Raw genomic sequence first — 113553 nt, forward strand, 5'->3', positions numbered from 1 at the left:
ACATCCCCGGTATCTGCGACCCGGGCTCCTGGTCGTTGATCGGCGGGAACCGGAGACCCGGGGAGTGCCTGGGCGTCACGGTCCGGCGGGAGCTGTGGGAGGAAGCGGAACTGGTGGTCCCGGCCCTGGAACGGTTCACCGTGGTGGAGAGCAGAGGGCCGGACGGGGTGGCGAAAGGGCTGGTGCAGGTGTTCCGGGGCCGGTGGGAGGGAGACGCCGTTGGGCTCCCGTTGTCGGAGGGCGTCATGCTGCACTGGTTCGACCCGGAGACGGTGCCGCGGTTGCGGATGAGCCCCTGGGCCCGTGAGGCTATCCGCCAGGACCAGGCCGAAGTCCTCGTCTGACCCCGGCTGCGTCCCGCGCGATCAGCGGGTGAACGCGAGGGTCAGATCGCGGACTCCGGGGGTGCGGGGGTGCCGGGAGGACAGGTCCCCGACGATGGTGCGGATGGGGGGACGGTCGCGGACCTCGGCCGGGCTGACCCGCAATGCGGCGAGGAGTTCCCGGGCGGTCTGCTCTGGTTTGCCGTACTGCCACCAGGCGCGGGCGAGATCGGTGTGCATCCGGCTGGTGCGTTCCGGGGTGGGGAACTGCGCTGGCCGCAGGTCGCGGCCGGCCTCCAGCGCCGCCCCGGCGTCGCCGAGGGCCCAATGGACCCCGACGGCATAGAGGTCGGCGGCGGCCGGGGAGATGCGGAAGGGGCGCCGGTTCGGTGGTGATGCCGCAGGCCGTCGCCAGAAGTGTGTGCGGTATGCCCACAGCGCTGGCGGCGGCCGACAGCAGGCGGATGTCCGCGGGATGCCGACAGGCTTCGAGGCGGGAGACAGTGGAGGCGGAACAGCCGATCTGCACGCCCAGGTCGGCCTGGCGCCAGCCCAGGTGCTGGCGGCCGAGACGGACGAGGCCGCCGGGGGCGCGGCGGCTGACCAGGTCACGCGCTGCGGGTGAGGCCCAGAGGGATAAATCAGTGAAGGCCATCGTCGGTCTCCCAGGTACCCGGAACCGGAGCGCCTCACCGTAGGACACGGGACGGAGCGCGTCGAGGGCGTTTGCAGGATCTGCAAACGGTGTGCAGGGCACGGCAATCGATCACTACCAAGGGCGTTCGGGTGGTGCTCTGAGGGTGCGCCGAGCCGTTCCTGGGCTTGCCGCGACACAGCCCAGCCGCGCGGCCGGCGCACCTGGGCGCTGACCCCGCCCCGTCCGTACCGATCTCCGTACCGCCCTTGCGAAGGAGAACCCTCGTGTACCTGCCCCACCCCGTCATCGACCAGCTCTCCGACGACCAGGTGAAGCTGTGGGAGACCCACTTCACCGGCGCCGGGCACGAGCGCCCCCGCAGCATCGAGGAGGGCATCTGGCGCCGCACCCAGAACCCCTCCAACGCCGAGCAGTCCGGCTGGCGCGAGGACGCCTCCGGGCGCCGCCGGATCGTCCACTACCGCTACACCTACGGGATCGACCACACCTTCCCCGTACCGCGCCTCGTCCTCTCCGACCTGTACCTGTACGTGTCGTTCACCGCCCCGGACGACGAGGTCCGCGCCTACGCCGAGGACCTCGACGGCTGGCTGCAACAGGGCCGTTGGCACCTGGACGGCGACCGCTGGCAGCACGGCGACCTCGTCACCACCGTCACCGAACACGCCGTCCACCCCCAGGACGAGCGCGCCGACCGGCCCACTCCGTCGGGCTTCCGCACCATGGACGTCCTCATCACCTCCGAGGACTACACGGTCCCCCGTTGCCTGCGAAACCTCCCCCGGGACGTCCTGGCCGGCGGCATCCGGATCAAGGAGCGGCGCGGAACCCCGACCATCGCCGACGACCTGTCCGGCCTGCTGGACCATCTCCCGTTCCAGGTCGAGGTCGGGTGCGGCACCTCGATCGAAGCGGACGTCCCGCCGCTGCACTACCTGCACGAGGTCTACCGGGTCACCACCCGCAACGACAACGCCCTCACCCAGTCCCACGGCTTCACCCTCACCCCGCAGGCCGACACCCTCGTACGGGAACTGCTGCTCGACGCCCCGGGCAAGGCAGAAGCCCTGACCCGGATGTTCGCGGCGTGCTTCACCGCCGAACCCACCGGTGCCCACCGGGCGCTCAAGGCCCTGCACACCGCCGGGCACATGACCGGCCCGGTCATCACCCACAACTTCGACCTGCTCGCCGCCCGCGCCGGACTGAAGGAAGTGTTCGTTCGGCGGTACGACCAGAAGATCCCACCGGTCCCGCTCCTGGACCAGGCCCGCGCCCTCCTCGTCGTCGGCCTCCACGCCGACCGGCGCTCCGTCCAGGCCCGCGCCCGCGCCAAGGGCATGAAGATCTTCTACGTCGACCCCGAGGGCCTGATGGAGAACGGCGTCTTCAAGGAGTACCCGATCGAGGGAGCCCGCGACGGCGACACCGTCGTCCGCTCAGAGGCGACGCCCGCGCTCCAGCGCCTGTGCAGGCTGCTCGACGTCGCCCTCTGAAACCCCGTCCGGCTCAAAGCCAACTCCCCTGACCGCGAACGGGGATAGCGTCGCGGAGGCGCCCGGCAGCACGGCGCGCCTCTGCGACAGCACCCCATCCCAAGGACGGCGTCATGCGTGTTTCGGTGATCGGCTGCGGGCACCTCGGAGCCCCGCACGCCGCAGCGATGGCAGAACTCGGCCACGAGGTCGTCGGCGTCGAACTCAACCCGGAGACCTGCGAGATCCTCCAGTCCGGCCGGGGCGCCTTCTACGAGAAGGACCTCGACGACCTCCTCGCCCAACACGTGGCGACCGGACGGCTCCGCTTCACCACCGACCTCTCCGAGGCCGCCGCCTTCGCCGACCTCCACTTCATCGCGGTCGGCACCCCGCTCCGCCCCGACGGCCACGGCTACGACACCAGCCAGGTCATCGATGCCGTACGCGATCTCGCGCCGCTGCTGACGCGCCCGGCGACCGTGGTCGGCAAGTCCACCGTCACCGTCGGCACCGTCGCCCGCCTCCAGGCCGTCCTCGCCGAGCACGTCGCCGCCGGGGCGGACCTCGTGTGGAACCCGGAGTTCCTGCGCGAGGGCCACGCCGTCGAGGACTCCCTGCGACCGGACCGGATCGTCGCCGGCCTCACCACCCCGGCCGCCGAGAAGGCCGTACGGGAGGTGTACGCCCCGATCCTCGAACGCGGCGACACCGAACTGATCGTCACCGACCCGGCCACCGCCGAGGTCCTCAAGAGCGCCGCGAACGCCTACCTCGCCACCAAGATCAGCTACATCAACGCCATGGCCGAGATCTGCGAGATCACCGGCGCCGACGTCACCACCGTCGCCCACGGCATCGGGATCGACCACCGCATCGGCCACGCCGGGATGCGGCCCGGCATCGGCTACGGCGGTGGCTGCCTCCCCAAGGACGTCGCCGCCTTCACCCACCGCGTCGGAGAACTCGGCGCCACCGGTGCCTCCGCGCTGCTGTCCGCGGTCGAGCAGATCAACCACGGCCGGGCGGGCGCCGCCCTCGCACTGGTCGAACGTGCTCACGGCGGCCCGCTCGACACCGCCACGGTCGCCGTCCTCGGGGCCAGCTTCAAGGCCGGCACCAGCGACGTCCGATCCTCCCCCGCACTCCGTCTCGCCGGGCTCATCCACGACGCCGCCGCCCGCACCGTCATCCACGACCCCGAAGCCGTCCCGGCGGCCCGCCGAGCCCACCCTGAATTCACCTACGCTGAAAGCCTCGTCGAAGCCCTGAGAGGCGCGGACCTCGTGGTCCTGGCGACCGAATGGCCCCACTACACGAAGGAGCCGTCCCTCCCCGCCACGGCCGCCGGCCTCGTACGCCGCCCCGTCCTCGTCGACATCCGCACCGCGGCCGACCCGACCGGCTGGACCCGCGCCGGATGGACCGTGCACCAACTAGGCCGGCCTGCCCACCATCCGATCGTCTGACCTCGCCACGGACTGGACACCCGCACAGCCAGGAGGCGCAGGGTTGCGCAGCCCGCCTCAACAGGACGGGCCCGTCCCGCACATGGCTGGGGTTGGGCCCGCTCCAGCAGGGCGCTCTCGGCGCTTCCGCGCGCCGGGTGTCGCTCGGTGCGTGGCCTGACCCTCGGGGGAAGACTGGTCGTGTTGCTGTCGTGGGTAGTGGCGAGCGAGAGGGGTGCACGGTGCACGACGGGCCTGTGCTGCGGACCAACATCGGTGATCGGGCGGTCGACCTGCCCGCCAGCCTGGACGGGATTCGGGCCTCTCTGCCCGAGGACCGGCGGGAGGCGTTCGACCGTGAGATCGGCTCGGCGCTGATCACTGACGTACCCCTCATCGCCGCGCAGTGGTCCCTGCCGCAGGAGGCCAGGGACGAGGACGAAGCCATGCTCCAGCAGTTGCGGAACGGCGACTTCAGCGGCTTCACCAGCCTGGACGGTCCCTCCCCGACCGGAGCCGACCGGTGAGCGGGCGCCCGTACCGGGTGCAGTTCTCCAACGTGGCACGTGCCACCGTGGCTGCGCTGCCCACGGACATCCGAAGGCGTTTCGACACGGACATCAAGAAGCTCGCGGCCGATCCGTACGGCGCGGGCTCAAAACCCATCAAGGAGCCGGACTACCGACAGGCCCTGGTGGGCGGCTGCGTCACCTCGTACTACGTCTCGACCACGGTGGAGATCGTCTCCGTGACCCGGGTCCAGGGACCGCCCTGACCGGTTCATGGTGTCGCGGGTGTGGTCGCGCAGCTCGGTCCCGTCGGTCGAGTGGCCGGTCGGCGGATGACGGTCGCGTACCCCCGCCTACCGCGACTTCCTGGACGTCGAACGGGTCACCGCCGGTCTCGCCCTGCGGGGGCCCGAACCCCGCGAGGGAGTCAGGGCCTTCCGCGAGGCCCGCAGGCCAGACTTCGGCGGCGCGTGACGCCGCCGAGCCGGGGCGAGGTGCTGGGCGGCGTCGTCGAAGTCCTGCTGGGACGTCGCGGGCCAGGCGGGGCTTTCTGGACACGGTCTAGGGGAGCACGATCGCGAAGTCGGCGCTGACCTCGTCGAACAGGTCGAGCAGCGTGCTCAGTGCGTCGGCGTCGCCCGCCACGGACACCTCTCCCGAGGCGATCGCGTCGGCCAGTCCGGTGACGCCGGCGACGGCGCGGTCCAGGGCGGTACGGGGCAGGCACACCGCCGCCTGCGGCGGTTCGTCGCCCGGGACGTCGTCCGGCAGGGGAGTGAGGACGCCGTTGCCCACCAGGGTGGTCCAGGTCTCGCTGCTGTCGGTGAACTCCCAGCGCAGCAGCAGCCGGTGGGCGACGGCGCGGGGGCCGTTCAGGCGGGTCGCCAGGGTCTGGAAGACCTGCTCGGTGTCGAGCGCGGCCAGCATGCCGAGGGTGGGCTTGCTGCGACCGGGGCCCGCGGGGGTGCCGTCGGGCCGGCGCAGTTCGAGGGCGCCGGTGAGGTAGATGTTGCGCCAGGTCCCGTTCTCCTGGGCGTGGCCGAGCCGGGTGAAGGTCCGCGCCTGGAGTTCCCGGGCCTCGGCGTGGTCCGGCCGGGCGAAGAGCACGTGGTTGAGGAGTTCCGCGGCCCAGCGCAGGTCGCCCTCGTCGTACGCCTCCCGGCAGCGGTCCATGGCTGCGTCGAGCCCGCCGAGCGCGGCTACGTACCGCTCGGCCTGCCCGGTCGGCGGGTGCTGCCACAGGTGGGCCGGGTTCGCGGCGCGACGCCCAGGAGGGGCCGAGGGAGAAGGAACTCCCCGCCCGGGGTGGCGAACCGTCGACCGTGGTGGAGGTCGGCACCGTCACCCGCGCCGTCCTCGGCACGAACAAGAAGGACGGCCGGGACGATCCCGGATGCTGCCTACCGTGCCGAGTGGTCGGCGCTGAGCAGGTCGTCAAGGGCCCGGAGGAACCAGCGGCGATCGGTGCGGGTGTCCGCGCTGGCCAGCAGCCGCCATGCCGGTCGGCCCTGCGCATCGTGGATCACCGCGTCGTACGGCCCGTGGGCGTCGTCGATGAGTGCCAAGCGGACGCGACGCCCGGCCACGGTGATGTCCTCGTGCTTGGCCGGATGGGTCTCGGGCGCGATGGCCGCCGGCAGGTGCTCGGCGTTCAGGGCGTAGAGGCGCAGTTCTCGCCCGCGTCCGGGGCCGCCGCTGTAGAGGTGCTCGGACGCCACCGGGCTCGGGCCGTGATGGGTCGCGATCGAGTCCAAGGCCAGGTCGCCCAGGCGGTGCGGGACCGCGGCGGCGCCGGACGGTGCGTCCGGGGCTCCTGCCGTGCGCCAGGTGATCGTGGCCGTGTCGACCTGGCGCAGGTCCCACAGCCCCAGGGGCACGGAGATCACGGAGGCCGTGGGCCTGCGGGCCCAGTAGCTCAAGGCCGCGAACGGGGTGGCGGCGAGCGCGGTGACCGCTTCGGGGGCGACCGGGCGCAGCGAGCGGTAGAGGTCGGTGATCTCCTCGCGGGTGAAAGTGCCGTCGAGGACCGACAGTTCGATCGTGGTCCGCGCGATCCTCGCCGAAGCGCCGGCGTGACCCATGTAGTCGGTGCCGTGCCAGACCACGTGGTGCTCGTCCAGTGGCTCGGCTTCGGTTCGGCTCTCCCACAGCGCCGGATGGTCCAGGGCGGGGAACGCCCAGTCGTAGAGGAACTGCTTGACCCGTAGCCGCCGGTCCTCGCCGTGGACCTCGAACCGGAACGCCGCCGGATTGTTCGCGCTCCACGGCGTCCTGCCGGCCGTCGAGTCACCGACGCGTCCAGGCGGCGCCTCCCGGCGCAGCGACTGCTCGCCGAGGCGGGTGTCCGCAGGGAGCCCGTCCGGGACGAAGACCACGAAGTTCGCCCACGGTTGGGCCTGGGCGGCGCTCAGAGCGGGCGGTGTGTCGTCCAGGTCCGCAGGGTCATCGAGCACCCTGTGCATCCACTGCTGATCCGTCATTGCTCGTCTCCTCTCGCTCTCGTTCTCGCGAGCCGCGTCCACCCGTCCGGACGCGGCCGCGCGCACCACGCTACCTCATTAGTACCCACTGGGTATTAATAGATGGGAGAGAATGGGGCCGTGACAGAAGAGCAACCCGCACGCGGCCCCGGGCGCCCGGCGCAGCTTTCGGTCGAAGCGATCGTCGGCGCCGCGCTGGAGTCGGGGGCGAACGAGCTGACCGTGCGGGGCTTGGCGCGACGCCTCGGCGTGACCCACAAGGCCCTGTACCGCTGGGTCGGCGACCGGGACGGCCTGCTCGACCTGATCAGCGACCACCTTCTGGGACGAGTGCTCGCCCGGACCGCCGGCGCCCCCGCCGACGACTGGCGCGCGTGGCTGACGGGCTTCGGGCGGCTGCTGCGGGCGGAGTTCCTCCCCGTCGCCGATGCCGAGGTGCTCGCCCAGTTCCCGCGCGAGACCAGCACCTACAAGGAGCTGCAACAGCAGGCCGAGGCCGTGATGGGTGGCCGCGGACTGACGCAGGAACAGGCGCGGGACTCCTTCGCGGTCTTCCTGTTCGCCGTGTGGGGCTGGATCGCCGCTGAAAAGCTCTGTGCCGAGCAGCCCGACCACGAGAGAACTTTCACCGCCATGCTCGACGCACTCGCCCGCGGTCTGCCCTCGCCGTCGAATCGCTGAAGATCCATGGGGCCGCTCCTTGTGCGTGCCGGGAGGGCTGCTGGTCGTCGGCGGGCTGACGCCGGACGTACGGGCGGGGCGTTCGCGCAGTCCCGCGGCGGCCCGGCCCTGCCGTTCTTGCCGGCGGCGGCGGGCAGGAGCACGCTGGAGTAGGCGGTGGTGTTTCCGCGGGATGCCGACGGGTTCCCCGCCGGACGCCTGCGGGACGGCCACGGGCTCCGCCGGATGCCGGTGGACGTCGGTGGATCCGACCGACCGCCTTGGAACCGACCGCCTTGGAACCGGCCGCCTTGGAGCCGGCCGCTTTCGAGCCGGCCGCCTTGGAGGTGAGGCGGATGATGTACTGGGACGGTGGCGGCGGCTGGGCCTGGATGGCCTTCATGCCGCTGCTGTGGATCGTTCTGATCGGTCTCGTCGTGTGGGCCGTGGTGCGGCTGGCGAACCGGCCTGACGGGGGTGCGCCCCAGCAGCCCCAGCAGCCGTCGCAGTGGGGCGGTGCGCGAGGTCCGTCGAGCGGGCCCCCGTCGCACGGGCCCCCCCAGCGGGACACCCCGGAGGAGATCTTGGACCGGCGGTTCGCCATGGGGGAGATGGACGCGGACGCGTACGCCGAGGCGCGACGGCGGCTCGCCGAGCACCGCGCGAGGCCGCCGGAGGGCTGATCCGGCAGCTCGGCCCCCTCAGCCCCGGTCGTCCTCCGTGCGTCTCACGCGCACCACGCCCGCGTCCAAGTCCACCCGCTGCGGCGGTTCTTCCGCGACCCGTACGTTCTTCAGCGAGCGCTCGTCCTGCATCGCCCGCTTGAGCGCCTGGGCCGCCGGCGAGGTGTCCTGGAGCAGGTTCGCGCCCATCGAGGACAGCCCTTTGCGGCGCCAGTAGATCCAGCCGCGCGCCTCCATCGACAGCAGCGCGCGGTCCGCGAGCCAGCCGAGCGCGCACAGTGTGACGAGTCCGGCCGCCACCCAACCCGGCGTCTGAGCCATGTCCGGTCAACTGCCGGGCGGCGCGAGGAGTTCCACCGCGCACGGCATCCCCAGTCCGCCGACAATTTTTTTTGTCTTGACAAAAAATATTGTCGGACTGATCCTTGAGGGGTGCTGGACGTCGCTGTGATCGAAGAACCCGCCGCGGCCGAGGCTTCGCTGGACCCCATGCGGTCCCGGATCCTCGCCGCCCTCGCCGAACCCGGGTCGGCCGCCGCGCTCGCGGGGCGGCTGGAGCTGCCCCGGCAGAAGGTCAACTACCACCTGAAGGCGCTCGAACGGCACGGGCTGGTCGAGCTCGCCGAAGAGCGGCGCAAGGGGAACGTCACCGAGCGGGTGTACCGCGCGACCGCCGCGTCGTACGTCATCTCGCCGAGCGCCCTCGCCGCGGTCAGCCCGGACCCGTCCCGGGCCCCCGACCAGCTCTCCGCGCGCTGGCTGCTGGCGCTGGGCGCCCGGCTGGTGCAGGAGGTCGGGGCGCTGGTGACCGGCGGGGCCCGGGCGCGGCGGCGGGTGGCCACCTTCGGGATCGACGCCGAGGTGCGGTTCGCCTCCGCTGCGGACCGGGCCGCCTTCGCCGACGACCTGACCCGGGCCGTGACGGCGCTGGTCAGCCGCTACCACGACGAGCACGCCGCGCAGGGCCGCAGCCATCGGGTCGTCGTCGGGCTGCACCAGATCCCCACCACGACCCACGAGACGGCCCGCGAGACGGCCAACGTGACGCCCCACGAGACCGCATCCGAAGCACGACGGGAAGACTGAGCGATGACGCATCCGTTCGAGATCGAGCTGGAGACCACCCTGCCGGCCACCCCGCAGGAGGTCTGGGACGCGATCGCCACCGGACCGGGCATCGACTCCTGGTTCATGGGGCGCAACGAGGTGGAGCCGCGGGAGGGCGGCGTCTCGGCGATGGAGACCGGCGGCCACCGCGAGGAGGCGGTGATCACGGCGTACGAACCGGGCAAGCGCTTCGCCACCCGCACGCCCACCGCCGACGACGGCCGGTTCATGGCCGTGGAGTACCTGATCGAGGGGCGGGAGGGCGGCAGCGCCGTGCTCCGGCTCGTCCACAGCGGGATGCTCGGGGACGACTGGCAGGACGAGTACGACGCGCTGCGCGCCGGCTGGCCCTTCCACCTGCACACCCTGTGGCAGTACTTGACGCACTTCGCCGGGCGCGCCGGCGTCCCCGTCTTCGCCGTGGCACCCCTGGGGGAGCGGCCGGTCCGGGAGGTGCGGGCGGCGCTCAACCGGGGGCTGTCACTGCCGGCGGCCGGGGGCGAGTCGGGCGCGCGGGTGCGCGTCGAGCCCGCCGGACTGCCGCTGCTGGACGGCGAAGTGGTCTGGGCGGAGGAGGGGCGCATCGAGGTGCGCACCGCCGACGGGCTCTACACCTTCCACGTCTTCCCGGGCGTGGCGCTGATGTTCCACCACCTCTTCGACGCGGACGCGGACGGGGCTGCGGCGGAAGCCGCCTGGCAGCGCTGGCTGGCCGAACTCGTCGGCTGACGACCGCACTTCCGCGCACGCCCGTACCCCCACGCCGGTACGCCCGTACGCACTTGCACGTACACGTGACAACCAAGACAGCGAGGAACACCCGATGCGCACTCTGATCAGCTCCGCCTTCATCTCGCTCGACGGCGTCGTGGAGGCCCCCGGCGGCGAGCCCGGCTACCGGAACGCCGGCTGGACCTTCAAGGACGTCGAGTTCGTCCCCGAGGCGTTCGACATCAAGGGCGCCGAGCAGGCGGAGGCCACCGCGGTGCTGCTGGGCCGGGTCAGCTACCAGGCGTTCAGCCCGGTGTGGCCGGACATGGCGGAGTTCGCGGGCTACAAGGACCTGCCGAAGTACGTCGTCTCCACCACCTTCACCGAGGACGACCTGGTCACGAACTGGGGCGAGACGACGATCCTGCGCTCGATCGAAGAGGTCGCGGCGCTGAAGGAGACCGAAGGCGGCCCGATCATCGTCCACGGGAGCGCGTCCCTGAACCGCGCCCTGTCCGACGCCGGCCTGGTCGACCGCTACCACCTGCTCGTCTTCCCGACCCTGCTCGGCGCCGGGAAGCGGCTGTTCAGCACCGCGGACAAGGACGCGCAGAAGCTGGAGCTGGTCGAGCACGAGGTGTACGCGAACGGGCTGCAGAAGCAGGTCCTCGACGTCGTCCGCTGAGGTCCTAGGGGGTGGGGTCGGGGTCGGGGTCGGGCGCGGGGATCGCCGTCGCCCACGCGGCCATCGCGTCGAGCACGGTCCGCAGCTCCCGCCCGAGGGGCGTCAGCTCGTACACCACGCGCGGCGGGATCTCGGCGTGCACGGTGCGGGTGACGATGCCGTGCGCTTCGAACCGGCGCAGCCTGCTGGTGAGGGTGTGCGGGCTGATGCCCGGCAGGGCGTCGCGCAGCTCGCTGAAGCGCTGCGGGCCGCGGAGCAGCTCCCGGACGATGAGCGTGGCCCAGGGGCCGTCGAGCAGGGTGAGGAAGCGGGCGACCCCGCACGTGGGCAGGGGGGTGGTCATGGTGCGATCGTACGCCATTAGTGCAGTTGATGTAACTGGTGCATCGTATGCACCATTGGCTGCATGAGCTTTGTGATCCACGGCGCCACGGGCGCCCAGGGAGCCCCCGTCCTCGCGGCACTCGCCGCCTCCGGAGCGTCGGTGACGGCGGTGTCGCGCGGTGCCGCGGCCGTCCCCGACGGCGTGCGCACCGTCGCCGCCGACTACGCGTCCGCCGACGCACTGGCCCGCGCCTACGAAGGGGCTGACGGCGTCTTCGTCCATCTGCCGCTGGGCGCGCCCGACGACCGGCTGGCCTTCGCCCGCAACGTCGTCGCCGCGGTCGAGCGGGCCCGCCCGGCCCGCGTCGTCGTCTCCACCAGCGGCGCGTTCACCGACGACGCGGCCGCGGCCGGGGGCGGGCCGGCGGACCCCGCCGTCGGGCACCTGATCGAGGGCGTGCGGCGGAGCGGAGTGTCGTACGCGGTGGTCGCGCCCCGGCTGTTCCTGGAGAACCTGCTCCTGCCGCCGGTCGTCGGCGGCGCCCGCGAGGAGGGCGTCCTGCGCTATCCGCTCGCGGCCGGCCTGCGCGTCTCCTGGTCCTCGCACCTGGACGTCGCCGACGTCGTCGCCGCGCTGCTGCGGCGTACGGACGTGGTCGGCACCGTCGCCGTCGGGCAGTACCCGGCCGTGACGGGGCCGCAGCTCGCCGCGGCGTTCGGGGACCGCTTCGGGCGGGAGGTGGCGTACGAGGGGATCACCCCCGACGCCTTCGCCGGGCTGATCGCGCCGCTCCTCGGTGAGGCCACCGCAGCGGGCGTCGCCGGCCTCTACCGAGCCATCGGCACGCTCCCGGACCACGCGATCGCCCCCGTGGACTCCGCCCAGGAGCTGCTGGGCCTCAGCCCGCGGACCACCGGCGAGTGGCTGGTCGACCTGGGCCTGTGACGCGTCGGGAACGGCGGTACGGGAGACCTGCGGGACGGGAGCCCAAGAGTCGGGAGCCCAAGAGTCGGGAGCCCGAGAGCCGTGGGCCCAAGAGCCGTGGGCCCAAAAGTAGAGGGCCTTACGTCGGCCGGGGCGTCGGCGGCGGAGCGGTGCGGGGAGTCTGTGCGGGCATCGCGGCGAGCCTCGCCCGCACCCACGCGTCGGCCGCCAGTTCCGTTGGCAGCCGGGTGGACTCGTCGATCAGCGCTCCCGACAACTGCTCCGGCGTCAGGCCCTCGCACTCGCGCAGATCCGCCCCCTCAAGGAACGCGCCGACCAGCGACGCACCGGCGAAGTTCGCTCCCCGCAGATCCACCCCCGAGAGGATCGAGCGGTCCAGCTTCGCCGACACGAGCTGACACTCCCTCATGTCCGCGTGCGTGAATATGGCGTTGGTCAGGTCCACCCCGCGGAATGCGGAACTGCGCAGGTCCGCCCAAGTGAAGAGCGCGCCCTTGAAGGAAGGCGCCCCGTCGAACTCGAAGTCCCGGACGTAGAAGCCCGGCAGCGTCACCTGCCGCAGGTCGAGCCGGAAGGGTTCGGGACGGTCGGGGCGTACGGCGAGCACGCGCAGCGCCGCCTCGACGTCCGCGGTGGGCTGGGTGCCGAAGGCGGGCATGGGTCGGCCGTTCGACCGCGGTAGCTCGTAGCCCGCGGGGAAGTCGGTCGGACGCGTGCGGTTCCGGACGGAGTGCGCCAGCAGGTTGACCACCGTGACGTGGTCCTGCGGCGACTCCGCCAGGACGTGCTCAAGGCTGTAGATCGCGCCCAGGCGTTCCTCCACGTGCTCCGACGCCAGGAGTTCGACGGCCCTGCTGAAGCGCTCCGTCACCTGCCCGCGCTTGGTCAGGTCGTAGGTGCGCGCGGTGAACACGAGGCCGCCGAGTACGGCCGCGCCGCCGAAGGCCGCCAGGACCGTCTGGCGGACGGCGTTGATGGCGTCCGCCCGCTCCTTGCCGGGCAGCGCGCTGACCGTCTCACCGGCGATCAGCCAGGAGAACGGGCCCAAGAGGACGAGCAGCGTTCCGAAGGCGAGCAGGACGAGGACGACCGGGCGCAGCGCTCTGCTCCGCCGACGCGTGGGGCGCTCCCGTGGCCAGATCCTCATGGCTCGATGGTAGGAGCGTCACGACATCGGGTTCACCGGGGTGGTGCCCACGACGGGACGCCGTGCACGCGGCAGTGAGCGGTCGTCAAGACTGCCTGGTCCAGGCAGTGATCAGCGGTGCTGCTCGGGGTGAACATGTCGGCACGGGTCGGCGGCGACGCGGGTTCCGGGTGGAGCGCCACCTGTCGACCGTCTGCCGTCGTTTGACGTCGTTCCCGTTCCTGACGCTCGTGAGAGAGGCCCACACATGAAGCTGACCCGTGCCGCCCTGACCGTCGCGGCCACCGCCCTGGCGCCGACGCCCCTGCTCGCCACGCCCGCGTTCGCCGGGGACTCCGCCGCCGCGACCATCGGCGTGGCGACGGCGTCGACGGCGACGGACGGAGCGGACCCTTCGGTCGGCGACATGACCGACCACGACGTTCGGGTCGCGATCCTGCGCATCATCGACGACCCCGAGACCGGCAAGGCCGTGCGCGCCGCCGCGCAGGCGGCCATGAACGGCACCATCGCCGACCAGCGGCACTTCCTGGAGACGGGGCGTGCTGCGGCTCAGTTCGAGGACGACAGGGTGGCGGTGTTCCGCATCCTCGCCGACCCGAACGTCAAGCCCGCGGTGAAGGCCGCGGCGGAGCGGGCCCTGGCCGCCGACACGCCTGAGGCGCTGCGGTACTTCCTGGAGCGCGGCCAGCACGAGGTGTAGGTCCAAAGGGTCGGCCAGGACGCGAGCTACCGGCCCGAGACTCGGTCTGCCAGGCGGGCCACGCGGTCCGTTTCCGTCGAGTGGGCCGTCGACTCGCGGCGGTCCGCGCCGCGGTACGCCGCGTACATCGCCTGCACGCCGAGCCAGCGCAGCGGCTCCGGCTCCCACTTGCGGACCCGGTGGCCCACCCACGGCAGCGAGGTCAGCTCCGTCGCCCCGCCCTGGCCGGAGTCCTGCTGGATCAGGTCGCGCAGGGTGCGGGCGGCGAGGTTGGCGGTGGTGACGCCGGAGCCGACGTAGCCGCCCGCCCAGCCCAGGCCCGTCGAGCGGTCGAGGGTGACCGTGGCGCACCAGTCGCGGGGCACCCCGAGCACGCCCGACCAGGCGTGTTCGATGCGGGTGCCGGCGAGCGTGGGGAAGAAGCGGACCAGGACGTCCCGCAGCGCGGCCACGGTCTCCGGCTGGGTGCGGCCGTCGTTGTCGGTGCGGGAGCCGTAGCGGTACGGGACGCCCCGGCCGCCGATGGCGATCCGGTCGTCCGCGGTGCGCTGCGCGTACACGTACGCGTGCGCCAGGTCGCCCAGCGTCTCCCGGCCGTCCCAGCCGATGGCCTCCCACACGGACGGCGGCAGCGGCTCGGTGACGATCATCGAGGAGTTCATCGGCAGCCAGGTGCGGCGCTGCCCCTTGATGCCGGCGGTGAAGCCCTCGGTGCAGCGCAGCACGTACGGGGCGCGGACCGTGCCGTACGGGGTGACGGCGTGCTTGGGGCGGATCTCGGTGACCGGCGTGGACTCGTGGATGGTGACGCCGAGCGCCTCGACGGCCGCCGCGAGCCCCTTCACCAGCTTCGCCGGGTCCAGCCGCGCGCCGTGCGGCGTCCAGGTGGCGGCGACGGCGCCGGCGACCCGGATGCGCTCCGCGGTCTCCCGGGCGCCCAGCAGCACCCGGTCGTGCTCGCCGAAGGCGACTTCGACGGAGTGGTACGCGGTGAGGCGGGCGCGCTGGGCGGGGGAGCGGGCGACTTCGAGGACGCCGCCCCGGTGGACGTCGGCTTCGATGCCCTCGTCCGCGGCGACCGCGATGACCTCGCCGACGGAGTCGTTCATCGCCTGCTGGAGGCGGACGGCGGCCTCGTGGCCGTGGAGCTTCGCGTAGCGGTCGCGGCCGGCGATGCCGTTGTAGAGCCAGCCGCCGTTGCGCCCGGAGGCGCCGTAGCCGCAGAAGGAGGCTTCGAGGACGGTGATGTTCAGGAAGGGGACGGCCTTCTTGAGGTAGTACGCCGTCCACAGGCCGGTGTAGCCGCCGCCGACGATGCAGACGTCCGCGGTGGCGTCGCCGGGCAGCGGCTCGCGGGGCGCGGGGAGCCCGCTGCGCGCGTACCAGAACGAAATGCCGCCGTTGACGGTGCTCGTGGTGGTGCTCATGTCGTTCCTGCTCACTGTCCGAAGGCCGAAGGCGATGAGGGTACGCACGAGACTATGCGGCCCGGGCGGGGCTGGAAATGCCGGAATTCGTTGTGTGGTCGCTGCCTAGGATCGGGGTGTGATCGAGGTTCCCCAAGCACTCGTGGACTCCCACGCCGCACACGGCGGAGCGGCCTCCCGGGCCTTCGTCGAGGCGCTTCCCGCCCGCGCCGCCGCACTCCTGGACCGGTGGGAGCTCCGGCGCTCGGGCGCGCCGATGCACGGCCTGGTCTCGCTCGCGCTGCCCGTCGAGCGCGCCGACGGCACGGAATCCGTACTGAAGATCGGGCCGGTGGACGAGGAGACCGAGGGCGAGCCGGCCGCCCTGCGGACCTGGGACGGCGCGGGCGCGGTGCGGCTGCTGGAGCACGACCCGGCGACGGGCGCGCTGCTGCTGGAGGGCCTGGACGCGGCCCGCCCCCTGTCCGCCGTCCCCGACGTGCGCCGGGCGGTGCAGGTCGTCGCGGAACTGCTGGCCCGGCTGTCGGCCGGCCCCGCGCCCGCGGGGATGCGCCGGCTCGGGGACGTCACGGCCGCGATGCTGGCGCAGGTGCCGGCCGCGGCGCGGCGCCTGGTCGACGCGGACGAGCGGCGGCTGCTGCTCGACTGCGCGGCGGCGGTGCGGGAGGTCGCGGACGAGCCCGGGGACCGGCTGCTCCACTGGGACCTGCACTACGACAACGTGCTGGCCGCCGAGCGCGAGCCGTGGCTCGCCATCGATCCGAAGCCGCTCGCCGGCGACCCCGGGTTCGAGCTGCTGCCGGCGCTGACGAACCGTTACGACCCCGACCCGGCGGCCACGGTGTGGCGGTTCGACCTGATGACGGAGGTGCTGGGGCTGGACCGGGAACGGGCCAGGGCGTGGACGCTCGCCCGGTCGCTCCAGTGGTCCCTGTGGGACGTCGCCGAGGACGGGAAGGCGGAACTGCCGCAGGTGCCGGCGGAGATCGCGCTCGCGCTGCTGGCGGCGCGCCCGTAGCCGAGGCGGATCCGGCGCACCGTCATTCGTTCCGTACGCGCAGACGGGGCAGACCGTCACTCATCTCGTACGCGTAGACGGGGCAGGGCGGTCAATCCCCCGTGGCCGACCGCCCCGCCCCCTTCCCTCTGCGCCACCGCATCCGTTTTTGTTTCCGACGTCCCCGCACCTCAGGGGATGAGCACCACTTTGCCCATGGTCCTCCGGGTTTCCAGTGCGCGGTGCGCCCGTGCCGCGTCCGCCAGCGGGAAGCGCTGCACACCGGGGCGCAGCCGCCCGGAGGTCAGTTCGGCCAGGGCGCGGTCCTCCAGGACGCGCACGTTCCCGTTCACCGGCGCGAGCAGCATCGAGCCCGCGAAGACGTTCGTCGACGTGATGCCGCGCGCGGCCAACTCCTCGTCGGGGAAGGTCAGCACCTCGCCGTCGTCCGAGCCGTTCCTGGCCCAGCCGTAGACGAGGTGGTGGCCGCCCTTGCCGAGGAGGTCGACGGCGGCGCGCGCGGTGTCGCCGCCGACCGCGTCGAAGACGATGGTGGCGCGGCGCTCGCCGAGGAAGTCGCGGACCTCATCGGGCCAGCCGTCGTTCAGGTAGTCCACCGCGAAGTCGGCGCCGCCCGCGAGGACGCGGGTCACCTTGTTCGGGCCGCCGGCCAGCCCGACGACGGTGGCGCCGGCGTTCTTCGCGTACTGCACCAGCAGGGTGCCGATGCCGCCCGCCGCCGCGGTGACCAGGGCGACGGAGTCCGGGCCGAGGTCCGCGTAGTGGAGGACGCCCATCGTGGTGCGGCCCGTGCCGATCATGGCGACGGCCTCGGCGGGGTCGACGCCGTCGGGCACCTCCTGGAGCCGTTCCGCCTCGGTGACGACGAGTTCGGCGTATCCGCCGGGCCCCAGCCCGATGTGGACGACGACCGTACGCCCGAGCCACCGCCGGTCGACGCCCTCGCCGAGCGCGTCGACGGTGCCGGCGACCTCGCGGCCGGGGACGGTGGGCAGCGGCACGGGCTCCGGGTAGGGGCCCGTGGCACCGGCGCGCAGCGCGGTGTCCAGCAGGTGCACCCCGGCCGCGGCGACGGCGATCCGCACCTGGCCGGGGCCGGGGACCGGGTCGTCGACGCGTTCGTACGTCAGGTTCTCGGCGGGACCGTAGGCGTGGAGGCGGACGGCGTACATGGATCCCCCTTGGGGCTCTTCTTGCGGCTGTTGTCGTACGGCCCCCACCCTTCAACCTCAAGTGACCTTGAGGTCAAGGGGTCCCGCGGGTTCCGTGGGTTCCGTGCCGGACGTTCCGCGCAGGGCCCGCAGCGCCAGTTCGGCCGCCCGCCGGCCGCTGTTGAACGCGACCTCGCCCAGCAGCCCGGGCGCCGCGACCTGGTCGCCGGCGAGGAAGACCCCGTCGCCCCGGTCGATCGCGGGCCGGTCCCGCCAGGTCGTGCCGGGCAGGTCCAACGCTCCCGTACGGCCCTGGGCGAGCGCGTCGCCGCGCCACTCCACCCGCTCCCGCCAGCCGGGGTACCCCAGGTCGAACAGCGCCTCGGCGCGGGCCGAGCCGTCCGCCTTGGACTCGCCGGGGGCGATCGGGACCTGCGCCTGGACGAGGGAGCGGCCGGCGGGCGCGAGCGCGGACGAGGTCGCCGAGAACCGCTCCACCCAGCCGGGCGCGTCCAGGTCGGAGACGATGAACGCGTCCCGGCGCCCGCGGCGGGGGTTCGCGAGCCCCAGGTCGACCAGGGCCGTACGGCCGCTGGTCCAGTGCAACGAGTCGTCGCCCAGGAGCGTGCGGGCCGCGGCGAGCGAGGTGGCGACGACCACCGGGCCGTGCGCCTCGGGCAGCGCGTCCACCCGGGCCGAGGTCTCGATGCGCACGCCCGCCTCCCGGGCCCGGCGCGCCATCCGCTCGATCGCCTGCCCCCAGCCGCCCCGCAGGTAGCGCGCGCCGGGCGGCACCGCGGCGACCCGCCGCAGCCGCTCCTGCACGAACGCGGCGGAGAGCGACCCGGGGTCGTGGTGGAAGGCGACGACCCCGGTGAAGTTCGCCGCGGCCCGCGCCGCCTCCGCCCCGGCGACCCCCGTCGCCCAGGTCAGGAAGTCCACGTCCACGGGCGCCTTGCGCAGGTCGGTACGGGCCAGTCGCACCAGCCCGCGCGGCGGCAGGGCGCGGGCCGCGCCGTGCTGACGGAACCGGAACGTGACGGCGTCCCGCAGCGGAATCCGCCCGACCGGCCCGACCAGGTCGCGCCGACGCAACCACGTCCACATCGGCCCGGTGTAGAAGACGTGCGGCCCCTCGTTGGCCCGGTACGGCCCCTCCGCGGTGCGGCCCCGGCCGCCCAGGGCGTGGTGGGCCTCGTAGAGGGTGACCTGTGCGCCGGCCTCGGCGGCGGTGAGTGCGGCGGTGAGTCCGGCGACTCCGCCGCCGATGACGGTGAGGTGCATGGCTGGTGGTCCTTCCCCTTGGCGCTTGCTGTCACCAGGGGGACGGACGGGGCACCGCGAAATGTGACACGCCGGCGGTGCGCCGGTCGGGTCAGACCCGGGGGAAGCGGGCCTGGAGGTCCCAGACCACCGGGTTGTCGGCGAGTCCTTCGTGCAGGTCGGTCAGGTCCGCGAGCACGTCGTGCAGGAAGTCGCGGGCTTCGCGCCGCAGCTCCGCGTGCGCGAAGGACAACGGCCGCTCCTCGCTCCCCACCCAGTCCGCGGACACCTCCACGAACCCGAACCGCCGCCGGAACAGCATCCGGTCCGCCGACTCCGTGAAGTCCAGCTCGGCGTACTGCGGCCGCGCCGCGCGGCTCCCGAGCGGATCCCGGTCCAGTTCCTCCACGACCGTGCACAGCGCCCAGGCGAAGTCCAGCACCGGCACCCATCCCCAGGCTGTGGACAACTCCCGGTCGATGTCCGCGTCGGCGTCCGCGTCGGCGAGGTACACGTCCCCGCAGAAGAGGTCGTGGCGGAGGGCGTGGGCGTCGGCGCGACGGTAGTCCGTCTGCGGAGGGTCCGGAAAGCGGTTCGATAGCGAATACCCGATGTCAAGCACCCTGGGATGGTGCCACGCCCTGCCGCGCGCCGCGCCCGCGGCCTGCGGTGCGCCCTGCGGCCTGGCGCGACGGGGACGGGTGCGCCGCTTTCCTGCGGGTCGCGTTCCGTGTGCGGCCCGGTCGTGGGCTTGTCGCGCAGCTCCGCCCCCTGTGCCCTGTGCCCTGTGGGCACGGGGGCCCCAGCGCCACCTGTTTCGCTTCCCTAGGTTCCTTACCTGCGGCCCGGTGGTCGGCTTGTCGCGCAGTTCCCCGCGCCCCTGTTTTGCTTCCCTGGCTCCTCGTCTGCGGCCCGGTGGTGGGTTGCTCGCGCAGTTCCTCTCCCCGTGCCCTGCGGGCACGGGGGACCCCCACCTACGCCCAGAGGGCGTGGTGGGGCCCCAGCGCCCCAACCCCCTGTCCCGCAGGTAACCGACAAGGTGAGCGAAACAGGGGCGCGGGGAACTGCGCGAGAACCACCCACCGGGCCGCTGAGGCCAAGGTTCCCGCAGGGATATGGCGGTCGTGTCAGGGGCGCGGGGAACTGCGCGAGCAACCCACCACCGGGCCGCAGACGGAAACGCAACCCGCAGGGAAACGGCGCCCCCCGCCCGCCTACGGCAACAAGCGGCGTTCGTTGGCGACCGCCACCGCCCCCGCCCGCGTGTCCACCCCCAACTTCCCGTAGATCCGACCCAGGTGCGTCTTCACCGTCGCCTCGCTGATGAACAGCGCCCGCGCGATCTCCCGGTTCCCCAGGCCCCGCGCCAACTGGCCCAGGATGTCCGTCTCGCGCTCCGTCAGCGAGGGACGGCCCGCCCCGCGCATGTGGTCCATCACCCGCGTCGCGACCGGCGCCGACAGCGCCGTACGCCCCTGCGCCGCCGAGTGGATCGCGGTGAACAGCTCCTCCGGCCGCTCCGCCTTCAGCAGGTAGCCCGTCGCCCCCGCCTCGATCGCGCGGGTGATGTCCGCGTCCGTGTCGTACGTCGTGAGCACCAGCACGTGCACGTCGGACGAGGCGATCCGGCGCGTCGCCTCGACCCCGTCGATGCCCGGGCCGAGCTGGAGGTCCATCAGCACCACGTCCGGCGCCAGCTTCGCCGCCATCGCGACGGCCTCCTCGCCGCTGCCGGCCTCGCCGACGACCTCGATGTCGGGCGCGCTGCCCAGCAGCGCGAGCAGCCCGGCGCGCACCACGGCGTGGTCGTCGCAGAGCAGGATGCGTACGGGTGCCGGGGACGGCGTACTCGGGCTCGGGCTCGGGCTCGTCATGGCTGCTCCAGGGGAATCGCGGCGGACACGACCGTACCTTCGCCGGCCGCGGACTCGATCGTGAGGGATCCGCCGAGCTGCCCCACCCGTGCCCGCATCGCCGCGATGCCGTGCCCGCGCACCCCGGCCGGCACGTCCAGCGGACCGGCGCCCGCGGCGAACCCGCGCCCGTCGTCCGCGATGTCCAGGACGACCTGGTCGTCCAGGTGGCTGAGGGTGAGCGTGGCGCGGGACGCGTCGGCGTGCTCCCGTACGTTCGCCAGCGCGCCCTGCGCGATCCGCAGCAGCGCCGACTGGACCCGTACGGGCAACGGCACCGGCATCCCGTCCACGTGGCAGCGCACCCGCAGAGCGTCCGACGACTCGCGCTCGGCCAGCGCGTGCAGCGCCTGCGCCAGCCCGCCGCCCGCCGCGAGGTCCGCCGGCGCCAGGTCGTGCACGAAGCGCCGGGCCTCGGCGAGGCTGCGCTCCGCGATGCCCTCGGCGGTACGGACGTGGCCGCGGGCGGTCGCCGCGTCGCTGTCCCAGGTGCGCTCCGCGGCCTGGAGCAGCATCTGCTGGCTGGACAGGCTCTGCGCGAGGGTGTCGTGGATCTCCATCGACAGCCGTTGCCGCTCCGCGAGCGTCCCCTCGCGGCGCTCGGTCGCGGCCAGCTCGCGCCGGGTCCGGATCAGGTCGTCCACCAGGGCCTGGAGGCGTTCGGCCTGTCGGCGCATGTGCAGGAAGACGCCGGTGGCGAGCGCGGCGACGGTGGGCGGCAGGAGGAAGAGGTTCGGGTCGAGGCCGTGCCGGAGCTGCCACTCCGCGTACACGACGAGCGCGCTGAGGACGGCGACGAGCGCGATCGCCGCGCCCGTCGGCAGCGTCCGCAGCGCGGTGTAGATCAGCGGTACGGCGCACCACGCGAAGCTCGGCGCCAGCAGCACGATGACCACCCAGCAGCCCACGACCAGCCCGAAGCGCACCAGCTCGGCGCGGTCGGTGCGGCTCCGTACGCGCGCGGTGAGCCAGGGCCCGGCGAGCTGGAGCAGCGCGAGCGCGGTGCTCAGCCCGATGACCCACGGCAGCCGCGGACTGCCCGGGTGGTTGAGCACGAACCGCAGCAGCGCGCCGGCGAGCAGCGTCAGGAACGTGACGTTCATCAGCACGTCGAGCCAGCGGTCGTCGCGCCGTGCGCCGCGGTCGGCGCCCAGGGGCGGCGCGCCGCGGGCCGAGCGGTGGTGGTGGTCGTCCATCGTGTCCGTCGTCGTTCTCCTGAGTCCTGCTGAGTCCTGCTGAGTCCTGCTGAGCCCTGTTTAGTCCTGCTGTTCTGCCGAGCTCTCCTGACATCGGCGTCGGCGCGCATCCGGTGGCGATGGCTTCCGGGCCGCCTCCTCCGACACCGACACCGACACCGACACCGGCACCGAACCGACACCGGCGTCAGCGTCGGCGCGCGCCCGACGGCAGTGGCCGTCGGGTCGCCTTCCTCGCATCGTCACCCGGCGCGCCCACCCCCGCATCAGCCGATCGGCCGACCCGAGCCTCATCCATCATGCACGCGCCGAGCAGCCGGTACGCCGACGGCCGGACCCCGGTTCCGACCGAAGAATCGAAGGCAGACCGAGGCACTCGGGCCGCAAGCCAGCCCGCCCACCCTCGCCCGCCACCACGACCATCACCATCACCAGCCAGGAGCTTGAGGACCATGAAGAAGATGTCGACCCGCGCCCGCGTCATCACCGGTGCCGTCGCCGCCGCCGCGCTCAGCGCCGGCACGTTCGGCGCCGTGTCCGCCAACGCTTCCGCGCCGGCCGCCGAGACGCGCGCCGCGGTGAAGGCCGACGCCCACAACCGCAACCTCCAGCAGACCACCCACCTGACGGTCGACGCCGCGACCAAGGCCGCCCAGGCCACCCTGGACGCCGCCGAGAAGGCCGGCCAGCGCATCACGGTCGCCGTCGTCGACCGCAACGGCAACACCATCGTCACCCTGCGCGGCGACGGCGCGGGCCCGCAGTCGTACGAGTCCGCGGAGAAGAAGGCGTTCACCGCGGTGTCCTGGAACGCCCCCACCTCCGAGCTGGTCAAGCGCCTGGAGAGCACCCCGAACCTGAAGGACATCCCCGGCACCCTCTTCCTCGGCGGCGGCGCGCCGGTCCAGGCCAAGGGCGCCCCGATCGCCGGCATCGGCGTCGCCGGCGCGCCGAGCGGTGCGCAGGACGAGGAGTTCGCGAAGGCGGGCGTCGCGGCGCTGTCCCGCTGACCTCACGTCGCACGGGCCGCCGCGGGAGCGTGTCGTTCCCGCGGCGCTCCGCCGTACGCTCCGCCGTGCTCCCTACGATCACCCCATGCGCCGACTGCCCCGGTCCCTGGTTCCCCTGCTGTTCCTGGTCGGCTGCACCGACGGCGGCGTCTCGGGAACACCGGGCGCGGCCGGCGTGCGGGACCCGCTCTTCCCCCGTCTCGGCAACGGCGGCTACGACGTGCGCCACTACCAACTGACGCTGGAGTACGACCCGGCCGCCGACCGCCTCACCGGCACCGCCGAGATCCTCGCCGACGCCACCCAGGACCTGAGCGCCTTCAACCTCGACCTGCACGGCATGGACGTCGCGGACGTCACCGTCGACGGGGCGCCGGCCGCCGCCAACCGGGCCGGCGACGAGCTGACCGTACGGCCCCGGGACGAACTGCGCCGCGCCGCGCCCTTCCGCACGGTCGTGCGCTACGCCGGCACCCCGCGCACCATCACCGACCGGGACGGCGCGAAGGAGGGGTGGCTGCGGACTGCGGGCGGCGCGCTCGCGCTGGGCCAGCCGGCCGGCTCGATGGCGTGGTTCCCCGGGAACCACCACCCCGGCGACAAGGCGACGTACGACGTCGAGGTCACCGTGCCGCGCGGCCTGAAGGCGCTCTCCAACGGCGAGTTGGCGCGCGAGACGACGACGGGCGGCGCGACGACGTACGTGTGGCGGTCGGCCGCGCCGATGGCGTCCTACCTCGCGACCCTGGCGATCGGCCCGTACGAGACGACGAACGGCCGCACCCGCGACGGACTGCCGGTGCTGACCGGCGCGGACCCGACGGTCGCGGCGCGCACCGCGGCGGTCGCGGGCCGCGTCGCGGAGGTGACGGAGTGGGCTGCCGGCCGCTTCGGCCCGTACCCCTTCTCGTCGGTCGGCGCGATCGCGGTGCGCGACGGGGCGGCCGGCTACGCGCTGGAGACCCAGAACCGCCCGGTGATCCCGGCCGGGCTGTTCGACCTGCCGATCCTCGTCCACGAACTGGCGCACCAGTGGTACGGGAACTCGGTGACCCCGGCCACCTGGCGGGACATGTGGCTGAGCGAGGGCTTCGCGACGTACGCGGAGTGGCTGTGGGCGGAGGACCGCGAGGGCACCCCGGCCGACGAGTCCTTCGACGAGGCGTTCGCGACGGACGCGAACTGGTCCTTCCCGCCCGCGTCCCCGCCGTCGGCGGAGCACGTCTCGGACGCGCCGGTGTACGGGCGGGGCGCGATGGTGCTGCACCAGGTGCGGCGGGCGGTGGGCGAGGAGGAGTTCTTCGCGCTGCTGAAGGGCTGGCCGGCGGAGCACCGGCACGGGAACGCGTCGACGGAGGACTTCACGGCGTACGCGGAGGAGGTGTCGGGGCAGGACCTGGGGCGGGTGTGGAAGGTGTGGCTGTACGGGACCGGGGGCCGCCCGAAGTGATGGACGGCCCCCTGCCGCGTGCGTTACCGGTCGTCAGGACCTCAGAGGTTGACGCCGAAGTCGCGGGCGATGCCCTCAAGGCCGGCGGCGTACCCCTGGCCGACGGCGCGGAACTTCCACTCGGCGCCGTTGCGGTACAGCTCGCCGAAGACCATCGCGGTCTCGACGGCCGCGTCCTCGCTCAGGTCGTAGCGGGCGATCTCGGCGCCGCCGGCCTGGTTGACGATGCGGATGTAGGCGTTGCGGACCTGGCCGAAGTTCTGCGCGCGGGAGACCGCGTCGTAGATCGAGACCGGGAAGACGATCTTGTCGACGTCGGCGGGCAGCCCCGCCAGGTTGACGTTGATCTGCTCGTCGTCGCCGCCGCCCTCGCCGGTGCGGTTGTCACCGGTGTGGACGATGGTCTGGTCCGGGGTGGCGCGGTTGTTGAAGAAGACGAAGTGCGCGTCGGACGCGACCTTGCCGGCGGCGTTCACGCCGATCGCGGAGGCGTCCAGGTCGAAGTCGGTGCCCGTGGTGGTGCGGACGTCCCAACCGAGGCCAACCGTGACGGCGGTGAGGCCCGGCGCCTCCTTGGTGAGCGAGACGTTGCCGCCCTTGGTCAGGCTTACTGCCATTGGGACATCCCCTTAGTGTGCGCGTCTGTGTTCGCGTGTGCGGGCCGGTGGATCCGACCCCTACGGACCGAAACTACCGTCATCCCTTCATAACGCCTTCGGTGCGGTCCAGGGTTCCGATGAATTCCAGGTGACGCGACGGGCCGGCCCGGGGGACGATGGACCCATGCCCGGTCCCTACGTCATACGCGGCTCCGTCTCCCTCCCGGAGGCCGAGCTGATGTGGCGTTTCTCCCGTTCCTCGGGCCCGGGCGGCCAACACGTCAACACCAGCGACTCCCAGGTCGAACTCCGCTTCGACCTCGCCTCGACGACGTCCCTCCCCGAGGTCTGGAAGGCCCGCGCCCTCGACCGCCTCTCCGCCCGCCTGGTCGACGGCGTCCTCTCCGTCCGCGCCTCCGACCACCGCTCCCAGTGGCGCAACCGCGAAACGGCAGCGACGCGCCTGGCCTCCCTCCTGGCCGAGGCCACCGCCCCGCCCCCGAAGCAACGCCGCCCGACCCGCATCCCGCGCGGCATCAACGAGCGCCGCTTGAGGGAGAAGAAGCAGCGCTCGGAGAGGAAGCGGGGGAGGTCGGGGCGGGACTGGGGGTGACCCCGCGAGTGCGGGGACCACAGTCGGTACAGGTTGTCGGCGAAGACGACCGTGGGACCACCCCCGCATGCGCGGGGACCACCCACCAGGCCGAGGCCAACGGCAAGAAGGGGGCAGGACCACCCCCGCACGTGCGGGGACGACAGGCGCCCACCTGCACTTTTACCCGGCCGGACCCCGGTTTTTACCCACTTGCCGAGAACGCGACAAACCGGACCCCTCCGTCCGTTCTTCCTGTGCAGAACCTAGCGCAAGGCCCGCGCGTCATCGCCGGTTCCAACTCTCGGCCTGTACGCCGTAGTGACGTACGCCGTCGATGGCGCACCCTGCGTCGGACTCCGCTTGGACCGGGTCGGTGCCGGTGGCGATGCGGCGCATGACTTCGACTTGCCAGGGGTGGGGTAGGAAGGCGATGCGGTGGACGAGTTCGGGGGCGTCGATGGTGCGGAGGTCGGTGTAGTCGGGTGGCGGTGGTCGTTCGCCGGCGGCGGCGTGTTTGGCCGCGTCGTCGAGGACGTCGCCGAGTGCGGCCGCGCCCGGTAGGAGCCGCCGTCGATGGCGTTGCATCTGCCGTAGCACCGCTGCTCTCCAGACGACGGGCAGCGCGGCGTACTGCCGTAATGACGTGACGGCGCATGTCACGTCACCGTCCCGCGCCGGGTCGGCTTCGGGCCACTGCTCGGCCCGCTCGGGTTCGCAGAGCACGGCGAAGTGCGCGACGTCGACGCAGAGCGCGATGATCTGCGGCCGGTACTCCTCGATGCCGTTGCTGAGGGGCCATGCCCTGCTGATTCGCCGCCCGTCGGCGAGGCACCAGTGCAGGGCGGCGCGTTCGTGGTCGGGCAGCGTCTCCCAGACCCCGGACACGGTGAGCGCGTCCCACACCATCACGGGCGCGTCGCCGGCGAGCCCGGCGATGGTGATCCAGTCGCGCAGCCGCCAGCACGCGAGGACGTCCAAGGTGGCACGTACGGCGGTTAACCCTGATTCCGGGGATTGTTCATCGTTCACGAATTCAGGCCCATTCCTGTCTTGTGTGACCGTGGTGGCTGAGGGGCTGCTGTCGTCGGCGGATCCTTCTTGCCCCTCGCCCCGCCCAGTCCACAGGCTTGGGATCTTCCCGAACCAGCCCTTCTGCCTGACGACTCGCACGCGAAAACCAGTGCTGGGTGCCGACTTTGGGGAATGAGACGGCAGAGTCGTCATCCCTCTGGGGGCATTCAGGTCGCTATGGTCGAGATTCCGGAGAAGAGGGGGCGACGAACAACCGTGCGCAATGACGCGTTAGCTGCTCACATGACCGCACTGGGCTGGTCTCCCGCCCGCTTGGCACGTGCGGTCAACTCCGTCCTCGGGCCCGATTACGTCGCCCGAACCACCGTGACCGATTGGGTCGCCAAGGGGCGCGTCCCCCGAGACCCGTTGCCCACCATCACCGCCCACGTTCTCAGCGAAGCGCTCGGCCGCCCCATCGCGCTTGCCGACCTGTGGGGCCCGGGCGTACGCCCCTCCACCTCCTGGGTGCGTGCGGACGACGGTCTGCTACCGCCTGACGCGCCCGGCGCTACCGTGGAAGCAGCTACTCAGTGGGTTATCCACGATGGGGGCGACATGGAGCGCAGGAAATTTCTGGCCGTCAGTAGCGCGGCACTCACGAGCACGGGCCTCAACTCGACCCCCACACGGGCAAGTGCCGAGCTGGGCAGGCCCATTCGCGGCCCGGCCGTTACGGAAGCCGTTGTCGACGTGATCGCAGCCACTGTCGATGCGGTTCGGCAACTTGACGACGCCGCGGGGGGCAACCGGTCTTCTCTGCACCATGCTCACCGGCAATTCGCTCTGGTCGCCGAGTACGTGCGCAACGGTCGTTTCACGACATCCGCCGTCCGCGATCGAGCGATCAATTTGTGGGGCCAACTGGCTCAAACTGCTGGATGGATGGCCATGGATGCCGGACTGCACGGTCTGGCGCAGCGCTATTTCAGCACGGGACTGGCTGCCGCCCACGATTCCGATGATCCGGCATTGGCCTCCCACCTTCACGGCTGCCTCACCTACCAGGCCGTCACCTTGGGTCGCTTCCGCGACGCCGTGAGTCTGGCGAACGCTGGCATCGACGCAGCATCCGCCGCACCGCCCGCCGTGCGAGCCCTCGCCGCTGCCCGTCATGCCCACGCGCATGCAGCTCTCGGCGACGTTCACGGAATGCGACAGTCGACCGAAGAGGCGCATCGCCATCTGGCCCACACTGAAGCGCTTCAGAGCCGCCCCCCCTGGCTGTACTGGCTAACCGACCTCAACGTCGTTACCGGCCAGACCCTCATCACCGCCGCCTTCGCGGAGGCGCCGGGGGCTCCGCGTCTCTTGGACGAGGCCGACCCGCTGATCACCCCCTGGCTAGGCACCCACGCCGAGCGGACCGAGGACCGTGACGCCCTTCTTCACGGGGCGTGGCTCGCCCGCTCTTACCTTCGGCGGCACGACCTCGAACAGACGATTGCCACGGCCGACTCGCTGGTGCAGTACGCGTCCACCGTCCACTCCAAGCAGGTCGAAGCGGCCCTCCGCGGCCTCGAACTCGATCTGGCTCAGCGCCCGGATCTGCGTCATCACCAGAAGGCCCTCGACCTACGAAAACGCCTCAAGGTCGTTGCCTTCCCCGAGTGACTGCGCCGGCGATCGGAGGGGGAAATAGGGATGGGGAACTGAACACGTAACCGGGACCATGAACCCTGCAAGTACCCAAGGAGATTCAATATGGGAACTTCGGCTCAGCCATGGGGGGTGAGGCGCCTTGCGCCTTACCCGACCAGTGTTGTACTGCCCTTCGCCCAGGTGGAAATCGATCCTGAAACTCAGACGGCAGCTTATTTTGATGAGTCTGGGAGGCGCATTGACATGGGGGAGGGCGGCAAACACGGCACGAACAGGGCCACCGCGTCACAGACTGCGACCGGGGCCGACGGTGGTGGTCCGCAACCGCCGAAGCCAGCGGACACGGACGCACTCGAAGACCATGTACCGGACTGACACATGACGGACTCGCCGACGGTCCTTGTGATCACCTCGTTGGAGGACGTCACAACGGATCTAGTGCTGAACGAGCTGTACGGCCGGGGTGTTCCGGCCGTACGGCTTGACCCGGCGGTCGACTTTCCCGATCTCGCGAGCATCAGCGCGCAGATCGAAGGAGCACGGCTCGCAGGCGGTCTGACCACTCCGACCAGACGCCTGGACCTTTCTGCTGTGCGATCCGTCTACTGGCGTCGCCCATCCCCCTATGGAGGCGCGAGTCGAGTCACCTCGCCAGAGCAACAGTTCGCCGTTGAGCAGTGCCGAGCCGGTTATACGGGGATCTTGACGGCACTGACCGCGCTGCACGTCAACGACCTCTTCCGGAACCGTGCTGCTGACTACAAACCTGCTCAGCTCACGACCGCAGCCCGATGCGGGTTCACGGTACCCAAGAGCATCGTGACGAATGACCCTGCCGAAGCGGAGAAGTTCGTTGCCGCACACGAGGCGGTGATCTACAAACCAGTGCACGGCGTGCACTTGACCGACGAAAGGGGGCGGAGCCGGACTGTTTGGACCAGTCTTGTTGATGTCCATGAACTTGACGACTCCATCGCGCTGTGTCCTCACTTGTTCCAGGCTTGCGTACCCAAAGTCGCTGACATTCGCCTTGCCGCGGTTGGCGACCGCATGTTTGCCACGCGAATCGACAAAGAAGGCGACCATCTGGACTGGCGTTATGACCAACGGTTGATTACCTTCTCCCCGATCTCGGTATCTCCAGCGATCCGCGCATCGGTTCGGTCCTACCTGCATGCATTCGGTTTGGTGTTCGGAGCATTCGACTTCGCTTTCGACTCCGCCGGCAGGTGGTGGTTCCTCGAATGCAACCCCAACGGTCAGTGGGCATTTGTTGATCGGCCCACCACACAGGCCATCGCGACAGCACTCGCTGACACCCTCCAGAAGGGCACCACCGCATGACCACGTCCACCACCGCCAGGGCACTGCGCCGACAACTCGTCCAGCACCTCGTCGACGAAGACGTCCTGCACGACCACGAGGTGCGGCGCGCCGGCGAGAGCGTCCCTCGGGAGGTCTTTCTGGGCCCCGCGATCTACCGGCCCAGCCCGCCGCCGGGTGTCACTGTGTGGACGCCCACCCGTCGCGTCGACACACCGTCGGACGAGTGGCTGCGGCTCACGTACGAGAACACCACCTGGGTGACGCAACTCGACGGCGTCCTGGCGGAGGATGCGACCGGCCCAGTGACCGGCGGCACCCCGACGTCCTCTTCCACACTGCCCGGGCTCGTCCTGTGGATGATCGAGCAGGCAGGCATCACCGAGGGGAAGCGCGTCCTCGTCATCGGTGCCGGCACCGGTCTGTCGACCGCGTACATCTGCGAGGTCGCAGGCCAAGAGAACACCACCGCAGTCGAGACGGACCCCGTCGCCGCGGAGCGTGCCCGCAAGGCGCTCGCCGAGGCCGGATACGGTCCGGCCCTGATCACTGGGGACGGGCTGCTCGGATACTCAGGGGGCGCGCCGTACGACGTCGTGATCGCGTTCTGCTCGATGCGGCACGTTCCCTACGGGCTGCTGCGGCAGGTGAGGGAAGGCGGGACCGTGCTCGTCACCCTCGCCGGTTGGGGGTTCGGACACGGTCTGGTGCGTCTCACCGCTGACGCGACCGGCGGGGCCGAGGGCCGGTTCCTGCCGGGCTACACCTCGTTCATGATGGCCCGTCCTCACGACCGACCGCCCCACAGTCGCGTCGAACTCCTCCCCGGCGACGAGCGCCCGAGCCGGATCGACCCCGCCTTGGTGGACGACTGGTCCGCCCGCTTCGTCGCCCAACTCGCCGCCCCCTCCGCCGAACGGCTCGGCGTGGGCGCCGAACAGATCCTGCTGGACGTCGCCACGGGATCACAGGCCCGCACTCGACCGGACGGGAACGGAGGTTGGACCGTCACGGAGCGCGGCCCACTGCGTCTCTGGCGCGCTGTTGAAGACGCCACCGCCACGTGGCAACGCGCCGGCGCCCCGCACCTGTCGTCATTCGGCCTGACGATCACGCAGGACGCCCAGCGGGTCTGGATCGGTACACGGGAGGGGCCGGGCTGGAACCTGCCCATTTAGTAGGGGGTGCGTGAGGCGAGAGCCCTGCCCGCGCGGGGTCAACACGAGTTCCGTGCTTACCGACGTCGTGTAGAAGGGAGACCCTCCCTGCACGCGCGGGGAGTCGGTTCACCTGACCTACGACCAGGCACGGGCCACGCTTCCGACGCGCCTGCTGCGTTGAGTCCGGTTCGGAATAGCAGGGGCGCGGTCGGGGCTGACCCGTTCATGGGTGAGATTCTGGTGACCGGCGCGACGGGCAACGTCGGCCGACAGGTTGTTGTCCAACTCCTCGCGGCACGCGTGGCGGTGCGCGCGTTGGTACGTGATCCCGAATCGGCCGGGCTGCCGGAGGGGGTCGAGGTCGTGGGCGGGGACCTGGCCCGGCCGGACACGTTGGAGGGGGCGTTGGCCGGGAGGGACACGGTGTTCTTGATCTGGCCGTTCCTTACGACCGAGGGTGCCCCTGCGGTACTGGAGGCGATCGGGCGGCATGCCCGCCGCGTCGTGTATCTCTCGTCGTCGGGGGTGAACGAAGACGGCGAGCGTCAGACCGACCCGATCAACCAGCTCCACGCGGACATGGAGCGGCTCATCGAGGGATCCGGCACGGAGTGGACCTTCCTGCGCTCGAACACCATTGCCTTCAACGCGCGTGGCTGGGCGGAGCAGATCCGCACCACGCGCGTCGTTCGCGGGCCCGACATCGCGGCCACGGCGGTGATCCACGAGCGGGACGTCGCGGCCGTGGCGGTGCGCGCGCTTACTGAAGGCGGGTACACGGGCGCGAAGCACGTCCTGACCGGCCCGCAGGTGCTCAGCAGGGCCGAGCAGGTGCACACGATCGGCGAAGCGATCGGCCGCCCGACCCGCTTCGAGGAGGTCCCGGTGGAGGTCGCACGGCGGCAGATGCTGGCCGACGGCAGGCCACCCGCCCTCGTCGACGCGCTGTTGGCCGGCGCTGGAACGCGACCCGAGTCGAGCTTGATCACGTCCGCGGTGGAAGAGATCACCGGAGCGCCGGCGCGGACGTTCCGATCATGGGCGGAAGAGCACGCGGACGGCTTCCGGTCGTGAGACGGGTGCCGGGCCGGATGCCAAGCGTGATCGATCTGCGCGAGACACCCTTGTCCGGAGGCCCTTCGCGGGGACCGGAGTCGCGCACCTGCACCTGCTGAACGTCACCGCTGTCAGTGCCGGATGGCAGGCTGCGCCCATGAGTTACGACCTTGCTGTCTGGGAAGGCGAGCGGCCCGCGGATGACGCCGCCGCGGGCCGGCGCTTCGACGAGCTGTACGAGAAGTACGTGGCCGGGGACGGGGCCGAGGTGCCACCGAACAAGCAGATCGCGGCCTTCGTGGACGCGCTGTTGGGGCGGTGGCCCGACCTCACCGAAGTCGAGGACGACACTTCGCCGTGGTCGACCGGGCCGCTCATCGATGAGGCGAGCGGGCCGCTGATCTACTTCCCGATCCGCTGGAGCATGGTGGAGGAGGCGGCCGTCCACATAGCGGGGGTGGCGTCTGCGATGGGGCTCAACTGCTACGACCCGCAGTCGCAGTGCCTCTGGCCGGAGGCTCCGTGATCCCGTTCCCTCCGCACAGAACCTAGCGCCGCCTCCCCGGCCCCGCATCGGTCGATCGGATGACACCGGAGTCCCCCACAGCTCTGCCCGTGCGATCCGTGCGAGGCCGCATGGTGGAAGGAGCGACGGTGGGGGGACGGGAAACGTCGCCGTGGTGCGTAGGACGCAAGGGAGCCGCCAATGAACGCCAACAACACCGCACTGCTCGACGCCGCCAAGCGGGGTGACGCCGGTGCTGTACGGGCCGCGCTCGGCGCGGGGGCCGACGTCGAGGCGCGCGATGCGGAGCTGCGTACGCCGCTGCTGCTCGCGGCGCTCGGGGACCACGTGGAAGCCGCCCGCGCGCTCGTCGCCGCGGGGGGCGATCCGAATGCGCAGGACGCACGGCACGACAGTGCTTGGCTGGTCACGGGGGTGACCGGGGGCGTCGCGATGATGCGGGTGCTGTTGCCCGCGGGGCCGGACGTGACGCTGCGCAACAGGTTCGGCGGGGTTTCCGTCATTCCCGCCAGCGAACGCGGGCACGTCGCGTACGTCCGTGCCGTCGTCAGCGAGACCGACATCGACGTGAACCACGTCAACGACCTCGGCTGGACCGCGCTCCTGGAGGCCGTCCTCCTCGGGGACGGCGGGGCGGCGCACCAGCAGGTGGTGCGGATCCTGCTCGCCGCGGGTGCGCGGCCCGACCTGGCGGACGCCGACGGGGTGACGCCGCTCCGGCACGCGCGCCGCCGCGGCTTCGCCGAGATCGTCGCGCTGCTGGAGGGCGCGCAGTGAGGGCCCGGAGTGTGGGCGCCCTGGGCGCCGCGCTGCTCGTCGCCGCACTCAGCGGGTGCGGTGCCTCCGGAAGTGGCGACGAGCCGCAGAAGGCGACCTCCACGCCCGACGCACCCGCCACCACACCCACCGCCGCGCCCCTGCCCGCCGGCACCGCCACACCCCCGGGCACCCTCCTCGTCGCCGACTTCGGCGGCGACACCGTCAGCTTCATCGACCCCGCCCGCGGGCCGTTCGCTTCCGTGAAGGTCGGGACCGCGCCGTACGGGCTCGCCGTCGGCGCCGACGGGCGCGCCTGGGTCGCCACCGCCGAGGGCGTCGCGATCGTGGACACCCGCACCCGGGCCAACCTGGGGCGCGTCCCGTACCGCACCGAGAGCGGGCCCGTCACGGACGGCGAGTACCGCGGCGGCGGGATGGGGATCGCGCTGGCGCCCGACGGGAAGCGGGCGTACGTGGGTGTCAACGTGCCGGACGGGAACGGCGCGTTGGAGGTCATCGACACCGCGACCCGGCAGGTCGTCGACACCGTGCCCGTCGGGCGTCGGCCCTTCGACGTGGACGTGTCGCGGGACGGCGCCGAGGTGTACGCGACGAACCACGACTCCTTCGACGTGACCGCGGTCGACGCCCGCACCCTGGACGCCCGCCGCCACGAGGTCGCGCCGTACGGCACCGAGGGCGGGCTCGGCTCCTGGCTGAAGCCGCACTACGCGGTCGTGCGGGAGGACGGGCGGCTGCTGCTGCCCTTCGAGGGCGAACGGCTCGCGGTGCTCGACCCGCGAACCGGACGGGTGGCGATTGAAGAGATGACCGCCAACACCCACCAGCACGGCGCCGCGCTCACGCCCGATGGCACGTTGCTGGTCGTCGGCACCGGGCCGATCGGCTCGGCCGACGAGGACCCGTCGCTGACGATCCGTACGAAGGACGGTCGGGAACGGGTCGTTCCGCTCACCGGTCCGCACGAGGACGTCGCCGTCTCGAAGGACGGGCGCACGGCGTACGTCACCGGCGGCTTCACCAGGTCCGGCTACTGGGACGGGATCACCGTCGTGGACATCGCGACCGGCGAGACGCGCCGACTGGCGGGCGGCGAACGACCGTTGGGCGCCGCGGTGCTCTAGCGCAGCAGCGCGGGGGCGCGCCGGGTCGGCGGCGTGCCGGGGGCGGCGGCGCGCCAGAGCCGGCGCCGGGCCCCGCACCAGCCCTCGGCCCTACCGCGCCGGTGCTCCGACGACGTGGTCGATCGCCGTGTCCACGCCGACCGTGACGTGGGTCGGGCGGAACGACTCCTCGCTCCAGGTGCGTCCGTTCGACACCCACACGCTGCCCAGTCCGAGCGCGTGCGCACCGGCGATGTCGGCGTGTGCCGAGTCCCCGACGACCCACGCGCCGTCGAGGGGGAGTCCGACGGTCGCCGCAGCCGCCCGGAAGATCTCGGGCGCCGGCTTCTTGTGGCCCACCGCCTCGGAGACCACCCACCCCTGGACCAGCCGGTCCAGGCCGGTGTTGCGGATCTTGGCTTCCTGCTGGGGCGTCTCGCCGTTGGTGACGATCACGCACGACCAACCGTCGGCGTGCGCCCGTGCCAGGGCCTCGCGGGTGGGGTCGAGCAGGGCGACGCGGTCGGCCGCGCCGTTGTCGAGCAGGGCTTCGACGGGGGCGGCCAGCGCAGCGCCGTACCGGCGGACCATCGCCGCGGCGACGTCCGCACGCGGGGCGTAGCCGTTGGCGTCGAGGTCCACGACCCACGCGAGGTCGGCCGGGGGCAGGTCGTGAGCGGCCAGGAACTCCGCGACCGCGTCGGCGACGGCGGCGTCGCGGTCGACCAGGGTGTTGTCCAGGTCCAGCATCAGCAGCGGCATGGACGTCAGTGGACCACACACCAGGGCCCGTCCGTAGGCCAGTTGATCCGGCGCTCGGGAGCCCTCTTGCGCCCGTTGGTGACGCACAGGGGGCCGCCCGTGCGTCCGGTGAACGGGTCCCGGACGCGACCCCGCGCCCTCAGCCCAACCGCCGGTACCGGCCCCGGAAGTACATCAGCGGGCCGCCCTCCGCGCTTGGCAGTTCGACGTCCAGCACCCGGCCGATCACCAACGTGTGATCGCCCGCCACCACCCGCTGCTCGGTGCGGCATTCGAGCGTCGCGAGCGCACCGCCGACCAGGGGGGCGCCCGAGACCGCGCCGCGGCGGTACGGGATGTCCTCGAAGAGCAGACGGTCGCTCAGGCGGCCCTTCATCGCGAAGCGCCCGGCGATGTGGCGCTGGCTCTCCGCGAGCACCGAGACCGCCCACAGCGGCTGCTCCGCCAGCAGGTCGTCCATGCGGGAGCCGTTGCGCAGGCTGACCATCACCAGCGGCGGGTCCAGGGAGACCGAGACGAACGCCGTGGCCGTCATGCCGGCGTCCTCGCCGTGCGGGCCGGCGTCCTCGTCGAACGCGGTCACCAGGACCACTCCCGCGGAGAGCCGGGACATGGCAGCGCGGAAATCGTCGTTGCTCACCCCCTCAGCATGGGGGATGGCGGAGGGGAGGGGACCGGAAGCGGAGGTCGTCTGCAGCACACCGGAACGCTAACCGGACGAATCCCGGCGCCGCATCGGGCCCCGGGCGCTGCCTTGGTCCTAGGTCCAGAGTCCCATGGACGGGAGTCCCGTTCGGGCGGCGGGTCCCGAAGCCCCAGGTGACGCGCAGGCCGCCCCGACCGCTCAGGTCGCCCCCACCGCCCGACCGCCCGGGGCGGCGCACACGGCCTCGCCGTGCCCCCGGACGCCCGGAACCCCGCCGGCCCCAGCGCGCCGGCGCACCACTTCGTACCGCCCCCGTACGGCCCCCGCACCGCTTCACCCGGCTCCGCACGCACGCCCGATTTGCTAAGAGAAATCCCTGGTGGAGGGCGTGTGGAAGATGCGAAGCGTGCGTGGAATGCCCATCTTTTCATGTGACTTGAGTCACAGAGGGCGCTATTTGTTGACCCTGTGTACCGAGTAGACAGCTCGCTGTGATTCAGTGGCCGGGAACCCGCGCACGGACCGAGCGCGAACACGACCGTGAGAAGACCGCACAAGAAGGCCGAAGAGATACCTGGAGTCTGCTGTCGAGGTCTCGGGGAGAGCGAGCATGGAGACCGAGTCGGAGCCCTACGTCCGTCTTGCGACCCTGCGACAGCTGCACAAGGTGGTCGCGGACCTCAACACCGCGCGTAGCCTCGCCGACACCCTTCAGGCCGTCGCCGACGGCATCGTGAAGGGCCTCGGCTACGAGCTGGCCTGCGTCAACCTCGTACGGGCCGACGGAGACCTCGTCGTCGCCGCCTTCGCCGGCAGCGCCGCCGCCGAAGCCCTGATCACCGGGCGCGTGGGCCCCCGGGCCTCCTGGGAGCGCCGGCTGTCCATGGGCGAGGCGTGGGGGGAGTTGCGGTTCATCCCGCACACCGAGGGCTGGGTCCTGATCGAGGACGACGTGCCGCAGTGGCACACCGACGGGCCCGAGCCCCGCTTCGAGGACGAGTGGCACCCCCGGGACCGGCTCTACGCCCCCATGTACGGCTCCGGCGGCGGCCGGGAGCTGCTCGGCGTCATCTCCGTCGACCGGCCGCGCAACGGCCGGCGACCGGGCCCGTGGGGTCAGGAGGCGCTCCAGATGTACGCCTCCCAGGCGGGCATCGCGATCAGCAACGCCCGGTTGCGAGCAAACATGCAAAGGGCGCTCGTCCGGTTGGAGCGCGAGCAGCAGGCGCTGCGCGCCAGCGAGGAGTCCTTCCGACAGGCGTTCGAGTACGCACCCAGCGGCATGGCCATCGCCGAGATGGGCGGCGACCAGCACGGCCGGCTGCTGCGGACCAACGACGCGCTCTGCCGGCTGCTGGGCCGCCCCGCCTCCGCGATGCGCCGCTACTCCTTCGCCGACCTGGTGCACCCCGAGGACGTGGGGACCCTGCTGCGGACCTCCGCCGAGGGCGGCCGGGCCGAGATCCGGCTGGGCCGGCGGGACGGCACGTACGTCTGGGTCTCGCTGCGCAACTCCGTCGTCGCCGACACCGCCGACGGGCCCCGCTTCCTGCTCACCCACGTCGAGGACATCGAGGACCGCAAGCGGCACGAACTGGCGCTGGCCCACCGCGCCTCGCACGACGCGCTCACCGGGCTGCCCAACAGCGCCGAGCTGCGCGCCCGGCTCAGCTCCCGGCTGTGCGAGCGCCCGCAGGCGGCGCGCGGCACGGCCGCGGCGGAGTCGTACGAGTCGTACGAGTACGACCCCGAGACGGAAGCGATCTTCTCCCCCGACGGGTACTCGTTCGGCCACCCCGGACACCCCTACGACCACCACGTGCACGTCGTCGCACCGGACGAAGAGGGCGGCGCGGGCGCGGCGGGCGAGAACGGGCCCAACGCCGCCCCCGGCGACGACGGCACCAAGGGCCTCGCGGTCCTCTTCTGCGACCTGGACGGCTTCAAGTCCATCAACGACCGCTTCGGCCACCAGACCGGAGACGCGGTGCTGGTCGAGGTCGCGCGCCGGCTCACGACGGGCGTGCGCGACGGGGACACCGTCGCCCGGCTCGGTGGTGACGAGTTCGTCGTCCTCGCCGACGGCCTGGGCGCCGCGGACGCCGCCGACCTCGCCGTCCGGCTGCGCAGCGCGATCGTGCTGCCGATCCGGGTCGGCGGCCGCGGAGTCCGCGTCGGCGCCAGCTTCGGCATCGGCTGGGCGAGCTGCGGAATGACCGTGGACGAGGTGCTGACCTCGGCCGACGAGCGGATGTACGTGGAGAAGCGGTCGCGTTCGAAGGTGCACCGGAGGGCGGGGTGAACCGACCGGCCGCGTCCGGGCGTCCCCGTGAGTGCCCCGGGGGACCCGTTCGGCCGTTACCCAGCGGTCGTACGCTCTTGTGGGTAAGAGCCGGTCGGGAGGCCATCCGACAGGCTCTCAACCGGTGCGGTGGCGTCCGGTGGGGCGCTCGGAGTCCCACCGATCACGTGCAACACCGGACCAATCGGTTACTCCGAACCGGGTAGGCTCGCCCGCGTCGGCGTGCCGCCGACGACAGGTGAGGAGTGACAGGGATGACGGCCGCGAACAACGGCGGTAACACGCCGAACAACGGCAGCACGCCCGAAGACGACGACCCGTTCGGCTACCTCTACGAGGACGGACAGGCCGCGGGCGCCACCCGGCCCGGTCAGGGCCGCGGCTACGGCTACCCGGGTCCGGCCACCCAGCCCGGCGTTCCCCGTACCTCGTACAACCACGTGCGGGCCGTCGGCGAGCGCCAGTACGGTGGCCACGCCCAGGGCGGCCAGGGGCACGGCTACGGCTACCCGCCGCCGCAGCAGGGCCAGTTCCCGCCGCAGCAGCAGTACGGGCAGCCCACCGCGCAGTACGCGGCCCCCGAGACGTACCCCGGCGGCGCCCCTGCCCGCCCGGGTGCGCCGCAGGGCGCCGGCGCGAACGGCGGTGGCCGCGGACCGAACACGAAGGCGCTGCTGATCGGCGCCATCGCGGTGGTCGCCGTCGTCGTCATCGGCATCGGCGTCGCGCTGCTCACCAAGGACGACGACAAGGCCGACAAGGCCGGCGGCGGCCAGCCCACCGCGAGCGCCGGCACCGGCGACTCGGTGAAGCCCAGCGACGAGCCGAAGGACGAGCCGAAGGACGACAAGCCGAAGCCGCTGCCCAAGCAGGACGCGGTGACGCTGAAGCTGGGCGGGGACGCCAAGGTCGGCAGCGAGATCAAGGGCGCGAAGGGCCCCGGCGGTTCGTACGTGACCTTCGGCGCCGTCGGCAGTTCGGCGAGCTGGTCGGTGGACGTGCCGGCGGCCGGCGAGTACACGATGTCCCTCACCTACAGCGTGCCGGGCAAGGACGCCAAGACGACGCTGACGCTCAACGACGACGCCCCCCGCGGCATCAACATGTCGAACTTCGCGAAGGCGGAGGAGGGCGACTGGGAGCGGTGGACGCGCACCTTCGTGTACGTCAACCTCAAGGAAGGCAAGAACGACCTGAAGATCTCCTGCGAGCAGAGCGACCAGTGCGAGGTCCTGCTCGACCAGGTGTGGTTGAAGGCCGGCAAGGAGCGCTGACCGCGCCCGAGCCGACGTGAGAGGGCCCCGCGCACCGCGCGGGGCCCTTCTTCGTCACCCGTCGGATCAAGCCGGCAGCAGCGCCAGGAACGCCGCCACCGTCGCCGCCATCGCCTCCCGCGCCGGCGCCAGGTACTTCCGCGGGTCCACCACGTCCGGACGGGCCGTCAACTGCTCGCGCACCGCCGCAGTGAAGGCCGTGTTGAGCGCCGTGCCGACGTTGATCTTCACCATGCCCGCGGCGATCGCCGCGCGGATCTCGTCGTCCGGCACGCCAGAGGAGCCGTGCAGCACCAGCGGCACCGGCACGGACGCGCGCAGCCGGCGGATCAGGGCGTGGTCGAGCGCGGCCGTGCGCTCGGTCATCGCGTGGGACGAGCCGACCGCGACGGCCAGCGCGTCCACCCCGGTGGCCGCCACGTACGCCGCGGCCTCGGCCGGGTCCGTGCGCACCCCGGGGGCGTGCGCGTCGAGCGGGGGTTCGCCGTCCTTGCCGCCGACCCGGCCCAACTCGGCCTCCACCCACAGCCCGTGCCGGTGGCCGAAGTCGACCAGCTCCGCGGTGCGGGCCACGTTCTGCTCGTACGGCAGCTTGGACGCGTCGACCATCACCGAGCCGAAGCCGGCCGCCGGCGCGGCCTCCACCAGGGCGGGGGAGACGACGTGGTCGAGGTGGAGGCCGAGCCGGGCGCCGGACGCGCGGGCGACGGCGGCGGTCGCGTCGGCGATGGGGGCGAGCCTGCGGTGGAAGGCGACCGCGTTCTGCGATATCTGGAGGATCGCGGGGCGGCCGGCGCGCTCGGCGCCCGCCGCGATGGCCTCCGCGTGTTCCAGCGTGATCACGTTGAACGCGGCGACGCCGCTCCCGGCCGCAACGGCCTCGTCGACGAGTTCCCGGGTGCTGACGAGGGGCATCCTCACCTACCGATTCGAAGGACTGGCCGGCCGGTCTCCGCTACGGGGCCCTAGCCGGCAGGTGGGCGTTCGACGACCGTGACGCGCGGCAGGAGTTGCTCGTACGCCGCGGCGTCGAACTCGCCGGCGGCCGGGGCGAGCACCGTCGCAGCCGACAGGGCGACCGCACGGGCCACCCGCTGCGGCCACGGCACGCCGTCGACCAGGCCCGCGAGCAGTGCGGCCACGGTGGAGTCGCCCGCGCCGGTCGGGTTGCCGCGCACCGGGGTCGGGGTCCTGGCGTGCCAGTTGCCCTCCGGGGTGGCGGCGAGCAGGCCCTCGGGGCCCAGCGACGCGGCGACGGCGTGCGCCCCGCGGCGCCGGGCGCTCAGCGCGGCGCGCAGCGGCTCGCGCGCGCCGGTGAGCTGTGCCAACTCGTCGACGTTCGGCTTGACGAGGTCGGGGCGGGCGGCGATGCCGCGGCGCAACGGTTCTCCACTGGTGTCCAGCAGTACGGGCACGTCAGCGGCGCGGGCCGCGCGCACCAACTCCGCGTACGCGCCGACGTGGATGCCGGGCGGCAGGCTGCCGCAGATCGCGACGGCGTCGGCGTCCCGCAGCAGCGCGCCGTACGCGTCGAGGAAGCGGGCCCACTCGTCGGCGGTGACGACCGGGCCGGGCTCGTTGAGCTGGGTGGTGTCGCCGGTGGCCGCGTCGACGACGGCGAGGGTGCGCCGGGTGGTGCCGGCGATGGGGACCAGGGCGTCGTGCGGGGCGAGCGGGGCCAGCAGCTCGCGCAGAACCGTTCCGGTCGGTCCGCCGACGAAGCCGGTGACGACGGTCTCGTGGCCGAGGGCGGCCAGCACCCGGGCGACGTTCACGCCCTTGCCGCCGGGGCGCTCGCGGACCTCGGTGACGCGGTGCACGGCGTGCGGGACGAGCGCGGGGACGCGGTAGCTGACGTCGAGCGCGGCGTTGAGCGTGACGGTGAGCATCACCACCGCGCCACCACCCCCTCGTCCGCGTGCTCGTCGGCCGCCAGCGTCTGGCTGCGTCTTCCTACGGCTTCCTGCGACTTCCTGCGTAAGAGGTCCGGCCGGCCGCTGGGTCGGCGGTCCGGACGGTTCTGATCATGCCAAACAGCGCGCGCCAGGCCCACCCCTCGGACGGGCCCGTGCGCTGTTCGGTGGGCAAATCGCCCTGTTTGGGTTCCGCGTCGCCGCGGTCTCCCGCTCGTACGTGCTGCCCGTAGGACGTACGAGCAGGACGTACGCGCACGTCCTGCTCGTACGTCCTGCTCGTGCGGGCGTCCTACTTGGGCTCGACGATCCAGGTGCCCTGGCGCATCACGCCCTTGAGCGCGAACTCCTCGTCCAGCACCACCAGGTCGGCGTCCTTGCCGGGCTCCAGCGAGCCCACCCGGTCGTACAGGCCGAGCAGCTTCGCCGGGTTCACCGAGATCGCCTGGACGATGTCCTCGACGGGGATGCGGTCCACGGTGGCGGCGCGCTGGAAGGCGGTGTCCAGCGTCAGCGTGGAGCCGGCGATCGCGCCGCCCTCGACGAGCCGCGCCACGCCGTCGGTGACGTCGACGGCGAGCGGGCCGAGCTGGTAGACGCCGTCGCCGAAGCCGGCCGCGTCCATGGCGTCGGTGATGAAGGCGACGCGGCGCGGACCGGCGCGGTGGAAGGCGAGTTCGAGCGCGGCCGGGTGCAGGTGCGTGCCGTCGTTGATCAGCTCGACGGTGACGCGCTCGTCCTCCAGCAGCGCCGGGATCGGGCCGGGCGCGCGGTGGCCGAGCGGCGGCATCGCGTTGAACAGGTGCGTGGCGACGGTCGCGCCGGCGTCGACGGCCTGCACGGTCTGCTCGTACGTGGCGTCCGTGTGGCCGATCGCGGCGATCACGCCGTGCTCGGCGAGCAGCCGCACCGACTCGATGCCGCCGGGCAGCTCGGTGGCGAGCGTCATCATCTTCGCGGTGCCGCGCGCCGCGTCGATCAGCTTGCGCACCTCGGTCGGGTCCGGGTGGCGCAGCAGCTCCTCGCTGTGCGCGCCCTTGCGGCAGGGCGAGATGAAGGGGCCCTCGAAGTGGATGCCGGCGATGTCGCCCTGCTGGACGATCTCGGCGAGTTCGCCGGCGCGACGGACCAGGAAATCGATGTCAGCGGTGACGAGGGAGGCGACGAGGGTGGTGGTGCCGTGCTCGCGGTGGGTCCGTACGCCGTGCAGCACCTCCGAAGCGGTGCCGCCGGTGAAGGAGGCGCCGCCGCCGCCGTGGTTGTGCAGGTCGACGAAGCCGGGGACGACCCAGTGGCCGGTCAGGTCGCGCACGGGGGTGCCCTCCGGCGCGGGCCCGGGGCCGACGGCGGCGATCGAGGTGCCCTCGACGATCACGGTCCCGTTCTCGACGGTGCCGCCGGGCAGGACCACGCGGGCCCCGGTGAGGGTCGTGCTGTCGGCGCGAGCGGCGCCCGCTGCGCTGGTTGCGAGTGCGGCGCGTGCGGCCATTACGCGGTTACCTCCGAGTCGGTGGCGATCAGATCCCAGGCGAGCAGTCCGGCGCCCAGGCACGCTGCGGTGTCTCCGAGGGCGGCCGGGACGATGGCGGGCAGCTTCTGGAACGTGACGCGCTCTTCGACCGCGGCCCGCAGCGGTGTGAACAACGTTTCCCCGGCCTCGGCGAGCCCGCCACCGATGATCAGGGTGCGCGGGTCCAGCAGGGTGAGCGCGGTGACGAGCCCGGCGGCGAGGGCGTCCACCGCGTCCTGCCAGACCGCGACCGCCCTGGGGTCGCCGGACTCGACGGCCTTGGCGCAGTCGGCGGCGTCCGCGTAGGGATCGCCGCTGGCCTCGGCCCAGGCACGTGTCACTGCGGAGGCGGACGCCAAGGTCTCCAGGCAGCCGCGTTGTCCGCAGCCGCAGTCGGGTCCGTCGGGGCGGACGACCACGTGGCCGATCTCGCCGGCGTACCCGTGCGCGCCGGCCTCTATGGTGCCGGCGATGCCGATGGCGCCCGCGATCCCGGTGCCGAGCGGGACGAAGAGGAAGCGGTCGTGGCCCTTGCCGGCGCCGATCCGGCCCTCGGCGAGTCCGCCCGTGCGCACGTCGTGGCCGAGGGCCACCGGGATGCCGCGCAGTCGGCGGCTGATCATGCTGCGCATGGGGACGTCGCGCCAGCCGAGGTTGGCCGAGTAGACCGCGATCCCGTTCTCGGAGTCGATGATCCCGGGGACGGCGACACCGGCGCCGAGGGCGCTCTGGCCGAAGCTCCGCACGCCGTAGTCCTGTAGTTCCTCGGCGAAGTCGAGGATGGACTGCACGACGGCGTCGGCTCCGCGCTCGCGCCCGGTGGCGCGTCTGTCCTCGTGCAGGAGCGTGCCGTCCACCCCGACGAGGGCGGCTTTCATGCCGGTGCCGCCCACATCGAGGGCGATGACGTGTCTCACGCAGACAGTCTGGCGGCTACCCGGCGACAGGTCTAGTCCACTATCCCTAATTGTTGCGCAGACATACAAATCGATAAGAGGGGGTGTGACCGTAAAAGTTCCGTTTGGATTCTCGGCTTCCCGCCCGGGCGCCCCGTCGTGCCGATCTCAGTGCGCGTGGGCCAGCCGGAGCAGTTCGGGTACGCCCTCGGCGTCCCGGTGGGGAGCGAACCCCGGCAGCAGTTCGCGCACCAGCGCCCCGCAGCGCGGCGCCCCGATCCGCTCGGCCAGCGCCAGCGACTCCTTCGCGGCCCGCGCCGCTTGCTCGACCTCGCCGGTGTGCAGCAGGCTGCGGGCCTCGGAGGTCAGGAAGACCGCCCGCGTCTTGCTCCGCGTCGCCGGCAGCAGCGTCGTCCCCTCGCGGATCAGCCGACGCGCCTCCCGCCCGCGCCCCAGGTCCATCAGGCACTGCCCGGAGTCCACCAGCAGATCCGCCGGCGACATCCAGGCGCACCAGGCCGGCGCCGGCTCCAGTGCGGCCGTGCCCAACTCCCGCTCCGCCGCCGCCAGCGCCCGATGGCACTCCCGGGACTCGTTCAGCGCGGCCCGCGCCCGGGCGAGCCGCAGGTGGAGCAGCGCCCGCGCGGTCGGGTGCCGGGCCCGCGGCACCGCGCTCTCCAAGATGTCCACCGCCGTGCCCGGATCCTTCAACCAGGTGGCCTGGTACGCCAGGTCGCTGAGCACCCCCGCCCCCAGGTCCCGGTCGCCCGACGCGTAGGCGCTGTGCAGGGCGCCGTGCCAGAAGCGGCTCGCGGCGGCGTGCCGGTCCTGGTCGAAGCGGTGCCACCCCACGGTCTGGGAGAGCCGGGCCGCCAGCGCGTGCAGCCGCCGCCCCGCCGCCCGCCCGTAACGACCGTGCTCGATCAGGTCGGTGACGGTGGTCAGATGGGCGTCCAGCAGCGCACGGGTGTGCTGCCGCTGCTCGGTGACCAGCTCGGTCAGGTGCACCCCGGTGGCCTCCAGCAGGCCGACGAGCTCCGCCCCGACGGTCTTGCCCTCCAAGGGCGTGGTCGCCACCGCCACCGGCTCCGACCCCGCCCACTGCTGGGCGAGACCGGTGAGGCCGGTGGTGCTGTACGTCAGGAACGCGCGTCGGTCCATGGCAGCTCGCAGGGCCTCTCGGAGTGCGGGCACGGGACTGTGCGGACCGAGCGGGAGCGGATCGTCCCGACCCGGCAGCCAGTGGGGCCAGTCGAAGGACTCGACGAGCCCCCGGTCGATCTCGAACACTTCGGCGAGCAGTGCCTGGGAGTCGGCGTCGGGAACGGCGCGGTAGTTCTCCCACTTCCAGATGCGCTGCCGCTCCACCCCGGACCGCAACCCGCGCCGCAGCGCCGCGCGCCGGACCTCCCGCGCGAGTTCCGGTTGACTCCAACCGCGCTCGGTCCGTGCATGGGTCAGTGGGTGGCGGATCGGGTCGTCCACGGCGTCGTCCCATCGTCCAGCGTCCCCGGCAGCGTAGGGGCGAATCCTCCGGGACTACAGCGGGACTACGGCCAACTCCCTGACAGCGGAGGGGCGCAGGGGGTGGACTGACGTCCACGACCGAGCGATGGGGGGAGCAGTACGTGCTGAACGGCGATGGCGCAGGCAGCGGCTTAGTACCGGGGCACATGCCCGGGGCGAGGGAGAGCGGAGGTGCCGGATGACCCCCGCCCGGGCGCTGCACGCGACGGACTTCTGGCGGGAGATGGAGAAGGTGACCGCGGGCGCGGCGATGCGCGTCGACCGCCCCAAGGGCAGCCGGCACCCCCGCTTCCCGGACTGGATCTACCCGCTGGACCACGGCTATCTGGAAGGCACCCACGGCGGCGACGTGGAGGGCGTCGACGTCTGGATTGGTACGGGCCGGGTCGAGGTGACCGCGCTGGTCGTGACCGTCGACCCGCACCGGAACCGGGCAGAGGTACAGCTCCTGCTGGGCTGCACCCCGGCGGAGATCGCCGCGGTGGAGGACTTCTACCACCGGTGTCCGCAGACCGCCCTGGTGATCCCGCACCCGACCAAGGGCCGGGCCAACGACGACTGGTAGGCGCACGGGCGACGGGCCTTGCGCCCGCGCCGCACGGGTCGGGGCCCACGATGGCCGGATCTCGTCGGTGGGCCCGTCGGAAACGCCGTGCGGCCGTGGAGTTTCCCGTCGGAGCCGCGGCCGGAATCGCCGGATCCGCGGCATTGGCGGCATTGCGCCGAATCGGCGGACTGGCCGGGTCGGAGCGTCGGACACCTGCCCGCGGGCGGTGCGGGCCGGTGCCGCGCACCGCCGCCGCTCGGCCGAGGGCCACGCCGGGCAGGACGCTCGGCCGAGGATCGCGCTGCGCGTGAGGCTCAGCCGAGGATCACGCTCCGCGTGAGGTTGCGCGGCCGGTCCGGGTCGTACCCCTTCGCCTCCGCGATCGCCACCGCCAGTCGCTGTGCCCGCACCAGGTCCGCCAGCGGGTCGCACGGCGCGTTGGCGACGAGCGTCCCGCCCACCTGCGCCACGTCCACCGCGAGCCCCTCCGGCAGTTCGCCGAAGGCCCACGCGACCCGGCCGGGCCCGGTGACGGCGATCGGCCCGTGCCGGTACTCCATCGCCGGATACGCCTCCGTCCACGCCCCGGCCGCCTCCCGCATCTTCAGCGCCGCCTCCAACGCCAGGCCGTAGGTCCAGCCGCGGCCGAGGAACGTCCACTGCTCCGCGGCGAGCACCGCCTCCGGCAGCGGCTCGGTCAGCGCCAGTTCCGCGTCCACGGCGGCGTCGGCGACCGACTTCACGCCCGGCACGACGTCCGGCCCGGCGCCGAGCCCCGCGCGCAGGAACGCCAGCGCGGTCGTCGCGAACCGGGTCTGCACCACGGACTCCTCGTCCGCCCAGTCGAGCACGGCCACCGCGTCCGCCGCCGCCATCACCGGCGTCCCGGGGTCCGCGGTGAGCGCCACCGTCGGCGCGCCGCGCCCCTTCAACGCGTCGAGCAGTGCCAGCACCTCCGTCGTCGTACCGGACCGGGTGATCGCCACGACCCGGTCGTACGAGCGCCCCGACGGGAACTCGGAGGAGGCGAAGGCATCCGTCTCGCCCTGCCCCGCGGCCTCCCGCAGCGCGGCGTACGCGATGGCCATGAACCAGGACGTGCCGCAGCCGGTCACGGCCACCCGCTCGCCGGGCCGCGGCAGCCCGTCGAAGGCCGCGGCGGCCTCGGCCGCCCGGCGCCAGGAAGCCGGCTGGGTCGCTATCTCGGTGGCGGTGCGGGACGGACGGGACGTACGGGACATGCGTCGGGCTCCTCGCGCGGGTGGACCACTTCGTACCGGAACGTGCTTAGCAGGCGGCCGACCGCCCCGGCAATGGCGGCGCCCCTCTCGAGGACCTGCCGGAAGCCGTCGGAAGCCACCGGAAGCCCTGCCGGGTCGTGGGGAGCCCGAGGAAATCCGGGGGAGTCGAGGGAAGTCACGGAGGGTCCGCGAAAGTCGGGTGAAGTCAGTTGATCTCGTGTCAAGTGTGTGGATGTCGCGGAGGCTCGGAAAAGTGATCGAGGAAAATCCAAAGAAGTTGCAGAAGTGAGACCCACTGGAGTAGACCTCTGCATCCCCAGGGTGAAAAATCGCTCGTCGATCCGGGCGGTGTCAGGCGTCTCGGGGGGTTCGGGGGGTTCGGTGCCCCCAGAGCTTTCGGGGTTCCGGAGCACGACGGCCCGGTCTGCGCGCGACGCGCCCACCGGGCGCCGCAGGCCCGCGCGCCACGATTACGGCTCAGCCGCCCGGCCCGTCGAAACCGCTCCCGGACCGCCGGCTTGCCGATGACCAAGTGGGGAACCGCTGTGCAACGGCACCTCTTCGGACTGACCGCCACCCTCGTCGCCCTGTCCCTGGCGACGGCGCTCACGAGTTGCTCGTCGGACGAGGAGTCCGACGTCACCCTCCAGCTCGTCGCCGCCGACTACGACGTCGACGGCGGCCAGAGCAGCAAGGAGTACTGGAAGGGGCTCGTCTCGGCCTTCGAGGCCAAGAACCCCAAGATCAAGGTCGACGTACGGATCGAGCCCTGGACGGACGTGGACCGCACGGTCCGGGAGCTGGTGGAGGCGGGGAAGGCGCCGGACGTGGCGCAGGTCGGTGCATACGCGGACTACGCCGCCGACGACAAGCTCTACGCCGCCGACGACGTGCTCTCCCTCACCACCCAGGCGAACTTCCTCCCGCCGTTGCGGGACGCCGGTGAACAGCGCCGCGTCCAGTACGGCATGCCCTTCGTCGCCTCCACCCGGCTCCTCTTCTACAACAAGAAGCTCTTCGAGCAGGCCGGGGTCGAGCAGCCCCCGCGGACCTGGGAGGAACTGCGGGCGGCGGCGGAGCAGCTCAAGGAGGGCACGGACGCGAAGTACCCCTACGCGCTGCCGCTCGGCCCCGAGGAGGCGCAGGCCGAGACGATGCTGTGGCTGCTCGGCGGTGACGACGGCGGCTCCGGCTACACCCAGACGGGCGGGACGTACGCCATCAACTCCGAGACGCACGTCGAGACGTTCTCCTGGCTGAAGTCCAACCTGGTGGAGCCGGGGCTGACCGGCCCGGTCGCACCCGGGAAGCTCAACCGCAAGGACGCGTTCGCGGCGTTCGCCAAGGGCGAGGTGGGGATGCTGAACGGCCATCCGTCCCTGATCAAGACCGCGGAGGCGGCCGGGATCGACCTCGGGATGGTGGCGGTGCCGGGCCGCAAGGGCAAGCCCAAGACCACCATGGGCGTCGCCGACTGGATCATGGGCTTCAAGCAGAACGGCAACCGCTCCGAGATCCGCGCCTTCCTCGACTTCGTCTTCGAGGACGGGAACGTCCTCGCCTTCGCCGGGCAGAACAACCTGCTGCCGGTGACGACCACGGCGAGCCACGCGATGAAGGAGGACCCGAAGTACGCCAAGCTCAAGGGCTTCCTGGCGGAGCTGCCGAACTCGGTGCTGCCGCCCGTCAACAAGACGTCGTGGTCGTCGGTGAGCACCACCGTCAAGCAGACGATCGGGCAGGCCGTCGCGCCGGAGGGCGACCCGGAGCAGGTGTTGGACGCGATAGCCCACGAGGCGTCCAAGGCGGAGGCGAAGGAAGAAGAGTAGAGCGGGGTGGGCGGAGCGGAGTGGGGCGGCCCGCGTCGGGGCGTGGGGCCCGGGGTTATGTTGGATCGCATGACCGAGGAACCCGCTGCCGACGCGGCTGCCGAGGAGCCCGGGGCGACCGGGCACGCCGCGCCTCCGGGGCGGCGGCGCGCCCTGACGGACCGCGACCGCGCCGTCCTCGCGATGGAGGGCCGTTCCTGGCCCGGCCCCGGCGCCAAGGAGCGGGCGGTCCGCGAAGAGCTGGGCATGTCCCCGGTCCGCTACTACCAGCTGGTGAACGCCCTGTTGGACGACGAGCAGGCGCTCGCGCACGATCCGGTTACGGTCAACCGCCTCCGTCGGGTCAGAGACGAGAAACGCGCGCGCCGATAGGGTCGGCGCCATGGGCAGCTCTCCGTACTCCCCGGACGCGTCACACACCCCCGAACCCGCTGGACCCGCCGAGCGCGGCCCCGACTCCGGCCCGGCCCCCGGTTCCCGTTCGGGCCTCGGCTCCGGCTCCGGTTCTGGCCTCGGCTCCGGCTCCGGCTCCGTGCTCCCGGAGCCGTCGACGCCCGCCGGCCGCGAAGGGCTGGCCGCGCTGCTGGCCCGCCCCGAGAAGGCCGTGGTCGCGCTCGACTTCGACGGCACGCTCGCCGAGATCGTCCCCGACCCCGAGCAGGCCCGGGCCCACCCCGGCGCGGTGCCCGCGCTCACCCGGCTCGCCCCCAAGGTGGGCCACGTCGCCGTCGTCACCGGCCGCCCCGCGGGCGTGGCCGTGCGCTACGGCGGCTTCGCCGGCGTCGACGCCCTCGCCCACCTCGTCGTCCTCGGCCACTACGGCTCCGAGCGCTGGGACGCGGTCACCGGCACGGTCCACGCCCCCGCGCCGCACCCGGGCGTCAGCGCGGTGCGCGCAGAACTCCCCGGCTACCTCGACCGCTTCGGCGCCTGGCAGGGCACCTGGATCGAGGAGAAGGGGCAGGCGGTCGCCGTCCACACCCGCCGCGCCACCGACCCGCAGGCCGCCTTCGACTCCCTGCGCGAGCCCCTCGCCACCCTCGCCTCCCAGCACGGCCTGGTCCTGGAGCCGGGCCGGATGGTCCTGGAACTGCGCCCGCCCGGCATGGACAAGGGCGTCGCCCTGGCCGAATACGTACGGGAGGTCGGCGCGGAGGCGGTGCTGTACGCCGGTGACGACCTGGGCGACCTGCCCGCGTACGCAGCGGTCGAGAAGCTGCGCTCCGACGGCCTGCCGGGCCTCCTGGTGTGCAGCGCCAGCACCGAGGTCACCGAACTCGCCGACCGCGCCGACCTGCTCCTCCCCGGCCCGCCTGCGGTCGTCGCCTTCCTCGCGGCCCTCGCGGAAGCGATCTGAAATGCCTCCCGGCAGACGACCCGTGCCCCGGCCTGATGACTTTGCCCGCAGTGTCCAGCGTGCCCTTCCCAACAGCGCCGTTGCCTCGCCGGGCGCGATGGCGCCGTGGGGGCCGTGCAGTGGTGGCGTCTGCGGCCCGGTAGTGGGCTGGTCGCGCAGTTTCCCGCGCCCCTAAACCCCTGTCCTGCAGGCAACCGACAGGGTGAGCGAAACAGGGGCGCTGGGGTCCCCCCCCCACGTCCTCCGGGCGTAGGGGGCGGAACTGCGCGAACAGGCCACCAGCGGCCGGTGGAGACCAACGCACCCGCAGGGCCACGGCGGCTCAGTCCCCCGGCACGGGGGAGCGCGAGCTACGCCCGGGTCAGCGCCTCCAACTGGTCCAGGAACCAATGCCGCGGGGGGAGCGCGGTCGCGGCCGCGGCGAGGCGGGCGGTCCGCGCGGCGCGCTCGGCGGGCGGCTGGGACAGCGCCTCGTGGAGCGCGTCCGCGGTGCCCGTGACGTCGTACGGATTGACCGTCACCGCATCCGCGCCCAACTCCTCGTACGCCCCCGCCTCGCGCGACAGCACCAGCGCGCAGCCCTCGTCCGAGACGACGGGGATCTCCTTGGCGACCAGGTTCATCCCGTCGCGGATCGGATTGACCAGGGCGACGTCCGCGAGGCGGTACGCGGCGAGGGAGCGGGCGAAGTCGTCCTTCACGTGCAGCACGACCGGCGTCCAACCCGGCGTGCCGTACTCCTCGTTGACCGCGTCGGCGACGCGCTGCACCTCGGCCGTGTAGTCCCGGTAGACCGCGAGGTCCTGGCGGGAGGGGTAGGCGAAGGCGAGGTGCACCACGCGCTCGCGCCACTCGGGGCGGGTCGCCAGCAGGTGCCGGAAGGCCAGCAGGCCGCGCACGATGTTCTTCGACAGCTCCGTGCGGTCCACCCGCACGACCGTCCGGCGGTCCGGTCCGCCGATCTGCTCGCGCAGCGCGGCCATGCGCTCCGCAACGTCCGGCCGGTGCGCCCGCTCGCGCAGGAAGTCCGCGTCGGCCCCCAGGCCGTGCACCCCGATCCGGGTGCCCTTCAGCGCGTCCGGCCCCAGCACCTCCGTGCAGCAGGCGGTGAACGCGTCCGCCCAGCGGTGGGTCAGGAAGCACGTGCGGTCGGCGCCGAGGAGGCCGCGCAGGAGCTGCTCGGCGATGTCGTCCGGCAGCAGCCGGAAGTAGTCCACCGGGGCCCAGGGGGTGTGCGAGAAGTGCCCGATCCGCAGGTCGGGCCGGCGCTCCCGGAGCATCCCCGGGACCAGCGCGAGGTGGTAGTCCTGCACGAGCACCGCGGCGCCCTCGGCGGCCCGCTCGGCGAGCGCGTCGGCGAAGGCGCGGTTGTACTCCTCGTAGGAGCGCCACTGGCGGCGGAACTCCTCGTCGAACACGGGCTCCAGCGGGGTCTGGTACAGCATGTGGTGGACGAACCAGAGCACCGAGTTCGCGATGCCGTTGTACGCGTCGGAGTGGACGTCGGGGGCGATGTCGAGCATCAGGACGCCCGCTTCGCCGACCCCGCGCCGCACCGCCTCGCGGTCGCCGTCGCCGAGGGCGGAGCAGACCCAGAGCGAGTCCTCGCGGGCGCCGATCGCGGACAGCCCGGACACCACCCCGCCGCCGCCGCGCTTGGCGTCGAGCCCGCCGTCGTCCAGGAGGGCGTACGAGACGGGCCCGCGGTTGGAAGCGACCAGGATCCGGGCGCGGGACGGAGTGGCGGAAGGTTCGGCAGCCATGTGCCAGAACTTAGCCCGCAGCCCCGGCCGGCAAACGCACATACGGTCGAGTGGCGTCTTGTCGCCGGTGGGGTTTCAGCCGGCTCCGGCGACGCCCGCCGGCTCCCGCGACTCCCGGGGCGCCCGGGGCGGGTTTTCGCCCCGAGCTACCCCTTCGGCGGGGTGCGTCGGGTGCGGGTCGCCGCGAAGGCCACCGCGCACGCCGCCGCCAGCGCCACCACCAGCCCGCCCAGCAGCCAGAGCTGCGGACCCGAGGGCGCGGGCGGCGCCGCGGCCCCCGCGACGGCGGCCACGACGAGGACCAGCAGGGCCAGCAGCCCCGTGAGCCGCAGGGCCCGTCGACGTCTCAGCGGTCGGGGCAGCGCGGGGCCCGTTCGCCGCGGGGTCAGCCGTGCGGTCAGCTCCGGTGTCACACGTTGCTCAGTCGCATACACATATAGGATTTTCGGATATAAACCGTCCACTAGGCGGCACGACGCGCCGCGTACTCGTCGATCTCCCGCATCGGCGGCCGCTCCTCCGTGTCCACCGCGTGCGTGCGCGGTACGAAGCCGTCCTCGCCCCGCTCGAACTGGGTCAGCGCCGGCCGCACCAAGTGCCCGCGGGACAGCCGAAGCTGCGCGGTCCGGTAGATCGCCGCCGCCATCCGCCCCAGTGCCTGCCCGTCCTGGTGCCGGTGCTTGCGCGTCCCCACGTCGACCTGCGCGAGCGCGTCGAGCCCCACCGTGTGCAGCGCGTCGACCAGCAGACCCAGCTCCACTCCGTAACCGACGGGGAAGGGCAGCCGCTCCAGCAGCGAGCGCCGCGCCGCGTACTCGCCGCCCAGCGGCTGCACGAAGCCGGCGAGCTGCGGCCAGTGCAGATTGAGCAGCGGGCGCGCCACCAGCTCCGTCACCCGGCCGCCCTGACCTGCGGTTTCGCCAAGTGGTCGGTCGTACATCGCCTTGACGAACTGCACCTGCGGATTGGTCAGCAGCGGGCCGACGATCCCGGAGACGAAGTCCGCGGAGAAGTCCCGCAGATCCGCGTCGACGAAACAGACGACGTCACCGCGCGTGACCATCAGGGAGCGCCACAGCACCTCGCCCTTGCCCGGCAGTGCAGGGATCCGCGGCAGGACCTCGTCCCGGTGGACCACCCGTGCGCCCGCCGCCGCGGCCACCTCGCCCGTACGGTCCGTGGACCCGGAGTCGACCACCACCAACTCGTCCACGAGCGGCACCCGCTCCATCAGCTCCCGGCGGATCACCCGGACGATCTCCCCGACGGTGGCCTCCTCGTCGAGGGCGGGCAGGACCACGCTGACCGTCGTCCCCCGCTTGGCCGCGACCAGGGCGCTCAGCGGACGGTCCGCCGCCGACCAGGAACGCGTCGCCAGCCACCGCTCCACCTCATCGAGCACGTGCCCCCAACTCCTCCGTCCGTGCGGCCCGCCGTCGAACCGTCCGGCGCCCGCTGTGACCCATCTCGCGGTTCGGACGACTATCTCAACCGCCCGGACCTTCGGTTACAGTCTTGAACAACGCGGATGGCCATCGCATGTCGGGGTCCCCGCGCCGAACGGCCCCATGGTTGAACGTCGCGATCGACTCGTTCGATGCGTTCCACCCCGCCGTTCACAATCGAATACCGCTCATCCAGAGGGGCAGAGGGATACGGCCCGTTGAAGCCCCGGCAACCCTCCAGCCGGTCTCCGTCGTGCAGTGCGCCCAAGCGCCGCAGCGTCGCGAGGCTCCCGGCTAGGGAAGGTGCCAAATCCGTCTCATGGCGAAATGCGCCATGAGGAAGATGAGGAGAAAGGGCCTCGCCTCCATGGCTGTGCAGACCGCCGCAAGCACCGCGACCACCACCCCCGACCTCGGCCCCGCCGCAGCGCTCTCCTGTCGCGAGTGCGGCGAGCGCTTCCCGCTCGGCCCGATCTTCGCCTGCGCCGCCTGTTTCGGCCCGCTGGAGATCGCGTACGACCTGCCCACGGGCGACCCGGAGGAGCTGCGCAAGCGCATCGAGGCCGGACCGGCCAACATCTGGCGCTACGCACCCCTGCTGCCCGTCCCCGCCGACGTCGCCGACAAGCCGAACGTGAACCCCGGCTTCACCAAGCTCGTGCAGGCCGACCGGCTCGCCGCCGAGCTGGGCGTCACCGGCGGGCTCTACGTCAAGGACGACTCCGGCAACCCGACGCACTCCTTCAAGGACCGCGTCGTCGCCATCGCCGTCGAGGCCGCCCGCGCCTTCGGCTTCACCACCCTCTCCTGCTCCTCCACCGGCAACCTCGCCGGCGCGGTGGGCGCCGCCGCGGCCCGCGCCGGGCTGCGCTCCTGCGTCTTCATCCCGCACGACCTGGAGCAGGGCAAGGTCGTCATGGCCGCGGTCTACGGGGGCGAGCTGGTCGGCATCGAGGGCACCTACGACGACGTGAACCGCTTCTGCTCCGAGCTGATCGGCGACCCGATCGGCGAGGGCTGGGGCTTCGTGAACGTCAACCTGCGCCCGTACTACGCCGAGGGCTCCAAGACCCTCGCGTACGAGATCTGCGAGCAGCTCGGCTGGCGCATCCCGGACCAGATCGTCGTCCCCGTCGCCTCCGGCTCCCAGCTCACCAAGATCGACAAGGGGCTCCAGGAGCTGATCAAGCTGGGTCTGGTCGAGGACCGCCCGTACCGGATCATCGCCGCGCAGGCCGAGGGCTGCTCCCCGGTCTCCGCCGCCTTCAAGGCGGGCCACGACGTCGTGCGGCCGGTCAAGCCCGACACCATCGTGAAGTCGCTCGCCATCGGCAACCCGGCGGACGGCCCGTACGTCCTGGACATCGCCCGCCGCACCGGGGGCGTGGTCGAGGACGTCACCGACGAGCAGGTCGTCGAGGCGATCAAGCTGCTCGCCCGCACGGAGGGGATCTTCGCGGAGACCGCGGGCGGCGTGACGGTCGGCGTCACCAAGAAGCTGCTGGAGGCGGGCGTGCTCGACCCGACGCTCACCACCGTCGTCCTCAACACCGGCGACGGCCTCAAGACGCTGGACGCGGTCGCCGGCACCACCGGTCCGTCGGCGACGATCCGGCCGAGCCTGGACGCCTTCCGCGCCGCCGGTCTGGCCGGCTGACCGCGACAGGTCCCGCCAGCCCCTCCGTTCCCTCCGCCCGCCCCCGTACCGGCCCTGCACCGGCCCCGAAAGAGGCACCCATGAGCGTCAACGTCCGCATCCCGACCATCCTGCGCACCTACACCGGCGGCCAGGCCGAGGTGCCCGCCGAGGGCGCGACCCTCGCCGAGGTCATCGCCGACCTGGAGAAGAACCACACGGGGATCGCCGCCCGCGTCCTGGACGACCAGGGCAAGCTGCGCCGCTTCGTCAACGTGTACGTCAACGACGACGACGTCCGCTTCGAGCAGGGCCTGGAGACCGCCACGCCGGACGGCGCCGGCATCTCGATCATCCCCGCGGTCGCCGGCGGCTGAGACCCGGACCGCCGCCCCCGCCCGCGCGGGCGGTCGGCGTCACCGAGAGTCAGCCGTATTACCCAGAGTCAGTTGCATTGCCCCCTCCGTGAGACATCCGGAGGGGGCAATTCTGCAGGGTTGAGCACGCTACAGTTGGGGAACGCCCCTTCGCCGAACGCTCTCGCCCACGTATCGAATTGCGCCCGGGCTCGATAAGAAGCAGCCAATGTGTGGCGTACTTGTGTCGCTTAAGTTCCTTTTGTCCGGCCTGATTTGTCCCGGAATTGCGGTAATCCAGCCTAATTACCCGATCGTAGGTTCCAGGAATTCTCGTCCGATTGACCTGTTGCAGAGGGCAGTTGGGCAGATACATTCAGCCGCGGTCGACGCGTTCCGGCGCACTCCAGTGAGCGGGTAGGGGTCTGACCCGGGTCCGCGAGGTGCGGTCCTGTGCAAGGGCCAGTAATAGGGGAGTTGGGCATGGCTCAGGGCACCGTCAAGTGGTTCAACGCGGAGAAGGGGTACGGCTTCATCGCGGTCGACGGTGGTGCGGACGTATTCGTCCACTACAGCGCGATCCAGATGGACGGCTACCGCACCCTGGAGGAGGGTCAGCGAGTCGAGTTCGAGATCTCGCAGGGGCAGAAGGGCCCGCAGGCCGACATGGTGAAGATCTCGGCCTGAATCCCGCTCCGGCGTATTCACGCACTTGAAGGGCCTTGCACCCCGGCCGGGGTGCAAGGCCCTTCTGTGCGTGGTCGGGGCGGTTCTCCCGATGTCTTCGCCGCCGCTGCGGGGCCTCCTCGGGGGCTTGCTTCCGGCGCGGCCGGTTCCCTTCGTCGCGGAGGCGAGCACGGGTAGGGCGCTTGCACTCTCGGGTGGCGAGTGCTAATCATTGGCGTTAGCACTCTCCGGGTGAGAGTGCTACGAAGGGCCGGGTCGGTGAGGCCCGCTCGCCTTGTGGCGCATGGAGCCATCTGGTGCAGCAGGCCGTCCGTCGCGGGCGCCAACGCGGTCCAATAGAGCTTCCCACCCAGTCCGTGGAGGACACCTCACATGGCAAAGATCATCGCGTTCGACGAGGAGGCACGGCGCGGTCTCGAGCGCGGGATGAACCAGCTCGCTGACGCCGTCAAGGTCACCCTTGGCCCCAAGGGTCGCAACGTCGTCCTTGAGAAGAAGTGGGGCGCCCCCACGATCACCAACGATGGCGTGTCCATCGCCAAGGAGATCGAGCTGGAGGACCCGTACGAGAAGATCGGCGCCGAGCTGGTCAAGGAAGTCGCCAAGAAGACGGACGACGTCGCCGGCGACGGTACGACCACCGCCACGGTTCTGGCCCAGGCCCTGGTCCGCGAGGGACTGCGCAACGTCGCGGCCGGCGCCAACCCGATGGCCCTCAAGCGCGGCATCGAGAAGGCCGTCGAGGCCGTCTCCGCCGCCCTGCTCGAGCAGGCCAAGGACGTGGAGACCAAGGAGCAGATCGCCTCCACCGCCTCCATCTCCGCCGCTGACACCCAGATCGGCGAGCTGATCGCCGAGGCCATGGACAAGGTCGGCAAGGAAGGCGTCATCACGGTCGAGGAGTCCCAGACCTTCGGTCTGGAGCTGGAGCTCACCGAGGGCATGCGCTTCGACAAGGGCTACATCTCGGCGTACTTCGCGACCGACATGGAGCGCATGGAGGCCGTCCTCGACGACCCCTACATCCTCGTCGTCAACTCCAAGATCTCCTCGGTCAAGGACCTGCTCCCGCTGCTGGAGAAGGTCATGCAGTCCGGCAAGGCGCTGCTGATCATCGCCGAGGACGTCGAGGCCGAGGCCCTGTCCACGCTGATCGTCAACAAGATCCGCGGCACCTTCAAGTCCGTCGCCGTCAAGGCTCCGGGCTTCGGCGACCGCCGCAAGGCGATGCTGAACGACATCGCCATCCTCACCGGCGGCACGGTCATCTCCGAGGAGGTCGGCCTCAAGCTGGAGAACGCGGGCCTCGACCTGCTCGGCCGCGCCCGCAAGGTCGTCATCACCAAGGACGAGACGACCATCGTCGACGGCGCCGGTGACAGCGACCAGGTCGCCGGTCGGGTCAACCAGATCCGCGCCGAGATCGAGAACTCCGACTCGGACTACGACCGCGAGAAGCTCCAGGAGCGCCTCGCGAAGCTGGCCGGCGGCGTGGCCGTCATCAAGGCCGGCGCCGCGACCGAGGTGGAGCTCAAGGAGCGCAAGCACCGCATCGAGGACGCCGTTCGCAACGCGAAGGCCGCCGTCGAGGAGGGCATCGTCGCCGGTGGTGGCGTCGCGCTGCTCCAGGCGTCCGCCGTCTTCGAGAAGCTGGAGCTCGACGGCGACGAGGCCACCGGTGCCAACGCCGTCAAGCTGGCCCTGGAGGCCCCGCTCAAGCAGATCGCCGTCAACGGTGGCCTTGAGGGCGGCGTCGTGGTCGAGAAGGTGCGCAACCTGACCCCGGGTCACGGTCTGAACGCCGCGACCGGCGAGTACGTCGACATGATCGCCGAGGGCATCCTCGACCCGGCGAAGGTGACGCGCTCCGCGCTGCAGAACGCCGCGTCGATCGCCGCGCTGTTCCTGACCACCGAGGCCGTCATCGCCGACAAGCCGGAGAAGGCCGCTGCGGCTGCTCCGGGCGGCATGCCGGGCGGTGACATGGACTTCTGATCCGGGAGACATCTCCAGGATCGGCAAGGCCGGTTACGTACGAAGGGCGGCACCCCACTCCCAGGGGGTGCCGCCCTTCGGCGTGCCCGGCCTTTGGCCTGCTTGGCACTTTGGCTTGCCCGCGCCTTGGTGTGACGGGCGGTTTGGCGCGACCGGTGGTTTGGTGTGACCGGTGGTTTGGTGTGCAGGGCCTTTCTCCGCACTCGGATTTTTGAATCCGTGTTTCGAAACTCCAGCCGGTTGACCCGAAGTCGAACCCTGGCGTCGAACCTTGAGTTGACCCCTGATCCGCCCCTGAGTCGGACCCTGTTGCGGACCCCTAGTCGAGCCCTGGGCTCGGCCCTTATTCGCCCCTGAGGCGCATGCAATTGCAGGGGGTCGCCGGGGCGGAGCGAAGCGGCCGATAATCGTCCCCTGAGAGTGGCGGAATTCAACTGCATCCGCAGAATGACCCGGACGTCGACGGGATAAGACCGCAGGCTTACTCAGCTACCTCTTGGCGGGTGATTCGCGAAGGGGTCCCGTCACGCCAAGGTCGTGGGTGTCCAGACAGCCGAGCGGGAGGACCCTTCCGTGTTGGTACGACGCCCTGTTCCCCTTGCCTCCGTAGTTCCCGTCGTTTCCGCCGTTCCCGTGCTCGCGGCGGGTCTCGCGGTGAGCGTGCTCGCGGCCCTGACTCCGGCGGTGGCGGTCGCCGCCCCGCAGCCACCTCCGTCCGCGCAGGCCGCTTCGTCCGCGCCGGCCGCCGCATCGGCGGGGCTCGCGTGGCAGCGCTGCGGGCCCGACACCCCCGCGTACTTCGAGTGCGCCACGGTCGAAGTGCCGTTGGACTACCGGCACCCCGGCGGCAAGAAGATCGACGTCGCGATCTCCCGGATCAAGGCGGCCGATCCGGCGCAGCGGCACGGGGTGTTGTTCTCCAACCCCGGCGGGCCCGGCGGCGAAGGGCTCACCCTGCCGCTGGACCTCCACAAGGAGATGCCCCAGTCCCTGCGGGACCGCTTCGACCTGATCGGCATGGATCCCCGGGGGGTCGGCAAGAGCACCCCGCTCAGCTGCGGGCTGACCGCCGAAGAGAAGGGCTGGCCGCGTCCGTACGCCCCGAGCACCTTCACCGCCGACGTGCTGCGCGCCAAGTCCATAGCGGACAAGTGCCGGGCGAAGTACGGCGCCGACCTGAAGCACTTCACCTCCCGCAACACGGCGCGCGACATGGACGCGATCAGGGCCGCGCTCGGTGAGAAGAAGATCAGCTACGTCGGCTACTCGTACGGGACGTATCTGGGCGCGGTCTACACCCAGTTGTTCCCGCACCGGGCCGACCGGATCGTGCTGGACAGCGCGGTCGATCCGGAGAAGGCGTGGCGGGAGACGTTCCGCATCTGGGCGCCGGAGGCGGAGCGGGCGTTCGACCGGTGGACGCGATGGGCCGCCGCGCGCCATGCGCAGTACGGCCTCGGCGCGAGCCCGGCCGCGGTCGCGCGGACGTTCCACGGCGTCGTCGCCCAGGCCGACCGGGCGCCCATCACCGTCGGCGACCGCAAGTTCTCCGGCGTCGAGATACGCGACGCGATGCGTGCCTCCTTCTTCTCCGTGAAGGAGGCGACCGAGCGGACCGTGATGCTCAAGGAGGCGGCGGCGGGCAAGCCGGTGCCCAACGTCCCGGTGGATCCGGAGATGCCGGACAACCTCGCCTCGTCGCAGTTCACGGTGGTGTGCAGCGACGTTGCCTGGCCCCGTGACCCGGAGACGTACCGCAAGGACTCGGAGCGCGGCGCGGTCCGCCACCCGCTGTACGGGGACTTCGCCTCGTCCATCACTCCGTGCGCGTTCTGGGACGGCCCGGCCGAGCGGGTCACCAAGGTGAGGAACCGCGTCCCGGCCCTGATCGTGCAGAACGAGTGGGACTCGCAGACTCCGCTGACGACGGCGCGCGGCATGCACCGGGCGATGCAGGGGGCCCGGATGGTCACGGTCGACGAGGGCGAGGGCCATGGCGTGTACCTCTTCGGCAACGCCTGCGCCAGTGACGTGACGTCGGCGTATCTGGTGACGGGGCGGCTTCCGGCGAAGGACGTGACGTGTCGGGCGGAGCCGGGGGCCCGGCGCGGGGCTCCGATGGAACTGCCGCAGATGTGGGCGGGCATAGGCGCGGGCTCGGCCCGCTGAGCCGGGCAACCGGCCGGCCGGCCCCGACCCTCGGCCGCCAGCCCGTGTGCCCGCCGGCCCGATCCCGGCCCGGGTGATCCCCGCCCGCGTGCTCGCACGGGCCGCCTGATCGGCTGACCACCTGATCGCCGGGCCGGCTCGACTGGCCGGCCCGGCCCCGGGGCGGCCGTACGATCCCCGTCCCTCGTGCGGCCGCCCCACCCCCTGAACTGCCGGCTGTCCGATTCTGGTCGGCCGGTGTCCCCAGCGCGCCCCGGACTGACCACCGGTGCGCGACGCCACGAACGGAAGGAACGACCTTCGTGCAAGCCAGAAGACTGGCCCCCGTGCTCGCAGTGGGCATGCTCGCCACGGGCGTGCTCGTGCCCCTGACCCCGGCGGCCGTGGCCGCGCCCGCAGCTCCGCTGCCCGGGCCCGGTGCGCAGCAGCCGGCCTGGCAGCGGTGCAGCGCCGACAAGCCCGCGGCGTTCGAGTGCGCCAGCGTCAAGGTGCCGTTGGACTACGGGGCGCCCGGCGGCAAGAAGATCGACGTCGCGATCTCCCGGCTGAGCGCGGCGGACCCGGCCAAGCGGCGCGGGGTCCTGCTGTTCAACCCCGGTGGACCCGGCGGTGACGGCCTCGACATGCCTTTGATGATGCGGGAGTTGCTGCCGCAGTCCGTCAAGGACCGGTACGACCTGATCGGTTTCGATCCCCGCGGCGTCGGGCAGAGCGCCCCCGTGCGCTGTGGGCTGACCCCGGAAGACCTCGTGATGGAACGCCCCTTCAAGGAGCGGACGTTCGCCCGGGACACCGCGCTCGCGCGCTCCTTCGCGGACAAGTGCCGGGCGAAGCACGGCGCCGACCTGAAGCACATCACCACGCGCAACACGGCGCGGGACATGGACGCGATCCGGGCCGCGCTCGGTGAGAAGAAGATCAACTTCTTCGGCTATTCGTACGGGACGTATCTGGGCGCGGTCTACACCCAGTTGTTCCCCCGCCGGGCCGACCGGTTCGTGCTGGACAGCGCGGTCGACCCCAAGCGGGCCTGGCGGGCGGACTTCCAGCTGTGGGCGCCGGAGACGGAGAAGGCGTACGCGCGCTGGACGCGGTGGGCGGCCGAGCGCGATGCGCAGTTCGGTCTGGGGGCGACGCCGGGCGCGGTCTCCAAGACGTTCTGGGGCCTGGTCGCCCAGGCGAACCGCACCCCGATCAAGGTCGGTACGACCCTGCTCGACGGCGACGAGATACGGGCCAGGATGCGCCCCGGCTTCTTCGTGCCGAGCACGGCGACGGAGTCCGTGCAGGTGCTGCGGGACGCCGCGGCCGGGAAGCCCACCCCGGAGTTGCCCGGCCTGCAGATGGACGAGGGGTTCGCCTCCGCCCTGTGGACCGTGAGCTGCGGCGACGCGCCGTGGCCGAAGGACCCGCGGACGTACCGCAAGGAGGCCCGGCGGGACGCGGCCCGCTTCCCCCTCTACGGGGACTTCGCCTCGCACATCAACCCCTGTGCCTTCTGGGACGACAACGTCGAGCCCGCCACCGTCGTGGACAACCGGGTCGGCGCGCTCATCGTGCACAACGAATGGGACTCGCAGACCCCGCTGCCCGACGGCGTCGGACTGCGCGAGGACATGAAGGGCGCGCGGATGGTCCTCGTCGACGAGGGCGAGGGGCACGGCGTGTACGGCAGCGGCACCAGCACCTGCGCCGAGGACCTGACCAACACCTACCTCCTCACGGGCCGACTCCCGGCGAGGGACACGACGTGCACCCCGGACCCGGCGGGTGCGCAGAAGCGGCGGCACCACACCGAGCTGCCGTTCCTCACCTCCACGGCGCGCGCCGCCTCCGGCGCGACGGCCGTTCGATGACGCATGCGCACCTGGGCATGCCCGTACGTATGAGAAAGGACCGCACGTGCAGTCAAGACGCATCGCTCCCGTCCTCGCGGTGAGCGTTCTGGCGACCCTGGCCCCGGCGGTGGCCGTGGCCGCCCCCGCGACGTCGTCCGGGTCCGGCGCACAGCAGTTGACCTGGCAGCGGTGTAGCGCCGATGAGCCCGCGGCGTTCGAGTGCGCCACGATCAAGGTGCCGTTGGACTACGGGGCGCCCGGCGGCAAGAAGATCGACGTCGCGGTGTCCCGGCTGAAGGCCGCGGACCCGACGAAGCGCCGCGGTGTGCTGTTCTTCAACCCGGGCGGGCCCGGCGGCGCCGGCCTCGGAGAGCCCCTGATGTGGAACGAGTTGCTGCCGCAGTCCGTCAAGGACCGGTACGACCTGATCGGCTTCGACCCGCGAGGCGTCGCCAAGAGCACCCCGATCGAGTGCGGCACCACCCCGCAGGAGCGGCAGGTCCTGCGGCCGTACAAGAAGGGGACGTTCGCTTCGAGCGTGGCGTGGGCGCGTACGTTCGCCGACAAGTGCCGGGCGAAGTACGGCGCCGATCTGAAGCACTTCACCTCCCGCAACACGGCGCGGGACATGGACGCGATCCGGGCCGCGCTCGGCGAGAAGAAGATCAACTACGTGGGCGTCTCGTACGGCACGTATCTGGGCGCGGTGTACACCCAGATGTTCCCGCACCGTTCGGACCGCATCGTGCTCGACAGCGCGGTGGACCCGAACAGCGCGTGGCGGGGCGTGGTGCGGGCCTGGGCGACGGGCGCGGAGCCCGCGTACGACCGCTGGACGCGCTGGACGGCCGAGCGCCACGCCGAGTACGGCCTGGGGGCGACGCCGGAGGCGGTCGACAAGGGATTCTGGGACCTGGTGGCGCAGGCGGACCGCCAGCCCATCAAGGTCGGCGAGGACCTCCTGGACGGCGCCGCGGTCCGCGAGGCCATGCGGCCGGTCTTCTTCTACCGCGCCGAAGGCGCCAAGATCCTGGTCCAGTTGAAGAAGGCGGCGGCGGGGGAGCCGATCGAGGTGCCGCCGCCGTACGTGGTCCAGGACAACGAGATGTCGCTCTTCAACACGATCGTCTGCGGCGACGCGACCTGGCCGCGCGACCCCGCCACCTACCGCCGCGACGCGGTCCGCGACGCCGCGCGCTTCCCCATCTACGGCGACTTCACCGCCAACATCACGCCGTGCGCGTTCTGGGACGCCCCCGTCGAGCCGGCGACGAAGGTCAACAACCGCGTCGGCGCGCTGATAGTCCAGGCCGAGTGGGACTCCCAGACCCCGTTGGCGCAGGCGCAGGCCATGCATCGCGGGATGAAGGGCTCCCGCCTGGTCACCGTCGACGAGGGCGAGACGCACGGCGTGTACCGCATGGGCGTGAGCGACTGCGCGGACGCGGTGACGACGGCGTATCTGACGACGGGCAAGCTCCCGACGAAGAACGTGACGTGCGCGGCGGACCCGACCCCGCCGCAGTCGGCGCAGCAGCCGGAGGTGACTGACCAGCGGAACCGACTCCCGCTCCAGGCGCGCTCCTGACGACCGCCACGCGACTGCCGCGAGTGCCCTGGGCGCCCGGGTAGCGGCGGGCGCGGGCGGACCGGCCGGCAGGCCCCCGCCCGCCCCGTCACCCGGCGGGCGGACCGGCCGCTGACCGGGACCGTGCGGCGCACGCGAAGAGGTACGGGCTCGGCGGGTTGCACCCGTCCAACCTGCGGGGGACACCCCCGACGGGGAACCGGCGGGTGCGCTCGCCCGAGGGCTGGGGCAGTGAGGGGCCGGGGGACGGCTGACGAACGGCGGTGGAAATGCGGATGCGGGGGCCAGTCCGCTCGCGCAGACTCGATGGCATGGGCAACAACATTGAACGCATCAACCCCGACCAACTCCACTCCACCCCCGGCTACCACCACATCACCGTCGTCGAGGCTGGCCGTACCGCCTACCTCTCGGGGCAGTGCCCCCTCGACACCTCCGGCGAAGTCGTCGCCAAGGGCGACCTCGACGGCCAGATCGACCGGGTCGCGGCCAATGCGCTGACCGCCCTGAAGGCGGTGGGCGCGGGCCCGGAGCACGTGGTGCGTTCGGTGATCTACGTGGTGAGCAGCGACGAGGTGGTGCTGGCGAAGGCGTGGGACCGGTTGAACGAGTCCGTCATCGCGCCCGCCTTCTCCACCGCGAGCACCCTCCTCGGGGTGGCCCAACTCGGCTACCCCGGACAGCTGATCGAGGTCGACCTCACCGCTGCGCTGCCCGAATGACCCAGGTCGAGCGACGTTCGTTGACTGAAGTGTCAACCAACGGCTGACGCGGGACCTCTCCGAAATGGGAGATCGTCGACCTCGACGGGGGAACAACGGGGGAACCCACGGGGGACCGAAACGGGGGCCCGCGGGGGAACAACGGGGGAGACAACGGAGAGGCCGCATGGAAACACGGGTGGCAGCGGGCTGGAAGGTGATCGGCGTACTCGGCGGGGCATGGGGATGCTGCGACGGAGACGCCATGGGGAGCGAGCACCTGCTCGCCGGGATCACCGACACCAAGGGGGAAGCCCGCGCGGCACTCGCGGCCGAATCCGTGACCAAGGCGTCCGTCCTGGCCGTACTCCGCGACCGGGAGGGCAGGGCGGACGCCTGGAGCGGTGACGACGGCGCCGGGGACAGCATCTCGTCGGCCGACGTCCTGGGGGAGGACGGCGACCGCCGACGGATGCTGACCGGCGCCGCGCACCGCGCCTTCGAGCACGCGATGGGGGAGGCCCGGCGGCGCAAGGGGGCGGACAAGAGCACTGGTTCGGGTTCACGGGCGGGTTCGGGTTCGGGGAAGCTCACGCCCGAGGACCTGTTGCGGGGGCTGCTGGCGGACGGCGACAACCGGTGCGCCGAAGTGCTGGCGCTGTGCGGTACGACGGGGGACGCCGTACTGGCCAGGCTCGACGCCGGAGCCGCGGGCACGGTCGACGGCGACGACCTCCCGGCCGGGCTCGACCCCCGGCTGCGGCCGACCCGGGACGCGCTGCTCGGGCGCAGCCGCTACCCCATGCCGTTCTGGCTGCGCTGGCTCACCGGCGGGGTGAACTGGGCTGCCCGGCCCACCGCCTGGATCAGGCTGGAGACGGAGTCCCAGGCCCGGCTGCTCGGGCACGACCGCGCCGGCACCGAGCACGTCCTGCTGGCGGTGCTCGCCACCCACGAGGTGGCCCGCGCCCATCCGCACATGCTGGCGGAGGGCGCCCAGGAGCCGGACGACCGCTACCTCGGGGGAGAGCGGCTGGCGGCCCTCGGCGTCGACTACGCCGCGGCCCGCCGGGCGTTGGCGGCCGATGACGTGCTGGGCGGTGACGTCCGACCCGCCGACTCGTACGTCGACGCGGCGGACGACGACCGGGGCACGGGCCCCCTGGTGGAGTCCCTCCTCCAGGAAGGGACACGCGCGCTGCGCCTCGTCCAACGGATGCAGGGCGCGGGTTCCCCGTAAGGCGGCCACGGACGCCGCCTGCCGAGCGACCGTGAACACGTGCCCGTGAACACGTGCCCGTGAACACGAGGCGGAACTTCGGGACCGCGGGCAGGTACGCCATGAGAAGCAGCTCGACCGGTTGCCCGCCAAGGCGCCGGTCCGAGTGGTCCCGTCGGTGTGCGCGAGGTGACCGACCGCTCCGGTCCCCCGCGCGGGGAAGCCCACTGACGAGGGCAGCCGACGGCCGTCGGGTCGCGCGCACGTCGGGCGCGCGGCGCGACGGCCGACGCGCTTGCGGAGTTTCGCGCCGCGCCGCGCTGCCGATGAATCCTCTGCCGCAGCCGCACGGGCGGGACACGGACGGGACAGGGAGCCACGCCTCATGACCACCGCACAGCAGCAGTTGTTCATCGACGGCGCGTACGCCGCCGGCGCCGGCGCCGGCGCCGAGCCGATCGCCGTACGCAGCCCCGCCACCGGGGAGCACGTCGGCTCCTTCCCGCGCCCCACCGCCGCCGACCTCGACACCGCCGTGGCCGCCGCCCACCGTGCCCAGCGCGACTGGGCTGCGGTGAACGTGTGGGACCGGGCCGCGGCCTCTCGTCGCATAGCCGACGAACTGGATGCCCGGCGCGACGCGTTGGCCCGCCTCCAGACCCTGGAGCAGGGCAAGCCGCTCGCCGAGTCCGTCGCGGACGTCACCGAGGCCGCGCAGCTCTTCCGGCTGCACGCGGAGGACGCCGTCCGGTTGAACGGCGAGACGCTGCTCTCCCGCGACAGCACCAAGCGGATGTTCACCTTCCACCGGCCCGTGGGCACCTGGGGCGTCATCACCCCCTGGAACTTCCCGCTGTTGATGTTCGCGGAGTTCGCCGCGCCCGGCCTGGCGACCGGCAACGCGCTCGTCGTCAAACCGCCGGAGAACACCCCGCTGACCGTCCTCGCCGCGATGGAGGCGGTGGTCGCGGCCGGGTTGCCGGCCGGCCTGGTGAACGTCCTCCCCGGCGACGGAGCCTTCGGGGACGCCCTCGTACGCCACCGGGGCATCCACGCCGTCGGCTTCATCGGCTCCTCCGCGACGGGCGCGAAGATCACCGCGGCGGCCGGTCTGAAGCGCTCCCTGATGGAGTGCTCCGGCAACGGTCCGCTCGTCGTGCTCGCCGACGCGGACGTGGCCGCGGCGGCGCGGGCCGCGGTGGACGGTGCGTACCCCTGCGCCGGCCAGGTGTGCTGCGCCACCGAACGGGTCGTCGTCCACGCCGACGTGCACGACGCGTTCGTGGCGGCGGTGCTGCGGGAGTCCGAACGCGTCGTCCTCGGCGACCCGTTCGACCCCGCGACCGTGCTCGGCCCGCTCAACAACGAGGGCGTGGCGGCGAAGATGGACCGGCACCTGGCGGACGCGCGGGGGCGCGGGGCGCGCGTCCTGCGCGGCGGCGGGCGGCGCGCCGGCATGCCGACGGAGCTGTACTACGAGTTCACCGTCGTCGACGCCGTCCCCGAGGGCAGCCTGCTCGCCAAGGAGGAGTCCTTCGGGCCCGTCGTCCCGATCCTCACCGGCCGCGACGAGGACGACCTGCTGCGGATCGCCAACGACGACGCCCTCGGCCTCCAGGGCGCGGTCTTCACCACCAGCATGAAGTCCGCGTTCCGCTTCGTCGAGGAGCTTCAGGTCGGGCAGGTGATCGTGAACGAGACGAACAACTGGTGGGACATCAACATGCCGTTCGGCGGTGCCGGGGGACGCGGCACGGGCTGGGGCCGCATCGGCGGCAAGTGGACCCTGCTCGACATGACGGACACCAGGACGGGCGTCATCAGCCTGTGAGCGCCGGGGGGCCGGGGGTCGGGTCGGGTGCCTCGGCCCGGTCCGGCCCGCCGTACCGCGCCAGTTGCTCCGCGGTGAACCCGAACCAGTACGTGGCGGCGAAGCCCACCGCGTACCCGACGAACAGCCCGCCCGAGTAGACGGCGAGCGTCGTCAACGGCCCGTGGTCGCCGCGCAGCAGCGGGAACAGCGCCCAGCCGGACGGGCCGATCGCGGTCGAGCCGACGCGGTCGCCGAGCATCGAGAACAGCCCGACGAAGCCGCCGCCGAACGCGCCCCCGAAGCACGCCGTCACGAACGGCCGCCCCAGCGGCAGGGTGACCCCGTAGATCAGCGGCTCGCCGACGCCGAGCAGCCCGGCCGGCAGCGCGGAGCGGATCGTGGCGCGCACGTCGACGTGGCGCCGCAGCCGCGCGTACACGGCCACCGCCGCGCCGACCTGCCCCGCGCCCGCCATCGCCAGGATCGGCAGCAGCACGGTCGCGCCCTGCTGCTCGATGAGCGTGGCGTGGATCGGGATCAGCGCCTGGTGCAGCCCCACCATCACCAGCGGCAGGAACAGCCCGCCGAGTACGAAGCCGGCCGCGGCCCCGCCGTAGTCGAGGAGCGCGGTCGCGGCGGTGCCGATCGCGGTGGCGGCCTCGCCGGCGACGTACATCAGCCCGTAGACGGTGACGAGGCCGGCGACGAGCACCGTGACGGCGGGCGTGAGCAGCACGTCGAGCGCGCCCGGCACCCGCCCGCGGCACCAGCGCTCCACGCCCACCGCGAGCAGCGCGGCCCCGAGCGCGCCGAGCACCCCGCCCTGGCCCGGGGCCACGGCCTGCCCGAACGCCTCGACCTTCGCCACGCCGGGGAAGACGACGACGGCGGCGACGGCGCCCCCGATGACGGGGGTGCCGCCGAACTCCTTCGCGGTGTTGTAGCCGACGAACACGGCGATCAGCGCCATGAAGCCGCCGGAGACGGCGGCGAGGGCGGGGGTGAGGCCGGGCAGGATCCGGAAGTTGACGAGCAGTCCGCTGAGACCGGCGACGATGCCGCAGCCGATGAGAGCGGGGATGAGGGGCACGAAGACGTTGCCGATGCGGCGCAGGACGGCCCTGGCGGGCTGAGCGGGCTTCGCGGATTCCGCGGGTTCCGCGGGCGGGCCGTCCTGAGGCGTTGCGAGGAGGGCCTCGAACGCCTCGGTCACCGGCGCGACCGCGGCCGGCCCCAGCACGATCTGGTACGACGTCCCGTCCTCGACGACCCCGAGGACGCCGGGCAGCGCGGTGATCGCGTCGTGCTGCACGGGCCCGCGGTCCCGCAGCGTGAGGCGCAGCCGGGTCATGCAATGCGCCACGGAAAGGACGTTGCCGGCGCCACCGAGGTGTTCGAGCAGGGTGCGCGCGCGTGCGCCGGGGCCGGCGGGGTCCTGTTGCTGTACGCCCATGCGCGGATGTGTATCCGCGCGCCCCGTCCGTTTCCCACGCCGGGTCCGCCCCTCAGCCAACCGGCGCAGCGGCTTCCCCTGCGGGGGGCGGCTTCCCCTGCGGGGTGCTTGCGAGTCGGACATCCGCGCCGTTTCCCTGTGGGTGCGTTGGTCTCCGCGGCCCGGCGGTGGGCTTGTCGCGCAGTTCCGCCCCCTGTGCCCTGCGGGCATGGGGGGACCCCCAGCGCCCCTGTTGCGCTTCCCCCGTCGTAAGTCTGCGGGACACGGACGGGGTTTTAGGGGCGCGGGGAACTGCGCGACAAGCCCCCCACCGGGCCGCGGGCAAACGACTACCGCCGGCAAACCAGGGGCGCTGGGGTCCCCCCACGCCCGCAGGGCACAGGGGGCGGAGCTGCGCGAGCAACCGACCACCGGGTCGCGGGGACCAACGTACCCACGGGGAAACGGCGGGAAGGTCCAGGTGGGCTGGGGCCCGCGGCCCGTGGGAAGCGGGGCGGGTCAGTCCGCTGCCTTGAGCGCCGCGCGCAAGTGACCGTTCGCGTCGGTCAGAAGGCGGATCGCCGTCGCCGCGTCCACCTCCGCCAGGATCGTGAGGATCGCCGGCTTCACCTCGCCCTCCGTCGCCTTCAGCGCCGCCTCCACCTCCCCCTCGCTCGCGCCCGTCGCGTACGCGACGATCCGGTGCGAGCGGGCCCGCAGCTTCTCGTTCGAGGCGCGCAGGTCGACCATCAGGTTCCCGTACGTCTTGCCGAGGCGGATCATCGTGATCGTCGAGATCATGTTGAGGACCAGCTTCTGCGCGGTGCCCGCCTTCAGCCGGGTCGAGCCGCTCAGCAGCTCGGCGCCGACGACGACCTCGACGCCGTGGTCCGCCGCCGCGGCGAGCGGGCTGTTCTCGTTGCAGGACAGGCCGACGGTGAGGGCGCCCCGGCTCCGGGCGTAGCGGACCGCGCCGACGGCGTAGGGCGTACGGCCGGACGCGGAGACGCCGACGACGGTGTCGTCCGCGCCCACCCCCAGCCCCGCCAGATCGGCCGCGGCCAGCTCCGCGCTGTCCTCCGCCCCCTCCACCGCGTTGACGAACGCCGAAGGGCCGCCCGCGATGAGCCCCACCACCTGCGCCGGATCGGTGTTGAAGGTGGGCGGACACTCGCTGGCGTCCAGGACGCCTAGCCGGCCCGCCGTGCCCGCGCCCGCATAGATCAGCCGGCCGCCGCGCGCCATCCGCTCCGCGGCGGCGTCGATCGCGGCGGCGATCGTCGGCAGGTGTCGGGCGACCGCGCCGGGCACGGCGTGGTCCTCGGCGCTCATGAGACGGGCGATGTCGAGCGTCGGCAGCCGGTCGACGTCCGCGAGGTCCGGCCGGAACGCCTCCGTGGTGAGCGTTTCGAGCTGGGCGCGGAGGTCCCCGTGGGCGGGCGAGGTGGAGGTCATGTGCTTCCTATCGGTCAAAACCGGCCTGAAGGTGTGTCTGCAGGATCAGGCGCGCCCTAACGGCTCGTGCCGCGGGCCGAGTGCCGGTGCGCCAGGGCCTCGTAGGACGCGGCGAGCGCCGGCGCCGCCGTCTCGTACGTCCGCTGGGCGACGCCGACGAACAGGCAGTCGACGACGAGGAGCTGGCCCGTGCGGGACGACATCGCCGCGGGGCGCAGCTCGCTCTCGCGGGCGGACGAGGTGGTCAGTACGTGGTCGGCGTACTGGGACACCGGGGCGTCCGGGCGGCCGGTGATCGCGACCGTGGTCGCGCCCCGCTCGAAGGCGGTGCGCAGCGGTTCGATGACGTCGCCGGTGGAGCCGGAGTGGGTGATGGCGATCGCGAGGTCGCCGGCGCGGAGTTGCACGGCGTTGGTGACGGCGAGGTGCGGATCGGCGTGGGCGTGCGCGATCAGGCCGATGCGGAGCAGCTTCTGCGCCAGGTCCATGCCGACCAGGGAGGACGCCCCGACGCCGTAGATGTCGATGCGCCGGGCGGTCGCGGCGGCGACGACCGCGGCGGAGAGCTGCGCGGTGTCCAGGCCGGCGGCGGTGTCGGCGAGGGTCTGCTGTTCGTCGTAGGCGAGTTTGGCGACCACGTCCGAGATGGGGTCGTCGACGGCGATGTCCGCGGTGACGCTGGGCGCCCGGCCGGACTGCTGGTGCGCGGCGAGTCCGGCGAGGGCGAGTCGCAGGTCGCGGTAGCCCGGGTAGCCGAGGAGGCGTGCGGTGCGCACCACGGTCGCCTCGCTGGTGCCGGTGCGTTCGGCGAGCCCGGTGACCGTCAGCGCGGCGCAGCCCGCGGGGTCGTCCGCGACGGCCTCGGCGACCCGCTGCATGGAGCGGGTCATGGACGGGGTGAGCGTCCTGACCTTGGCGGCGAGGGCGGCGGGGGCGGGCGGAGTGTCGCTGGCGGCGGTCCCCTTGTTGAAAATTTCCTTCACTGGGTTAGCCATGGTATGAAAGCTATTTTCGTACCACGGTGCAGGTCAAGACCCCCTTGGTATGGATCGGGCAAGGCGTGTTCGGAACGCGCCCGAGTGGATCTGCCCGGGACGCGGGTGCGGGTGCCTGCATCGGCGCCCGTAAGGACGTCGCCACGGGTCCGTGCGGGACAATGGCGGCATGACTCCAGCAGCCCCCTCAGGACCGGACGCCGAGCAGGCCCTGCACACCGCCCGCGCCCTGATCCTGGCCGATCTCGCGGCGCGCGACGTGGCGGACGCCGAGGTGGTCTCGCTGGTGGAGGAGTCGGTGACGCACCGCCGCTGGTGGATCGAGCAGTGGGCGGAGGGCGCGGCGTACGTCACCGGGCTCGTCGCCCAGGACGTCCAGGACGCCCTGCTGGAACGGCACGGCCGTTGGCCCCTGTGCCCGGTCTGCGACACGGGCGACCCGCACGCCCTCGCCGTCGAGCCGGAGCTGGGCGCGGATCCGCACTGGGTGTGCGAGCAGGCGGGCGTGGTCGTGGCCCGCGTCGGCTCGCTGGGCGACGCCGCGGGCGTCGACGGAGGCGCGAACGGAGGCGCGAACGGGAGCGCCGGCGCCGGATGACCGTCTACATCGACCCGCCGGACTGGCCCGGCCACGGCCTGCTCTGGTCCCACCTCGTCAGCGACGTCTCGTACGAGGAACTGCACGCCTTCGCCGCGTCCATCGGCTGCCCGCGCCGGGCCTTCGAACGCGACCACTACGACGTCCCGGCGCACCGCTACGCCGCCGCGGTCGCGGCTGGCGCGGTGCAGGTGCCGAGCCGCGAGGTGGTCAGGATCCTGACGGCGACGGGCCTGCGCCGACGCAAGACGCGCCCCGCGCCCTAGCCGCGCCCCGTCCCTTGGACGCGCCCGGTCCCTTAGACGTGCTCCGCGGCCGGCCGGGGTGCGGCGGCCGGCTTCGTGGACGACGTCACCACGCGCGTCGCGCCGGGCAGCCGCATCGAGAGCGCGACCAGCGCCACCGCGACGACCAGCATCGCCGCGCCCGCCCAGGCCGTGGCGCCGTAGCCGAAGTCCGCGTCGATGACGACGCCGCCGAGCGCGGGACCGCCGGTGTTGCCCAGGTTGAACGCGGAGGTGGCGGTGGCGCCCGCCAGCGTCGGGGCCGCGCCCGCGACGTTGAAGATGCGGGCGTTGAGCGCCGGGCCGGTGTAGAACGCGGACACCCCGAGCAGGAACGCGACGGTGACCACCACGGCCGGCACGGTGTCGAAGAGCGCCAGCACCGTCAGGAAGACCGTGGACGCCGCGATGCCGCTGAGCAGCACCCCGAACATGTGCGCGTCCGCGATCCGGCCGCCGATCGCCGTACCGATCAGGGCACCGAGGCCGAACAGCGCCAGCACCCACGGCACCCAGCTCTCCGCGATGCCGGCGGAGTCCGTGATCAGCGGTGCGAGGTAGGAGAAGGCGCAGAACACGCCGCCGCCGGCGAGCGCGGTGGCGGCCACCGCGAGCCACACGTGCCGGTCGCGGTAGATCGACAGCTCGCGCTTCAGCTCCGGCCGCTGGGCGGGCGGCGGGATGCGGGGGACCAGCGTCACCACGCCGACCAGCGCGACGGCGGAGGCGAGGGCGACGGCCCAGAACGCCGCGCGCCACCCCCAGTGATCACCGAGGAAGGCGCCCGCGGGGACGCCGAGGACGTTCGCGATCGACAGCCCGCCGAGCATCACGGCCATGGCCCGCGCCCGCGAGTTCACCGGCACCATCGCGATCGACACCGCGGCGCCGAGCGCCCAGAACCCGGCGCACGCGAGGGCGCTGACCACGCGTGACGCGAACAGCACCTCGTACGTGGGCGCGAGCGCCCCCGCGACCTGGCCGACGCCGAAGACCGAGATCAGGGCGATCAGAGTCGCCTTGCGCGGCAACCGGAGCGTCGCGACGGCGAGCACCGGCGCGCCGACGACCATCCCGATCGCGAACGCGGATATCAGCAGGCCCGCCTGGGGTATGGACACGCCCATGTCGTCCGCGATGGGCGGCAGCAGCCCGGAGAGCATGAACTCGCTGGTGCCGAGGGCGAAGACGGAGAGTCCGAGGATGTAGACGGCGAGGGGCATGTGGGTGGGGTTGGCGGGCGGCGCGGATTCGGGCATGACAGTCCCAACGGCGCGGGCCCTTCCCCACATTCCCGCGGCTTCCCCTGCGGGGTGCTTGCGCGTGGGACATCCGCGCCGTTTCCCTGCGGAGCGTTGGTCTCTGCGGCTGCATTGTGGTTGTTCACGCAGTTCCGCCCCCTATGCCCAGAGGGCATGGGGGACCCCCAGCGCCCCTGGTTTGCCAGCGGTAGTCGTTTACCTGCGGCCCGGTGGTGGGCTTGTCGCGCAGTTCCCCGCGCCCCTGATGTGCTGACCCCCGCCGTATGTCTGCGGGTCACGGACGGGGTTTTAGGGGCGCGGGGAACTGCGCGAACAGCCCACCACCGGGGTGCGGAGACCAATGTTCCCGCAGGGGAACGGCGCGGATGTCAGGGGCGCGGGGAACTGCGCGAACAGCCCACCACCGGGCCGCGGAGACCAACGCTCCCGCAGGGAAACGGCGCGGATGTCCCAGGCGCAAGGAACTGCGCGGGCAACTCACCACCGACCCGCGGAGACCAACGCACCCGCAGGGAAACACGTCCCAGGGGTCAAGGCGCGTTCGTCGTCAAGCGGGTGAGTTCGGACGTCAGGTTGGCGCGGGCCGGGGCCTCCCACTCGCGGGTGCCGTAGGGCGTGTGGAACAGGCGGTCCAGGGACAGCAGGTGTCGCAGCACTTCGGCGCGGCCGTGGCGGAACGCGGCAGGAGGGACGAAGCCGTACTCCTCCCGGACCGCCGCCGCATACGCGGCGTACGCGTCCGGCGGAGACGCCAGCACTGCCAGGTCCGCATCGCACAGCACCGCCCCGTTCGCGTCGTCGGGCGACGGCGCGTGCGTCACCGTCAGCCGCACCAGGCGGGCCACCTCCGTCACCGCGTCCGCCGTCAGCCCCGCCTCGGTCAGGGCCCGTTCCGCCAGCCGGGCCGAGCGCTCCTCGTTCTCGGAGCGCTCGGGGTCGTACACCGCGTCGTGGAACCACGCGGCGAGGCGGACCAAGTCGGGCGCGTCGGCGTACCCGGCGAGGGCGTCGACGTGCGTCAGGACCGCCGCGAGGTGCGCGGTCGTGTGGTAGCGGCGCTGCGGCTCCGCCCAGCGGGCCAGCAGGTTCGCCGCGTACGGCAGCGGATCGGGTCCGGGCGCCGTCGCGCCGCGCGCCGCGACGAGGGTGCGCACCCAGCGGGCCCGCAGGTCTTCGATCACGTCCATGCCGGGACGGTACGACCCCGAACCCCGTCCGTACCAGGGCTGGAGGCGCGGGCGCACTTTGAGGTTGGGTGGAGGCATGGACTCCGTACGCGACCCCGAACTGCCCGGCCTCCTCCTCCGTACCGAGCGGGACGCCCTGATCCCCCTGCTGCGTTCCAAGCCCGACGAGGACTTCGAGATCCGGACGTGTTGTCCCGGCTGGACGGTGCGCCACGTCATCGCCCACTGCGCCACCGCGCTCCAGCGCGTGGTGGAGCAGCGCTACGAGAAGGGCGTGTTCACGCCGGAGGCGAACGAGCGCGACATCGCCGGGGTCGCGGACCTGTCGCACCAGCAGGTCGTGGACGCGTTGGAGCGCGGGATGACCGAGGCCGGGCCGCCCATCGCCGCGGCCGGACACGGCAAGCTCGACGCGGTCGCGCTCGGCGAGTGGGTGCACGCCGGTGATCTGCGGGAGGCGCTGGGCGAGCCGGCGGCGTACGAGGGCGCCGGGCTGCCGTACGCGCTGCGGCTGCTCGCCTCGCTGACCCGGGCCCGGCGCACACAGCCGCTGCTGGCCCGGCTGGCGGGGCACGACTCCCCGCTCGTACTGGGCGCCGACAGCCCCGAGCCCGCGACGTACACCGGTTCGGCGACCACCCTCATCCGGCTGATCTCCGGCCGACCGCTGACCGGGACCCGGTACGAGCTGACGGGGGCGACCGAGGCCGATCTGATCGTCTTCACCTGAGCAGACGGACCCGGGCAGACGGACCCGAGCAGCTCCGGGCAAACGGACCCGAGCAGGCAAATGGGCCCTTGTGCCCGTTCTGTCCTTTGGGGGGACACTGGAAGGCGAGACACCGACGGGTGCCACCTCACACGGAGGCAGACATGCTCGGAATCATCTTCTTCGGACTCGTCCTGGTGGCCTTGTTGTGCGCCGCCATGTGGTGGGACGGCCGCCGTCGTGCCGCCCTGGTAACGCCCCGCCCCGAGGAGCAGCCGCACAAGCCCGACCACCCCGCCCACGTGGAGGAGGTCCGCGAGGCGGACGAGGACGCGTTCCCGCACGACGGCGAACGCCTGCTCCCGTACAACATGCACCCCCACAGCAGTCACAGCACCGGCAAGGGCCGCGAGGACCGGCCCAAGCACGGGCCGAACGCCCACAGCGGGTCCTTCGGCAGCGGCGGTCTCGGCGGCTGACCCCACGGTTCGCAGTGAGACGCCGTATGACGTAGCAAGGCGCCGTACGACGAAGCAGGACGCCGCACGACGCCGCAAGACGCAGAACGCGGAGGGGCCCGGACGCTTCAAGCGCCCGGGCCCCTCCTCCTACCCCCTTACCCAGGGTGGTCTTCTGCTGCCCTACCGTCCGCTCACCGCGCGGCCTTGAAGCCCCGCAGCCGCAGGCTGTTCCCGACCACGAAGACCGACGAGAACGCCATCGCCGCACCCGCGATCATCGGGCTGAGCAGGCCCATCGCGGCCAGCGGCAGCGCGCCCACGTTGTAGGCGAAGGCCCAGAACAGGTTGGTCCGGATGGTGCCGAGCGTCCGCCGCGCCAGCCGGATCGCGTCCGCCGCCGCCCGCAGGTCGCCCCGCACCAGGGTCAGGTCGCTGGCCTCGATCGCCGCGTCCGTGCCGGTGCCCATCGCCAGCCCCAGATCGGCCTGGGCGAGCGCCGCCGCGTCGTTCACGCCGTCGCCGACCATGGCCACGCTGCGGCCCTCGGCCTGGAGGCGCTTGACGACGTCGACCTTGTCCTCCGGCATGACCTCGGCGATCACCTCGTCGATGCCGACTTCCTTGGCCACCGCCTTCGCCACGGCCTCGTTGTCACCGGTGAGCAGGATCGGGGTGAGCCCCAGCCCGCGGAGCCGGGTGATCGCCTCGGCGCTGGTCTCCTTCACCGCGTCGGCGACCTCCAGGACCGCACGGGCCTCGCCGTCCCAGGCGACCGCGATGGCCGTACGACCCGCGGCCTCCGCCGCGTCCTTCGCCGCCTTCAGCTCCTCGGAGAGCCGGATCTCCCACTCCGCGAGCAGCTTCTCGCGACCGACGAGGACCGCGTGGCCCTCCACGATGCCCTGGACGCCGAGTCCGGGGATGTTGGCGAAGTCCTCCAGGGCGGGGAGCGCGCCGACCTTCTCGACCGCGCCGGTGGCGACGGCCTGGGCGATCGGGTGCTCGGAGGCGTTCTCCAGGGAGCCCGCCAGTCGCAGCACCTCGTCCTCGTCGGTCGAGGCGGCGACGTGCACGCCGAGCAGGGTCATCTTGCCGGTGGTGACGGTGCCGGTCTTGTCGAGGACGACGGTGTCGACCTTGCGGGTGGTCTCCAGGACCTCGGGGCCCTTGATCAGGATGCCGAGCTGGGCGCCGCGCCCCGTACCGACCATGAGCGCGGTCGGCGTGGCGAGCCCGAGGGCGCACGGGCAGGCGATGATCAGCACGGCCACCGCCGCCGTGAAGGCCGCGGCCCAGCCCTCGCCGAGCGCCAGCCAGGTGATCAGGGTGCCGATGGCGAGCAGGATCACGATCGGGACGAAGACGCCGGAGATCTTGTCGGCCAGCCGCTGGGCCGCCGCCTTGCCGTTCTGCGCGTCCTCGACGAGCTGTGCCATCCGGGCGAGCTGGGTGTCGGAGCCGACCCGGGTGGCCTTCACGACCAGCCGGCCGCCCGCGTTCAGGGTGGCGCCGGTGACGCCGTCGCCGGGGCCGACCTCGACGGGCACGGACTCGCCGGTGAGCATCGAGGCGTCCACGGCGGACGAGCCCTCGACCACGACGCCGTCAGTGGCGATCTTCTCACCGGGGCGGACCAGGAACGTGTCGTCGACCTTCAGTTCGGCGGTCGGTACGCGGACCTCCTCGCCGTCCCGCAGGACGGTGACCTCCTTGGCGCCCAGGTGCATCAGGGCGCGCAGCGCCGCACCGGCCTTGCGCTTGGAGCGGGCCTCGAAGTAGCGCCCGGCCAGGATGAAGGCGGTGACGCCGGCCGCGGCCTCCAGGTAGATGTTGGACGAGCCGTCGCTGCGCTCGATCGTCAGCTCGAAGGGGTGGGTCATGCCGGGCATTCCGGCGTGGCCCCAGAAGAGTGCGTAGATGGACCACAGGAACGCGGCGATGGTGCCGACCGAGATCAGGGTGTCCATGGTGGCCGCGCCGTGCCGGGCGTTCTTCCAGGCGGCCCGGTGGAAGGGCCAGCCCGCGTAGACGACGACGGGGGCGGCGAGGGTGAGCGAGAGCCACTGCCAGTACTGGAACTGGAGCGCCGGGATCATCGCCATCGCGATGACCGGGACGGCGAGCACGAGCGCGGTGATCAGCCGCTCGCGCAGCGTCTTCAGTTCGGCGTCGTCCTCTTCCCCGCCTTCGGCGTCGGCCGCGTCGGCACCGGATCCGGACGACGTGGCCGAGGCGTCCTGCTTGGGCTTCGGCGGGGCGGCCGTGTAACCGGTGGCCTCGACGGTGCCGATCAGGTCCTTGACGCTGACGTCCTCGCTGAAGGTGACCTTCGCCTTTTCGGTGGCGTAGTTGACGGTCGCCTCGACGCCCTCCATGCGGTTGAGCTTCTTCTCGATGCGGGCCGCGCAGGAGGCGCACGTCATGCCGCCGATCGCGAGTTCCACCTCTTGGTGGGTGGCCGTGTGCGCCATGGTTCCTCCCTGCTCAGCGTGTCATACCCCTAGAGGGTATCCCTTCCGAGATCTATGTATACCCCCCCTGGGTATAAAACGCAAGGCTGGATCCCTTCCCGGGGCCGCAGTTTCCACGCCACTCTCACCGGCCCGCTGATGCATCCGGGCGGTCCGCGGACTAGGCTGAGATCAATGGACTAGACCTCTCAGGCCGGACCCGGCCTAGGGCCTAGCCGAAGCCGTCACCGGGTCGCAGCCGTCTCTCCAGGAGGAATGGGTACACATGAGTAACCGTGCGCTTCTGGAGGTGATCGCCCTGGACGCCGAGGACGCGATCGCGGCCCAGGCGGGAGGGGCGGACCGGCTGGAGCTGGTCACGGACATGGCCGCGGACGGGCTGACCCCGTCCCGGGAGACCTTCGCGGCCATCCGCGCCGCCGTCGACATCCCCCTCAGAGTGATGCTGCGGCTCACCGACGGTTTTTCGGCGGGCACGCACGACGACGTGGAGGCGCTGGTGCGCGCCGCGGCCGGGCTGCGCGAGGAGGGCGCCGACGAGTTCGTCTTCGGCTTCCTCGACGACGAGGGGCATCCGGATCTGGTCACCGTCGAACGGCTGCTCGTGGTGATCTCCGGCTGCTCCTGGACCTTCCACCGGGCGATCGACAACGCCACCGACCGGGACGCGCTGCGCAAGCAGCTCGCGGACCTGCCGGGCCTCGACACGTATCTGACCGCGGGCGCGGCCGGCGGCGTCGACGACGGACTGCCCACCCTCCTCGCGGAGGCGGCGCGGCACAACGAACCGGGCTACGAGGCACGGCTGTTGGTCGGCGGCGGTCTGCGGCTGGAGCACCTGCCGGCGCTGCGCGCCGCCGGCCTCGACGGCTTCCACATCGGCGGCGCGGCCCGCCCGCACGGCTGGGCCGGGCCGGTGAGCGCGGACGCGGTGCGCGAGTGGCGCGCGGCGATCGACGCGTAGCGCGTACGACGCACCGAGCGGCGGAGAACGCGGACGGCCGCTCCCTCAGGGCGAGGGAGCGGCCGTCGTGTTGCGGTGTGACGAGCAGGGCGCGGGGTCAGCGCACGTCGACGTAGTCGCCCTGGGCGGTCGCCTCGCCCGAGGTGGCGTTGCCGAAGTACCGGAAGCGCCAGTAACCGTCATGGGACGCCTTCACCCCGGCCTGCACCACGCCGTTCTTGTCGACCTTGAGGCTCCAGGTGTGCACGCGGTACGTGTCCGAGCCGGCCGGGCGGAACTCCAGGGCCACGGTCTGGTTCGCGTGGGTCCCGTAGCCGAGGCTGTCGAAGTTCGCCCGGGTCAGCTTGCCCGTGATGGTGAGCAGCTTGTTCTTCGTCACCGGCTCCGGCGATGCGTTCACCGTCATCTTGGTCGCCCGCTTGATGTTCATCGTGGTGACGTGCCGCTCCACGGCCGTCGGCGAGCTGCCCTGGATGTTGGCGATGATCTTCCACTGACCGGCGTTGTGGTTGCCCAGGTGGACCTTCGGGTCGACCGTGAAGACCACCGTGCACTTCTTGGTGGTGTCCGGGCCGGTGCAGGTGGTCCTGCCGTTCACCCAGCCCGACGCCGTGGCGGAGCTGGCGCCGAAGTAGGCGTGCGTGCCGAGTCGCTTGACCCGGTTGGGGTCGGTGACGGTGAAGGTCACGGTGAAGCTCGCCGGCGCATTGGCCCCGACGATCAGGTGCTTGCCGCCGTTGGCGACCCCGCTGTGCACCTTCTGCGGGCCGTCGGGCGCCCCCTGCGCCTGAGCGGTGGGAACGGCGACGGAAGCCAGGGCGAGCGCACTGCCGAGTGCGGCGACGGACGTACGGAAACGCACGGTGATCCCCCCACGGGACGACGGCTCCCGGGCGCACGGGCGCGACCTTCGGGAGCGCTGCCAGGTTTCTTCGGATATGAGAAGAGAGCGCGGTTGCTGTGCAGTTGCTCACTCTCGTCCGTGGAGACGTCGAAGGTCCCATCGCGGTTTCACATCACCCGGAAATCCTTCCTGCGCTGTTTCTGGGGTGCGTAATAGCAGGTGGGAGGGGGTGCGGCACGGATTCGGCGGGGTGCCGCACCCCGTTGTCGTGGACGTGGACACGTTCTCAGCGCACGTCGACGAAGTCGGGCGTCGAGGCGGCGTACCGCACCCCTGGGGTCCCGTAGAAGTCGTAGCGGAACGAGCCGTCGCGGTACGCGCGCAGGGCGACCTTGACGTTGCCGCGGCGGTCGGTCGTCTTGGTGGCGAGGCGGACGTAGTAGGGCTCGTCGGTGCGGCGGAAGCCGAGGTGCAGTTGCTGGCCCCCGTACCCGACGTAGCGCCGGGTGTTCCAGTTGGAACGGGTCAGGGTGCCGTACGCGGTGATGAGGCTGCCGTTGTGCGCGGGCTCGGGCGTGGCGTTCACCGTGAGCCGGCTCGCGTGCTGGATGGTGGCGTGGGCGCCGATGCCCGACGCGGTGGTGCTGCCGGTGGCCGCGACCCGGATGCGCCAGGACCCGGCCGAGCCTTCGCGCAGGGTGCGCCCCGGGTCGGCGGTGAAGGTCGAAATGCAGGTCACGTCGTGGCGTTCGCCGCTGCACGTGGTCCTCGTGGCCGAGAGTCTGGCCCGGTCGTTGTGTGCGGACGCGGCGACGCGCCGCACGCCGGAGCCCGTGTCCGTGACCCGGTAGGTGGCGGTGAAGGTCTTCGCGCTGGTGCCGACGATCACGTGCGGATAGATGTAACTCGGGTGGATCTGCGTCTGCCCGGGCGCCGGCGCGGCCTGGGCGGGCGCGGTGCCGTGGGCGATCGAGGCCAGCGCCAGTGCGCCGCCGACGGCGGCCACGGTGGCGCGGGTGAGCTTTCGCATGGTGTTCCCCCTGGTCGGTGGGTGCGTGCCGGGGCCGGGCTCAGCGCCGTACGTCGACGTAGTCGCCGTGGCTGATGGCGATGTCGGTGGTGATGTCGCTGTTGTACGAGTAGCGGAAGAGGCGGTCGTCCTTCGCGGTGATCCGGGCCTTCAGGAAGCCCTTGCGGTCCGTCGTCGCCGTGCCGATCCGGGCGTAGTGCGGCCGGTCCGGCTCCCGTTCGGACAGCACGACCGGCACGCCCGCGTACCCGGTGTACGTGTTGGTGTCCCAGTTCGCGCGGGTGAAGCCGCCGTGGACGGTGATGGTCCGCCCCCGCTTCGCCGGCTCGGGCGTGGCGTTGATCGTCAGCTTGCTCGCGTGCTTGAGCACGAAACGGCTGGTGGTCCGCTGGACGTCCTCGGTGCCCGCGGCCCACACCTGGACGCCCCACTTGCCGGCGTGGACGTTGGCGAGCCGGCCGCGCGGGTCGAAGACGAACGTCGCGGTGCAGTGCTTCCTCGTGGCCGAACCCGTGCAGGTGGTCTTGGTGGGGTGCCACCACCGTTGCGCGTCGGCGGGCGACGTGCCCTGGAAGAGCCGGGCACCGAGCCGCTTGACGAGGAACGGGTCGGTGGCCCAGAACGTCACGGTGACGGTCTTCGGGGCGGTGGTGCCGACGACGAAGCGGCTGTCGTTCGCATAGCCGTCGACCGTCGTGGGCGGCGGCGGTACGGGCGAGGCGGCTGCCTGCGCCCCGGGGACGACGAGCGCGGTGAGGGCGAGCGTGGCGCCGACGGCGGACGTGGCGGTGCGGGTACGTAAGCGATTGCGCATGGATTCCCCCGGTTCGGGTGGAGTGCGAAGAGTGCCGTACGTGTCTGTCCAGACAGGGCGGCCGGGGGAATGGTTGTACGGTTCGGCGCGCCCGGGCCGACCGGTCGCGAACTGTGCGGTCCGTCGCGCTGCGAGGCGACCCTTGACCCGGGCGGCGGTGCTCCTCAGCCCAACTGGGCCGGCAGCGGCTGGTGGTGGAGGATCGTCATGCCGGACACGGCACGGGTCAGCGCCACGTACAGCCGGCGGAGCCCGGTGCGCTCGTCCGGTTCGCCCGCCACGATCGACGCCGGGTCGTCCAGCACCACGTGGTCGTACTCCAGGCCCTTCGCGAGGGACGCCGGCACCAGGGTGAGCCGGGCTTCGGCGGTGGTCTCCGTGCCCGGGGCGAGGTGCGGCAGCCCGGCGGCGGCCAGCGCCGCGGCGATCGCCGGCACCCGGGCGTCCGCCGCGATCAGCCCGATCGACCCCTCCTGCCGGAGCGCGGTGCGACAGGCCGCGACGACGGCCGCGTCGTCGGCGTCATCGCCGTCGACCGGGTGCACCGCCAGCGAACCGGGCGACTCCCGGACCGCGGAGACCGGCGTCAGACCGGGCGACATGTGGGGGAGCAGCCGCGAGGCGTACGCGATGACGTCCCGCGGCACCCGGAAGCCGTCCGTCAGCTCCTCCACCACGGCGTCCGGCTTGCCGAGGTGGGCCAGGGCCTCCGGCCAACTGGCCGTCGCCCACGGCGTCGTGCCCTGCGCCAGGTCGCCCAGCACCGTCGCCGACCCCGTCGAACAGCGCCGCCCCACCGCCCGGTACTGCATGGGGGAGAGGTCCTGCGCCTCGTCGAGCACCACGTGGCCCAGCGAGTGCGTGCGCTGCACCAGGTCCGTCACCTCGTCGATCAACACCGCGTCCGCGGCGGACCACTTCGCGGACCGCACGCTGCGCGCCGGCTTCTCCCACAGGACGCCGCGCTGCTCGTCGGCGGTGAGGAGCCCGTCGGCGTGGGCGGCGAGGAAGTCCGGGTCCGACAGCAGCCGCAGCACCAGCTTCGCCGGGTCCACCGGGGGCCAGATCGCCTTGACGGCCGCCTTCACCGCCGGGTTGCGGGCCACCGCGTCCTGCACCCGGTCGTCCGGGGCCTCGCCGGACTGCTCCATGCGGACCAGCACGGCGTGCGCGATCCGCTGCGGCAGGGCGTCGCGCGCGGCGCCGTACCGGATGTCCCGCGCCAGCAACTCGTCGACGATCTCCTGGAGTTCGTACGCGGGGATCCGCCAGCGGCGCGAGCCGCGGACCACGACCACCGGCTCGACGGGCGGCGTCACGTGCGAGCGCACGGCCCGCCGCAGCACCTCCGCCATGCGGGCGTCGCCCTTCACGACGGCCGCCGCGGCGCGGTCCGCCCCCCGCACCTCGACGTGCGCCACCAGGTCGTCGACGGTGGCCTGCTTGACCTCCAACTCGCCGAGCGCCGGCAGCACCTGCTCGATGTAGCGCAGGAAGGAACGGTTCGGCCCGATGACGAGGGTGCCGGTGCGGGCCAGCCGCTCCCGGTGCGCGTACAGCAGGAAGGCGACCCGGTGCAGGCCCACCGCGGTCTTCCCGGTGCCCGGGCCGCCCTGGACGCAGACCGTGCCGGACAGGCCGGAGCGGACGATCTCGTCCTGCTCGGGCTGGATGGTGGCCACGATGTCCCGCATGGGGCCCACGCGGGGGCGCTCGATCTCCGCCTGGAGCAGCTTGCTGGCGCGGGGGCCGTCGGACGTCGGGGCGTACGGGTCGGGGCCGGCGGCCAGTTGCTCGTCCTCGTACGCGGTGAGGTCGCCGCCCGTGTAGCCGAAGCGGCGGCGCAGCGCGACGCCCTGCGGGTCGGCGCGGGAGGCCCGGTAGAAGGGTTGGGAGACCGGGGCGCGCCAGTCCACCACCATCGGGTCGCCGACGGAGTCGTGCACGTGGCGGCGGCCGATGTAGAAGGCGTGGTCGCGGTGGTCGCCGTCGTCGTAGTCGAGGCGGCCGAAGAAGAGCGGGGTGTGCGCGAGGTCCGCCAGCTCCTTGATCCGCAGCTCGGTGCGCGCCTCCAGGGCCTGCTTGTTGACCCAGTTCGCCGTGACGTCGCCGATGTCCAGGGCCTCCACCTCCTCGCGCATCGTGCGCAGTGCGGCGCGGGAGGAGGTGAGGTGGGCGCGCTCGCGGGCGAGCGGATCGGCGGCGGTCGTGTCGGCGGTGGTTGGGGGGACGTGCGCGGGCACGGCGGGCCTCCGGCGGGGTGCGGTGGGAGTGGGGGTGGCTGGAGACCGCCGGTTTCCGTCCGGGCGGTGGCACTCCACGGAGGGAGGCGGGCAAGGCGGAGCAGTTTACTCATCGGCCCGGGCCGCGGCGAACGGGTTTTCGTGGGGAGGGTGGGGCGGGTGGAGTTGGTTGACCAACCTGAGTATGAGGTGGCTGGTGCGGGACAACGACTTCGGTAGGACGAGACGGGGTCCGGCCCTCCTCCGGAAGTGCCGTCCCCTAAGGGAAACCCTTATGCCTGGAGTCGTAGGAAGGTCGACTGGAGGTTACTCCGTGCGACCGATGTGCTGGGGGGCGGGGAAAAGCATCATAGAGATATGAGCACAGCGACTTTCACCCCAGCAGCAAAGGTCCCCGGCCCCCGGCACCACGGTGCCACGGCGACGGGCGCTCCGCACTCCGCGCACCACGTCGGCAATGCGGTGCGCGCGTTCAAGGTATTCGCGTCGACGATATTCTCCGTCGCGGTCCTCGGGGAGTACGCGGAGGAGGCGGGCGTCCGCCGCCGCTGACGTCGCCCCGTCGATTCTCCTGCGCCGACCGGCGCTGAGTACGCGTACTCAGCCGTACTGAGCGGTGGGCGCCTCGAAGTGAGCACCGTGAGTGAGCGCCCCGACGGAGGCGTCGCGCCGGGCCCGCGGCTTTGATGATCGACATGACGTCGCCGCAGCGCCCCGCCCCCGAAACACCAGTCGCCACCGACGCCTCTGAAGCACCCGAAGTCACCGAAGCCACCGAAGTTCTCCAAGCCTCCGCTGGCCCTTCCGCCTCTTCCACCGTGGTGTCCGCTGCACCCCCGGCGTCCGTACCGTCCGCGGCGCCCGCCCGGCTGATGGCCGGACTGGGCGTGCTCTTCCTCTTCGGCTCCCTCGTCCTGTGCGCCGCCATCAGCCTCACCAACGCCTACGAGGGCGACGGTGCGGCCGGCCCGATCGCCTCCGCGGCGTACTGGGGCCTGCTGATCGGCGGCATCGCCGGCGCGATCGCCCTGATCAGCCCGGTCGGGACGATGACGAACGCGGTGCGCGGCTGGATCGTCGCCGTCCAGTACGCACTGGTCTGCGCCGCGCCCGTCCTCGTGGTGATCGACGGCTGACGGCCGGGCGTCCCGCCCCGGGCGGGTGGCCCGGGGCGGACCGGTCAGTCCAGGCGGGTGGCCCGGGGCGGACCCGTCAGCCCTTGCCCGTCAGCGCAGCAGCTCGTCCGCGTCCATGATCCGGTAGGCGTAGCCCTGCTCCGCCAGGAAGCGCTGGCGGTGCGCCGCGAAGTCCTGGTCGATGGTGTCGCGGGCGACGACCGAGTAGAAGCGGGCCTCGTGCCCGTCCGCCTTCGGCCGCAGCACCCGCCCGAGCCGCTGCGCCTCCTCCTGGCGCGAGCCGAAGGTGCCCGAGACCTGGATGGCGACGGTCGCCTCCGGCAGGTCGATCGAGAAGTTCGCCACCTTCGACACCACCAGCACGGAGATCTCGCCCTGCCGGAAGGCGTCGAAGAGCTTCTCCCGCTGGGCGTTCGACGTCTCGCCCTTGATGACGGGGGCGTCCAGGTGCTCGCCCAGCTCGTCGAGCTGGTCGATGTACTGCCCGATGACCAGCGTCTGCTGCCCACGGTGCTTGGCCACCAGCGCTTCCGTCACCTTCCGCTTGGTCGCCGTGGTGGCGCAGAAGCGGTACTTCTCCTCCGTCTCGGCGGTGGCGTACGCCAGCCGCTCCGAGTCGGTCAGATTGACCCGCACCTCCACGCAGTCCGCCGGAGCGATGTACCCCTGCGCCTCGATCTCCTTCCAGGGGGCGTCGAAGCGCTTCGGCCCGATCAGCGAGAAGACGTCCGACTCCCGGCCGTCCTCCCGCACCAGGGTCGCCGTCAGCCCCAGCCGCCGCCGCGCCTGGAGGTCGGCGGTGAACTTGAACACGGGCGCCGGCAGCAGGTGCACCTCGTCGTAGACGATCAGCCCCCAGTCCCGGGAGTCGAACAGCTCCAGGTGCGGGTAGACGCCCTTCCGCTTGGTCGTCAGCACCTGGTAGGTGGCGATGGTGACCGGCCGGATCTCCTTCTTCGTCCCGCTGTACTCGCCGATCTCGTCCTCGGTCAGCGAGGTCCGCTTCACCAGCTCGTGCTTCCACTGCCGGGCCGAGACGGTGTTGGTCACCAGGATCAGCGTGGTCGCCTTCGCCTGCGCCATCGCGCCCGCGCCGACGAGCGTCTTGCCCGCGCCGCACGGCAGCACCACGACGCCGGAGCCGCCGTGCCAGAACCCTTCCACGGCCTGCTTCTGGTACGCCCGCAGCGCCCAGCCCGACTCGTCCAGCTCGATGGGGTGCGCCTCCCCGTCCACGTACCCCGCGTGGTCCTCGGCCGGCCAGCCCAGCTTCAGCAGCGTCTGCTTGATCTGCCCGCGCTCCGACGGGTGCACCGCCACCGTGTCCGCGTCGATCCGGGCCCCCACCAGCGGCTGGACCTTCTTCGAGCGCAGGATCTCCTCCAGCACCGGCCGGTCCGTGCTCGTCAGGACCAGCCCGTGCGTGGGGTGCTTGCTCAGCGTCAGACGCCCGTAACGCGCCATGGTCTCGGCTACGTCCACCAGCAGCGCGTGCGGCACCGGATAGCGGCTGTACTCCACCAGCGCGTCCACCACCTGCTCGGCGTCGTGCCCGGCGGCCCGGGCGTTCCACAGCCCCAGCGGCGTCACCCGATAGGTGTGGATGTGCTCCGGCGCCCGCTCCAGCTCGGCGAAGGGCGCGATGGCACGACGACAGGCGTCGGCCTGCTCGTGGTCGACCTCCAGCAGGAGGGTCTTGTCGCTCTGGACGATGAGGGGTCCGTTCACCTGGTGTGCGTCCTTCCAAGCAGCCACCCGGACGTGGGCAGTCAAACTTTCAGTGTGCCGCATCGGTGCTGAGGCGGGTAATGCACGGACGGCAGCGAGGTCGGGCTCGCGTCGACAACATGCATCACCACCAAGGGGTGAACGACCTAGAAGTTGCGGCTAGGGGCTTGTATCGTCAGATTTTGAGTAGGAGAGCCCTTAGACGACAGGTGTGAGTGCTTGAGGAGCTTGCCATGCTGCTGCGGTTCCAGGTGACCAACCATGCGTCCTTGCGCGATGAGCAGGAACTGTCCCTCATCGCCTCCGACCGCCACCCCGGACGAGCGGAACGTGAGCTCGCCAACGGTGATCATCGTGCCGTACCCGTTGCTGCGATCTACGGAACGAACGCTTCCGGCAAGTCCAATGTGATCGATGCGATCCGCTGGATGCGCCAGGCGGTGCTGTCCTCGTTCCGGCGCTGGGACCCGGCTGGCGGGGTTCCGCGCCGACCTTTCGCGCTCCGCAGGGACGTGAAGTCGTTGCCGACGTCCTTCAGCGTTGATTTCGCGCTGAACGGGGTGCGTCACGAGTTCGGCTTCTCCGTCGACGACGACCGTGTGACGGAGGAATGGCTCTACTACTACCCGGAGCGCAAGGCCAATCGACTGTACGAGCGCAAGGCCGACTCTTCTGTGGTCTTCGGGCGGTCCCTCACCGGACGAAAGAAGATCATTTCTGAGCTGCTCCGTCCGAACAGCCTGTACCTGTCAGTCGCGGCGGCTCAGGGACATCCACAGCTCAGTGAGGTGTACCGGTGGTTCCAGTCGGGCTTGCGACTTGCCGTGGACGGAAACCTCAGGGCTCGCTTGGACCAAACCGTCCAACTGCTGCTCGGTGACCGGGAGCAGGGCGAGCCGGCGCCGGTGATGAAGCTTCTCCGCTTCGCCGACCTGGGGGTTTCAGGGTTGGAGGTCGAGGAGCCGGACGAGGCGGTCATGAACGACTACCAGCGGCTCACTCGCGCGATGAGGGAAGCGTTGGGGGAGCGGGTGCGTGTCGAGGCGCCAGGTCTGCATTCGGTGCGCGTCGAACACCAGACCGTCGAGGGTGTCTTCCCGCTGGACTTGAGGGAGGAATCAAGCGGCACCCGAACGTGGATCGGACTCATGGGGCCGGTGCTCGCAACTCTTGCCCAGGGGGCAGTGCTGTGCGTGGACGAACTCGACGCCCGTCTCCATCCGTACCTCGTTGACGCCCTCGTCGGCATGTTCCAGTCACCCGATGTCAACCGCTCCGGCGCGCAGCTCATCTTCAGCACTCATGAGGCCGCCCTACTGGGGAGGAACGTGCGGACGGAGCTCTTTCGAGATCAGGTCTGGTTCACGGAGAAGGACGCCGACACCTTGGCAACCCGGCTCTTCCCCATGACCGAGTTCCACGTACGTGATTCCTTGGAGAACCTGGAGAAGCGCTACTTGGCCGGTCGCTATGGAGCGCTTCCGCATCTGGATGATGACTTGATGCGCGAGATTTCTGAGGCAGTCGGAGGGGCTTAGGTGGGGCGTCGGGGGAAGCCGTTACGCAGGGCTGTTAGCTCGCGCTCGGAGCAGCGCAGGTTTCTGATCTACTGCGAGGGCGAGTGCACGGAGAACCATTACTTCAAAGGGCTCAAGCACGAGTTGAAGTCGCTGCCTGTGACGATCTGCATCGGTAGCGGCCACGGCGAGCCGCTGTCCTTGGTGCGATCGGCCATCAAGCACAAGGAACGAGCTGCTCAGTCCGCTGCGGATCGGCGTACCCCGTATGACGAGGTGTGGTGCGTCGTGGATGTTGAGGCTCCGCGCCCCCACCCCTCTCTCGACCAAGCCGTGAGGCTCGCCCGGCAGGCGGGGGTGAGCGTGGCCCTGTCCAATCCGTGCTTCGAGCTCTGGCTCCTGCTCCACCTCAAGGACGTGAGGGGCTACCAGACCTCGGCTTCCGTGCAGAACTTGTTGGAGAAGACGGCGGGCTGTGGCTACACGACCCAGCGAAAGCACCTGGACTACGCGAAGCTCCGCGGTTCGGACGGCGGCAGGCACGCGAAAGCCAAGGAGCGTGCAGAGAAGCTGCGCAGGGGGAGCGACATCGGGCACCGAACCAATCCCTGGACAGACGTGGACATACTCGTAGAGCTGCTACGGCAGGGAAAGGTCCGACCTTGAAGATGTGTTGACGGGTGCGGCGGGCTCGATTGCGTGGGCGGTGCGGGCTCTCGTTCGCTGCAACCGCACTCCCATGGGGCAGGGCGCCACCCGCGGCTGTTTCGCGCCCACCGCCCTCAACGTCGGTACCGGTCTCGCCGTCGACGTGACCCTCGCGCTCCACTGAGAACGAGGCGCCGCCGTTGTCCCCCGGCGGCGGCGCCTTCCCGGGGCGCGCCCGGGGGCTGTCCCCACCCCTCGGGCTCCCACCTCCCGGTGGATCATTCGGGCGCCAGCACCATGGTCCCGGCCGGGCCCCGGCCGGGAAGATCGACCCATGGCAAAGAAACGACTACGCAGCGTTGCGCGGGCAGTTGTGGCCGGCTCGCTCGTCCTGGCGGGCGTCGGAGGTCTCGCCGCACCAGCCGCAGCGAGCACGAGCCCAGCGACGGGCACGGGCGCGGGCCTAGGCGCGGGCACGAGCCCGGGTACGGGCCCGGGTACGGGCGCGGGCCCAGGCGCGGGGACGGAGCGGGTGCGGGGCGCGCTCGTCTCGTACGAGTTACGGCACACCTTCACGCGGGCGCAGGTCGTCGACGCCCTGACCCCGCACGTGGCGACCGACCAGGTGCGGCACGGTGTGTCGACGTACCTCGTCAAGTACCGGACCGTCGACCACCTGGGCGCGCCCGTCGTGGCCAGCCAACTCGTCGCCCTGCCCGACAACGGTGACCGGTCCCTGCCGGTCATGTCCTGGCTGCACGGCACGACCGTCACCAAGACCCACGTCGCCAGCGCCCGCACCGACACCAACGACCACCGCGCCGCCCTGCTCTTCGCCTCGACCGGACGCGCCGTCTCCGCTCCCGACTACGTCGGCCTCGGCAAGGACAGCCCCGGCCGGCACCCCTACGGAGACCCCCGCTCCACGGTCGCCGCGGGCGTGGACGGACTGCGCTCGGCGCGCGCCGCCGCACGGGACCTGGGCCGGCGCCTGGAGCGGGACGTCCAGATCAGCGGGTTCTCCCAGGGCGGCCCCGCGGCCATGTTGATGGGTCGCGCGCTCCAACAGGAGGACGCCGACCGGTACTTCCGGCTCGGCGCGCTCGCCCCCGTCGGGGGCCCCTTCGACATCAGCGCCTTCGAGAAGGCCGCGGCCGACGACGCGGTGGAGAAGTCCGGTCTCTACCTCGCCTACTTCGCCACCGCGTGGAACTGGATGTACGGCGGGTTGTACGACTCTCCGAGCGACGCCTTCCAGGCGCCGTACGACGCCGTCGTCGAGGAGCTGTTCAACGGTTCGTACGAACCGCAGGAGATCCTCGCGAAGCTGACCCCGGCCGCCCGCGACCTGTTCACCCCGCAGTTCCTGGAGCAGGTCCGCAACCCCACGGGCGAGCTGGCGCGCCGGCTGCGCCCACTGGACACCACCTGCGACTGGCGCCCCGAAGTCCCGGTGCGAATATTCCACGCCAAGGGGGACAAGGACGTCGACTTCGCGCACGCCCGGCACTGCGGGGCGCAGTTGAGGGCGAACGGCGCCGCGTACGGGCTGACGGACCTGGGGCAGTACGACCACAACGGCTCGGTGCGTCAAGCGCTGCCGCAGATCGTGCGCTTCTTCGACGCGGCGGCGGGCCGCCCGTAGGCCCGCAAGCCCTTGGGGCCGCGGACCTCAAGCCTCTCGGCCCGCGGCCCCTCGGTCCGTACGTCCCCCGTCCGCCGCCGCGTCGGGCGTCCGGCTACGTCGCCCGGGGCAGCGCCTCCCGGCCGTGCTCCCGCTCCTGCTCCTGCCCCCGCTCGTGCGGTGCCCGCTGGCGGGGGACGAAGGCCAGGTGCTGGTGACCGCGGCGCAGGTCCAGCTTGAGCCGGACGTTGCTCGCACGGGTGAGCATCAGGCCCACGCCGACGGCGGCCAGCAGGGAGACCAGTCCGCCGGCCGCGAAGCCGATGCGGGGGCCGTACGCGTCGGTGATCCAGCCCACCAGGGGCGCACCCAGCGGGGTGCCGCCGACGAAGACCATCATGAACAGGCTCATCACCCGGCCCCGGACGGCGGGGTCGGTGGCCATCTGGATGCTGGAGTTCGCGGTCACGTTCACCGTCAGGCCGAACGTGCCGATCGGCACCAGCAGCGCCGCGAAGAGCCAGAAGGACGGGGCGAACGCGGCGACGACCTCCAGGGCGCCGAAGAGGACCGCGGCGCCCACGAGTATCCGCATCCCCGAGGCCCCGCGACGGGCCGCGAGGAGGGCGCCGGCGAGCGAGCCGATCGCCATCAGGGTGTTCAGCAGGCCGTACGTCTCGGCGCCCGAGTGGTACACCTCGTCGACGAAGGCGGAGAGCCAGATGGGGAAGTTGAAGCCGAAGGTGCCGATGAAGCCGACCAGGACGATCGGCCAGATCAGCTCGGGGTGGGCGGAGACGTACCGCAGCCCCTCGCGGAGCTGGCCCTTGCCGCGCGGCGCGCGGACGGACTTGTGCAGCTCGGAGGTGCGCATCATCAGCAGGCCGACGATGGGGGCGACGAAGGAGAGCCCGTTGAAGAGGAAGGCGTAACCGCTGCCGACCGCGGTGATCAGCACGCCGGCGACGGCGGGGCCGACCAGCCGGGCGGACTGGAAGTTCGCGGAGTTGAGGCTGACCGCGTTGGCGAGCTGGTCCGGGCCGACCATCTCGGAGACGAAGGTCTGCCGGGCCGGGTTGTCGACCACGGTCACCAGGCCGAGCAGGAAGGCCGTGAGGTACACGTGCCAGACCTGCACCTGGCCGGTCAGGGTGAGCGCGGCGAGCGCGAGGCCGGTGAGGGCCATCGCCGACTGGGTGCCCAGCAGCAGGGGCCGCTTGGGGAGCCGGTCGGCGAGGACTCCGCCGTACAGGCCGAAGAGCAGCATCGGCAGGAACTGGAGCGCCACCGTGATGCCGACCGCGGAGGCGGAGCCGGTGAGGGTGAGCACCAGCCAGTCCTGGGCGATGCGCTGCATCCAGGTGCCGGTGTTGGAGACGACCTGGCCGATCGCGAAGAGCCGGTAGTTGCGGATCTTCAGCGAGCTGAACATGGTGGTAGGGGCAGGTGCGGGGGCGGAATCTGTTCCGGATCCCGTACGCAAAGGTGGTCGCCTCCTCGGCTTGGCTTCTACAGGTGGGCGAGCTTCTCCAGGACCGGGGCTGCGGCGCGCAGCTTCGCCCACTCGTCCTCGTCCAGGCCCTCGGCGAGGGCGGTCAGCCAGGCGTTCCGCTTGCGGCGGCTCTCTTCGAGCATGGCTTCGGCCTGCTCGGTCTGGCTGACGACCTTCTGGCGGCGGTCGTCCGGGTGCGGCTCCAGCCGGACCAGTCCCTTGGCCTCCAACAGTGCGACGATCCGGGTCATGGAGGGCGGCTGGACGTGCTCCCTGCGCGCCAGCTCGCCGGGGGTGGCCGAGCCACAGCGGGCGAGGGTGCCGAGCACCGACATCTCGGTGGGGCTCAGCGACTCGTCGACGCGCTGGTGCTTCAGCCGGCGGCCCAGCCGCATGACGGCCGAGCGCAGTGCGTTCACAGCGGCTTCGTCGGGGTCGGGGGCGTCCTCGGGGGATTCGCCGGACCGACCGCCGTGGGACAGGTCAGACATGTTTGTTAGCTTAACTCATTACTCTGTCTAAATACCAGTCGGTTTCAGGGATCGGTCCGCGGGGCAGCGCCGGGCGGTGTCCGACGAAACCCACAATCACCCGTATGAGTGATACGTAGCCGGAAAGTGACGCACCGGTCGCGGGCGGGCGGCGACGCTGACCGCATGGGATCGGGATCGACTGTGTTGAGCCTGCGGATGGACGGCGACCTGCTCGAACGTGTTCGCCGGCACGCCGCGAAAAGGGGAATGAGCGTCCAGGACTACGTGGTCCGGACGCTCATTCGGGACGACTTCGACGAGCGCTTCAAGGCGGCCGTCGAGGAGACGGAGGAGTTCTACCGCTGAGGCGTGCCCGAGAGGGCGTCCCTGGCGGAGGGGGCGGGGGGCCGGGCTACTTCGCCAGGCCCAGCGCCGGCATCGCGTAGTAGAAGACGAAGACCGCCGACACCGCGTACATCGCGATCGGCACCTCCCGGCCGCGCCCGGAGGCCAGCCGCAGCACGCAGAAGCTGATGAAGCCGATGCCGATGCCGTTGGTGATCGAGTACGTGAACGGCATCATCACCATCGCGAGGAACGCCGGCACCGAGACCGTGAAGTCGCTCCAGTCGATGTCCTTGATGGAGCCCGCCAGGATCAGGAAGCCGACCGCGAGCAGGGCGGGCGTCGCGGCCTGCGAGGGCACCATCGTGGCCAGCGGGGTCAGGAAGAGCGCCAGGCAGAACAGACCGCCGGTGACCACCGACGCCAGGCCGGTGCGCGCGCCCTCGCCGACGCCGGCCGTGGACTCCACGAAGCAGGTCGTGGCCGAGGACGAGGTGGCGCCGCCGGAGGCGACCGCGATGCCGTCCACGAAGAGCACCTTGTTGATGCCCGGCAGGTTGCCTTCCTTGTCCAACAGCTTCGCCTCGTCGCCGACGCCCAGGATCGTGCCCATGGCGTCGAAGAAGCAGGACAGCAGCACGGTGAAGACGAAGAGCGTGCCGGTGAGCAGTCCGACCTTCTCGAAGCCGCCGAACAGGCTGACCTCGCCCACCAGCCCGAAGTCCGGCGTCGCGATCGGGTTGCCGGGCCACTTCGGCGTGGTCAGACCCCACGACGGGACCTTCGCGACGGCCTCGATGATCATCGCGATGATCGTCATCACGACGATCGAGATCAGGATCGCGCCCGGCACCTTGCGGATGATCAGCACGAGGGTGAGCAGCGCGCCGAGGGCGAAGACCAGGACCGGCCAGCCGTCGAGGTGGCCGCCGGCGCCCAGGGTCAGCGGCACGGTGGTGTTCGCGGCGTCCGGGATGCGCGAGACGAAGCCGGAGTCGACCAGGCCGATCAGCATGATGAACAGGCCGATGCCGATCGCGATGCCCTTGCGCAGGCTGCGCGGCACGGCGCTCATCACCCGTTCCCGCAGGCCCGTCGCGACCAGCAGCATCACCACGAAGCCGGCGAGGACGACCATGCCCATCGCGTCCGGCCAGCTCATCTTGGGCGCGAGTTGCAGCGCGACGACCGTGTTCACGCCGAGGCCGGCGGCGAGCGCGATCGGGACGTTGCCGATGACGCCCATCAGCAGCGTGGAGAAGGCCGCGGTCAGCACGGTGGCGGTGACCAGCTGACCGGGGTCGAGCTGGTTGCCGTACATGTCCTTCGCGCTGCCGAGGATGATCGGGTTCAGCACGATGATGTACGCCATCGCGAAGAAGGTGGCGAAGCCGCCGCGGATCTCGCGCGGCAGGGACGAGCCCCGCTCGGAGATGCGGAAGTACCGGTCGAGGTTGCCGAGCGGCCCCTTCGGCTGGTGCTGGGGAGCGGCAGTGGATGCCGAGGGGGTCATGCGGTCCTCTTCGGGGTCTTCGGGCCTTCAGGGGGCGGCGTTTGTGTATTCATACGACTGAAACCAGCCAGCAGCAAACCGTTTCAGTATGAACATATGAAGCAGGGGAATGCTATCTCCGCGCGTAGACCTCCGGTGTCGCCGGGCTCCCGGCTCCCTGCCGCGGCCCCGGCGGCGCCCCCGGTCGGGCCCGTGCGCGGGGCGGTCCGGGACCCGGCGGGCGGCCGGCACCCGCCGCCTACACTGATCACATGGCGAAGTGGACCCCCAGGCACGAGGCACCCGAGCCCCTTGAAGGGCCCGTCGTCGCCACCATCACCCTCGGGACGATCATCTGGTTCGCCCTCTTCCTGGTGCAGATCCCCTTCTACAACTGGTTCGCCGACCGCGACCTGATGTGGTGGGTGTGGACCTGCCTCGCCGGCGGCGGACTCGGACTCATCGGCATCTGGTACGTCCGCAAGCGGGACGCCGCGATCAAGCGCGTCGAGGCGGCGCGGGACGCAGCGGACGACGCGACCGACGCTGGCGGCACCGGCACCGGCACCGGCACCGGCACCGGCACCGGCACCGGCAGCGACGCTGGCAGCGGCACCGACGGTTCGTAGTGCCACGGGACGATTCGCGTCCTCCCACGGTCTGATCATTCGCCCGTCCGAAGGGTGCCGGCCGCGCCCCGGCCGTACCGTACGGAACATGACCCAGTCGGCGAGGATGGACACGGACGGCCCCGACGGCTCCCACGGCACCGGGCCACGACCACAGGGCCCGAGCACGGGTCCGGCACCGGGGTCGGGACCGGGGTCAGGGGCAGGGTCGCGGCCCGACGCCGCAGCCGGCACGCAGCGCAGGCCCGCCATCGACGCGGGCGCCGAACTCGACCCCGTGCACCCCGTGCCGCCGCCCGCGCCCGCCCCGGCCGTCGGCCTCACCTCCGGCGAAGTCGCCGAACGCATTGCGCGCGGTGAGGTCAACGACGTACCCGTCCGCTCGTCCCGCTCCACCGCCGACATCATCCGCGGCAACGTCTTCACCCGCTTCAACGCGATCATCGGCGTGCTGTGGGTCATCATGCTGATCGTCGCACCGATCCAGGACAGCCTCTTCGGCTTCGTCATCGTCGCCAACACCGGCATCGGCATCATCCAGGAACTGCGCGCGAAGAAGACCCTCGACGGGCTGGCGGTCATCGGCGAGGCGAAGCCGACCGTACGGCGCGACGGACGGCCCGCCGCGATCTCCACCTCCGAGATCGTCCTCGGCGACCTCGTCGAACTCGGCCCCGGCGACAAGGTCGTCGTCGACGGCCGGGTGGTCGAGGCGGACGGCCTGGAGATCGACGAGTCCCTGCTCACCGGCGAGGCCGACCCCGTGCTCAAGCGCCCCGGCGACCAGGTCATGTCCGGCAGCTTCGTCGTCGCCGGCGGCGGCGCCTTCACCGCGACCAAGGTCGGCCGGGAGGCGTACGCGGCACAGCTCGCCGAGGAGGCGTCCCGCTTCACCCTCGTCCACTCCGAGCTGCGCAGCGGCATCAGCACCATCCTGAAGTACGTCACCTGGATGATGGTCCCGACCGCGATCGGCCTGATCGTCAGCCAACTCGTCGTCAAGAACGCCGATCTGAAGGACTCCATCGCCCGGACCGTCGGCGGCATCGTGCCGATGATCCCCGAGGGCCTGGTCCTGCTGACCTCCGTCGCCTTCGCGATCGGCGTGATCCGGCTGGGCCGCAAGCAGTGCCTGGTGCAGGAGCTGCCCGCGATCGAGGGGCTGGCCCGGGTCGACGTCGTCTGCCTCGACAAGACGGGCACGCTCACCGAGGGCGGCATGGACGTGACGGAGGTGCGGCCGCTGGGCGGCGCGGACGGCGCGTACGTACGGCGCGTCCTCGGCGCGCTCGGCGCGTCCGACCCGCGCCCCAACGCCTCCCTGAAGGCCGTCGTCGAAGCGCACCCCGCGCCCGACGCCGACGGGCCCGGCCGCTGGCGGACCCTGGAGGCGCTGCCGTTCTCCTCCGCCCGCAAGTACAGCGGCGCCCGCTTCGAGGAGGACGGCGCGGGCCGCACCTCCACCTGGCTGCTGGGCGCGCCGGACGTCCTGCTGCCCGCGGACGACCCGGCGCTCGCCGAGGTCGAACACCTCAACGAGCAGGGGCTACGGGTCCTGCTGCTGGCCGGCGTCGACGCCCTGGAGGACGCCGCGGGCGCCCGGGCCACCGCGCTCGTCGTCCTGGAACAGCGGCTGCGGCCCGACGCCTCCGAGACGCTCGCGTACTTCGCGGACCAGGACGTCGCCGCGAAGGTGATCTCCGGCGACAACGCGGTCTCCGTCGGAGCGGTCGCCGGGAAGCTCGGCCTGCCCGGCGCGGAGCACACCGTCGACGCGCGCACCCTGCCGGCCGACCGCGACGAGATGGCGCAGGCGCTGGACGACGGCGCGGTCTTCGGGCGCGTCACCCCGCAGCAGAAGCGGGACATGGTCGGCGCGCTCCAGTCCCGCGGGCACACGGTCGCCATGACCGGCGACGGCGTCAACGACGTCCTCGCCCTCAAGGACGCGGACATCGGCGTCTCCATGGGCTCCGGCTCCGAGGCGACCCGCGCGGTCGCCCAGATCGTGCTGCTGAACAACAGCTTCGCGACCCTGCCGTCGGTCGTCGCGGAGGGCCGCCGGGTGATCGGCAACATCACGCGGGTGGCGACGCTCTTCCTCACGAAGACGGTCTACTCGGTGCTGCTGGCGATCCTCGTCGTCGTCAGCCAGGTCGAGTACCCCTTCCTGCCGCGCCACCTGACGCTGCTGGCGACGCTGACGATCGGCATGCCGGCGTTCTTCCTGGCGCTGGCCCCCAACAAGGAGCGGGCGAAGCCGCACTTCGTGCGGCGGGTGATGCGGTACGCGATCCCCTCCGGCGTGATCGCGGCGGCGGCCACCTTCACCACGTACCTGCTGGCCCGCTCGTACTACACCGGCCCCGACGCGCTCGACGCGGAGACCAGCGCGGCGACGCTGACGCTGTTCCTCGTCGCCCTGTGGGTCCTGGCGATCATCGCCCGCCCGTACACGTGGTGGCGCCTGCTGCTGGTCGCGACGATGGGCGCGGGCTTCCTGATCGTCCTCGTCGTCCCCTGGCTCCAGGAGTTCTTCGCGCTGAAGCTGGTCGGCACGACGATGCCGTGGACGGCGGTGGGGGTGGCGGTGGCGGCGTCGGCGCTGCTGGAGCTGGCGTGGCGGGTGGTCGACCACCGCTTCCCGGCGTAGCGACCCGATGCGTGCTCGCCGCGGCGGGCCTGCTTGCGCCCCCGCGCCCTGCGTACGTCTGGCGGCCCGGGCTTGACGTCACCGCCGTTTCCCTGCGGGAGCGTTGGCCTGCGCGACCAGCCACAGACGGCTCGCACAGGCCAACGCTCCCGCCGTGCACCGGCGAGGGTGCCACGGGGACCGAGGGGCGGAGCCCTACGGCGGGAGGCCCGTCGTAGGGCTTGTGCCGGCAGGGGGGCGGGGGGTGAGCACGGAGAGGAGGGGGGCCCAGGCTTCGGGGAGGCCCGCGTCGGTCGCCGTGCGGTAGGCCGATCGCGCCTCGGACGGGCGAGCGGTGGCCTCGTACAGCGCGCCGAGCAACGCGTAGGCGTCCGGGTCGCCGGCGGTCGCGCCGCGGTGGTAGGCGCGTTCGGCTGCCGGAGCGTCGCCGCGCGCTTCGCGTACGCGGCCCAGCGCCGTCCAGGCGTCCAGCGCGCCGAGGGAGACGGCCCGGGCCACGGCCCGTCGGGAGCCGTCGCGGTCCCCGGCGCGCTCGCGGACGCGGGCCAGCGCGGACCAGGCCGCCGGCGAGCCGTGGTCCGCCGCGAAGTCCGCGGCGCGCTCCGCGCCCGCGGGGTCGCCGGCCGCCTCCCGGGCCCTGGACAACGCGGTCCACGCCTCGACGTCACCCGAGCGGGCGGCCCGGTCCGCGGCCCGTTCCGCGCCGTCGGCGTCACCGCGCGACCAGCGGGCCGCCGCCAACGCGGTCCAGCCTTCGGCGTCGCCGGCGCGGGCCGCCCGGGCGGCGGCCTCCTCCGCGGCGGCGGTGTCGCCGTCCGCGTCGGCCAGCAGGGCGAGTTCCCGCCATGCGGCGGTGACGCCGAGCGCCGCGGCTTCGCGGTGGGCGGCGGCCGCTCCGGATGCGTCGCCGGCCCGCGCGCGCAGGCGGGCCAGCACCGCCCAGCCCTCGGCGGCACCGGCCCGCGCCCCGCTGGTCGCGGCGCCCAGGGCCGTGTCCCCGTCGCCACCGGCCCAGTGCAGGCGCACCAGTTCGGCCCAGGCGGCCACGACTCCCGAGGCCGCCGCGCGGGCGGCGTGGGCGATCGCGGTCGGGTGGTCGCCGGTGCGTTCCGCGAGCCGGGCGAGGCCCAGATGGGCCCAGCCGTCGCCGGCGGCGACGGCGCGGCCGTACGCCTCGGCTGCGGCGGCCGGGTCCGCCGTACGCATGCGGCCCAAGGCCCGCCACACCAGCGGGTGTCCGGCCGCGAGCGCTTCGTCGGCGACGGCATCGGCCGCCGCACGGTCGCCGTCCTCGTCCCGGAGGCGGGCCAGGGCGGCCCAGGCCCAGGCGTCGCCCAGTTCGGCCGCCCGGCGGTAGGCGGCGCAGGCGCCGGGGGCATCCGCTTCCTCGCGCGCGACGGCGAGGGCCGACCAGGCCGGGGCGGAGGATCCGGCGGTGGTCTCGGCCGCCGCCGGGCCGTGGGTCGTCTCCCGCAGCACGGCCCACGCGGCGCGGGCCAACTCGCTGCCCAGCTCGACGGCCCGTTCGTACAGGGCGTCGGCGGCGGCGTAGCGGTGGCGTTCCGCGGCGGCGCGCCCCAGGGCGTACGCGTCGTCACCGGTCCGGGCCCACTGCCCGGCCTCCCAGAAGCCGGCCGGGGGCGCCAGGTGGGCCCGCGCCCGGCGCACGTGCTGTTCGAGGTAGTCGTCGGGTCGGTAGCCGTCGGCCTTGCCGACGCCCGGTTCGTGGCGGTCCGCGACCAGCGCGCTGGGGCCGTCGGCCGTGGACGTCAGCGCCCCGATCGCGGTCTCGAACCAGTCGTCGTCGGCGGTGGCCCGCGCGGTGGAGTCCATGAAGGAGGCTGCCGCGTGCATCAGCAGGTGCGGGGGGATCGCGCTGGTGTGCCCGAGGCGGCGGGCCTCGACGGCCGCGGTGAGGACGGCGTGCTCGGCGGCCGTGAACCAGTGGTCCGGGCCGTCCTTCCACCGGCGCACCAACTCCGGCCCCACGGTGAGGTGCTGGAGGACCCGCCGCCCCGCGCCCGCCGCGCGCACCGCGGCGCCGAGCCGCGGGTCACGGGCCGCGGCCCGCACCGTTTCGGGGAGGTCCGCCGACAGCGTGTCCGGCACGCCGACCGCTGCGTGCCGGCCGACGATCAACGAGCGGGAGTGGAACGTCTCCTGCACGTCGCCCCGGCCGCCGCCGGTCAGCCGGCGCAGGTGCTCGGGCCACATCGTGCCCACGACGACCAGCGGCGCGACCCGGTCCAACAGGTCGTTCAGCGCGCGGGCCGCGGTCTCGCCGGCCGCGCCGCTCACGTACCGCTGCGTCTCGTTGAGCCACAGCACGGTCCGGGGGTCGATGCCGTCCTCGTCGATCCAGCCGGTCAACTGGTCCGCGTCGGTGGGGAACAGCACGGGCCAGTCCGGCACCGTCGCCCGTACCGCTTCGTACGCCGCCCGCGTCTTGCCCGTGGCGGAACGGCCCACCAGCAGCACGAACACCGAGCCGCGGGCCGTCGCCGCGTGGGCGAGGCGCTGGCGCAGCGTCCCGTCGTGCGGGCGCTCGACGTACTCCGTCAGCGACGGGCGGGCCGTGGCGTCGGGGCCGGGGGCGGGGTGGACGCCCAGCGCCACGGCGTCCCACTCGGCCGCGGTCCGCACCGGAGGCGTACGCACCTGCTCCGCCGTCAGCCACAGCGCCTGCACCTCCGCCGCGACCGCGGCCCGGTCGCCGCCCGCCTGCCCGGCCAGGGCCGACGCCAGCGCCACGGCGTCCCGGAGCGAGCCGTGGTCCGTCGAGCCCAACGTCCGCGTGACGGCGGCTTCGGTGATGCCGTCCCCCGACGGGTGCGAGGCCGCCAGCGCGACGAGTCGGGCGGCCGGGGGCGTACCGGCGGCCCGGTAGAGGGCGTGCAGACGCCGCTTCAGCGCGCGCAGCGCGCCCGGGGGCAGTCGAGGGGGAGTCAACGGCGGTACGGAGAGGTCGGATCGGGCCGTGTCCTCCGCGGCTGCCGCCCCCGGGGCGGAGCCCTCGCCCCTCGGCATCCGTCGCCTCCCTGAGCGATGGTCCCTCTGCGCGGCCGAGCCTATCCCGCCGGCGGGGGAACGACCCGTACGGAACCGGTCGCGAGTAGCAGCGGTACAGCGGTTAGCGCTAAGGAATGATCTTCGCTGCCGGGGGCGGCCCGGCCAGAACGGGCGCGCGCTGGAGGTGTGGCTGAGGACCGGAACGCCGAGCTTGTCGCTCTCGCCCGCCAGGCCGTGGCAGCCGCGGGCGGCCTGCGGCTGCTGGTCGAGCGGATGGGCGATCTCGGCTGGCGGATGCAGGACTACCGCGACGAGGACCTGCTGAACGTCGCCTCCGCCCTGCGCGGCACCGCGGTCCTGATCGCCCTCGACACCGAGGACATGGACCTGCACGAGGAAGTCACCGGGCGCCGGGTGCACGAGGTGCACGAGGTGCACGATGTCGCCGAGTGGCTCCGAGAGCACGGCGAAGGCGACGGCCGGCCGTTACCCTGCCGACCCGGGCCGGTTGTCCCGGCCGCCGGGGATGACCCGCAGGACGGCCGGCGGGGGCGAACTCGCCGAGGTCGAGAGCGGCGTCGCGTCCGCCCGCGCGGGACGCCGGGCCCCGCCCCCACCCCGGGCGGCAGCGGCGCGAGGTCCTGGGACACCCTTCCGTCCCAGCTGTGATTCACGTCACTGCCGGCGGCTCGGTGCAGCACCCGGCCCCGTTCCGCCGTCATGGGGGCAGTGATCGGGACGGGGACGAGGAGAGGAGGTCGGCGGGTGAGGTTTCGCAGGAGCGGTCCGGGCAACGGATTCACGGAGTTCGTCGCACAGCGGTCGGGAGCGTTGTTCCGCACCGCGTATGCGCTGACCGGTGACGTGCACGTGGCCGAGGATCTGGTGCAGGAGGCGCTGGAGCGGGCGTGCCGACACTGGCGGAAGGTCGAGGTGGCGGACTCGCCGGAGGCGTACGTGCGCAAAGTGCTGGTCAACCTGGCCAACGACCGCTGGCGGCGGCTGTCGCGCCTGGGCGAGCGCCCCGGGCTGTCGGGGGTGCCCGAGACGGCCGACCCCCGGGACCGGTTCGGGCAGGTGGATCTGCGCGCGGAACTGATCGAGGCACTGCTCGGGCTGCCGATGGGCATGCGCAGCGTGGTGGTCCTGTACTACCTGCACGATCTGGACGCCCGACAGATCGCCGGCGTCCTGGACATCTCTTCGAGTGCGGTGAGGTCCCAGCTCGCCCGCGGCCTGGCCAAGCTGCGCGATTCCGTATCGGGCGCCCAGGCGCCGCCCACCCCGTCGGCCGCTTTCGGAGGTACGAAGTGAGGAACACGTCGTCCGGACCCGCCCCGTTCGAGCCGGGCCTCGAAGCCGAGCTGCGTGCCGCGGTGGCCTCCTTCGCCGACGGGCCGACGGCGCCGGTCGTCGACGCGGCCGCGATCGAGCGAGTCGTCAGCCGCAGCCGCACCCGCCGGGCGCTCCTCGGCACCGCTGCGGCGTGCTGCGTGCTGGCGGGCGCCACGGTGGGGTTCTTCGCGCTGAAGCCCGTGCCGCCCGCGCCCGGCGCCTCCCCGTCCCTGTCCCCGCCGGCGAACGGGGCGTGCACCCCGCTCGCCACCGGCACCCCCAAGAGCGGAAGCGCCGATGCGACTCCGACACAGGAGCAGGAGCAGGAGCAGACCACGGGAGCGGGCATCGCGCTGCCGGACCTGGCCGGCATGCCGGTCGAACAGGCCGGAAGCCTGCTGCGCGGACTCGGACTGAGCTGCACGATCATGCGGCACACGGACTGGAACGCTCCCGCCGGGCAGGTGATCAGCAGTGCCCCCCGGGGCGGCGCAGAACCGGTGGCACCGGGCTCGTCCGTCCTCCTGCTGGTCTCGACGGGCAAACCCGGCAGAACCTGAGCGACCGGGCCCTTCGGCCCGCGCACCGGCTCAACGACGCCCCAGCCCTCCCGTTCCTCGCGGTTGGGCCGCCGGAGCTACTCGTCGTCCTGGTCGTCGTCGTCCACCGCGTCCGGGTCGCGCAGCGGACGCAGAGCGCCTTCGGGCTGGGAGGGGGTGAAGGCGTACCGGCCCAGGACGTTCAGGTGGCCGGCCTTGAGCGGGGACAGGCGGGCGACGTCCTCGTCCAGGACGTCGTGCTCGCGCTGGTCGGCGGGCAGCGCCCGCAGCTGCTCGACGGCGGCGTCGAGGTAGCGGGTGTTCCACAGCACCACGGCATTGAGGACCAGTCCGAGGCTGGCCAACTGGTCCTCCTGGCCGTCCTTGTAGCCCTGCTGGATGTGGCCGCGCTTGCCGTGGCAGATCGCGCGGGCCAGGGCGTGGCGGGACTCCTGCACGGTGAGCTCGCGGTTCATCCGGCGCCGGTAGGTGTCGTCCACCGCCGCCCACGGCACGTCCAGCGGGTCCGCCAGGAACAGCCCCACGTACCGGACGGTGCAGATCTGCAGGGCGAAGCCGAGGCGGTTGTGGTCCCCGCGCCGTTTCGCGATCAGCAGGCGGTCCTCGTCATCGAGGAAGAAGAATCGCTCCAGCTCAGGGCGGGTCGGCACCTCTTTGAAGGAGCCGTAGGGCGCGGCCTGATCATCAGTTAAGAACTCAACCGGCACGGGCCGGAGGGTAGCCGGGCCGCCGCTGGCTCAGTTAGCCGTCACTCGAACCCCTGCGCGGAAGATCCCTTCCGTGATATCGGGCCCCCGGAGCGTGATCACCCTCAGCGCCAATCACGGCCGCTGACCTGCCCCGGAGGCTTAGCGCCAACCGCTGTACCGCTGCTACTCACGACCGGGAACGCTCCGCGTCCCGCCGCTCCAGGAGTTCGACGGCCCGGTCGACGCTGGCGCACAGGGTGAGGACCCTCGTACGGCGGCCGTCGATGCGGAAGATCGACAGGACCCGCTCCTCCGTCACGACCACGGCCAGGTCGCCGCCGTGGGCACGGACGAGCTTGAGCGCCTTGACGAGGGTGACCAAACCCGTCGAATCGACGATCGCCAGTCCGGTCAGGTCGAAGACCAGCAGGTTCCTGCCCTGGTCGAGCAGGTCGGCCACGACGGCGCGCACCGGGCGCGCGGTGTACACGTCGAAGCCGTCGAAGGTCGGGTCGGCACCGATCCGGACGACGGTGACGCGCTCGGAGAGGTGCTCGTACGAAACGGGTGCGGCGTCGTCGTCCGGAGCCGGGGTCCGGTCGGTCACGTCGGTTCCACCGGGCGCCTCACGCGCGCCAGCGCCTCGATCGCCCGGGCGACGGTGGTGAACTCGGGGATGACCTTGATCAGTCCGGTGGTCCGCAGGATCTTCCCCACCCGGGCCTCGGTGATCACCACCACCAACGCACCTCCCTCAGCGCGGCAGTGCTTCACACCGCGGAGGATGACGCCGAGGCCGGTGCTGTCCAGGAAGTCCACCTTGCCCAGGTCGACGACCAGTCGGACGTGCCCCTGGTGGATGAGCTCGCTCAGCGCCGCACGAAGCCAGGGCGCGGTGTACACGCTGGCCTCCCCCTCGACGCTCACGACGGTCGTCCCGTCCGACACGTGCTCGTAGGACACCTCAAGCGGTTTCACGGCCTCAGGGTGCCACAGGGGGCGGCGGGGACAAGGCGGTTCGCGCCGCGTCCAGGAAGGCCCGGTGCGCGGGGCCGTGCCGGTCCGGCGGCACCGCCTCCGCGAGGGCCTGCTCCAGGGCTTCGGCGGCGGCGGTGACGTCGTCGGGGCCTTCCAACCGGACGACGTTGAGGGCTTCCCGAACGGCGGGGAGCGCGGCGCGGTACGCGTCCCGGTTCGCACCCGCACTCGCCGAACCGGCCGAATCCAGCCACTGCTGCCGGCGTTGGTGGGCCAGGTCGGTACCGGCGAGGAAGGTCACGTAGGCGGCCCGGCGCACCGTCCGCTGCGCCGCCGTCACCTGGGCGTCGAGGGTCTGCGTGGCGACCCTGAGCTGCGCGTCCGCCTGCCGCCGCCCGGCGTCCCAGGCGGCGTCCGCCTGCCGCTGCCCCGCGGCCCACGCGGCGTCGGCCTGTCGCCGGGCCCCCGCGAGCGCGAACCACCCGGTCACGACGCCGCCGGAGACCGCGCCCGCGATGGCGGCACCCGCGGCGATCCACGCGGTGATCGTCCCGTCGCCCAATGCGGCTCCCTCCGGCGTTCTGGTCGTGCGCGTCGTGCTCCCGCGGATTCTCCCCGAGGCAAGCGTTCCGGTCACAGCACTAGGGGCGGGAGGAAGCGCCACCGGGGCGCGGTGGTTACCGCGCCCCGCCCCGGGAGGGGCTACCCCCGCGAGCCCGTCGGCTGCCGCGGCACCCCCGTGCTCACCCTCAACATGCCCAAGTCGTCGCCCCAGTCGTCCAGCACCGCACCGTGCCCCCACCCCCGGGCCTGCGGCTCCAACTCGGTGAAGAGGCGGCGGATCGCCGTGGGGGCCGAGGGGGTCAGGACCTCGGACAGCAGGGGGACCAGGTGGTCGTGGGACCACTCCGGGCGGCTCAGGGGGTGGTGGCGCAGCTCCCACGGGAGGTACTTGTTGTAGGGGCGCACCCGGTTGTGCAGGGCGAAGACGTACGTCAGGAAGTACGGCACCGCCTCCGCCGCGTCCAGCCCCGCCGCCAGCACCTGCCCGTCCCGCGCGCTCTTCACGCACCGGTACGCGCTGTTCAAGAACGCGTCCAGGAAGCCGGGCGCCAGCGCCGCCGCCTCCTCGCGCGTCAGGGCGCCCTTCGCCGCGACCAGTTCGCCGATGAGGCCGTCCGCGGTGTCCATCTCCACCTTGGCGTGGGTGAAGGCGTACCGGTTCCACTCGGTGCCCGAGCCGGCCAGCGCGTGCGTGCGGAACTCGGCGAGCGGCAGGACCATCACGTCCAGCAGGGCGTCCCGGCGGGCCAGCGCCGTCAGCGGGCCGGCGCCGTCCTCGACGACGAGGTACACGTCGTAGTCGGAGCGTTCGGTCGCGACACCGGCACGGGCCCGGGAGCCGCTGAGCACGAGCCCGAGGACCCGGCGGTCCCGACGCACCCGGTTCAGCAGTGCGGCGTACTCCTCTGCGGCGGAGGTTGTATGGGTCACCGGTCCAGCCCACCACGGCCCGCCGCCCGTTCCAACCCGTTTTCACCCACCAAACAAGCGCAGGATTCCGCACGGGCGCACGCACGACCACCCGCACGCGCTCCCGCACGACCGCCCGCACACGTCACCGCAGGGGCAACCGGCACCCGGCACTCGGGCGGCCCCGACGGCTCACGCGCCCGGGTCGAACCACCGGTCCCGGGCCAGCTCCTCCGTCCGCGACGGGTCCTCCAGCAGCGCCGCCACCTCGAAGCGCCGCGGCCACTGGCCCGCCGCCCACGCCAGGCCCGCCGCGACGCCCTCCACCGTCGCCGCGTGCACCACCCCGTCGGGCGTACGGCGCCAGTCCAGTTCGACGCCGCCGGCGACCAGCTCCTCGTGCTCGACGTACGCGTCCGGGGTCGCCGGGCCCAGCAGGACCCGCACCGAATCGGGGACCTCGTGCTCCTCGCCCGCCGACGTCACCTCCGCGGTGACCGCCTCGCTGAGCCGGCGCACCTGGAACAGCTCCGCCAGGTCCGCCGCGCGCTCGGGGGAGACCGGCAGCAGCGGCAGGCCGCCCGAGAGCGGGATCAGGTCGGGCGCGTCGGCGACCACCGCTTCGGCCGCGTCCACCACCCGCACCTCGCCGTCCACGACGGCCCGCACCGCGTCCGGCAGCGTGACCTGCTCCGGGTCGAGGTCCGCGAGCGCCGTGTAGAGGCCGTGCAACTGCGCGGGCCGCACCGGGCGCTCCCCGTCCGCGAGCCGCCCCAGCAGCTCCGCCGCGCCGCCCGGCTCGTCGAGCAGCGCCGCGACCGAGGTGCGCACCCCGAGTGCCCGCAGCACCTGCGCGTCGTCGAAGCCGGAGGCGTCCACGGACTCGTACAACCCGTCCAGCAGCGGATCCCCGCCCGCCGCCCGCAGCCCCGCGGGGCGCCGGCCGTCGAGCACGGGGTGGTCGCGCAGCCACCACGCCGTGTACGGCCGCACCGTCTGCATGGTGCCGTCCGGCAGCAGTACGCGCACGGGCTGGGTGAGCGCGTCCCGCAGCGGCGGCTGGGCGAGCAGCGCCAGCGCCTGCGGCCAGCGGTCGTCGTCGACCAGGTCCAGGTCCCGTACGGCCACCAGCTCGGTCGCCACCGGCGGTACGGGCACCTCCGGGAGCCGGTCCAACACGTCCTCGCACCACACGTCGACCGCGTCCAGCAGGCCCGGGTCGTCCGGCTCCGCGAAGTCGCCGTCGCGCGGCTCCAACTCGTCCGGGTCGAGCACGACGTCGGCGGCGCGCACCAGGGCGAAGTTCGCCAGCACCCCGCAGGCGGCGAGCGCCGACCCGCCCCAACGCTCGGCCAGCTCGGCGTCGCAGAACGCCAGGTCGCCCTCGCGCATCACCGCGGCGAACGGGCTGCCCGGCAGCACCAGCTCGCCCGCCGGCGACAGCTCGCCGTCCTCGTCGGGCAGCGCCAGCGCGCCCAGCCACGGCTCGTCGCCCGGCTCCAACTCGGCGTCGCGCACCAGCGCGAGCACCGTGTCCGCCAGCTCGTCCGCGTCCAGCGCCGCGGGCGCGTCCTCGTCCCAGATCTCGCCCGCCTCCAGCGAACCGGCGACGGCGGTGCGCACCTGCGGGGTCGTCAGGACCGCCCGGGGCGTCGCGGGCAGCGCGCCCAGCTTCTCCAGCAGCGGGTGGGCGGCGTCCTCGTGGGCGACCTTCAGCCCGAGCCGGGCGAGCTGGGTGTGGTCTTCGGCGCGGCCGTCCGGCAGCGGCAACAGGATCTGCCGCGGCCCGATCACCGTGCGGCCGTCCGCGAGCGGCACCGGGAGCCCGGTGAGCCGGTCCGGGTCGACGCCGGCGAGGCTGTCGTAAAGCCGCCACCACCAGCCCGGCTCGCGCTCCAGCCCGGCCAGCCGGTCGACCGCCTCGGTCAGCGGGACCCGGGCGACGCCGAGGGTGCGCAGCTCGGTGCGGCGCTCAAGCCCCGCCGGCAGCAGCGTCGGCAGCACCTCGGCCAACACCCGTACGGTCTCCTGGCCCGCGCCCTCCACCACCTCGGCCTCGATCGGCCGCAGCGCGCCGGAGCGCTCGGCGGCCGGCAGCCCGGTGTCCTCGTCGGCGCCCGTCCTGGGCACGGCGGGCTCCAGGAACGCGGTGCGCGGCAGCCGCTGCAGGACCGCGGAGCGCAGCGCCCCGTCCAACTCGCCCTTGCCGAGCGGGCCCGGCACCAGGTCGACCGTGCCCGTCGACACCGGCTCCCAGCCGCCGAGCAGCGCGGCGTACGCATAGGCGGCGCGCTCCACCAGGAAGTCGGTGAGCGGTCCGGGCGCGGGGTGGCGACGCGTGGTGTCCAGCGGCAACGAAGCGATCAGCAGCGCCGGTACGCCCAGCGGCTCGTCCGTCGGCGTCGGCGCGTGCACGACGGGCGCGGTCGCGGGCCGCTCCGGCGCGCCGTCACCGTTCACGGGGACCGCCCACGTCACGCTCCAGTACGGCCGCAGCCGCTCCTCGATCGGACGGTCCTTCAACAGCTCGGCGTCGAGCGCGCCGCCGTCGCTGACGGTGCGCCAGCGGCGGGTGCCGCGCGCGCTGTCCAGGACGCGCACGTACGGGCCGTCCGTCTCGCGCCGCAGGGTCCGCACGCCGTCGGGCGTGTCGACGACGACCTCGGCGAGGCCGGGGAGCGTGAGGAGGAGGGCGTCGTCGATCGAGCGCAGCAGGTGCTCGACGAGGTCGACGGCGGCGCCGTCGCGCAACGGCAGCACGACGACGGTGTCGTACCCGTCGGGGGCGGTGCCCTCGGCGGGGAGCGGGAGGCGGAGCGTGGGGACGTGCCCGTCGCGCCGCCGCAGCTCTTCGACGAGGCCGGTGCTGTCGCCCGCTTGCGCGACCTCCTGCGCGAGGGCGCGGGCCTCCGCGAGGGACCAGCGGACGGCGCCGTGCCGCCCCACCACCGCGGGCTCGTCACTGACCGCGAGCACCGCGGCGAACCCGACGCCGAACCGGCCGACGCCCTGGTCGTCCCGCTTCGCCGAGGCGCGCAGGGTGCTCAGGGACTCGACGCCGGTCGCGTCGAGCGGGGCGCCGGTGTTCGCGACGGCGAGCGTGTTCTCACGGAGCGTCAGCCGCAGCCGGCCGGGGGCGCCGGTGCGGGCGGCGGCGTCCGCGGCGTTCTGCGCGAGCTCGACGACGAGGCGGTCGCGGTAGCCGCCGAGGACGAGGTCCTCCTCGGCGTTGGCGTCCTCCCGGAACCGCGCGGGGCTCGCCGTCCAGGCGTCCAACACGCCCCGCCGCAGTCGTGCGGTGCCGAACGGATCGGCGGCTTCGGAGGGACTGACGACGCTCACGGTGTGGCTCCGCTCTGTCTGGTCGGTGTTTCGCTATCCCCTGCGCGCCGAAGGTACCGCGTCCCCCCAGCGCCCCTCCGCGCCCCGGTCCCCCTTGCGCTCGCTGCGAGTGCTGCGGCACCCCGCGCCGTGCCCCCGCGGGCGCGTTGGCCTGCGCGGCCCGGTGGTGGGCTGGTCGCGCGGTTCCGCCCCCTGTGCCCTGCGGGCACGGGGGGACCCCCAACGCCCCTGACTCGCTGCCCCCGCCCTTATGCCTGCAGGCTGGGGCGGAGGTCTTTAGGGGCGCTGGGGGTACCACCACGCCCTTCGGGCGTAGGGGGCGGAACTGCGCGACAAGCGCACCACCGGGCCGCAGAGACCGACGCGGCCCGCGGCCCGGGTGCGGTGGAGGGCGAGTGAGCCGAAGGGGTGCGCGGGGGAGTAAGGGAGAACACGCGCAGATCGCGAGGTACGAGCGATTGAGCATGATCGACCGTCGACCGCGCTAAAGCACCCCGGAGGCGAACCGAGCCCCAAAAAAATCAGGAGTGGCCCAGGTCCTCGTCGAGGGGGAACGCGTCCGCGGCCATGGAGTCCAGGACCGGCGGCGCCGGCTGCGGCGCCTTCGGCATCACCGCCGCCTCCGAGTGCGCCCCGCACCCGTACGACAGCGACACCACGCGCCCGTCCGCCGGCGAGAACTCGTTCGCGCAGATGCCGAACGCCTGCGACAGGGACCCCGCGATCGGCACCAGGAACCCGCAGCTCACACAGGACGCCGGCGCCGCCTGCGCCATCGGGGTCTTCGCGCCGAAGGACTCGTCCCAGCGGTCCGCCGCGGTGTGCAGGCCGTACCGGGACAGCACCCGCGCCCGGCGCATCCCCAGCTCCTCCGCGAGGGACGCCAGCTCGCCGCGGCCGTTGGGGAAGGTGTCCGCGGGGCGCCGGTCGGTCAGCTCCGCGTCCTCCTCCTCGACGCGCTCCGCGAGGTCGTGCGTCGTCCCGGCGAGCGCGGAGTTCGGCGGCGGTACGTCCTCGCCGGAGTAGCCCGGCTCCAGCCGCAGGTCCTCCGCCTCCGTCGGCAGCAGGTCCCCCGGCCCCAGGTCACCGGGGCGCAGGCGCTCGCTCCACGGCACCCACTCGGGCGCCAGCAGCGCGTCGGGGCCGGGCAGCAGGACGGACTCGTCGAGGGTGACCACCTTCGCGCGCGAGGCGCGGGCCACCGTCACCGCCCACCGCCAGCCGCGGTACCCGGGCTCCTTGCACTCGAAGAAGTGCGTGACGACCCGGTCCCCCTCGGAGACGAGGGAGACGTGCTCACCCACCACACCTGGCGCCGCGACCTCCTCCGCGGCTGCCCTGGCGAGGTCTACCGCCTCGGCGCACAGGCGGTCGGGGGTACGGCTTCGCGTCGTCGCAGCACTCACAGGTCTCGCTTCTCTCCTACGCCGTCTCACGGGTGCCGCCGACCGACCGATGCGTGGGGCACGGGCCGCGGGCGGAGCGGACCAGGGGGCCGCATCGACGTCCGCGCCCGGACCGGTCGTCCCGGGCACACCTCTGTGTCATCCATTCTGCGGGATGGCGAAGAGGCGCGCGGCCGAGAACATTCGCCGGTGGCGCGCTACGCACGCTACCTCCTTCGCAGCGCCCCGCCCACCTGCGCGCCCCAACCGGGAGCTAACAACCCCGCATCACCCGTCGCCGCGCCGGTCCTTCGGGCAGTATGGCGTGGTGGCCGCAGCCAGTTCGTCGGACGACGGGTCCGGGGCGCTCACCCGAGCGTGCCGGGCGGTGGCGCGCGCGCTGCACCTGCCGTTCAGCGGTACGGCGCGGTCCATCCGCAGGGCCACGCACGCGCAGGGCGCCGGCGAATCGGGGCTCGGTCGGCTGATCGAACTGCACGCGGTGAACGGCGCGGGCGACGTCATGGTCACCGTCGCCCTCGCGTCGACGGTCTTCTTCTCCGTGCCGACGGACGAGGCACGCGGCCGGGTCACCCTCTACCTGGCGATCACCCTGGCGCCGTTCGCGCTGCTCGCGCCGGTGATCGGCCCGCTGCTGGACCGGATCCCGCACGGCCGGCGGGCGGCGATGGCGACGGCGATGCTGGCCCGGGCGGTCCTCGCGCTGGTGCTGTCGACATCGGTGGCGACGGGGTCGCTGGAGCTGTACCCGGCCGCGCTGGGGGTGCTGGTGGCCTCCAAGGCGTACGGCGTGGTCCGCAGCGCGGTCGTGCCGCGGCTGCTGCCGCCCCGCTTCTCCCTGGTGCGGGCGAATTCGCGGGTCACCCTCGCCGGCCTGCTGGCGACCGGCGTCGCGGCGCCCGTCGCGGCGGGGCTGCACCACATCGGCCCGGCGTGGTCGCTGTACGGGGCGTGCGCGCTGTTCCTGCTGGGGACGTTCTGGGCGCTGCGGCTGCCGCCGAAGGTGGACTCCGCGAAGGGCGAGACGAACGTGCGGGTGCTCACCCGCGGCGGGAAGCGGCCCAGCCTGCGCACGGTCGGCCCGTCGGTGATCCACGGCCTCCAGGCGAACGCGGCGCTGCGCTGCCTGTCCGGCTTCCTCATCTTCTTCCTGGCGTTCCTGCTGCGGGAGCATCCGCTCGCGGGCCAGAGCGCGGCGGTGTCGATGGCGATCGTGGGCGTGGCGGCGGGCGTGGGCAACGCGCTGGGCACGGTCGTGGGGGCGTGGCTGAAGACGCGCGGCCCGGAGGCGATCATCGCGACGGTGCTGGGGGCCGTCCTGACGGCCGCGGTGCTGGCCGCGGTGTTCTTCGGCGCGGGCATGGTCGCGGTGCTGGCGGCGACGGCGGGCCTGTGTCAGGCGCTGGCGAAGCTCTCCCTGGACGCGCTGATCCAGCGCGACGTCCCCGAGGAGGTCCGGACGTCGGCGTTCGCCCGCTCGGAGACGTTGCTCCAGATGGCGTGGGTCGTGGGGGGCGCGGTCGGGATACTCCTCCCCTTGAACGGGGTGCTGGGCATGTCCGTGGCCGCGTCCATCGTCTGCGCGGGCTCCCTGGCCTCCACCCGCGGCCTCCTGGCGGCGGCCCGCCACCGCTCCCACCCCCACCCCCGAGTGGCTTAACCCTCCCGCGGGGGAAACGGCGGTGGTGTCCAGGTGGCGCTGGGGTCCCCGTACGCCCGCCGGGCACAGGGCGAGGAACTGCGCGAGCAGCCGCAGGCGGGTCGCACCGAGCAGCGCGCCCGGGAGCAATGGCCCGGGCGCCTCGGATGTGCCCTCCGCACCCCGCCCGGAGGGCCACCGTGGCGACGGGGGGCGACGCGCGGGGGCCCCGGCGCAGGCCGGGGGACACGGGAAGATAGCCTTCCCGCATGACCGTTGCGTTCTTGTCCGGCAAGCGTCGCCGGGCCGTTGCCAGCATCGGCGCCGTCAGCGCCGGGCTCCTCGTCCTCTCCGCCTGCGAAAAGCCGACGCCGGTCGCGACCGTCACGGTCGGGACGGAGTCCGTCACTTCGGAGGCCGCCTGCTACAACGACGGCAAGGAGATCAAGGAGTCCGAGCTCCAGGACTGCCTGAACAAGAAGGAAGGCGAGACCGTCAAGGTGTCGCCGGACGAGTTGATCCGCTTCGGCGTCGACCCGGTGATCGCCGACAACGGCTGGTCGCTGTTCATCGACGGCAAGCCGGTCGAGCAGGAGCCGTACACCAAGACGTACCGCTCCCTCGTCGGCAGCTCCTTCTTCGCCGAGACCACCGACTCCACGAAGATCCAGATCGTCGAGTCCAAGAAGGGCAAGATCATCGGCATCTGGACCTTCACCCTGAAGAAGTCCTGACGTCCGGAGGCGGACCGTGCGGAGCGTGCGCGTACTCGTCGTGACCGCCGTGGCGCCGGAGGCCGAGGCCGTCGACGCCGCGGCCACGGACGCCCGCACCCGCGGCAACGGCACCGCCCGCATCGACGTGATCGTCGGCGGCGTCGGCCCCGCCTCCGCAGCAGCCCGCGCCGCCATCGCCCTCAGTCGCGCCCCCGCCCCGTACGACCTCGTGGTCAGTGCGGGAATCGGGGGCGGCTTCGCGTCGCACGCGCCCGTCGGCTCGCTCGTCGTCGCGGACGCGATCGTCGCCGCGGACCTGGGCGCGCAGACCCCGGACGGCGGCTGGCTCGACGTCGGCGAGCTGGGCTTCGGCCGGGCCGTGCACCTGCCGCCCGCGGGGCTCGCCCGCCGCGCCGCGCAGGCGACGGGCGCCCGGTGCGCGCCGGTGCTGACGGTCTCCACGGTCACCGGCACCGCCGCCCGCGCGGCCGAGTTGAGTGCGCGTCACCCGCGCGCCGCGGCCGAGGCGATGGAGGGCTTCGGCGTCGCCGAGGCCGCCGCGGCGCACTCCGTCCCCGTCCTGGAGGTCCGGGCGATCTCGAACGCGGTGGGGCCGCGCGACCGCTCCGCCTGGCGCATCAAGGACGCCCTGACCGCACTGACGGACGGCTTCCGACAGCTCAGCCCCGTCTTCTCCGAGTTCTCCGAGGAGCCGAAGTGACCGGCACCCAAGCCCCCGCCGTGCGCGGCGACCGCACCGACCGCATCGACATCGCGTACTCGCCCTGCCCGAACGACACCTTC

Annotated in this window: 106 protein-coding genes, 3 pseudogenes and 1 riboswitch (2 of these 110 only partly in view); of the genes and pseudogenes, 60 read left to right on the forward strand and 49 right to left on the reverse strand. The window is 72.4% G+C overall.

All coding sequences use genetic code 11. The features are described 5' to 3' along the window. Positions 1-344 carry the 3' portion of an NUDIX domain-containing protein gene (locus ACH4E8_RS06410; RefSeq protein ID WP_398444949.1) on the forward strand. It extends 79 nt beyond the left edge of the window, so the window shows 344 of its 423 coding nt (coding positions 80-423); the start codon falls outside the window, past its left edge; it ends in the stop codon at positions 342-344. Positions 345-365: 21 nt separating this feature from the next. On the opposite strand, the pseudogene ACH4E8_RS06415 reads toward ACH4E8_RS06410, so the two are convergent. Together ACH4E8_RS06415 and ACH4E8_RS06420 are read right to left on the reverse strand one after the other, a co-directional pair. Continuing rightward, a pseudogene (locus tag ACH4E8_RS06415) lies at positions 366-707 on the reverse strand (transcriptional regulator); the annotation flags it as partial. An 85-nt stretch (positions 708-792) separates the two neighbouring features. After that, positions 793-978, reverse strand: a pseudogene (locus tag ACH4E8_RS06420) (multiprotein-bridging factor 1 family protein); the annotation flags it as partial. A gap of 266 nt (positions 979-1244) precedes the next feature. Between ACH4E8_RS06420 and ACH4E8_RS06425 the strand changes: the two are divergent. The 4 genes from ACH4E8_RS06425 to ACH4E8_RS06440 all read left to right on the forward strand — a co-directional run bounded on the left by ACH4E8_RS06425 (position 1245) and on the right by ACH4E8_RS06440 (position 4679). After that, positions 1245-2477 (forward strand): hypothetical protein, encoded by a 1233-nt coding sequence (locus ACH4E8_RS06425; RefSeq protein WP_398444951.1) that lies wholly within the window; start codon positions 1245-1247, stop codon positions 2475-2477. Positions 2478-2590: 113 nt separating this feature from the next. Further along, a complete protein-coding gene (locus ACH4E8_RS06430) occupies positions 2591-3925 on the forward strand; it encodes a UDP-glucose dehydrogenase family protein (RefSeq protein WP_398444953.1) in 1335 nt (444 codons plus the stop codon). A 221-nt stretch (positions 3926-4146) separates the two neighbouring features. Beyond that, complete coding sequence (locus tag ACH4E8_RS06435) at positions 4147-4431, forward strand: hypothetical protein (protein ID WP_398444955.1); 285 nt, start codon at positions 4147-4149, stop codon at positions 4429-4431. Then, positions 4428-4679: a type II toxin-antitoxin system RelE/ParE family toxin gene (locus ACH4E8_RS06440; protein WP_398444957.1), complete on the forward strand. Its 252-nt coding sequence runs from the start codon at positions 4428-4430 to the stop codon at positions 4677-4679. The genes ACH4E8_RS06435 and ACH4E8_RS06440 overlap by 4 nt, the downstream gene beginning before the upstream one ends. A gap of 295 nt (positions 4680-4974) precedes the next feature. On the opposite strand, the gene ACH4E8_RS06445 is transcribed toward ACH4E8_RS06440, so the two are convergent. The 3 genes and pseudogenes from ACH4E8_RS06445 to ACH4E8_RS06455 all read right to left on the reverse strand — a co-directional run bounded on the left by ACH4E8_RS06445 (position 4975) and on the right by ACH4E8_RS06455 (position 6893). Then, a complete protein-coding gene (locus ACH4E8_RS06445) occupies positions 4975-5340 on the reverse strand; it encodes an alkyl sulfatase C-terminal domain-containing protein (RefSeq protein ID WP_398446049.1) in 366 nt (121 codons plus the stop codon). A gap of 60 nt (positions 5341-5400) precedes the next feature. Beyond that, positions 5401-5658, reverse strand: a pseudogene (locus ACH4E8_RS06450) (alkyl sulfatase dimerization domain-containing protein); the annotation flags it as partial. Between the two features lie 155 nt (positions 5659-5813). Then, positions 5814-6893, reverse strand: a complete 1080-nt coding sequence (locus tag ACH4E8_RS06455) for a hypothetical protein (RefSeq protein WP_398444959.1) — start codon at positions 6891-6893, stop codon at positions 5814-5816. 120 nt (positions 6894-7013) lie between these two features. Between ACH4E8_RS06455 and ACH4E8_RS06460 the strand changes: the two genes are divergently transcribed. Both ACH4E8_RS06460 and ACH4E8_RS06465 read left to right on the forward strand, forming a co-directional pair. Continuing rightward, positions 7014-7574 (forward strand): TetR/AcrR family transcriptional regulator, encoded by a 561-nt coding sequence (locus ACH4E8_RS06460; RefSeq protein ID WP_398444960.1) that lies wholly within the window; start codon positions 7014-7016, stop codon positions 7572-7574. A gap of 335 nt (positions 7575-7909) precedes the next feature. Then, positions 7910-8236: an SHOCT domain-containing protein gene (locus tag ACH4E8_RS06465; RefSeq protein WP_398444962.1), complete on the forward strand. Its 327-nt coding sequence runs from the start codon at positions 7910-7912 to the stop codon at positions 8234-8236. Between the two features lie 18 nt (positions 8237-8254). Here ACH4E8_RS06465 and ACH4E8_RS06470 read toward each other — a convergent pair whose 3' ends face one another. Then, the gene (locus tag ACH4E8_RS06470) at positions 8255-8557 is read right to left on the reverse strand and encodes a hypothetical protein (RefSeq protein WP_398444964.1); all 303 of its coding nucleotides are present in this window, start codon (positions 8555-8557) and stop codon (positions 8255-8257) included. A 111-nt stretch (positions 8558-8668) separates the two neighbouring features. Here ACH4E8_RS06470 and ACH4E8_RS06475 point away from each other — a divergent pair, with 111 nt between their 5' ends. The 3 genes from ACH4E8_RS06475 (at position 8669) to ACH4E8_RS06485 (ending at position 10739) form a co-directional block, all read left to right on the forward strand. Then, on the forward strand, positions 8669-9322 hold the full coding sequence (locus ACH4E8_RS06475) for an ArsR/SmtB family transcription factor (protein ID WP_398444966.1): 654 nt from the start codon (positions 8669-8671) through the stop codon (positions 9320-9322). Positions 9323-9325: 3 nt separating this feature from the next. Beyond that, positions 9326-10072, forward strand: coding sequence for an SRPBCC domain-containing protein (locus ACH4E8_RS06480; RefSeq protein ID WP_398444968.1), 747 nt, complete (start codon positions 9326-9328; stop codon positions 10070-10072). 94 nt (positions 10073-10166) lie between these two features. Then, on the forward strand, positions 10167-10739 hold the full coding sequence (locus ACH4E8_RS06485) for a dihydrofolate reductase family protein (protein ID WP_398444970.1): 573 nt from the start codon (positions 10167-10169) through the stop codon (positions 10737-10739). Between the two features lie 4 nt (positions 10740-10743). Here ACH4E8_RS06485 and ACH4E8_RS06490 read toward each other — a convergent pair whose 3' ends face one another. Further along, positions 10744-11082 carry a winged helix-turn-helix transcriptional regulator gene (locus ACH4E8_RS06490; RefSeq protein ID WP_398444972.1) on the reverse strand — a complete coding sequence of 113 codons (339 nt, stop codon included), beginning with the start codon at positions 11080-11082 and terminating at the stop codon, positions 10744-10746. A gap of 63 nt (positions 11083-11145) precedes the next feature. On the opposite strand from ACH4E8_RS06490, the gene ACH4E8_RS06495 reads away from it, so the two are divergent. Then, positions 11146-12009, forward strand: coding sequence for an NmrA family NAD(P)-binding protein (locus ACH4E8_RS06495; RefSeq protein ID WP_398444974.1), 864 nt, complete (start codon positions 11146-11148; stop codon positions 12007-12009). Between the two features lie 118 nt (positions 12010-12127). Here ACH4E8_RS06495 and ACH4E8_RS06500 read toward each other — a convergent pair whose 3' ends face one another. Beyond that, positions 12128-13156: a pentapeptide repeat-containing protein gene (locus ACH4E8_RS06500; protein WP_398444976.1), complete on the reverse strand. Its 1029-nt coding sequence runs from the start codon at positions 13154-13156 to the stop codon at positions 12128-12130. Between the two features lie 247 nt (positions 13157-13403). Between ACH4E8_RS06500 and ACH4E8_RS06505 the strand changes: the two genes are divergently transcribed. Further along, positions 13404-13859 (forward strand): hypothetical protein, encoded by a 456-nt coding sequence (locus tag ACH4E8_RS06505; protein ID WP_398444977.1) that lies wholly within the window; start codon positions 13404-13406, stop codon positions 13857-13859. Positions 13860-13885: 26 nt separating this feature from the next. Here ACH4E8_RS06505 and ACH4E8_RS06510 read toward each other — a convergent pair whose 3' ends face one another. Beyond that, positions 13886-15286 (reverse strand): NAD(P)/FAD-dependent oxidoreductase, encoded by a 1401-nt coding sequence (locus tag ACH4E8_RS06510; RefSeq protein WP_398444979.1) that lies wholly within the window; start codon positions 15284-15286, stop codon positions 13886-13888. Positions 15287-15404: 118 nt separating this feature from the next. On the opposite strand from ACH4E8_RS06510, the gene ACH4E8_RS06515 reads away from it, so the two are divergent. Continuing rightward, the gene (locus ACH4E8_RS06515) at positions 15405-16304 is read left to right on the forward strand and encodes an aminoglycoside phosphotransferase family protein (protein ID WP_398444981.1); all 900 of its coding nucleotides are present in this window, start codon (positions 15405-15407) and stop codon (positions 16302-16304) included. Between the two features lie 170 nt (positions 16305-16474). Here the strand turns inward: ACH4E8_RS06515 and ACH4E8_RS06520 are convergent, their stop codons facing one another. The 5 genes from ACH4E8_RS06520 to ACH4E8_RS06540 form a co-directional block, all read right to left on the reverse strand. Beyond that, on the reverse strand, positions 16475-17476 hold the full coding sequence (locus ACH4E8_RS06520; RefSeq protein WP_398444982.1) for a zinc-binding dehydrogenase: 1002 nt from the start codon (positions 17474-17476) through the stop codon (positions 16475-16477). Positions 17477-17533: 57 nt separating this feature from the next. Then, the gene (locus ACH4E8_RS06525) at positions 17534-18739 is read right to left on the reverse strand and encodes an FAD-dependent oxidoreductase (protein ID WP_398444984.1); all 1206 of its coding nucleotides are present in this window, start codon (positions 18737-18739) and stop codon (positions 17534-17536) included. 91 nt (positions 18740-18830) lie between these two features. Then, a complete protein-coding gene (locus tag ACH4E8_RS06530; protein ID WP_398444986.1) occupies positions 18831-19340 on the reverse strand; it encodes a hypothetical protein in 510 nt (169 codons plus the stop codon). Positions 19341-19932: 592 nt separating this feature from the next. Beyond that, complete coding sequence (locus ACH4E8_RS06535) at positions 19933-20592, reverse strand: response regulator (protein ID WP_398444988.1); 660 nt, start codon at positions 20590-20592, stop codon at positions 19933-19935. After that, positions 20589-21827 (reverse strand): sensor histidine kinase, encoded by a 1239-nt coding sequence (locus ACH4E8_RS06540; RefSeq protein WP_398444990.1) that lies wholly within the window; start codon positions 21825-21827, stop codon positions 20589-20591. Before ACH4E8_RS06540 ends, ACH4E8_RS06535 begins: the two co-directional genes overlap by 4 nt. A 452-nt stretch (positions 21828-22279) precedes the next feature. Here ACH4E8_RS06540 and ACH4E8_RS06545 point away from each other — a divergent pair, with 452 nt between their 5' ends. After that, entirely contained in the window at positions 22280-22837 is a 558-nt protein-coding gene (locus ACH4E8_RS06545) for a heme-binding protein (RefSeq protein WP_398444992.1), read from the forward strand. Positions 22838-22922: 85 nt separating this feature from the next. Further along, on the forward strand, positions 22923-24287 hold the full coding sequence (locus ACH4E8_RS06550; RefSeq protein ID WP_398444994.1) for a M1 family metallopeptidase: 1365 nt from the start codon (positions 22923-22925) through the stop codon (positions 24285-24287). Positions 24288-24328: 41 nt separating this feature from the next. Here the strand turns inward: ACH4E8_RS06550 and ACH4E8_RS06555 are convergent, their stop codons facing one another. Further along, complete coding sequence (locus tag ACH4E8_RS06555; RefSeq protein WP_398444996.1) at positions 24329-24904, reverse strand: TerD family protein; 576 nt, start codon at positions 24902-24904, stop codon at positions 24329-24331. 166 nt (positions 24905-25070) lie between these two features. Here ACH4E8_RS06555 and arfB point away from each other — a divergent pair, with 166 nt between their 5' ends. Then, positions 25071-25499: an alternative ribosome rescue aminoacyl-tRNA hydrolase ArfB gene (arfB, locus tag ACH4E8_RS06560; RefSeq protein WP_398444997.1), complete on the forward strand. Its 429-nt coding sequence runs from the start codon at positions 25071-25073 to the stop codon at positions 25497-25499. Between the two features lie 264 nt (positions 25500-25763). On the opposite strand, the gene ACH4E8_RS06565 is transcribed toward arfB, so the two are convergent. After that, on the reverse strand, positions 25764-26510 hold the full coding sequence (locus tag ACH4E8_RS06565; RefSeq protein ID WP_398444999.1) for a hypothetical protein: 747 nt from the start codon (positions 26508-26510) through the stop codon (positions 25764-25766). Between the two features lie 285 nt (positions 26511-26795). Here ACH4E8_RS06565 and ACH4E8_RS06570 point away from each other — a divergent pair, with 285 nt between their 5' ends. The 8 genes from ACH4E8_RS06570 to ACH4E8_RS06605 all read left to right on the forward strand — a co-directional run bounded on the left by ACH4E8_RS06570 (position 26796) and on the right by ACH4E8_RS06605 (position 34123). Continuing rightward, entirely contained in the window at positions 26796-28166 is a 1371-nt protein-coding gene (locus ACH4E8_RS06570) for a hypothetical protein (RefSeq protein ID WP_398445001.1), read from the forward strand. A 90-nt stretch (positions 28167-28256) separates the two neighbouring features. Further along, positions 28257-28529, forward strand: a complete 273-nt coding sequence (gene tgmA, locus ACH4E8_RS06575; RefSeq protein WP_398445003.1) for a putative ATP-grasp-modified RiPP — start codon at positions 28257-28259, stop codon at positions 28527-28529. Positions 28530-28532: 3 nt separating this feature from the next. Next, positions 28533-29498, forward strand: coding sequence for an ATP-grasp ribosomal peptide maturase (tgmB, locus tag ACH4E8_RS06580; RefSeq protein WP_398445005.1), 966 nt, complete (start codon positions 28533-28535; stop codon positions 29496-29498). Continuing rightward, positions 29495-30655 (forward strand): ATP-grasp peptide maturase system methyltransferase, encoded by a 1161-nt coding sequence (gene tgmC, locus ACH4E8_RS06585; protein ID WP_398445007.1) that lies wholly within the window; start codon positions 29495-29497, stop codon positions 30653-30655. Before tgmB ends, tgmC begins: the two co-directional genes overlap by 4 nt. Positions 30656-30862: 207 nt before the next feature. Beyond that, positions 30863-31711 (forward strand): NAD(P)H-binding protein, encoded by an 849-nt coding sequence (locus ACH4E8_RS06590; protein ID WP_398445009.1) that lies wholly within the window; start codon positions 30863-30865, stop codon positions 31709-31711. A gap of 139 nt (positions 31712-31850) precedes the next feature. After that, positions 31851-32219, forward strand: a complete 369-nt coding sequence (locus tag ACH4E8_RS06595) for a hypothetical protein (protein ID WP_398445011.1) — start codon at positions 31851-31853, stop codon at positions 32217-32219. Positions 32220-32399: 180 nt separating this feature from the next. Continuing rightward, positions 32400-32996: an ankyrin repeat domain-containing protein gene (locus tag ACH4E8_RS06600; protein ID WP_398445013.1), complete on the forward strand. Its 597-nt coding sequence runs from the start codon at positions 32400-32402 to the stop codon at positions 32994-32996. Further along, positions 32993-34123, forward strand: a complete 1131-nt coding sequence (locus tag ACH4E8_RS06605; protein WP_398445015.1) for a hypothetical protein — start codon at positions 32993-32995, stop codon at positions 34121-34123. The genes ACH4E8_RS06600 and ACH4E8_RS06605 overlap by 4 nt, the downstream gene beginning before the upstream one ends. Positions 34124-34213: 90 nt before the next feature. Here the strand turns inward: ACH4E8_RS06605 and ACH4E8_RS06610 are convergent, their stop codons facing one another. Both ACH4E8_RS06610 and ACH4E8_RS06615 read right to left on the reverse strand, forming a co-directional pair. Further along, the gene (locus tag ACH4E8_RS06610; protein ID WP_398445016.1) at positions 34214-34864 is read right to left on the reverse strand and encodes an HAD family hydrolase; all 651 of its coding nucleotides are present in this window, start codon (positions 34862-34864) and stop codon (positions 34214-34216) included. A 139-nt stretch (positions 34865-35003) separates the two neighbouring features. Further along, positions 35004-35477, reverse strand: coding sequence for a flavin reductase family protein (locus tag ACH4E8_RS06615; protein ID WP_398446051.1), 474 nt, complete (start codon positions 35475-35477; stop codon positions 35004-35006). A gap of 643 nt (positions 35478-36120) precedes the next feature. Here ACH4E8_RS06615 and cdgB point away from each other — a divergent pair. Next, positions 36121-37812 (forward strand): diguanylate cyclase CdgB, encoded by a 1692-nt coding sequence (gene cdgB, locus ACH4E8_RS06620; RefSeq protein WP_398445019.1) that lies wholly within the window; start codon positions 36121-36123, stop codon positions 37810-37812. 254 nt (positions 37813-38066) lie between these two features. Beyond that, positions 38067-39086, forward strand: a complete 1020-nt coding sequence (locus ACH4E8_RS06625; RefSeq protein WP_398445021.1) for a carbohydrate-binding protein — start codon at positions 38067-38069, stop codon at positions 39084-39086. A 66-nt stretch (positions 39087-39152) separates the two neighbouring features. Here the strand turns inward: ACH4E8_RS06625 and ACH4E8_RS06630 are convergent, their stop codons facing one another. The 5 genes from ACH4E8_RS06630 to ACH4E8_RS06650 all read right to left on the reverse strand — a co-directional run bounded on the left by ACH4E8_RS06630 (position 39153) and on the right by ACH4E8_RS06650 (position 44890). After that, positions 39153-40001, reverse strand: a complete 849-nt coding sequence (locus tag ACH4E8_RS06630) for a ketose-bisphosphate aldolase (RefSeq protein ID WP_398446052.1) — start codon at positions 39999-40001, stop codon at positions 39153-39155. A 50-nt stretch (positions 40002-40051) separates the two neighbouring features. Next, positions 40052-40978, reverse strand: coding sequence for a 1-phosphofructokinase family hexose kinase (locus ACH4E8_RS06635; protein ID WP_398446054.1), 927 nt, complete (start codon positions 40976-40978; stop codon positions 40052-40054). A 313-nt stretch (positions 40979-41291) separates the two neighbouring features. Beyond that, positions 41292-42488: an N-acetylglucosamine-6-phosphate deacetylase gene (gene nagA / locus ACH4E8_RS06640; RefSeq protein ID WP_398445023.1), complete on the reverse strand. Its 1197-nt coding sequence runs from the start codon at positions 42486-42488 to the stop codon at positions 41292-41294. Beyond that, a complete protein-coding gene (locus tag ACH4E8_RS06645; protein ID WP_398445025.1) occupies positions 42488-43426 on the reverse strand; it encodes an ROK family protein in 939 nt (312 codons plus the stop codon). The genes nagA and ACH4E8_RS06645 overlap by 1 nt, the downstream gene beginning before the upstream one ends. A 147-nt stretch (positions 43427-43573) precedes the next feature. Further along, positions 43574-44890, reverse strand: a complete 1317-nt coding sequence (locus ACH4E8_RS06650; protein ID WP_398445027.1) for a helix-turn-helix transcriptional regulator — start codon at positions 44888-44890, stop codon at positions 43574-43576. A 220-nt stretch (positions 44891-45110) separates the two neighbouring features. On the opposite strand from ACH4E8_RS06650, the gene ACH4E8_RS06655 reads away from it, so the two are divergent. Next, entirely contained in the window at positions 45111-45497 is a 387-nt protein-coding gene (locus tag ACH4E8_RS06655) for a hypothetical protein (protein WP_398445029.1), read from the forward strand. A gap of 296 nt (positions 45498-45793) precedes the next feature. Here ACH4E8_RS06655 and ACH4E8_RS06660 read toward each other — a convergent pair whose 3' ends face one another. Continuing rightward, the gene (locus ACH4E8_RS06660) at positions 45794-46720 is read right to left on the reverse strand and encodes an SIS domain-containing protein (protein ID WP_398445031.1); all 927 of its coding nucleotides are present in this window, start codon (positions 46718-46720) and stop codon (positions 45794-45796) included. 545 nt (positions 46721-47265) lie between these two features. On the opposite strand from ACH4E8_RS06660, the gene ACH4E8_RS06665 reads away from it, so the two are divergent. The 3 genes from ACH4E8_RS06665 to otsB all read left to right on the forward strand — a co-directional run bounded on the left by ACH4E8_RS06665 (position 47266) and on the right by otsB (position 49906). Further along, entirely contained in the window at positions 47266-48549 is a 1284-nt protein-coding gene (locus ACH4E8_RS06665) for an extracellular solute-binding protein (protein ID WP_398445033.1), read from the forward strand. Between the two features lie 69 nt (positions 48550-48618). Continuing rightward, the gene (locus tag ACH4E8_RS06670) at positions 48619-48921 is read left to right on the forward strand and encodes a DUF3263 domain-containing protein (RefSeq protein ID WP_398445035.1); all 303 of its coding nucleotides are present in this window, start codon (positions 48619-48621) and stop codon (positions 48919-48921) included. A gap of 10 nt (positions 48922-48931) precedes the next feature. After that, entirely contained in the window at positions 48932-49906 is a 975-nt protein-coding gene (otsB, locus tag ACH4E8_RS06675; protein ID WP_398445037.1) for a trehalose-phosphatase, read from the forward strand. 350 nt (positions 49907-50256) lie between these two features. Here otsB and ACH4E8_RS06680 read toward each other — a convergent pair whose 3' ends face one another. From ACH4E8_RS06680 to ACH4E8_RS06690, 3 genes are all read right to left on the reverse strand, one after another. After that, on the reverse strand, positions 50257-51669 hold the full coding sequence (locus ACH4E8_RS06680; RefSeq protein ID WP_398445039.1) for a trehalose-6-phosphate synthase: 1413 nt from the start codon (positions 51667-51669) through the stop codon (positions 50257-50259). Positions 51670-51815: 146 nt separating this feature from the next. Next, positions 51816-52082, reverse strand: coding sequence for a hypothetical protein (locus ACH4E8_RS06685; RefSeq protein ID WP_398445040.1), 267 nt, complete (start codon positions 52080-52082; stop codon positions 51816-51818). A 50-nt stretch (positions 52083-52132) separates the two neighbouring features. Next, the gene (locus ACH4E8_RS06690; RefSeq protein WP_398445042.1) at positions 52133-53071 is read right to left on the reverse strand and encodes a glucosyl-3-phosphoglycerate synthase; all 939 of its coding nucleotides are present in this window, start codon (positions 53069-53071) and stop codon (positions 52133-52135) included. A gap of 228 nt (positions 53072-53299) precedes the next feature. Continuing rightward, a riboswitch (SAM riboswitch) is annotated at positions 53300-53464 on the forward strand. A gap of 17 nt (positions 53465-53481) precedes the next feature. Here ACH4E8_RS06690 and thrC point away from each other — a divergent pair. The 10 genes from thrC to ACH4E8_RS06740 all read left to right on the forward strand — a co-directional run bounded on the left by thrC (position 53482) and on the right by ACH4E8_RS06740 (position 67134). Beyond that, positions 53482-54771, forward strand: coding sequence for a threonine synthase (thrC, locus tag ACH4E8_RS06695; RefSeq protein WP_398445045.1), 1290 nt, complete (start codon positions 53482-53484; stop codon positions 54769-54771). Positions 54772-54851: 80 nt separating this feature from the next. Further along, entirely contained in the window at positions 54852-55127 is a 276-nt protein-coding gene (locus ACH4E8_RS06700; protein ID WP_361536708.1) for a MoaD/ThiS family protein, read from the forward strand. Positions 55128-55589: 462 nt separating this feature from the next. After that, positions 55590-55793 (forward strand): cold-shock protein, encoded by a 204-nt coding sequence (locus ACH4E8_RS06705; RefSeq protein WP_361536710.1) that lies wholly within the window; start codon positions 55590-55592, stop codon positions 55791-55793. Positions 55794-56165: 372 nt separating this feature from the next. Beyond that, positions 56166-57788: a chaperonin GroEL gene (groL, locus tag ACH4E8_RS06710; protein ID WP_398445048.1), complete on the forward strand. Its 1623-nt coding sequence runs from the start codon at positions 56166-56168 to the stop codon at positions 57786-57788. Positions 57789-58421: 633 nt separating this feature from the next. Then, positions 58422-59957 carry an alpha/beta hydrolase gene (locus ACH4E8_RS06715; protein ID WP_398445050.1) on the forward strand — a complete coding sequence of 512 codons (1536 nt, stop codon included), beginning with the start codon at positions 58422-58424 and terminating at the stop codon, positions 59955-59957. A 302-nt stretch (positions 59958-60259) separates the two neighbouring features. Continuing rightward, positions 60260-61813 carry an alpha/beta fold hydrolase gene (locus tag ACH4E8_RS06720; RefSeq protein ID WP_398445052.1) on the forward strand — a complete coding sequence of 518 codons (1554 nt, stop codon included), beginning with the start codon at positions 60260-60262 and terminating at the stop codon, positions 61811-61813. Positions 61814-61859: 46 nt separating this feature from the next. After that, entirely contained in the window at positions 61860-63383 is a 1524-nt protein-coding gene (locus tag ACH4E8_RS06725) for an alpha/beta hydrolase (RefSeq protein WP_398445054.1), read from the forward strand. Between the two features lie 311 nt (positions 63384-63694). Continuing rightward, the gene (locus ACH4E8_RS06730; protein ID WP_398445056.1) at positions 63695-64105 is read left to right on the forward strand and encodes a RidA family protein; all 411 of its coding nucleotides are present in this window, start codon (positions 63695-63697) and stop codon (positions 64103-64105) included. Positions 64106-64349: 244 nt separating this feature from the next. Next, positions 64350-65324 carry a Clp protease N-terminal domain-containing protein gene (locus tag ACH4E8_RS06735; protein WP_398445058.1) on the forward strand — a complete coding sequence of 325 codons (975 nt, stop codon included), beginning with the start codon at positions 64350-64352 and terminating at the stop codon, positions 65322-65324. A gap of 364 nt (positions 65325-65688) precedes the next feature. Then, positions 65689-67134, forward strand: coding sequence for an aldehyde dehydrogenase family protein (locus ACH4E8_RS06740; protein WP_398445060.1), 1446 nt, complete (start codon positions 65689-65691; stop codon positions 67132-67134). Here ACH4E8_RS06740 and ACH4E8_RS06745 read toward each other — a convergent pair. The 3 genes from ACH4E8_RS06745 to ACH4E8_RS06755 all read right to left on the reverse strand — a co-directional run bounded on the left by ACH4E8_RS06745 (position 67124) and on the right by ACH4E8_RS06755 (position 70998). Next, positions 67124-68569: a PTS transporter subunit EIIC gene (locus ACH4E8_RS06745; protein ID WP_398445062.1), complete on the reverse strand. Its 1446-nt coding sequence runs from the start codon at positions 68567-68569 to the stop codon at positions 67124-67126. The genes ACH4E8_RS06740 and ACH4E8_RS06745 overlap by 11 nt on opposite strands. Before the next feature lie 498 nt (positions 68570-69067). Beyond that, entirely contained in the window at positions 69068-70003 is a 936-nt protein-coding gene (murQ, locus tag ACH4E8_RS06750) for an N-acetylmuramic acid 6-phosphate etherase (RefSeq protein ID WP_398445064.1), read from the reverse strand. Positions 70004-70059: 56 nt separating this feature from the next. Beyond that, positions 70060-70998, reverse strand: a complete 939-nt coding sequence (locus ACH4E8_RS06755; protein ID WP_398445066.1) for a MurR/RpiR family transcriptional regulator — start codon at positions 70996-70998, stop codon at positions 70060-70062. 169 nt (positions 70999-71167) lie between these two features. Between ACH4E8_RS06755 and ACH4E8_RS06760 the strand changes: the two genes are divergently transcribed. Both ACH4E8_RS06760 and ACH4E8_RS06765 read left to right on the forward strand, forming a co-directional pair. Then, positions 71168-71596 (forward strand): hypothetical protein, encoded by a 429-nt coding sequence (locus ACH4E8_RS06760; RefSeq protein ID WP_398445068.1) that lies wholly within the window; start codon positions 71168-71170, stop codon positions 71594-71596. Next, positions 71593-71862 (forward strand): DUF4031 domain-containing protein, encoded by a 270-nt coding sequence (locus ACH4E8_RS06765; protein WP_398445070.1) that lies wholly within the window; start codon positions 71593-71595, stop codon positions 71860-71862. Before ACH4E8_RS06760 ends, ACH4E8_RS06765 begins: the two co-directional genes overlap by 4 nt. 32 nt (positions 71863-71894) lie before the next feature. On the opposite strand, the gene ACH4E8_RS06770 is transcribed toward ACH4E8_RS06765, so the two are convergent. Both ACH4E8_RS06770 and ACH4E8_RS06775 read right to left on the reverse strand, forming a co-directional pair. Next, positions 71895-73103, reverse strand: coding sequence for a Cmx/CmrA family chloramphenicol efflux MFS transporter (locus tag ACH4E8_RS06770; RefSeq protein WP_398446056.1), 1209 nt, complete (start codon positions 73101-73103; stop codon positions 71895-71897). Between the two features lie 569 nt (positions 73104-73672). After that, a complete protein-coding gene (locus tag ACH4E8_RS06775) occupies positions 73673-74329 on the reverse strand; it encodes a hypothetical protein (protein ID WP_398445072.1) in 657 nt (218 codons plus the stop codon). Positions 74330-74405: 76 nt separating this feature from the next. On the opposite strand from ACH4E8_RS06775, the gene ACH4E8_RS06780 reads away from it, so the two are divergent. Beyond that, positions 74406-75059 (forward strand): maleylpyruvate isomerase family mycothiol-dependent enzyme, encoded by a 654-nt coding sequence (locus tag ACH4E8_RS06780; RefSeq protein ID WP_398445073.1) that lies wholly within the window; start codon positions 74406-74408, stop codon positions 75057-75059. 143 nt (positions 75060-75202) lie between these two features. Beyond that, positions 75203-75517, forward strand: a complete 315-nt coding sequence (locus ACH4E8_RS06785; protein WP_398445075.1) for a DUF6479 family protein — start codon at positions 75203-75205, stop codon at positions 75515-75517. A 173-nt stretch (positions 75518-75690) separates the two neighbouring features. On the opposite strand, the gene ACH4E8_RS06790 is transcribed toward ACH4E8_RS06785, so the two are convergent. After that, positions 75691-77970, reverse strand: coding sequence for a heavy metal translocating P-type ATPase (locus ACH4E8_RS06790; RefSeq protein ID WP_398445077.1), 2280 nt, complete (start codon positions 77968-77970; stop codon positions 75691-75693). Between the two features lie 265 nt (positions 77971-78235). On the opposite strand from ACH4E8_RS06790, the gene ACH4E8_RS06795 reads away from it, so the two are divergent. Further along, on the forward strand, positions 78236-78934 hold the full coding sequence (locus ACH4E8_RS06795; protein WP_398445079.1) for a copper homeostasis protein CutC: 699 nt from the start codon (positions 78236-78238) through the stop codon (positions 78932-78934). Between the two features lie 97 nt (positions 78935-79031). On the opposite strand, the gene ACH4E8_RS06800 is transcribed toward ACH4E8_RS06795, so the two are convergent. The 4 genes from ACH4E8_RS06800 to ACH4E8_RS06815 all read right to left on the reverse strand — a co-directional run bounded on the left by ACH4E8_RS06800 (position 79032) and on the right by ACH4E8_RS06815 (position 83865). Continuing rightward, positions 79032-79796, reverse strand: coding sequence for a hypothetical protein (locus ACH4E8_RS06800; protein WP_398445080.1), 765 nt, complete (start codon positions 79794-79796; stop codon positions 79032-79034). Between the two features lie 268 nt (positions 79797-80064). Continuing rightward, a complete protein-coding gene (locus tag ACH4E8_RS06805; RefSeq protein WP_398445082.1) occupies positions 80065-80808 on the reverse strand; it encodes a hypothetical protein in 744 nt (247 codons plus the stop codon). 40 nt (positions 80809-80848) lie between these two features. Next, complete coding sequence (locus ACH4E8_RS06810; RefSeq protein ID WP_398445084.1) at positions 80849-81622, reverse strand: hypothetical protein; 774 nt, start codon at positions 81620-81622, stop codon at positions 80849-80851. Positions 81623-81786: 164 nt separating this feature from the next. Then, a complete protein-coding gene (locus tag ACH4E8_RS06815; RefSeq protein WP_398445086.1) occupies positions 81787-83865 on the reverse strand; it encodes a HelD family protein in 2079 nt (692 codons plus the stop codon). A 357-nt stretch (positions 83866-84222) separates the two neighbouring features. Here ACH4E8_RS06815 and ACH4E8_RS06820 point away from each other — a divergent pair, with 357 nt between their 5' ends. Together ACH4E8_RS06820 and ACH4E8_RS06825 are read left to right on the forward strand one after the other, a co-directional pair. After that, the gene (locus ACH4E8_RS06820; RefSeq protein ID WP_398445088.1) at positions 84223-84417 is read left to right on the forward strand and encodes a hypothetical protein; all 195 of its coding nucleotides are present in this window, start codon (positions 84223-84225) and stop codon (positions 84415-84417) included. 269 nt (positions 84418-84686) lie between these two features. Beyond that, a complete protein-coding gene (locus ACH4E8_RS06825; protein WP_398445089.1) occupies positions 84687-85001 on the forward strand; it encodes a hypothetical protein in 315 nt (104 codons plus the stop codon). Between the two features lie 90 nt (positions 85002-85091). On the opposite strand, the gene ACH4E8_RS06830 is transcribed toward ACH4E8_RS06825, so the two are convergent. Next, positions 85092-86729 carry a DNA repair helicase XPB gene (locus ACH4E8_RS06830; RefSeq protein ID WP_398445091.1) on the reverse strand — a complete coding sequence of 546 codons (1638 nt, stop codon included), beginning with the start codon at positions 86727-86729 and terminating at the stop codon, positions 85092-85094. 233 nt (positions 86730-86962) lie between these two features. Here ACH4E8_RS06830 and ACH4E8_RS06835 point away from each other — a divergent pair, with 233 nt between their 5' ends. From ACH4E8_RS06835 to ACH4E8_RS06845, 3 genes are all read left to right on the forward strand, one after another. Beyond that, positions 86963-88267 (forward strand): ATP/GTP-binding protein, encoded by a 1305-nt coding sequence (locus ACH4E8_RS06835; protein ID WP_398445093.1) that lies wholly within the window; start codon positions 86963-86965, stop codon positions 88265-88267. Continuing rightward, entirely contained in the window at positions 88268-88912 is a 645-nt protein-coding gene (locus tag ACH4E8_RS06840) for an RloB family protein (protein WP_398445095.1), read from the forward strand. A 514-nt stretch (positions 88913-89426) separates the two neighbouring features. Further along, entirely contained in the window at positions 89427-90539 is a 1113-nt protein-coding gene (locus ACH4E8_RS06845; protein ID WP_398445096.1) for a hypothetical protein, read from the forward strand. 94 nt (positions 90540-90633) lie between these two features. Here ACH4E8_RS06845 and ACH4E8_RS06850 read toward each other — a convergent pair whose 3' ends face one another. Both ACH4E8_RS06850 and ACH4E8_RS06855 read right to left on the reverse strand, forming a co-directional pair. Then, positions 90634-92001, reverse strand: coding sequence for an MFS transporter (locus tag ACH4E8_RS06850; RefSeq protein ID WP_398445098.1), 1368 nt, complete (start codon positions 91999-92001; stop codon positions 90634-90636). Positions 92002-92027: 26 nt separating this feature from the next. Next, on the reverse strand, positions 92028-92501 hold the full coding sequence (locus ACH4E8_RS06855) for a MarR family winged helix-turn-helix transcriptional regulator (protein ID WP_398445100.1): 474 nt from the start codon (positions 92499-92501) through the stop codon (positions 92028-92030). A 165-nt stretch (positions 92502-92666) separates the two neighbouring features. Between ACH4E8_RS06855 and ACH4E8_RS06860 the strand changes: the two genes are divergently transcribed. Next, entirely contained in the window at positions 92667-92849 is a 183-nt protein-coding gene (locus tag ACH4E8_RS06860; RefSeq protein WP_361961637.1) for a ribbon-helix-helix protein, CopG family, read from the forward strand. A gap of 46 nt (positions 92850-92895) precedes the next feature. On the opposite strand, the gene ACH4E8_RS06865 is transcribed toward ACH4E8_RS06860, so the two are convergent. After that, entirely contained in the window at positions 92896-94341 is a 1446-nt protein-coding gene (locus ACH4E8_RS06865) for an NCS2 family permease (RefSeq protein WP_398445102.1), read from the reverse strand. Between the two features lie 251 nt (positions 94342-94592). Here ACH4E8_RS06865 and ACH4E8_RS06870 point away from each other — a divergent pair, with 251 nt between their 5' ends. Beyond that, positions 94593-94949, forward strand: a complete 357-nt coding sequence (locus ACH4E8_RS06870) for a DUF2530 domain-containing protein (RefSeq protein ID WP_398445103.1) — start codon at positions 94593-94595, stop codon at positions 94947-94949. Between the two features lie 88 nt (positions 94950-95037). Continuing rightward, positions 95038-97602: an HAD-IC family P-type ATPase gene (locus tag ACH4E8_RS06875; protein WP_398445105.1), complete on the forward strand. Its 2565-nt coding sequence runs from the start codon at positions 95038-95040 to the stop codon at positions 97600-97602. 195 nt (positions 97603-97797) lie between these two features. Here ACH4E8_RS06875 and ACH4E8_RS06880 read toward each other — a convergent pair whose 3' ends face one another. Further along, positions 97798-100629, reverse strand: coding sequence for a hypothetical protein (locus ACH4E8_RS06880; RefSeq protein ID WP_398445107.1), 2832 nt, complete (start codon positions 100627-100629; stop codon positions 97798-97800). Positions 100630-100797: 168 nt separating this feature from the next. Here ACH4E8_RS06880 and ACH4E8_RS06885 point away from each other — a divergent pair, with 168 nt between their 5' ends. The 3 genes from ACH4E8_RS06885 (at position 100798) to ACH4E8_RS06895 (ending at position 102506) form a co-directional block, all read left to right on the forward strand. Continuing rightward, positions 100798-101280, forward strand: a complete 483-nt coding sequence (locus ACH4E8_RS06885) for a hypothetical protein (protein ID WP_398445109.1) — start codon at positions 100798-100800, stop codon at positions 101278-101280. Positions 101281-101376: 96 nt separating this feature from the next. Next, positions 101377-101925: a SigE family RNA polymerase sigma factor gene (locus tag ACH4E8_RS06890; protein ID WP_398445110.1), complete on the forward strand. Its 549-nt coding sequence runs from the start codon at positions 101377-101379 to the stop codon at positions 101923-101925. After that, the gene (locus ACH4E8_RS06895; RefSeq protein ID WP_398445112.1) at positions 101922-102506 is read left to right on the forward strand and encodes a PASTA domain-containing protein; all 585 of its coding nucleotides are present in this window, start codon (positions 101922-101924) and stop codon (positions 102504-102506) included. Before ACH4E8_RS06890 ends, ACH4E8_RS06895 begins: the two co-directional genes overlap by 4 nt. A 77-nt stretch (positions 102507-102583) precedes the next feature. On the opposite strand, the gene ACH4E8_RS06900 is transcribed toward ACH4E8_RS06895, so the two are convergent. The 7 genes from ACH4E8_RS06900 to ACH4E8_RS06930 all read right to left on the reverse strand — a co-directional run bounded on the left by ACH4E8_RS06900 (position 102584) and on the right by ACH4E8_RS06930 (position 110394). Then, on the reverse strand, positions 102584-103213 hold the full coding sequence (locus ACH4E8_RS06900) for a Tn3 family transposase (protein WP_398445114.1): 630 nt from the start codon (positions 103211-103213) through the stop codon (positions 102584-102586). A gap of 169 nt (positions 103214-103382) precedes the next feature. After that, positions 103383-103802, reverse strand: a complete 420-nt coding sequence (locus ACH4E8_RS06905) for an STAS domain-containing protein (protein WP_398445116.1) — start codon at positions 103800-103802, stop codon at positions 103383-103385. After that, positions 103799-104173 carry an STAS domain-containing protein gene (locus ACH4E8_RS06910; protein ID WP_398445118.1) on the reverse strand — a complete coding sequence of 125 codons (375 nt, stop codon included), beginning with the start codon at positions 104171-104173 and terminating at the stop codon, positions 103799-103801. Before ACH4E8_RS06910 ends, ACH4E8_RS06905 begins: the two co-directional genes overlap by 4 nt. 4 nt (positions 104174-104177) lie before the next feature. Continuing rightward, positions 104178-104735, reverse strand: a complete 558-nt coding sequence (locus ACH4E8_RS06915) for a hypothetical protein (protein WP_398445120.1) — start codon at positions 104733-104735, stop codon at positions 104178-104180. A 140-nt stretch (positions 104736-104875) separates the two neighbouring features. Then, positions 104876-105667, reverse strand: coding sequence for a hypothetical protein (locus ACH4E8_RS06920; RefSeq protein WP_398445122.1), 792 nt, complete (start codon positions 105665-105667; stop codon positions 104876-104878). Between the two features lie 171 nt (positions 105668-105838). After that, entirely contained in the window at positions 105839-108988 is a 3150-nt protein-coding gene (locus ACH4E8_RS06925) for a sacsin N-terminal ATP-binding-like domain-containing protein (RefSeq protein ID WP_398445123.1), read from the reverse strand. 521 nt (positions 108989-109509) lie between these two features. After that, positions 109510-110394: a DUF3027 domain-containing protein gene (locus tag ACH4E8_RS06930; RefSeq protein WP_398445125.1), complete on the reverse strand. Its 885-nt coding sequence runs from the start codon at positions 110392-110394 to the stop codon at positions 109510-109512. Positions 110395-110701: 307 nt separating this feature from the next. On the opposite strand from ACH4E8_RS06930, the gene ACH4E8_RS06935 reads away from it, so the two are divergent. From ACH4E8_RS06935 to ACH4E8_RS06950, 4 genes are all read left to right on the forward strand, one after another. Continuing rightward, complete coding sequence (locus ACH4E8_RS06935) at positions 110702-112054, forward strand: MFS transporter (protein ID WP_398445126.1); 1353 nt, start codon at positions 110702-110704, stop codon at positions 112052-112054. 248 nt (positions 112055-112302) lie between these two features. Then, on the forward strand, positions 112303-112767 hold the full coding sequence (locus ACH4E8_RS06940) for a DUF2771 domain-containing protein (protein ID WP_398445128.1): 465 nt from the start codon (positions 112303-112305) through the stop codon (positions 112765-112767). A 25-nt stretch (positions 112768-112792) separates the two neighbouring features. Further along, positions 112793-113470 carry a futalosine hydrolase gene (locus ACH4E8_RS06945; RefSeq protein WP_398445130.1) on the forward strand — a complete coding sequence of 226 codons (678 nt, stop codon included), beginning with the start codon at positions 112793-112795 and terminating at the stop codon, positions 113468-113470. Then, positions 113467-113553, forward strand: the 5' portion of a protein-coding gene (locus ACH4E8_RS06950) for a 1,4-dihydroxy-6-naphthoate synthase (protein WP_398445132.1). The gene runs 804 nt beyond the window's last position; only the first 87 of its 891 coding nucleotides appear in the window; its start codon is at positions 113467-113469; its stop codon lies beyond the right edge, outside the window. The genes ACH4E8_RS06945 and ACH4E8_RS06950 overlap by 4 nt, the downstream gene beginning before the upstream one ends.

Source organism: Streptomyces sp. NPDC017979 (assembly GCF_044328175.1).
Classification (GTDB): domain Bacteria; phylum Actinomycetota; class Actinomycetes; order Streptomycetales; family Streptomycetaceae; genus Streptomyces.

Coding starts and splice junctions, on each gene's coding strand:
- ACH4E8_RS06430 (WP_398444953.1), top strand. CDS start 2,591: ATGCGTGTTTCGGTGATCGGCTGCGGGCACCTCGGAGCCCCGCACGCC.
- ACH4E8_RS06445 (WP_398446049.1), bottom strand. CDS start 5,340: ATGCTGGCCGCGCTCGACACCGAGCAGGTCTTCCAGACCCTGGCGACC.
- ACH4E8_RS06455 (WP_398444959.1), bottom strand. CDS start 6,893: ATGACGGATCAGCAGTGGATGCACAGGGTGCTCGATGACCCTGCGGAC.
- ACH4E8_RS06465 (WP_398444962.1), top strand. CDS start 7,910: ATGATGTACTGGGACGGTGGCGGCGGCTGGGCCTGGATGGCCTTCATG.
- ACH4E8_RS06470 (WP_398444964.1), bottom strand. CDS start 8,557: ATGGCTCAGACGCCGGGTTGGGTGGCGGCCGGACTCGTCACACTGTGC.
- ACH4E8_RS06480 (WP_398444968.1), top strand. CDS start 9,326: ATGACGCATCCGTTCGAGATCGAGCTGGAGACCACCCTGCCGGCCACC.
- ACH4E8_RS06485 (WP_398444970.1), top strand. CDS start 10,167: ATGCGCACTCTGATCAGCTCCGCCTTCATCTCGCTCGACGGCGTCGTG.
- ACH4E8_RS06490 (WP_398444972.1), bottom strand. CDS start 11,082: ATGACCACCCCCCTGCCCACGTGCGGGGTCGCCCGCTTCCTCACCCTG.
- ACH4E8_RS06495 (WP_398444974.1), top strand. CDS start 11,146: ATGAGCTTTGTGATCCACGGCGCCACGGGCGCCCAGGGAGCCCCCGTC.
- ACH4E8_RS06500 (WP_398444976.1), bottom strand. CDS start 13,156: ATGAGGATCTGGCCACGGGAGCGCCCCACGCGTCGGCGGAGCAGAGCG.
- ACH4E8_RS06505 (WP_398444977.1), top strand. CDS start 13,404: ATGAAGCTGACCCGTGCCGCCCTGACCGTCGCGGCCACCGCCCTGGCG.
- ACH4E8_RS06510 (WP_398444979.1), bottom strand. CDS start 15,286: ATGAGCACCACCACGAGCACCGTCAACGGCGGCATTTCGTTCTGGTAC.
- ACH4E8_RS06520 (WP_398444982.1), bottom strand. CDS start 17,476: ATGTACGCCGTCCGCCTCCACGCCTACGGTCCCGCCGAGAACCTGACG.
- ACH4E8_RS06525 (WP_398444984.1), bottom strand. CDS start 18,739: ATGCACCTCACCGTCATCGGCGGCGGAGTCGCCGGACTCACCGCCGCA.
- ACH4E8_RS06535 (WP_398444988.1), bottom strand. CDS start 20,592: ATGACGAGCCCGAGCCCGAGCCCGAGTACGCCGTCCCCGGCACCCGTA.
- ACH4E8_RS06540 (WP_398444990.1), bottom strand. CDS start 21,827: ATGGACGACCACCACCACCGCTCGGCCCGCGGCGCGCCGCCCCTGGGC.
- ACH4E8_RS06545 (WP_398444992.1), top strand. CDS start 22,280: ATGAAGAAGATGTCGACCCGCGCCCGCGTCATCACCGGTGCCGTCGCC.
- ACH4E8_RS06550 (WP_398444994.1), top strand. CDS start 22,923: ATGCGCCGACTGCCCCGGTCCCTGGTTCCCCTGCTGTTCCTGGTCGGC.
- ACH4E8_RS06555 (WP_398444996.1), bottom strand. CDS start 24,904: ATGGCAGTAAGCCTGACCAAGGGCGGCAACGTCTCGCTCACCAAGGAG.
- arfB (WP_398444997.1), top strand. CDS start 25,071: ATGCCCGGTCCCTACGTCATACGCGGCTCCGTCTCCCTCCCGGAGGCC.
- ACH4E8_RS06570 (WP_398445001.1), top strand. CDS start 26,796: ATGACCGCACTGGGCTGGTCTCCCGCCCGCTTGGCACGTGCGGTCAAC.
- tgmA (WP_398445003.1), top strand. CDS start 28,257: ATGGGAACTTCGGCTCAGCCATGGGGGGTGAGGCGCCTTGCGCCTTAC.
- tgmB (WP_398445005.1), top strand. CDS start 28,533: ATGACGGACTCGCCGACGGTCCTTGTGATCACCTCGTTGGAGGACGTC.
- tgmC (WP_398445007.1), top strand. CDS start 29,495: ATGACCACGTCCACCACCGCCAGGGCACTGCGCCGACAACTCGTCCAG.
- ACH4E8_RS06590 (WP_398445009.1), top strand. CDS start 30,863: ATGGGTGAGATTCTGGTGACCGGCGCGACGGGCAACGTCGGCCGACAG.
- ACH4E8_RS06595 (WP_398445011.1), top strand. CDS start 31,851: ATGAGTTACGACCTTGCTGTCTGGGAAGGCGAGCGGCCCGCGGATGAC.
- ACH4E8_RS06600 (WP_398445013.1), top strand. CDS start 32,400: ATGAACGCCAACAACACCGCACTGCTCGACGCCGCCAAGCGGGGTGAC.
- ACH4E8_RS06610 (WP_398445016.1), bottom strand. CDS start 34,864: ATGCCGCTGCTGATGCTGGACCTGGACAACACCCTGGTCGACCGCGAC.
- ACH4E8_RS06615 (WP_398446051.1), bottom strand. CDS start 35,477: ATGTCCCGGCTCTCCGCGGGAGTGGTCCTGGTGACCGCGTTCGACGAG.
- cdgB (WP_398445019.1), top strand. CDS start 36,121: ATGGAGACCGAGTCGGAGCCCTACGTCCGTCTTGCGACCCTGCGACAG.
- ACH4E8_RS06625 (WP_398445021.1), top strand. CDS start 38,067: ATGACGGCCGCGAACAACGGCGGTAACACGCCGAACAACGGCAGCACG.
- ACH4E8_RS06630 (WP_398446052.1), bottom strand. CDS start 40,001: ATGCCCCTCGTCAGCACCCGGGAACTCGTCGACGAGGCCGTTGCGGCC.
- nagA (WP_398445023.1), bottom strand. CDS start 42,488: ATGGCCGCACGCGCCGCACTCGCAACCAGCGCAGCGGGCGCCGCTCGC.
- ACH4E8_RS06655 (WP_398445029.1), top strand. CDS start 45,111: ATGACCCCCGCCCGGGCGCTGCACGCGACGGACTTCTGGCGGGAGATG.
- ACH4E8_RS06660 (WP_398445031.1), bottom strand. CDS start 46,720: ATGTCCCGTACGTCCCGTCCGTCCCGCACCGCCACCGAGATAGCGACC.
- ACH4E8_RS06670 (WP_398445035.1), top strand. CDS start 48,619: ATGACCGAGGAACCCGCTGCCGACGCGGCTGCCGAGGAGCCCGGGGCG.
- otsB (WP_398445037.1), top strand. CDS start 48,932: ATGGGCAGCTCTCCGTACTCCCCGGACGCGTCACACACCCCCGAACCC.
- ACH4E8_RS06680 (WP_398445039.1), bottom strand. CDS start 51,669: ATGGCTGCCGAACCTTCCGCCACTCCGTCCCGCGCCCGGATCCTGGTC.
- thrC (WP_398445045.1), top strand. CDS start 53,482: ATGGCTGTGCAGACCGCCGCAAGCACCGCGACCACCACCCCCGACCTC.
- ACH4E8_RS06700 (WP_361536708.1), top strand. CDS start 54,852: ATGAGCGTCAACGTCCGCATCCCGACCATCCTGCGCACCTACACCGGC.
- ACH4E8_RS06705 (WP_361536710.1), top strand. CDS start 55,590: ATGGCTCAGGGCACCGTCAAGTGGTTCAACGCGGAGAAGGGGTACGGC.
- groL (WP_398445048.1), top strand. CDS start 56,166: ATGGCAAAGATCATCGCGTTCGACGAGGAGGCACGGCGCGGTCTCGAG.
- ACH4E8_RS06730 (WP_398445056.1), top strand. CDS start 63,695: ATGGGCAACAACATTGAACGCATCAACCCCGACCAACTCCACTCCACC.
- ACH4E8_RS06735 (WP_398445058.1), top strand. CDS start 64,350: ATGGGGAGCGAGCACCTGCTCGCCGGGATCACCGACACCAAGGGGGAA.
- ACH4E8_RS06740 (WP_398445060.1), top strand. CDS start 65,689: ATGACCACCGCACAGCAGCAGTTGTTCATCGACGGCGCGTACGCCGCC.
- ACH4E8_RS06745 (WP_398445062.1), bottom strand. CDS start 68,569: ATGGGCGTACAGCAACAGGACCCCGCCGGCCCCGGCGCACGCGCGCGC.
- murQ (WP_398445064.1), bottom strand. CDS start 70,003: ATGACCTCCACCTCGCCCGCCCACGGGGACCTCCGCGCCCAGCTCGAA.
- ACH4E8_RS06755 (WP_398445066.1), bottom strand. CDS start 70,998: ATGGCTAACCCAGTGAAGGAAATTTTCAACAAGGGGACCGCCGCCAGC.
- ACH4E8_RS06760 (WP_398445068.1), top strand. CDS start 71,168: ATGACTCCAGCAGCCCCCTCAGGACCGGACGCCGAGCAGGCCCTGCAC.
- ACH4E8_RS06765 (WP_398445070.1), top strand. CDS start 71,593: ATGACCGTCTACATCGACCCGCCGGACTGGCCCGGCCACGGCCTGCTC.
- ACH4E8_RS06770 (WP_398446056.1), bottom strand. CDS start 73,103: ATGCCCCTCGCCGTCTACATCCTCGGACTCTCCGTCTTCGCCCTCGGC.
- ACH4E8_RS06775 (WP_398445072.1), bottom strand. CDS start 74,329: ATGGACGTGATCGAAGACCTGCGGGCCCGCTGGGTGCGCACCCTCGTC.
- ACH4E8_RS06780 (WP_398445073.1), top strand. CDS start 74,406: ATGGACTCCGTACGCGACCCCGAACTGCCCGGCCTCCTCCTCCGTACC.
- ACH4E8_RS06785 (WP_398445075.1), top strand. CDS start 75,203: ATGCTCGGAATCATCTTCTTCGGACTCGTCCTGGTGGCCTTGTTGTGC.
- ACH4E8_RS06790 (WP_398445077.1), bottom strand. CDS start 77,970: ATGGCGCACACGGCCACCCACCAAGAGGTGGAACTCGCGATCGGCGGC.
- ACH4E8_RS06795 (WP_398445079.1), top strand. CDS start 78,236: ATGAGTAACCGTGCGCTTCTGGAGGTGATCGCCCTGGACGCCGAGGAC.
- ACH4E8_RS06805 (WP_398445082.1), bottom strand. CDS start 80,808: ATGCGAAAGCTCACCCGCGCCACCGTGGCCGCCGTCGGCGGCGCACTG.
- ACH4E8_RS06810 (WP_398445084.1), bottom strand. CDS start 81,622: ATGCGCAATCGCTTACGTACCCGCACCGCCACGTCCGCCGTCGGCGCC.
- ACH4E8_RS06820 (WP_398445088.1), top strand. CDS start 84,223: ATGAGCACAGCGACTTTCACCCCAGCAGCAAAGGTCCCCGGCCCCCGG.
- ACH4E8_RS06835 (WP_398445093.1), top strand. CDS start 86,963: ATGCTGCTGCGGTTCCAGGTGACCAACCATGCGTCCTTGCGCGATGAG.
- ACH4E8_RS06855 (WP_398445100.1), bottom strand. CDS start 92,501: ATGTCTGACCTGTCCCACGGCGGTCGGTCCGGCGAATCCCCCGAGGAC.
- ACH4E8_RS06860 (WP_361961637.1), top strand. CDS start 92,667: ATGGGATCGGGATCGACTGTGTTGAGCCTGCGGATGGACGGCGACCTG.
- ACH4E8_RS06865 (WP_398445102.1), bottom strand. CDS start 94,341: ATGACCCCCTCGGCATCCACTGCCGCTCCCCAGCACCAGCCGAAGGGG.
- ACH4E8_RS06870 (WP_398445103.1), top strand. CDS start 94,593: ATGGCGAAGTGGACCCCCAGGCACGAGGCACCCGAGCCCCTTGAAGGG.
- ACH4E8_RS06875 (WP_398445105.1), top strand. CDS start 95,038: ATGACCCAGTCGGCGAGGATGGACACGGACGGCCCCGACGGCTCCCAC.
- ACH4E8_RS06880 (WP_398445107.1), bottom strand. CDS start 100,629: ATGCCGAGGGGCGAGGGCTCCGCCCCGGGGGCGGCAGCCGCGGAGGAC.
- ACH4E8_RS06940 (WP_398445128.1), top strand. CDS start 112,303: ATGACCGTTGCGTTCTTGTCCGGCAAGCGTCGCCGGGCCGTTGCCAGC.